At 54.0% G+C, this 93,539-nt stretch carries 62 protein-coding genes and 2 pseudogenes; 31 read left to right on the top strand and 33 right to left on the bottom strand.

All coding sequences use genetic code 11. The annotated features are described in order from the left end of the window. The first annotated feature begins 761 nt into the window (after nucleotides 1-761). The 5 genes from C493_RS07120 (at nucleotide 762) to C493_RS22585 (ending at nucleotide 4,882) form a co-directional block, all read left to right on the top strand. Nucleotides 762-1,022, top strand: coding sequence for a hypothetical protein (locus tag C493_RS07120; protein ID WP_007258749.1), 261 nt, complete (start codon nucleotides 762-764; stop codon nucleotides 1,020-1,022). Nucleotides 1,023-1,058: 36 nt separating this feature from the next. Next, the gene (locus C493_RS07115) at nucleotides 1,059-1,754 is read left to right on the top strand and encodes a hypothetical protein (RefSeq protein ID WP_007258748.1); all 696 of its coding nucleotides are present in this window, start codon (nucleotides 1,059-1,061) and stop codon (nucleotides 1,752-1,754) included. A 44-nt stretch (nucleotides 1,755-1,798) separates the two neighbouring features. Further along, on the top strand, nucleotides 1,799-3,289 hold the full coding sequence (locus C493_RS07110) for a hypothetical protein (protein ID WP_152421114.1): 1,491 nt from the start codon (nucleotides 1,799-1,801) through the stop codon (nucleotides 3,287-3,289). Between the two features lie 584 nt (nucleotides 3,290-3,873). After that, nucleotides 3,874-4,647, top strand: coding sequence for a hypothetical protein (locus tag C493_RS22590; protein ID WP_152421113.1), 774 nt, complete (start codon nucleotides 3,874-3,876; stop codon nucleotides 4,645-4,647). After that, on the top strand, nucleotides 4,637-4,882 hold the full coding sequence (locus tag C493_RS22585; protein ID WP_152421112.1) for a hypothetical protein: 246 nt from the start codon (nucleotides 4,637-4,639) through the stop codon (nucleotides 4,880-4,882). Before C493_RS22590 ends, C493_RS22585 begins: the two co-directional genes overlap by 11 nt. A 33-nt stretch (nucleotides 4,883-4,915) precedes the next feature. Here C493_RS22585 and C493_RS07105 read toward each other — a convergent pair whose 3' ends face one another. The 9 genes from C493_RS07105 to C493_RS07070 form a co-directional block, all read right to left on the bottom strand. Continuing rightward, complete coding sequence (locus C493_RS07105; protein ID WP_007258745.1) at nucleotides 4,916-7,936, bottom strand: type I restriction endonuclease subunit R; 3,021 nt, start codon at nucleotides 7,934-7,936, stop codon at nucleotides 4,916-4,918. Beyond that, entirely contained in the window at nucleotides 7,923-9,323 is a 1,401-nt protein-coding gene (locus C493_RS22140) for a restriction endonuclease subunit S (RefSeq protein WP_083912386.1), read from the bottom strand. Before C493_RS22140 ends, C493_RS07105 begins: the two co-directional genes overlap by 14 nt. Next, complete coding sequence (locus C493_RS07095; RefSeq protein ID WP_007258743.1) at nucleotides 9,316-10,833, bottom strand: type I restriction-modification system subunit M; 1,518 nt, start codon at nucleotides 10,831-10,833, stop codon at nucleotides 9,316-9,318. Before C493_RS07095 ends, C493_RS22140 begins: the two co-directional genes overlap by 8 nt. Before the next feature lie 5 nt (nucleotides 10,834-10,838). Beyond that, nucleotides 10,839-11,516, bottom strand: coding sequence for a hypothetical protein (locus tag C493_RS07090; RefSeq protein WP_049889203.1), 678 nt, complete (start codon nucleotides 11,514-11,516; stop codon nucleotides 10,839-10,841). Between the two features lie 323 nt (nucleotides 11,517-11,839). Then, nucleotides 11,840-11,923, bottom strand: a complete 84-nt coding sequence (locus tag C493_RS24200) for a hypothetical protein (RefSeq protein ID WP_206537593.1) — start codon at nucleotides 11,921-11,923, stop codon at nucleotides 11,840-11,842. A 74-nt stretch (nucleotides 11,924-11,997) separates the two neighbouring features. After that, complete coding sequence (locus C493_RS23675) at nucleotides 11,998-12,765, bottom strand: N-6 DNA methylase (RefSeq protein WP_206537589.1); 768 nt, start codon at nucleotides 12,763-12,765, stop codon at nucleotides 11,998-12,000. Between the two features lie 236 nt (nucleotides 12,766-13,001). Next, entirely contained in the window at nucleotides 13,002-14,912 is a 1,911-nt protein-coding gene (locus C493_RS07080) for a DUF262 domain-containing protein (protein ID WP_007258740.1), read from the bottom strand. Between the two features lie 334 nt (nucleotides 14,913-15,246). After that, entirely contained in the window at nucleotides 15,247-16,182 is a 936-nt protein-coding gene (locus tag C493_RS07075; protein WP_007258739.1) for an ArdC-like ssDNA-binding domain-containing protein, read from the bottom strand. Between the two features lie 142 nt (nucleotides 16,183-16,324). Then, on the bottom strand, nucleotides 16,325-16,606 hold the full coding sequence (locus tag C493_RS07070; RefSeq protein WP_007258738.1) for a PadR family transcriptional regulator: 282 nt from the start codon (nucleotides 16,604-16,606) through the stop codon (nucleotides 16,325-16,327). Between the two features lie 671 nt (nucleotides 16,607-17,277). Between C493_RS07070 and C493_RS07065 the strand changes: the two genes are divergently transcribed. Together C493_RS07065 and C493_RS22135 are read left to right on the top strand one after the other, a co-directional pair. Further along, nucleotides 17,278-19,968, top strand: coding sequence for an MrcB family domain-containing protein (locus tag C493_RS07065; protein ID WP_007258737.1), 2,691 nt, complete (start codon nucleotides 17,278-17,280; stop codon nucleotides 19,966-19,968). Beyond that, nucleotides 19,965-21,212, top strand: a complete 1,248-nt coding sequence (locus C493_RS22135) for an McrC family protein (RefSeq protein WP_083912385.1) — start codon at nucleotides 19,965-19,967, stop codon at nucleotides 21,210-21,212. Before C493_RS07065 ends, C493_RS22135 begins: the two co-directional genes overlap by 4 nt. Before the next feature lie 360 nt (nucleotides 21,213-21,572). On the opposite strand, the gene C493_RS07055 is transcribed toward C493_RS22135, so the two are convergent. Then, nucleotides 21,573-22,421, bottom strand: coding sequence for a hypothetical protein (locus C493_RS07055; RefSeq protein ID WP_007258735.1), 849 nt, complete (start codon nucleotides 22,419-22,421; stop codon nucleotides 21,573-21,575). A gap of 1,232 nt (nucleotides 22,422-23,653) precedes the next feature. Here C493_RS07055 and C493_RS07050 point away from each other — a divergent pair. Then, on the top strand, nucleotides 23,654-24,163 hold the full coding sequence (locus C493_RS07050) for a hypothetical protein (RefSeq protein ID WP_007258734.1): 510 nt from the start codon (nucleotides 23,654-23,656) through the stop codon (nucleotides 24,161-24,163). A gap of 294 nt (nucleotides 24,164-24,457) precedes the next feature. On the opposite strand, the gene C493_RS07045 is transcribed toward C493_RS07050, so the two are convergent. The 8 genes from C493_RS07045 to C493_RS23780 all read right to left on the bottom strand — a co-directional run bounded on the left by C493_RS07045 (nucleotide 24,458) and on the right by C493_RS23780 (nucleotide 37,554). Then, nucleotides 24,458-25,687, bottom strand: coding sequence for a phage NrS-1 polymerase family protein (locus tag C493_RS07045; RefSeq protein ID WP_007258733.1), 1,230 nt, complete (start codon nucleotides 25,685-25,687; stop codon nucleotides 24,458-24,460). Nucleotides 25,688-26,106: 419 nt separating this feature from the next. Then, nucleotides 26,107-30,201 carry an ATP-binding protein gene (locus C493_RS07040; protein WP_049889208.1) on the bottom strand — a complete coding sequence of 1,365 codons (4,095 nt, stop codon included), beginning with the start codon at nucleotides 30,199-30,201 and terminating at the stop codon, nucleotides 26,107-26,109. Next, nucleotides 30,194-32,332, bottom strand: coding sequence for a VirB4 family type IV secretion system protein (locus C493_RS07035; RefSeq protein ID WP_049889202.1), 2,139 nt, complete (start codon nucleotides 32,330-32,332; stop codon nucleotides 30,194-30,196). Before C493_RS07035 ends, C493_RS07040 begins: the two co-directional genes overlap by 8 nt. Continuing rightward, on the bottom strand, nucleotides 32,329-33,429 hold the full coding sequence (locus C493_RS07030) for a hypothetical protein (RefSeq protein WP_007258730.1): 1,101 nt from the start codon (nucleotides 33,427-33,429) through the stop codon (nucleotides 32,329-32,331). Before C493_RS07030 ends, C493_RS07035 begins: the two co-directional genes overlap by 4 nt. Then, entirely contained in the window at nucleotides 33,430-34,572 is a 1,143-nt protein-coding gene (locus tag C493_RS07025; RefSeq protein ID WP_007258729.1) for a hypothetical protein, read from the bottom strand. After that, nucleotides 34,572-35,408, bottom strand: coding sequence for a hypothetical protein (locus C493_RS07020; RefSeq protein ID WP_241430883.1), 837 nt, complete (start codon nucleotides 35,406-35,408; stop codon nucleotides 34,572-34,574). The genes C493_RS07025 and C493_RS07020 overlap by 1 nt, the downstream gene beginning before the upstream one ends. Then, on the bottom strand, nucleotides 35,405-37,081 hold the full coding sequence (locus C493_RS07015) for a hypothetical protein (protein WP_007258727.1): 1,677 nt from the start codon (nucleotides 37,079-37,081) through the stop codon (nucleotides 35,405-35,407). The genes C493_RS07020 and C493_RS07015 overlap by 4 nt, the downstream gene beginning before the upstream one ends. A gap of 62 nt (nucleotides 37,082-37,143) precedes the next feature. Continuing rightward, complete coding sequence (locus C493_RS23780) at nucleotides 37,144-37,554, bottom strand: hypothetical protein (RefSeq protein WP_049889201.1); 411 nt, start codon at nucleotides 37,552-37,554, stop codon at nucleotides 37,144-37,146. Between the two features lie 334 nt (nucleotides 37,555-37,888). Here C493_RS23780 and C493_RS22130 point away from each other — a divergent pair, with 334 nt between their 5' ends. Next, nucleotides 37,889-38,260, top strand: coding sequence for a hypothetical protein (locus C493_RS22130; protein ID WP_083912384.1), 372 nt, complete (start codon nucleotides 37,889-37,891; stop codon nucleotides 38,258-38,260). A gap of 55 nt (nucleotides 38,261-38,315) precedes the next feature. Here C493_RS22130 and C493_RS07000 read toward each other — a convergent pair whose 3' ends face one another. Next, nucleotides 38,316-40,022: a DUF4143 domain-containing protein gene (locus tag C493_RS07000; RefSeq protein WP_049889199.1), complete on the bottom strand. Its 1,707-nt coding sequence runs from the start codon at nucleotides 40,020-40,022 to the stop codon at nucleotides 38,316-38,318. 242 nt (nucleotides 40,023-40,264) lie between these two features. On the opposite strand from C493_RS07000, the gene C493_RS06995 reads away from it, so the two are divergent. The 3 genes from C493_RS06995 to C493_RS06985 are packed head-to-tail and all read left to right on the top strand — an operon-like array spanning nucleotide 40,265 to nucleotide 46,663. Next, nucleotides 40,265-42,328 carry a DNA helicase UvrD gene (locus tag C493_RS06995; protein WP_086009955.1) on the top strand — a complete coding sequence of 688 codons (2,064 nt, stop codon included), beginning with the start codon at nucleotides 40,265-40,267 and terminating at the stop codon, nucleotides 42,326-42,328. Beyond that, on the top strand, nucleotides 42,276-43,229 hold the full coding sequence (locus C493_RS06990) for a RecB family exonuclease (RefSeq protein ID WP_083912383.1): 954 nt from the start codon (nucleotides 42,276-42,278) through the stop codon (nucleotides 43,227-43,229). Before C493_RS06995 ends, C493_RS06990 begins: the two co-directional genes overlap by 53 nt. Beyond that, nucleotides 43,226-46,663 (top strand): ATP-dependent helicase, encoded by a 3,438-nt coding sequence (locus C493_RS06985; protein WP_007258721.1) that lies wholly within the window; start codon nucleotides 43,226-43,228, stop codon nucleotides 46,661-46,663. The genes C493_RS06990 and C493_RS06985 overlap by 4 nt, the downstream gene beginning before the upstream one ends. On the opposite strand, the gene C493_RS06980 is transcribed toward C493_RS06985, so the two are convergent. Next, the gene (locus tag C493_RS06980; RefSeq protein WP_007258720.1) at nucleotides 46,660-47,787 is read right to left on the bottom strand and encodes a hypothetical protein; all 1,128 of its coding nucleotides are present in this window, start codon (nucleotides 47,785-47,787) and stop codon (nucleotides 46,660-46,662) included. The genes C493_RS06985 and C493_RS06980 overlap by 4 nt on opposite strands. A 275-nt stretch (nucleotides 47,788-48,062) precedes the next feature. On the opposite strand from C493_RS06980, the gene C493_RS06975 reads away from it, so the two are divergent. The 11 genes and pseudogenes from C493_RS06975 to C493_RS06925 form a co-directional block, all read left to right on the top strand. Then, nucleotides 48,063-50,210, top strand: a complete 2,148-nt coding sequence (locus tag C493_RS06975) for a hypothetical protein (RefSeq protein ID WP_007258719.1) — start codon at nucleotides 48,063-48,065, stop codon at nucleotides 50,208-50,210. A 31-nt stretch (nucleotides 50,211-50,241) separates the two neighbouring features. After that, nucleotides 50,242-52,719: a DEAD/DEAH box helicase gene (locus C493_RS06970; protein WP_049889197.1), complete on the top strand. Its 2,478-nt coding sequence runs from the start codon at nucleotides 50,242-50,244 to the stop codon at nucleotides 52,717-52,719. Nucleotides 52,720-52,971: 252 nt separating this feature from the next. Next, nucleotides 52,972-54,429, top strand: a complete 1,458-nt coding sequence (locus C493_RS06965) for a ribonuclease H-like domain-containing protein (RefSeq protein WP_007258717.1) — start codon at nucleotides 52,972-52,974, stop codon at nucleotides 54,427-54,429. Nucleotides 54,430-54,431: 2 nt separating this feature from the next. Then, complete coding sequence (locus tag C493_RS06960; RefSeq protein ID WP_007258716.1) at nucleotides 54,432-57,089, top strand: DEAD/DEAH box helicase; 2,658 nt, start codon at nucleotides 54,432-54,434, stop codon at nucleotides 57,087-57,089. Between the two features lie 223 nt (nucleotides 57,090-57,312). After that, entirely contained in the window at nucleotides 57,313-58,617 is a 1,305-nt protein-coding gene (locus C493_RS06955; RefSeq protein ID WP_007258715.1) for a metallophosphoesterase family protein, read from the top strand. Beyond that, nucleotides 58,614-62,087 carry an AAA family ATPase gene (locus C493_RS06950; protein WP_007258714.1) on the top strand — a complete coding sequence of 1,158 codons (3,474 nt, stop codon included), beginning with the start codon at nucleotides 58,614-58,616 and terminating at the stop codon, nucleotides 62,085-62,087. The genes C493_RS06955 and C493_RS06950 overlap by 4 nt, the downstream gene beginning before the upstream one ends. Nucleotides 62,088-62,417: 330 nt before the next feature. Further along, a complete protein-coding gene (locus tag C493_RS06945; RefSeq protein WP_007258713.1) occupies nucleotides 62,418-63,725 on the top strand; it encodes a tyrosine-type recombinase/integrase in 1,308 nt (435 codons plus the stop codon). Between the two features lie 455 nt (nucleotides 63,726-64,180). Then, nucleotides 64,181-65,092, top strand: coding sequence for a ParA family protein (locus tag C493_RS06940; RefSeq protein WP_007258712.1), 912 nt, complete (start codon nucleotides 64,181-64,183; stop codon nucleotides 65,090-65,092). Between the two features lie 14 nt (nucleotides 65,093-65,106). Further along, nucleotides 65,107-65,547 carry a hypothetical protein gene (locus C493_RS06935; protein ID WP_007258711.1) on the top strand — a complete coding sequence of 147 codons (441 nt, stop codon included), beginning with the start codon at nucleotides 65,107-65,109 and terminating at the stop codon, nucleotides 65,545-65,547. A 236-nt stretch (nucleotides 65,548-65,783) separates the two neighbouring features. Beyond that, the gene (locus C493_RS06930; protein ID WP_049889195.1) at nucleotides 65,784-70,706 is read left to right on the top strand and encodes a hypothetical protein; all 4,923 of its coding nucleotides are present in this window, start codon (nucleotides 65,784-65,786) and stop codon (nucleotides 70,704-70,706) included. Nucleotides 70,707-71,163: 457 nt separating this feature from the next. Continuing rightward, nucleotides 71,164-71,427: pseudogene (locus C493_RS06925) on the top strand (hypothetical protein); the annotation flags it as partial. Nucleotides 71,428-71,493: 66 nt separating this feature from the next. On the opposite strand, the gene C493_RS06920 reads toward C493_RS06925, so the two are convergent. From C493_RS06920 to C493_RS23670, 3 genes are all read right to left on the bottom strand, one after another. Then, entirely contained in the window at nucleotides 71,494-72,069 is a 576-nt protein-coding gene (locus C493_RS06920) for a hypothetical protein (RefSeq protein ID WP_007258709.1), read from the bottom strand. A gap of 88 nt (nucleotides 72,070-72,157) precedes the next feature. Continuing rightward, nucleotides 72,158-72,772 (bottom strand): RipA family octameric membrane protein, encoded by a 615-nt coding sequence (locus tag C493_RS06915; RefSeq protein ID WP_007258708.1) that lies wholly within the window; start codon nucleotides 72,770-72,772, stop codon nucleotides 72,158-72,160. Then, nucleotides 72,765-73,613, bottom strand: a complete 849-nt coding sequence (locus C493_RS23670) for a TIR domain-containing protein (RefSeq protein ID WP_206537588.1) — start codon at nucleotides 73,611-73,613, stop codon at nucleotides 72,765-72,767. Before C493_RS23670 ends, C493_RS06915 begins: the two co-directional genes overlap by 8 nt. A 103-nt stretch (nucleotides 73,614-73,716) precedes the next feature. On the opposite strand from C493_RS23670, the gene C493_RS06905 reads away from it, so the two are divergent. Beyond that, a complete protein-coding gene (locus C493_RS06905; protein WP_241430882.1) occupies nucleotides 73,717-74,226 on the top strand; it encodes a zinc ribbon domain-containing protein in 510 nt (169 codons plus the stop codon). Nucleotides 74,227-74,240: 14 nt separating this feature from the next. Here C493_RS06905 and C493_RS06900 read toward each other — a convergent pair whose 3' ends face one another. Beyond that, on the bottom strand, nucleotides 74,241-75,479 hold the full coding sequence (locus C493_RS06900) for an orc1/cdc6 family replication initiation protein (RefSeq protein WP_007258705.1): 1,239 nt from the start codon (nucleotides 75,477-75,479) through the stop codon (nucleotides 74,241-74,243). Nucleotides 75,480-76,354: 875 nt separating this feature from the next. Further along, on the bottom strand, nucleotides 76,355-76,678 hold the full coding sequence (locus tag C493_RS06895; RefSeq protein WP_007258704.1) for a hypothetical protein: 324 nt from the start codon (nucleotides 76,676-76,678) through the stop codon (nucleotides 76,355-76,357). A gap of 147 nt (nucleotides 76,679-76,825) precedes the next feature. Here C493_RS06895 and C493_RS06890 point away from each other — a divergent pair, with 147 nt between their 5' ends. The 4 genes from C493_RS06890 to C493_RS06875 all read left to right on the top strand — a co-directional run bounded on the left by C493_RS06890 (nucleotide 76,826) and on the right by C493_RS06875 (nucleotide 83,066). Then, a complete protein-coding gene (locus C493_RS06890) occupies nucleotides 76,826-77,752 on the top strand; it encodes an ArsR family transcriptional regulator (RefSeq protein ID WP_007258703.1) in 927 nt (308 codons plus the stop codon). Then, nucleotides 77,749-78,552 (top strand): DUF6036 family nucleotidyltransferase, encoded by an 804-nt coding sequence (locus C493_RS06885; protein ID WP_007258702.1) that lies wholly within the window; start codon nucleotides 77,749-77,751, stop codon nucleotides 78,550-78,552. The genes C493_RS06890 and C493_RS06885 overlap by 4 nt, the downstream gene beginning before the upstream one ends. A gap of 240 nt (nucleotides 78,553-78,792) precedes the next feature. Beyond that, nucleotides 78,793-81,657 (top strand): AAA family ATPase, encoded by a 2,865-nt coding sequence (locus C493_RS06880; protein WP_007258701.1) that lies wholly within the window; start codon nucleotides 78,793-78,795, stop codon nucleotides 81,655-81,657. Between the two features lie 8 nt (nucleotides 81,658-81,665). Continuing rightward, entirely contained in the window at nucleotides 81,666-83,066 is a 1,401-nt protein-coding gene (locus C493_RS06875) for a hypothetical protein (RefSeq protein ID WP_049889193.1), read from the top strand. A gap of 57 nt (nucleotides 83,067-83,123) precedes the next feature. Here C493_RS06875 and C493_RS23775 read toward each other — a convergent pair whose 3' ends face one another. The 4 genes from C493_RS23775 to C493_RS06860 form a co-directional block, all read right to left on the bottom strand. Then, a complete protein-coding gene (locus C493_RS23775; RefSeq protein WP_083912382.1) occupies nucleotides 83,124-83,324 on the bottom strand; it encodes a hypothetical protein in 201 nt (66 codons plus the stop codon). 641 nt (nucleotides 83,325-83,965) lie between these two features. Continuing rightward, on the bottom strand, nucleotides 83,966-84,841 hold the full coding sequence (locus C493_RS06870; RefSeq protein ID WP_161606886.1) for a DUF4238 domain-containing protein: 876 nt from the start codon (nucleotides 84,839-84,841) through the stop codon (nucleotides 83,966-83,968). An 87-nt stretch (nucleotides 84,842-84,928) separates the two neighbouring features. Continuing rightward, a complete protein-coding gene (locus C493_RS06865; protein WP_152421110.1) occupies nucleotides 84,929-85,822 on the bottom strand; it encodes a hypothetical protein in 894 nt (297 codons plus the stop codon). 143 nt (nucleotides 85,823-85,965) lie between these two features. After that, nucleotides 85,966-86,235 carry a type II toxin-antitoxin system RelE family toxin gene (locus C493_RS06860; protein WP_152421109.1) on the bottom strand — a complete coding sequence of 90 codons (270 nt, stop codon included), beginning with the start codon at nucleotides 86,233-86,235 and terminating at the stop codon, nucleotides 85,966-85,968. A 316-nt stretch (nucleotides 86,236-86,551) separates the two neighbouring features. Between C493_RS06860 and C493_RS06855 the strand changes: the two genes are divergently transcribed. Beyond that, the gene (locus tag C493_RS06855; RefSeq protein WP_007258695.1) at nucleotides 86,552-87,280 is read left to right on the top strand and encodes a hypothetical protein; all 729 of its coding nucleotides are present in this window, start codon (nucleotides 86,552-86,554) and stop codon (nucleotides 87,278-87,280) included. 98 nt (nucleotides 87,281-87,378) lie between these two features. On the opposite strand, the gene C493_RS22120 is transcribed toward C493_RS06855, so the two are convergent. From C493_RS22120 to C493_RS06845, 4 genes are all read right to left on the bottom strand, one after another. After that, entirely contained in the window at nucleotides 87,379-88,233 is an 855-nt protein-coding gene (locus C493_RS22120; protein ID WP_083912381.1) for a biosurfactant protein 1, read from the bottom strand. Nucleotides 88,234-88,366: 133 nt separating this feature from the next. Further along, nucleotides 88,367-89,308 carry a transcription initiation factor IIB gene (locus tag C493_RS22115; protein ID WP_083912387.1) on the bottom strand — a complete coding sequence of 314 codons (942 nt, stop codon included), beginning with the start codon at nucleotides 89,306-89,308 and terminating at the stop codon, nucleotides 88,367-88,369. Nucleotides 89,309-89,396: 88 nt separating this feature from the next. Next, nucleotides 89,397-89,960 (bottom strand): hypothetical protein, encoded by a 564-nt coding sequence (locus C493_RS23770; protein ID WP_083912380.1) that lies wholly within the window; start codon nucleotides 89,958-89,960, stop codon nucleotides 89,397-89,399. 246 nt (nucleotides 89,961-90,206) lie between these two features. After that, a complete protein-coding gene (locus tag C493_RS06845; RefSeq protein ID WP_152421108.1) occupies nucleotides 90,207-90,701 on the bottom strand; it encodes a hypothetical protein in 495 nt (164 codons plus the stop codon). A gap of 574 nt (nucleotides 90,702-91,275) precedes the next feature. Between C493_RS06845 and C493_RS06840 the strand changes: the two are divergent. Together C493_RS06840 and C493_RS06835 are read left to right on the top strand one after the other, a co-directional pair. After that, nucleotides 91,276-91,802: pseudogene (locus C493_RS06840) on the top strand (IS6 family transposase); the annotation flags it as partial. A 99-nt stretch (nucleotides 91,803-91,901) separates the two neighbouring features. After that, nucleotides 91,902-93,422, top strand: a complete 1,521-nt coding sequence (locus tag C493_RS06835) for a hypothetical protein (protein WP_007258690.1) — start codon at nucleotides 91,902-91,904, stop codon at nucleotides 93,420-93,422. Nucleotides 93,423-93,539: the final 117 nt, after the last annotated feature.

Here is a 93,539-nt window from a genome sequence, read left to right as displayed (position 1 = left end):
CCTAACGGACACCGCTGACGCGGTGTCCTTGCTCTCTTCGATTTCACAGCGACAGCTGACCAGTATCAACAATCTCCTACAGAAGAGCGAAAACACTAACACGTGGAACGGCACGATGGGTACTTCTACCTTGGAGCTGCAGGAATCGCAGTCGCCGGAATCTCAACAATAGGACTAACCATTGCCTGACAGATCCCCATGCTACTCGACCTCGTATAACACCAAATCCAGCCATACCCCGAGGCCAACACTACAGTCCAGTTTACTCAAGAACAACGCTACAATATCACCGAGTAACTGGATGACACTGAAGAGTTCGGCTGGTCCCTCCAAACCCAAGAAACAGATGAAGGCCTTCTCGAGGTCACTGAACTCACTGAAGGAACGGATATGAATCGAACCTGGCAACGGCGATGACACCGACGGCTCTGAAAACCAGTTAACAAGGATATGGAACCTGTTCTGGTTCAGGTGAACACGAAACAGTGGAGAACGAGACCAGTGGTAATCATACAACGACAGTTAACCAGACCGCCGAAGAAGTAGAACAAGCATGAGAGACAATAGCCAGTCCTGAAAACGTTGAGCACTTCCAACAAGTATTCGAATCGATCGGGCTACCACTCGCACTACTGATTCTGAATCCACAGTACTGATCCTTTTGATCGGCTTCCCCTTCCTAATCACAGATCTCTGAAAAACGTACGATACAGCTTCTACACCAACAGGTTTGATAACGGTAGATGAACTGTCTACTTCTAATGGTTGACCATGAGATCAAAGACTTCGTCGGAAAGTGCAACGAAGCCTCGAGAGAAGCGAAGAAGGCAGGTAAATCCTCCAAACAGCTTGCAACCAACTTCATCATAATGGCAAGCCGTGAATTCGAGAACTCCCCCGAACTCCAAGAAGAGTACGAGACTTTCGCGGAGTTCGCTATAGACGTAGAATTCGAAACTTGGGAAGAACACCACCAGATCAAGGATGCCCTGGATAATGTCGATGACCTACTCGACAAATAACCAGACACCGTTTAGAAAACCCCTTCTAACCCCTACATGACTTCACAGACCCGCGATATCCAACTCTTTGAAGACACACTACGCGATCTACACCAAGATTTCCAAGAGCACCCGTTCCACTACGGAAACGAGAACCCGATCATGCCGGAGCTGTACCGGCGGCTTCGAACACAGCTAACACCAGAAACAGCCCCACTCACCTATCGCCAAGATCACAGCAACATGGATGACTGGCGGAACCGGGAGATGTTCAAACGGATTGAACGAGAAAACCAGGAAATACCGCGTGTCCGGCCAGAAGTTCGTTTCTACGACGAAGGTATCTGGGGTGGGGCGAAAACCGACTTCGATCTCGTGGTGTTCCCGGGAGGAAATCAGGTCGTGATGCAGGGTAAGAAAGAGGGCATCGGGAATTTCGTAGACATCGAGCACACCGAGCTCTCCGTACTGTGCGAGATCAAGCACTCGATGAACATGAGCGGCCGATTCCGAAACGGTGGTGAAACCGATGTCCAAGCATTGGCGGAATATCCGGGTGAGGTGGGCAGGCGTTATTTCGTGTTCATGGATTGGTGGCCTCAGGACGGGTACGGTAAAACCACTTTTGAGAAGGATCTACGGCAGTTAGAAGATAAAGTTGGAGAGTTGGGTTGCCGTGTCGATGTTGTATATCTCCCTCGGTCCGATGATTTGGAGATTGTTCGTGGAGTGTGTGCTGACGGTGTTCTGTAGTGGGGGAAAGTCTTTTCTGCTTAGTTGAATTCTAGATATGTAAAATGAGAGAGGGCGGTATTGATAGACGGGGTCTTCTCAAGGCTGGTTCTTCTCTTGGAGTGGTGGGTCTTGCTGGTTGTTCTGAACAATCGTTAGAGGATGATTCTTCTACGTCAAATAGTTCTGACACAGATGACGAAGGCGGTTCCGGTGATGAACCGTCAAAGCCGGAAGAGCTGGATGCAGAGGATTATACTCTTACCGAGGATCATACGGTAGCTGAGTGGCGTGGTTTGTTGGAGTTAAATGATGAGCAGCCGTACTGGATGCAGAAGATTTCACCTCAGGATCTTGGTGGAGAGGATGTGGTGGGTATCAGTGATTGTCTTTTTCTTGAGTGTGAGGTAGAGGTTCCAGTGTATGGTGAGAAGGCTGAGTTGTTTCTGATCTCTGACCGTAATGAGGAGGCGTTCCGGGAGAAGGCGAGACCTGAGATTTGTCGTGAAATCGGGCCTGTATTTGGTTACAGCTGGGAGTTAGAGTGTACTCCAAATTTGGAGCAGTACCATAGCGGTGGTGTTGAGGAAGAAGTGTTTGTGATTGAGCCGGGTGAAACCAAATATGTCCGTTACATGGTTCCGGGTACTGATTTCTGGCTTGTTGTGGATCCGACCGATGCGGTTGATACTGGATTATTAGATGGAAATCGGAGTGTTGTGCAGATGGATCTTGAGCCGAAGGTCCGTCTATTAGAGGATTCGTCTAAAGTTGCCCAACAAAGTGTCTTGGAGGAGTTTGATAAGTGGTTCTCTGAGCTTGATTCGAGTTCTACGGATGAAACGGTTGGCAGTGTTCAAAAGTTTGCCCAGGACGTGTGTGAGTCGGGTAGTACCAGTGAACTCTCAAGCAAATCTGTGGACGAATTCTCCAACGATGTTCAGCGGTTCGACCAGTATACCAGTTTTGCTGACGATCTAATGACTGATATTGACGAGCATTTTCCGGTAGATCCACCGACTGATTTTTCGAATTATCTGAGCAAGATGCTGAATTGGGGTTCAACCGCTCTCCCAGTGATTGCTTCCTTAATTACGGTAGCGGAGAAGTCATGCGAACTCGCTAACGCAGATTCTAATCTTCCTGATGATGAGATGGGTGAGAAGGTGGAAAACTTGCTGATGAGTGTTGCCGGGTTGGTGGTTCAGGTCACGTTTTTGAAGTTGGGTGTTGCCCGGCAGGTAAAACGGTCTACGATCCAGGCTGCAGAAACTTTCGTACTGGGCTATGTGCGTCAGCTTGCAGGGCTTCGATTGTTTGCTCACGTTGTTAACAGTCTGGCTGTGCAGATCGAGAACGGGATAATCGGTACAATCGTGGATTTCGTTGAGAGAATAGTTTCCGAGGTAAGTGAGCTGCTTGTGGATAGTGATGAAGGTTTATTGGACCTGGTTGGTGAGGACGATGACTGGGATGATCTTGCGTTTTTAGACGAGGACAAATGGGTGTGCGAAGGGTATGGACAGGATGTTGTTGCTGACTCGATTGAGATCTGAATTCTGACACTGCGAATTTTAATAAGTCTGTTTCAGCATTTGTTTATTCAGTACTTTCTGCAACTATACTGGGTGACCTGGTTCGACGTACAAGACAACCGTAACAACAATTTTCCGGACAGTATTCGACGGAGCCTTGAGTGAGAAGGAATTGAAACCCTGCGAGACCACCTCCGACAAGTAGAACAGCAGATCCGTGAACGGGAACGAATCTAGGACCTGGAAGACTCCATCTATAAACAGTCTAAGCGCTTCGAACAAGCAGAGAGAAATCCCGAACCCGACGAGAAAACAGTACGTGACAGGTTGGAACGGTTGTACAGAGTGAAGCGAGAAGGATATTCTGAACGCTGGAGAGACCTGCAAAACTTGGAACAGGAGAAACGAGAATTAGAGGCAGAAATCGCTTTAGAAGAACTGCTACGTAACCAACAAAACTGACCGGTGTATCCAGGGAGGATTTATGCTTCTGTGCTATGGACGAATCTTCAAGGGAAGAAGCAACCTGAGTTGGTGTTATCTATGAAGATCTACCTAAAGGAAATTTGCCAGGTACCTAATGTCAACAAAGAGGCATCCGGGTAATGGACGAACCTCTTGGAATCAGTTCGGGCCGGAAAAAGGCGCTTCAAGCGGTTGAAGACAAAGAGGAGCTCGAACCGGTAGAAAACCCGGAAACAATTGAGGATGTTGTATCGGCGGTAGACGAGATTTCGGTTCCAAGAGTCATGTCTCCCCCTAGGGAAACGGTGGAAACGATTGAATCCGCGTACAGCGATCTTCCAGACGAAGCGAAACCCCACTACCTGCAAGATGACATGCTGCTTCGCCGGGTGAACAGTGCTCGAAGACAATTCAATGACTGGATGGGGAAACGTAGACGGATGGCTGAAATGCCATCACCAGTTGAGGCTGGACGAGCATACTACCCGACAAAAAATGCGCAGAATCGAAGCCGGTTAGAACAAGAATCAAGAGAAGAATTAGAAGAGAAGATTGACCGTGTAAGGGCAGCGGCACGTGGCGGGCAGCAACGTGCTTTGAACGAGATTGGATCCTCTGTCGGTGAACAAACTAAGAAAGAACGAGAGAGCCAGCGAGGTGAAATGCGGAGTCGGTTAGAGAAAGACGATGTTGTGAAATTCCGCAATCCAAGTTTGCAAGTTGGAAGGGTGGTCCGTGTTAATCAGAAATCGGTCAGGGTACGGTATCCGAATCCCCGGGCAGGTGCGTCTTGCCCGTTAACAGGTGAAGAGCAGCCAGAAGAGACTGAGGATCGTATCCAGCTGGATTCGGAGTATTTGGAACTGTTGGACGTTGATACGGTGGAAGAAGGAGAAGCGTTAGTTGACAAGTAGAACTATGCGATCTGAATTTAGTGTTGGTGACCGAGTTGAAGCCTATATCCCAAAACCGGATGATCCGGAGCACCGGTATCACGGGAAAACAGGCAGGGTAGTGGATATTTTGGAAGACGATCTCTCGGACGTAATGGATAATCCAAGCAGAGGAAACATCTACACCGTAGAATTTGATGACCCCAGTTTGGACTCTGCTGACTTCCGTTTTGACGACCTTCAAACACCGGACTAACAGCTATACGAGAAGAAACCGTGAATTCGGGGTTTACTCGGACTCGTAGTTCTCGATAAGGTATTCACGAGCATCATCAAGGAACCGGTCATCCTTACACAGCTCAGGTTTCTCTGCTTCAATCGCAACCACCTCGAGCAGAAGCTGCTGGATGTCCTCACGTGTTCGCTTCGTGGTCTGCCAGTCCTCGTAATCAGTGTCAACCCGCTCCTCCAGTTCTTCGTCGACTCGTTTCGCGATGAACTCAGCTTCGTCTTCACCGTCAACGTATTCTACAAACCCGTCTTCACTTTCATCCATCAATGCGGTGAACAGTGCGTGCCCAGACTGTGACATTCCCCGTTCTTCGGCTTCGTCTTTCACCGACAGGATCTCTTCTTCTATTTCAACAAGCTCCTCGTACGCACGGTCAGCGGAAACCTCGTCGCTTTCCCACTTATCGACCACTTCACGAACCCGTTCACTCAGTTTCCGGTACCGTGGGTGGTGTTCGGATCGGTCGTCGAGGTAATCGTCAGCCGCACCTGCAACCTCGGTGATCCCTTGCTCTGGATCCATGTCTCGGACCCGTTCAAGGTGTTCGGACCCGAATTCTACAACCTCGAAGTCCTCTTCCATCCGATCGACATCGATGTTGTCCTCTACGATCTCTTTCGTCTTTTCACGGAGCTGTTTCTCCGGTTCGCTCTCCCGGTTCATACTCCGCTGATACGCGAGGTGTACCTGTGTTAGCCAGCTGTATTTCTGCGGGCGGCCTGTGTTTTCGTCTTCCAGCTCACCCATCGGGGCCAGCGTATCGTACAGGTTCTCCACCTCTCTGTACAAGTCTTTGAACCGGCGTCTTGCCTCTGCGTTTTTACGCAGGTAGGTCAGGCACTCGACGACCACTTCCGGGTTGTCCTCGACGTCGATGTGATTGAATATTTCGAGTGCTTCCTCGAGTTTTTGATCGAACTTGTCTAAGAGTTCGTTGATGTCTTCTGCTGCGGCTTCTCGAACGTTTGGCGGGTAGTAGCTCAGTGCTTCGTCGACGTTCCCTTCTGCGAACACGCCTGCGAAGTCCACGATCTCACCGTTCTGTTTCCCATCGTCAGGCCGGTTGGTTCGTGCGATTGCTTGCAGCAGGTTGTGGTTGGTTAGCGGTCGATCGAGGTAGATCGTTTTGAGGATCGGGGCGTCAAACCCGGTCAGCAGCATGCTACAGACGACGAGGATTTTCGGATCTCCATCCTCGTCTTTGAACTCTTCGACGATCTTTTCTCGCTCACTTTTCGAAGTGTGGTAGGTGCGTGTGATCGGGTCGGATCTTCCTGCTGACGAGATCACGACCTCTACCTCTTCGGGGTCAAGGTATTTTTGCAGTTCTTCGCCGTAGAGTGCGGCAGCTTTCCGGGATGGTGTGACGACCATTCCTTTCCAGTTACTGGGCTCCAGTTTTTTCTGGTAGTGTTCGACGACTTCCTCTACGATGGTTTCGACACGTGGACGAAGTTCTGCGAGGGTTTGCTGGTTGATCGTGTCCCTTATGAGTTCGTCTCGTTCGTCGTAGTCGAGGCTGCCGGTAGCTGCCTCATGCGCCTGGTCCATCACGTCGTCGTTGATTTCCCAGTCTCGGTTGGAATGCCGAAGTTCGAAGTGAACCGGGAGAATCACGTCGTCGTTGATCCCGGCTTCCATCGAGTAGTGGTGGAGGTAGCCTTCTTCGTCTCGTGGTTCGGAGTAGTGCTGGAAGGTGTTTCGCCCGGCTTCGGTGTTTTCGTTTACCGGCGTTCCTGTGAATCCGAAGTGATAGTAGTGGTCGAGGGCGGCGTCGAGTTTGCTCCCGAGTTTGGCTTCCATGAACCGGTGTGCTTCGTCGGAGAGGACAACGGTTTCATCGTTCTTCTGGATGTCTTTGTCGACGTCTTGGAACAGTTGGATGGTGGTGACGACTACCTGGCTCTGTCCTTCTTCGATCAGTGACTGTAACTGCTTCGCTCCGTCTGTAACTACTTCGTAATGTTCGAAGTCGAGGAGTTTCCCCAGGTCATCGGACATCTGGTCTCGAAGGTTCTGCCGATCCACCAGGATCAGAACCTGCGGCGTTTTGATGATCTCTGACCGGTACAGCAGGTTCCTCGCGGTGAAGAACATGGTGAACGACTTCCCCGACCCCTGCGTGTGCCAGATCAAACCGTTTTCGAACTCACCCCTGCCTACTCGTTGCAGGATCGCCCGGGTGCCGTGGTACTGCATGTGCCGTGGGACGATCTTCACGTTCCCGCCCGGCTGCCGCTGGTAGAACACGAAGTGTTTCAGGATGTCGAGCAGTGTCCCTGGTGTGAGCAGGGAGTACGCCATCTCCTTCAACTCGCTATACGAACCGATCGGATCTTCAGGTTCCCACGGGTTGTAATGGGTTTCTGGTGCACCGACAGATCCGTACCGTGCTTTCTCGTGGTCGGCAGCGACGTTGAACAAGACAGATCCGAAGAGTCGGGGTGCGTCGTCCTCGTAAGTATCTAGGTCGTTGATGGCGTCGGTGACCGTACTGTCTTGTGTGAGTGACTTCAGTTCCGTTACGACGAGGGGGATACCGTTAACGAACAGTTGGACGTCCGGGATCACCAGCTCGTGTTGACGGACTCGGAACTGGTTGGCGGCTATCAATGAGTTGTTCTCCGTGTTCTCGTAGTCGATGAGGTCGACGACTACACTCTCGGATGTACCATCGGATTTAGAGAGCGTCACTTGCCGTCCTTTTTGCAGGAGTTCGTGTACATCACGGTTGGTTTCGATCAGCCCGTCTCCTGCGAAGTCGCGGCGGAGTGATGTGATGACGTCGTCGACGTTGTGGTCGGTGACTTTGTCGTTGAGGTCAATCAGTTTCTGTCGCAGTAGCTCCCAGTAGATGACTTCGCTTTTGTCTTCGCGGTCGTATTTCGCGTCGAGTTGGGTGCAGCCGTCCGGTTCATTGGGTCCGCCGTAGGATTCCCATCCGGCGTCTTCCAGCCACTCGAGTAGAGCGTACTCGACTTTCTGCTCATTGAATTCGGGAAAGTCACTCTGGCTCATATTGCTTGACCTCGTCGGGTATGTCGATCTCTTTGCCAGCTGTGCGGACTTCTCCCGAGAGAAGATCTTGCTCGAGGCCTTTTTTCAGGCGTTGTAGATTTTCTAGTTGTTCTTTGTTCGTGACTACCACGTCATCGACTGATTCGATTGCTTCCACGATTTTCTCTTGTTCCTCGAAGCTGGGGAGTGGGATCTCCAGATCGGAGAAGAAGTGCAGCTGGATCTTGTCGTGCGTACTCCCAGCAGACAGTCGTTCGAGCTGTGGGGTTGCGTACTCGAAGAGGTACATGAGGTACTGTGGGAGCACTACATCTTCATCGCACTCGAACGTCACTTGGTCTTGGTCAGTTGCCATCTCCTTCCCCAAGATGGCTGTTTCTCCGATGGCACCAGTACGGCAGAGAACGAGCGTACCTTCTGGTAGGAGCTTAGCACCCGAGTTTTCCAAGCCTTCCTCAGTGATCGTGTCGTCTGTAGTCGTAATGACGTTCTTTTCTAACTGAGTCAAATCATGAATGTCTACCCATGAAATACTTCCACCCCAGTACTCATCGACAGACGTTGAAGGCGTGTGCCCTGTCTTAATGTCAGCGATTTCATCCGCCTCACAGATCTTCCAATCTGCGGGGACCTCATCTGCTCGCGTCATTACATAAGCGTCCTGCTTATTCCCCTCCTGCCACTCGTCATGGTCATAGTAACCGTCCGAGTAGAATTCCTGAATGACAGCTTCTTTTACTTTATTTGCTTGGTTGATTATCTCCTCTGTTTGTATGATCGCCTGATCGAGAGTATAGAGAACACTACTTATTTTTCGCTGTTCCTCGAGACTTGGGAGTAGAATCTGGAATTTATCGAACTCACTGTTATAAATCGCTGCCACGCTTGTTGTGCCTTGGACGCGCGCTCTCAGTTGTCTCCATCCGAGTTCTGATGAAAGGAAATAGTTGACAAAAAGTGTCGAAATATTGGATTTGAATCGAACACGAGAGATGTTGTTATCGTAAACCGCGGTACAATGTCCGTCCCAGACCGCAGTTTTTCCGACTAATTCTGGAGTGTTTCTCGTGTTGAAGAGCAGATCGCCCTTCTTAAGAGAGTGTTCCTCAAGTAGTTCATCGGTCTTTTTTATTTCTTCATCTATCCCACTAATGAATGTATCACCTCTCTTAATATCACCCATCTTTATAAGTGGTAAATTCTCTTGATTTCCGTTTCCTCTATCGGAGGTTCCGATAGATGTTTCTCGGTAGACGGATTTCATTGGTTTGACCCTCCAGTCCACGGGGACCTTAGCACTGATTGGTCCAAGCCTTACTCTTTGCGTCTTATTCTTAGGAGGTGACTCTTCTTCTACGAAGTCGTCCAGTGAGGCTTCCTCACTCATAGTTTAGCGCCTCCATGTGCTGGGTCATCCGAGCCTCTATTTTGTCACGCTTCTTTTGTGAATCACGCAACAATTTCAGCTCCCTTGTGGCGTCGATTTCTTCTTCTGGTTCGGTGGTGTCAACATAGAGGGATAAGTTGAGATTATAATTGTTCTCGGTGATCTCCTCAATGGAAACGGTACGGCACATTCGTTCCTCTGTACTCCAGTTTTCGAAGGCTGTGACCACACGTTCACGCCCTTCATCAGTCAGGTCGTTGTGGTTACTTCGCTCGACGTAGAACCGCTCGTCGGCAGCGTGGATGAACTGAACTTCTCCTTTCCTCTCTTCCTCTTTATTTCGGTTTAGCACGAGAACTGCGCTTGGGAGGGAGACGTTCTGGAAGAGGTTTCCGGGAAGTTCGATGATGGCTTCCACCAGATCCTCTTTGATCATGGGCTCTCGGTATTTGCTCTCGTGTTTCCTGAAAAGAACGCCGTGGGGGACAACGACCGCTGCCTTGCCCTGATCGTTGAGCAGTTTGGCGATGTGCATAATGAAGGCATAATCACCTCGGTCGGCTCGTGGGAGTTTGTCTGCCCAGTCGAACCGGTTCCACTTGTCGTCTTTCAGGTCGTCTTTCGCCCAGTCAGCTGAGAACGGGAAATTCGCGAGGACGTAGTCGAATCCTTCGTCGTCTGCCAGGTAGTTCGGGAACTGCGGGTTAGAGAGGGAGTCCTCCCGCCGGATTTCGGCTTCGAGCCCGTGCATGAACGTGTTCACCTGTGCGATTGCGGCGATGTCCGCGTTCAGCTCCTGGCCGGTGACGTTCCACGTACTGGGGTCGCCGCCCTGCTCGTTGCGGTAGTACGAGGCAGCGTGGACGAGGAACCCTGCGGATCCACAGGTCGGGTCGTGGAACGATGCACCTTTCTCGAACCCGTCTTCGGATCCGGTCTTCGCGAGCACACGGATCATCAGGTCGACCACGTCCGGTGGAGTGAAGAACTGGCCGCCTTCCTTACCCTCGTCCTTGGCGAACTCCCCGACCATGTACATGTACGCCTCGCCGAGGAAGTCCTTCTCGACTTTTTCCGTGCTCAACTCGAACCTATTGATGCGTTGGATTAGGTCGCGAAGTCGCTGGTCACCCAGCGCTTCTTCATCACTGTACGTGACGCGGACGACCCCGCGTAGACGGTCGTTCTCTCGTTCCAGAGCGTCAAACGTTTCATCCAGGTAGGGTGCGATGTTCTCGCTCTGCTCGGTGACTGATTCCCACCGGTAGTCGTCGGGAACGGACATCCCGGTGATCGCTTTCCGTGCGAGTTCTTCGTCCCCGGCGAACTGCTCCTTCTGCTTTTGCAACCGGTCGGCGAAGGTGTCATCGATGCTCTTGTAGAACACCAAGGGGAGGATGTAGTTCTTGTACCGGGTTTCGTCGACGGCGTCGCGGATCGCGTCTGCGCAGCTGTACAGTTTCTTACCGAGCTCTTCTGGCGTGACGTCGTGGTAAACTTCTTCGGACATGTAGGTTACTGTGGGTTGAGGTAACGGATCATCTGGTCTTCTGCCGGTTCTCCAGGGAGGAATTCGTCGAGTTCCTCGTGTGTTGCGCGAAGGCTGGACATCATGCTGTATCCTCGGTCAAGCGCTACTGCGATGAGAAGCAGCAAGCGGATTGGGTCCGAGTGCTTGACAACGGTTTTGTCGAAGGCTGGGCTGGTGGTGATGTGGGCGGCGAGTGTTCGGACAAGGTGATCGACCGTGAATAGGTAGTCACGGAGTGTTTGGATCTCGCGGAACGTGGACGCGTACACCAGCACTTCGCGTAGGATGTTCACCATCAGCTGGCGTCTGCCGTCCTCTTCGCCGTCCATCACGAGTTGACGGAGTTGTCCTTTTAGCTGTATTCGGAGTTCGTTGCGAGCTTCGACTATGTCCGCGAACCCGTTGTTCGCAGAGTCTCGTACGAGGTAGCCTTCGAGATGCTCTTTGTAGATGAGCAGGAGCATTTCCTCGTTGACACGGTATTCTCCGTTTTCGAGGAGGAGTTGTCCTTCTTCGACGAGCGAGGTGCACGTCTTTGAGACAGTTCCTCGTGTTACGCTGACCTGTTCTGTGATGTCTTTTTGGCGGGGTGGCTTCTCTCGGTCGCGTTCTAGCGTTGCGACTACGGAGAGGATTTCCAGCCGTGTTCCGCCTTCGCGCATATCTACCGCCACAGAAAGTTGTGTGACCGCACACCACTTAGTACTTGCGGTGACAAAATGGCACCTTCTTATTTTGTTTCGATCTTTCAACACGGCGCTAGAGAGTTTGTTTCCCCTGTTATCGTCGGATACTGGGAATTGGAACCACTCAGAATCATATACCTATCTGTTGCTCGATATTTCTTATTGTGAGATTGATAAGAAGGACGGACACTCGCCCGAGTACAAACAGTTCGTCGAGGTCAATCGGGAGTTTGTCGCTCTGAAATTGGTAGCGGGGTGGTTCGAATACGGTTGTGATGGCGTGTACCTCGACGCCCGCATTACGCACGGGAAAGTAGGTCTGCGAAGTCAGGAACTACATCCCGGTATGGGCGGAAACATTCGACATCAGGACGCTGGACGATAAAGACGACATGGGTTTCGTCCCGTCTTCATGAAGTTTTTCGAGATTTTAGAGATGACGACGGCCTCGTTTAGTCTACCGGTCGGGAAACTTGACCGTTCCATCATCAACGTGTGTACTGGATTTGACCTCGATGTAAGCAGTGTCACCGTTGGGTATTTCGGCAACAGGCATTTTCTCTCGAGACAGATTTGTGGGTTCGATTTTCCAGCATCGATTCACTTGGACTTGAAGCGTGTCTCCCTGAAACACATATCCTGGGAGTCCATTCAACACGAAGTTGATGACACACATCTTCGTGCAGTCAGGATCAATATCCCATCCAACGTAGATAGCTGGACAATCTCTTCGTATATTTTGAAGACGATATGCACTCTCCAAGAGAAGGCTTCCGCTTCCACATCCACTGAGATCACCGATGAGAAGCGGGTAGTCAGGGGAAGCATTACGGATTTTGTCCTCATCTGGAAACGCTATTTCAGCCATTGTACCACTAACTGAGCCTGGTGTGAAGTGCTGAGCAAAGTTATCTGAGGTAGTTGAGTAATGTTCATAAACAGCACCAAGAACATCTTCATTGGTTTTCTCTAATCCAACGACAAGCCCGCTAAGAGCTTTTGCATGGAGTTGAAGAAGATTCTTCACGGTGGCCATGTCGTGGCCATCAGTACGATATCGTTCAATTTGAGCCGAGTATTGCCGTTCATCACCGGAGAAACTTGAGATAGTGAGATCAAGAAAATCTGAGAAAACCTGATAGGACGAATCCCCAGTCTTCACAGAGATCTCGTTCAAAGAATCTGTCACCATCTCACGGATTTCCGGCTTGATTTGAGAACTCATAATTCCACCTGAAGCTCGATTCCAAGCCATTCCAGCTGAGTAGCAACCGAATTTGTTCTACTGATCTGTTCGCCGAAGCTCATCTTGGGGATGTCTCTCGTAACCATGTCCGATCAGCACGAGGCAATTCTGAGTAGCCCCGCACCCTTCAGGGGCAAATAAAAATACCGCTGCTAACGTTCCGTCAGTCGTAGATGTTCTCCACGCACAACTCAGCCAACAATAAGGAGCTCTGACTAAGGTTCGACCGCCGATACGGCGTATTTTTCCTTGAGCGCCTCTTTCATTGCAACTTCTCGTCGCTCGACGAATTCTTGGTAGTTTTCTAGTGTCAGGGTGATACCCTCGGGGTAGCGATTCACAGTGCGATAATGATCTGCTTCGGCCTCACCAAGCCCGCTGAGCCATTCTTCGGGGAGTGTGTTGCCTTTCCGACGGTTCTCTGCAGCGTCGAGGAGCTGAAGATTACCAATGCGGTGGATCTTGACTCCGCCACTATCGGGGCCCACCGTTGGGATATCATCAGCACATGCTTGCGGATATATATGATCCACGCTGAGCCGCTCAATATCAAGATCGGCATGCCCTTCATCAAGCAGCGCGAGGATTGCCGCGACGCCTTTGTGGGTGAACGTATCACCCTCGCTCGCCCCATTGTCGTAGCGTGCGTTCTCGACGGCTTTGTCGACGTGTTCGGCGGTGAGGTGGAGATCCATATCATCAAGCAACTGATCACCTGGGAAGGTCTCAAAGCCGTCTTCCGGCCGAAGATCAGACAGTGATTGTGCCATAGATCGGGCCTGTGAGCCGGTTAACGCATTGAGCAGCTGGGACTTGGCAACAAAGCGGAATGCAGCTCGTTCGTTCGCCTCGTTGACTTCGGCGTCAGGATTTTCATAGTAAAATTTCGCCAAGAGAGCGACGAGAAGTATACTCGGCATCGACTTCGGCGTCAGTCCGACATTACCGACCGTTTGAAACCCTCTGTCGATGGCTGTTTCGAAGCGGCCGTGTGGGTTCCCCATGTCATCGGGGGCGATCCACTTGTTGCGCATGTCCTTTACCTCCTCATCTTTCGAGAAAGCTTCGACCGAAGTCTGAAGGAGATCTTCGTTAATCAAATAAACCAAGCAGCGAGTGAGGAACTGTCTCGTAATCTCTGTCTCGAAATCTGGATGACGGTCGGACAGTGTTTCAATATGTGATTTTAACTTCTCGCGTGGATGGAACGCGTCTTCTTCGGTGTACGGACAGTAGGTGGCTAGCAATGACTGGGTGTACTGGTATGGTTGGGGACTCTCTCCGGCTAGATTGATGCGCGAGAAGATCGTGTGAACTTCTTGGGAAGAGTACTTGACCGTCGTACTCGGAAGTTCGTAGCCCAGTACATTTTGGCGGAATTTCGTGACGACCCGTTGCGCCACGCGGTGCAGCGCCCGTCTCTGTGGCCCCGTCGCACTCAATTCTAGATTCTCAATCTGTTGTTCCACTTCGTGGTCCACTGTGCTTGTCTCTCGTTCCGCTCCGTTCTCGGTGACGAATTCGTGAACGGGAAACCACAAACGATGGACGTCACTGTCGCTCGTTAATGTCCTTTCGTAGCCGATCTCGCTTTCGGGATCTAGACTGTCCGTCGCCCGAAACTCGAATTCGTAGTCGCCTGCGAGTCTAAGCCCATCGGCGTCGCGGTACTCAGGGCTGCCGAGCAGATTGATACAGAGAACTTTCTCGCTCCAGAACCGTTCGTCTGCTCGACTGCCGGCACTCCCACCCGAGTATGTGAACAACGAACCACAGAGGCCAACGTATGCTGAATTGAGCCGCTGTTGCCCATCAATGACGAGATAATCACAGATGATATCCTCAACTGCAACACGCTTGTTATAACGTCGGGCATCACGGTCGCGAACTCGTCGAGGTACCCGTCCATCGCCGTCGATGTACTTGCGGATGAATTCGTACGTGGTGAAGTTGTCTTCAGCACTATCGACATCCCACAGCGTTACCTGACCGACAGGGTACCCACGAATGAATGAGTCGAAGAGCATTGCAATCTGCTCTTCGTCCCAGACAAACTCTCGCTGCAGGCCCGGCAGAAACGCCCGCTCGTTAAGTTTTGAGACAAAGTCTTCAAGCGTCTCCATCATATGTACTGTCAACAGAACCGATTGAGATAAAACTTTCAGACTATGGTATAGGTCGAACAGCAATCAAACGAGCGCTTACAGAATCGCGATCACGAAGCGCTGAAATTGCAAGTGCCAGTATGGAGTTAGGACTGCAAATCAGACAGGCGTCACGAATGGGTTAACCAACAGACCGTCGGTTTGTGAGTCTTGTAGGTTAAATAATAGTGCTCTTGTGTAGAGCTGCGGAACGTCCCATAGTTACACTGTGATGTCTGATTTCAGGAGAATATGTCTCAGCCAGCATTCGACAAGATGCTGCAACAGCTTGTTGATCTCGAGCAGAAGCGTTCGGTCACTCGTCGCTCATCACCTTGTTAACGGTGTCGATGATTCTCTGAGCTGTCGAGCTTATGCGCTCGAGCCGATCGAGGAGTGTCTCCGGCTCGTCTCCCTTCCAGACAGCGAGGTAGAACGCTGACCCACTTGTGTCCAGCCCAAAATACCGACCGACGATATAGCCGACTGCTTCGGCCTCGAGCTCACGCTTTGACCGTTCGTCGTCGGTATCGAGACCACCGTGCAGCAGTGCGTGAGCGTACTCGTGAACGAGTGTGACGGCGAGATCAGCCTCGTTTTCACGATCACGGACTTCCACGAGTGGCTGTTTCTCCAGACGATACTGACAGACGCCCTTGGCGCTGCCGTGAGACCATTTTCGAGGAGATACGATCTCAACCTCTATCTCAAGGACAACCGCTGCCTCGAGGAGTGCTGGCACCAACTCATCGGCATTCCCGATTGCCTCGGTCTCGAGTTCTGGGAGTGGCTCCCCCTCCGTCTGGGATATATCGAAGACTGGTGCTGGCCGAAAGCCGACAAGCCCCTTGTTCCACTCGTCGGGTTCAGTTTCGTCGTATTCGCACTCACTCCGTTCGTGGTAGGACGACGAGTTCCCACACTCGGGGCACTTCCTCGCGATGATCGGTGCCCAGATCCAGACCGCCTTCTCGCCTTCGCTCACACATCGATCGAACTCGTTTTGCCACGTTCTGTAGCCGGCGACTCGAGTCGCGTGCGGACACTGGAGTTTGATCAGCAGTGTGTTTCGAGGAGAGTAGTCGTGGAACTCACTCTGGACGTCGAGCCACTCTCTGAACTGCTCGCTTGAGACGGCGTCGTCGACCTCACAGACGAGGTCCTCGAGCCACGTTTCGATCGTACTGTGCATCTCGTCGTGCCGGGTATCCGAATCGTCGAACGTTTCCCGGGTGCTGTTGCTCGTAGCCATGTTCGCTTCATGTCCCTCGAGTCGAACTCGAGAAGACCGCTGGCCATCAGCGGGTCTGGAAAAATCCACCGTGCGGTCAGTGTCGAGACGGTAGACGAGTAGGAGAAGGATCAGCAGCCTTGGAGAACGGTCTCCACCAAAGTCACAGCGTATCGTCGACGTACTGGTCTTCCCACTGTCGTCGATCTTCGATCTCCCGACGTCCTCGACGAGTCACGGAATAGACGTTCGTCCGACGGTCGGCCTCACCTTTCTCGATCAGCCCTTTATCGACGAGGGTGTCAAGGTTCGGATACAAACGGCCGTGGTGGATCTCCTTCTCGTAGTAGTTCTCGAGTTCGTCTTTGATCGCAAGTCCGTGAGGATCGTCTAGCCCAGCAGCCACGTACAGAAGGTCACGTTGAAACCCGGTCAGGTCGTACATGAACGCTTCTATGAGAGAGCGTCAAGTAAATTTGCGGAATTGTGACTGATGCGCTCTGAGGAAACCCTTGATCAGTGATGTATTTCAGGAGTCTTGCTGACTCGATGGAAATGGTGTATGCCCTGAGAGCGTGAACCAAGTATGGAGCGCAAGAGACCGATCTGTATTCCGTGCCATCGAGCACGTCGTGCTGACTGGTCCAAGTGCGAAAAAAGCCGAATCATCGGCGTTACAGTCTGGCTGCTGCGTCGCGCGGCAGCCGGGAAAGTCCGAATAGGTGAACCTCTGGTTCACGCACTGGCGTCCCGTTCGAGAAGACACTGATTGAGAAGCCGAGACGAGACCACTATCTCAGCTGGGACTCACAGAAGATCTGCGGATCGCTAACCCAGTGATCCTCAGTTGCTGGCCAGTGTCAGCGTGGGCGACTGCTATAGCCGGACAGCGACCGCACCGCACCAAGATTCCGACCGCCTGCCGGGTGTGACAGGGGGAGAGGCCCATTACGGCTCAACCATTTTATCGACAGCAGTGGTCTGGTCAGTCAGCAGCGTTTCCATAGGTGAATACAGCACGAATCCATTACGAGACTCAGTTTAATTCGCGAAAATATTATCGCTTAGTACTGAATTTCGGTTGCATTTAAATTGTAGCCTTGGATATATCGTTCCATGTCTTCGCCCTCTCCAGGGTTCGCGGGGTTGCTTCGTAGAGTCGTTTCAGAGTATCCAGTCGACCAGATCGGACAGGGAATTTCAGAACACGAGATACGCACGGATATCGAAGAGAGAATACCGAGTCAAATTCGCCAGATCCTGGACGACGAGAATTTGGTTGTAAAAGCCTCGGCTGGGAAGGGCCGATGGACCTCGATTCCGTGGGTCGCTATTCTCGACCAGCGTGAGACGAACAGTATTCAAGAGGGAATTTACGTCGTCTATCTATTCGAACCACAAGAGGACCGGGTGACTCTCACCCTTAACCAAGGTGTTACAGAAATAAAGAATGATCTCGGTACGAGAGAAGCACGCCGCCACCTCGAAGAGACTGCCAGGAGCGTGCGAAAAGAGTTCGATCCGGCCGGATTCTCTGCCGGTCACCTCGAATTCCCACATGCCTCAAGCCGAAACTCCCTGTATGGACCTGGGACGATCTTCTACAACCGCTACGAACTCGGTGAGATACCTGACGATGAGCAAATCGTTCAGGACCTGAAAACGATCGTAGATACGTATCGAAAGTACGCGTCTAACGGCAGTACTCCGGGTGATGAACCAAATTCGGAACCCGACTCGTACGATGGCATCAGTGACGCCACGGAGGCAATTCGGTCAAAGCTGAAGCAATCAGGGCACGAGAACTGGCTCGATACCCATCTCACACGCAGCATTTTGTCGCAGTGGACGGCCGCACTTCGAGGGTTTGGACCAAATACGCAGCCGTCTCCAGAAGAGGTGTTTGTTTTCGACCAGATTGAGACGCTTTTCGAACAGGTTGAATCAGAACTCGAAGAATTCCGATCCAACCTCGGAACAGGATCCGTGGGAGACCTCTCGCCTACAGAGACTCTCTTCATTGTACTCGTTCGTGACCTGCAGTCGAAACTTGATCTCACCGTGAACATGAACCACGTGAAGTTCCTCAACTTACGTGGCAACGAGTTCAATCTCGACTCTGAATGTGAAGAAGATTCAGAAGAGGCAGCGGGAGACGATGCCGAGGGATTTCCGATCGCGGAGTACTTCGAAAACAATCGTGAGGAGATCACTGTGTGGCGATTCACGTCACACGGTGATGACTATCCAACAATATATCAGTACGGCGCGATCCAATTTACCGACTCACAGAAAGACGATTTCGACAAGATAGACAGAGGTGATGTCGTCGTCTTCTATGTTACCCAGGATACGAAGAATGATGACCTCAGCAGTCCAGGAAAAGGCTTGATCGGCTGTGGTATCGTTTCGAACAAACGGACGAAAAACGAATCCTGGTGGTGGAACGAGTTCCACGGAAACACGGACTACCGGAACATCGTTGAGTTCGACGAATTGTACGTCACTTGTGACATTGCCGAAATCGAGTTGGACACTTCGATCGACGAAAAGCCGGATAGTACGATCGAAGCAGAGATCGCGGCGATCAAACGAGATCGGATCCCACACGAAACACTCAAAGAGAGATCCCAAGAACTCAGGGGGAGTGATTTCCCGGTCGTCAGTGTCCTAGTCGATCTGCACGTCGAGAAAGCCGAGAACGAAGAACTCGTCGAGTGGGTCTTAGATAAATTCTCCACACGTGTCACTAAGATCGAGTACGACCGTGACGAGATCGACGTATTGCCAGAAGAAGAATCACCGAACCGGGCAGACGAAATCGCGTCACAGCTAGTGTCCACGGGCCAGGTCATCTTCCATGGTCCCCCGGGAACGGGAAAAACGCACACTGCTCGGAAGTTTTCCCGATGGTGGCTGAACGACCAACTGGAACAGCCTACAGAAGAGCAACTTCGAGTCGTCACATTCCACCCCTCGTTCAATTACGAGGACTTCCTCGAAGGACTCACTGCCAAGCAAGACGAGACGGGCACAGTCACCTACGATATCGAAGACGGGATATTCAAACGGATCTGTCGAGATGCGGAACGGGCTTACAGAGACGCTGACAATCCATCTGAAGCCGACCCATATATTCTCATCATCGACGAAATCAACCGAGGTAACCTCGCGAAGATCTTCGGAGAGACGATCACACAGCTCGAGCGAAACAAGCGACTCGGAGCCGACGAAGAAGTGATCGTCGAGTTGGCACACTCGGGAGACGAGTTCGGAATCCCTCCGAATCTCTACGTTATCGGGACAATGAACACGGCCGATCGCTCTATCGCGCTCGTTGATGCTGCGTTGCGCCGGCGATTCAGCTTCTTCTCATTCCCACCGAACTACGACGTGTTCACCGAAGAGTACGATTTCGGATCTGTGGGAGTCAACGAATTTCTCGACGACTCTCCGCGATTCCATCAGATTTTAGAAAATTCTATCGCAGCGCTCCAAGTCATCAACGCCAACATCCTGGACTCGGGCGAACTCGGGAAGGGAAAACGGATCGGTCACTCCTATCTTCTGGGGTTGAATTCGGCGAAGGACGTCCGAGACGCGTGGTATTACAATATTCTACCCCTCCTTGAGGAGTACTATTTCGAAGAGCTCGGTCGGCTGCAGGCCTCCGTCTTCGAGACAGAAGACTGTGACCTCTTCGACATACAGAACAGAAAGATCGCAGACTTCGATATCGAGACGCTCAACGCGGAACTCGAGCGACTACTGGAGCGAACTGATCAACCCTACTTGCACCCAACATGAGTAGTAGCCAATCGCTACGAATTGCGGAGCGAGACGAGAAGGAGTTCGATCTCCCGGAGGAGGATCTACGTCACTTGGCCTCTTTCGACGAAATCGAAGTCAAACGGAGTGGCAGTGGACAACCGTGTGTATCCGTTTCGAACCACGTCGGTGTCGTCGGATTGCCGTCCGGTAAGCTATTAGAGATACGCCCGAAGGCGCCCTGTAATCTTCTCCACTATCTCGCCTACATCGGCGATATCGACGACGAGCTCGTTCGAGGAACCGACGCCAGTGTGTTAATTGACGGTTCGTTCGTAGATCTGATCGCGCAGCTGTACCTGCACGAGGTCGATGCGGTTCTGAAACGGGGCCTGAATCGAGAGTATCTCGTAGAAGAATCGTCGGAGAAGCACCTCCGAGGCCAGCTCGATCTTCAGCAACAACTCCAACGGCAAGGCGTAGCCCCGAAGAAATTTGAGTGTCGATACGATGAACTCTCTACCGAAACCCGTCTCAACAAAATCTTGTTAGATGGGCTTCACAGACTGCGCCCACTCGTTACCAACAGTTCGGTTCGTAGTGACGTGAATCGGTACTACGGACGACTACAACAGTACGTTTCTTACGAACGGATGTCACTTCGCGATATAGAGAGAGTTTCACTGACTCGCCTCAACGAGTACTACGGAGACGCACTTCGGCTCGTAAAGTTGATTTTCGAGCAGGCGTTCGTAGCAGAGCTTAGTGGGCGTAATCGACGTGTCCAATCACTGCTGATCGACATGGAGAGTACGTTCGAGAGAGTTGTGTACCGAGCAGTGAAAACCGTCGTTGATACGGAGTACTATGACGTTAGGAACGATTCGATCGGCTATCTTACTCGGTCCGAATCGGAAGAAGGACTCCTCTCCATGTATCCGGACTTCTGGATACGAAATCGGACGGAGGATGTCGTCTTGGTTGGCGACGCAAAGTGGAAGACGGGTACGGATCCAAGTCGAAACGATTTCTACCAGATCGCTGCGTACCAGGCCAAACACGGTACACCAGGGGTATTAGTTTACCCAGACGTAGACGGAGCGATGAGGGATACGTATACGTACGCAACGGGGAGCGGAACGGACGCCGGTCGAGGCAAGTTACGGTCGATTGAAATCGAAACGGGAGATGGGGCGAGCTACGATCAGTTTGTACAGACTGTCGAGGCGGCGATTCGAAACAACCTTCCCGAGTCGCTCGTGAAGGCCGAAGCCCTACTGTAACGAGGCGAAGGTCTCACTTCAGAATTAGTGATCTGCTCCTCGACATGTCTACAAGCTGCGAAACTAATCACTCGTCGATCCCGGCCTTCTAGCGGTCGAGACTATATCTTTCACTTCGGTGCTGACAGTTCAAATATTTTTCTCCCCAGAGGGTGCATGATGGACACGTCCTCTATATTCACCAGTCAGCACTTATCATCTTCTGGGGGTTTCAACAGACCCAGCCGGTGTTATTTTGGACATATTTGCGAAAGCCCGGCAGCTAAACGGCCGTAGGTCGTGAGCTGCCCGGAACGTGGAAGTGGGTGGGGTGGTGGGTAGTGGGTGATCGGGCACCAGCAAAAAAGAGAACTTGTTCGACTACTCCCACCACCGACCGCGCTCTGGGAAGACAATTTCCGACCAGTGAGTCAGCGCGATTGAGCACCGCCCATTATACCAGTTCTTCGCCGCCGCCCTGAATCGGACTCGCTCACCCTCACGAACCATCGTCTGATTGCTTTTCGTCCAGATTGTGAACTTCGTTCGACCAGTCTCGTCCTCAAGCAGCCCAACCTGTTGAATTGCTGAACTTGAGGGCTCCCACAGTTCAAGCACACGACCTTCCACAGTGACCTCGCCTCTCCTGATCTCCTCGAGCCTTCCGATCGGCACGATCGTCCCTGCTTCGTGGTGCATCTCTTCTTTCGTATCCATCACCGCCTCGAACATATCCGCGCCCTCGAGAACCCGGCTGGCGATCCGCTTCGCGATGACCGCTCGCGTGTACCCACTGTTGACGTCTTCTGACAACCGCTGTGCCTGCCGATTGACCTGACCCAACGTCGCTCGTCCGAGTTTCTCTCGAGGATCGACTTTCTTGACCGGCCGCTGCTCCCGGCGTGCCTGTTCAACCACTGCTCTCGTTCGCTCCGCTCGTCCTTCCTGTCGACCGAACGCTGCCTGTGCACTGATTCGCTCGAGTTCTTCCTCTCTGGCCCGAATGCGCTCTTCCTGGGCCAAGGTCACGCCGTAGATCCGATCCTCGCTCGTGTCGACGATCCCGTCTGGGTGGTTTGCATCGACCTTCGCCTGAATCTCCATCTCCACCGTGGCACGGAACTCCGGAGTCTCGTCGACGACGTCTTCGTGCTCCGCTCGATCCGCTTCCTGCTCGTACGCCTGTTCATCGACCGAAACGACCTTACTAGCTGACTTCTTACTAGACATTGGAATTCTAACTTCCAAAGGCGCTCACTCGGCGTCTTTCCGACACCACGACTCTCCAGCCCTGGCTCTCTCGCTGTCCAACTCATCCATCACACGCGTCTCGCTCGCGCCTTCGCAAGCGCCCGTCAGGGCGCGAGCGAGACGCGCCGATGACAGATACAACCAGTAACGCGCGGCGCTTCAATCGGAGCGAGCGGCCAGTTTTAAGCCGTTTTCGCGTCTGAGCGCGAGCGATGACCGAAAGCGCGCTTAATACTGGCATCCGAAGAGCGAGAGTGAGTGGAGATCAGAAGCGACGAGCGAGACGTGCCGTCTTTGAGGAGGGGACAGACACCTTCGACAGCCAACTGATTAGTCCACGTGGGTGGGATCGAAAGGGGCTGACGCGGCCGGGGAACCCCGACGACGCAAGCACCGAACGTGGTGAGGCGCGCAGCGAGTCGCGGGACTAGGGCGCGTCAGGGGCTTTCAGAGCCTAGCTGCCGATTTGAGCCGTAAAATGATTCAACAATCTGCCGGTGAAGCGTCACAGAAGGCACAGCCAACGAGCATCTCAGTGCTGAATACGACTTGCCTCCAGGTGCTGCGGTTCGTCAACACCCAACTCAGTTATTTAAATACCAATAGTGCGTGAGTAGTGGCTTGCAATGTCAGACAAAGCAATTGGATCGGTTTGAATTCCGAACAGAAGCACCTAGTTGGGTAGATCTATCTTCAGAAGCTGTTGAACACGTAGGCGTAGTTGAACAGACCAATGATCGCCAGTTCTACAAAGCCTTGATCAAACTGGAGAAGGGCTACGAACGGTTTTGGGCTTGGGACGATAAGAACGGGCGATTACCATACGGTCCCGATCTTCCGCCGGCTATTGTACGGATGCTGATCGCGGCAGCAGACGAATAAGGCTCGAAGGATCGGATATTCATCTCCCTTAACAATCCCTCTTATCTAGATCAGTAGATTAATAACCATCCCTCTCTAGAGTCTCTCCCTTCCTTACCACACCGCATCGATTTTTGTGAGGTAAATCTTGCGCCTCGCTTCGCTCGGCCCAAGACATACTCTCACAAAAATCGTATTTAAGCATAGTTGTTAGAATGACTAGTAGCTAGTAGCATCTAGAGGGATTGTTAAGGGAGATTCGACGCTTCCTGCTGTGTCGTCGGCATTCTAACAGCCAGAGTCGTACCGAACTGCAAGCGACCGCTGCGACAATCGAGTAAAATCATACAATGAGTGATAACGTCATCCAGTCGATCGAGAAGGTACTATCACAGCAAGATAACGGCCTGACTCAGGACGAGATTGAAATGATCTGCGATCGGTTCAGTCAGAAAGCGAACCCAGCGAAATTCAGGCGGGCACTTACTGACGATATAGATGGCAAAGATGCACGAGCAAGCCTTGAGGGGATGATGATGTTCTGGACAGGGGACGCTGAGCTGGCAGCAAAAGTGGTGGTCGGTTCTGAGACAACATCAGAGAACACCGAATTAGAAGCCGCAAAAGCCGAAATCAGGCACCGGGACCAGCACTGGGGTAAAGACGGGAATGGATGGAATCGCTACGAAGCTGATCGTACCGATGATGATAGCAATGGCCCTGATTCAGACAACGCTACGAACTCAAATCAAGAATACACACCACAACGCCGCCGTTCAAACAGAGTCTCAAATCCGAGCCAGCTAGACCCCGACGCAGAGAGCAAACGAAGGATTCGTAAGGATCTGTTCGGCAAGTAGCCTGATATCAGTTCTATTTAAATTTCATCACATCTGTGACTTGCTACGTTGGAAAGTGTGAGAATCCATGCTAATTCCTATTTGACTCGAGAGACTGGGCAGCGGGTGGAGGTCAAGGGAAAGAACTCAGGCGGTACAGAATTAACCAACACGATGTGGAGAATGATCCGACATGTTGGTTAAGAGGTTGCGCGACGGTGTCTGGTTCACTGACTGACGCGTCACGCTTCGGCTCCGCCGTGGACCACCGATAACGACGACTACTCGTACAAAAAGCTGCATTTCCTACGGAGATCAGCTTCGACGCCACAATCGCTGCATCCGTGTTCGGAGTGATGACGACCCCTCATCTTTCTTCGAAGGTGACGCAGTGGTACCCTCGAGGTCGCTCTCTTGCTGTTCAACGATCGATCGCAACTGCTGGCGCTCTGCTGTGAGTTGTTCGATTTGATCACGTTGATCTGCAACGGTCTGCTCCAGCTCGTCGATACGAGCCTCGAGAAGGTCGTTCTTTTCCTCGAGGTACACTCGATCTCCCCCTACAGAGCCCGGTTCCGCAATACCTGCCTCGAGAGTCGAAGCAGTATCTGAATCAGTATCCACTGACGTCTCCACAGTAGACGCCGTCGGCTCGTAAAAATCACCCGTCGCCGCGATCGCGCGCTCGAGGGTCTTCTCCCCGTATGTCGATCCATCGGCGTGGTGGACGTCGTCCCATTTCCCTCGAATGAGCCCTGACTGTCGAAACAGCCGATCCATCTGCATCCGATTTCCACCGGTCCAGAACGCCAGCAGACAGCACAGTGCCATATCGGCTTCTGACTGGCTGTCGTATCCACTGATGTTTCCTCGCCACAGCCGATCAAACTTGTCGCCGTTGCCCGCTGTGCGGGCTTTTTCGAGCAGTACCTCGTCCTCGAGATCGAGCGTCTGGCTCTGACTCGCGTCATCACGTCGACCGCCAGTAGTGGCGTCGATACCGTCGTCGGTATCGTCTTCAGCGACGAACTCCTCGTGAACTTCCTCGAGGGCGTCCTGGCGTTCGTTGATCGACGTCGGCGTCCCGTCGACGTGGTCTGCAGTCACGGTGAAGAAGCGAGACTGGTCGTACATCTCGATACCTCCACGCCGGTTTCTCCCGTCCGGGAGCTCACCATGAACGAGGACGTGATAGCCCGTTCCAGATGGGGAGACTTCCGTGTAGGACTCGAGTTGCTGGATGATCTCCTTTGCTTCCGGATCCGGCCTTCCCGTCTCTGGATCTCGGCACTTATCGAGGTCGATGCCGACGAGTGGATCCGTCCGCGTAAACACGAACCCGATCCCATCTGCTCTACCAGTGGATGCATACTCGAGAGCCGTCCCGAGATCACTCCACGTACGGTCATCCGTCGACGATGCAAAGTCACCGGTCTCCGGATCAACTGGGACCTTCGTTGTGTCGCCATTTCGGGTCTCTTCTCGCCAGCAGATCCACTGCTCGCGACCGCACATCTCCGTCGGTAAAATTGACTTGTCAATCATAGATTCAACAGCCACACTCTATTCCAGTGCGCTGGCTGCCATTGTTCACCAGTCCAACAAACCGCACACAAGGAGACCGCGTTACAGAAGGCGCACTCGAGGTCGCACCACCATTCGGCGCAGGTTCTTCCCTTCCCAGTCGACCAACAGCAGTTCCAATGGGTACCCCCCGTTCTTTCTCACTTGGTTTTTGCCGTAACAGGACCCCCGAATCGGGGGAATTCCTGTGCTGTAACGCCTCTACAGAACGTACGGCATTGCCTCGTCGAAAGAGCAGTGTTACTGCAAACTCCAATCTGCCGTAACACCGTCCCGTCTGGCGTTTTTCGGATCGTACGTTCGGGTTCCACATTCTGTGCCATAATTCTCCCGGGGAATGCTGTACAACGGCTTCTCGACGGGTTTCAGCAGACCTCATGCTATTCCTCGAGTGTCCCTTGGTGATCCAGTCGCAGACCCTCGTAACACCGGATAAGATCACCGTCACGTCGCTCCGTTATTCGATTGAGTTCAATGTGGTTTCCTAACCGACGAGCGAACCAGCTCTTGCCATCTGGATCAATGTCATGCTGTGTGGCCCACTGTTCATAGCAATCGTAAACTGTGCTGGCAGCGACCGTACTGGTCGACTCCTCAGTGAGGTACAGACTCGCGAATCGTCCAATAACTGCATCTGCATCATCAGCAATCTCTGCTAGGAGCAACTCGCTAGGCTCGAACGAGGATTCCTCTTCATCACTGCTCTTGCTCGCTGAACACACGTCTTCGTGTTCAAGCAGGGTCTCAAGTGCGGCAGTCTCTCCATCTGTGTAGACGACCGGTTGACCATCGGTTCGAAGAACGACGATCGAATAATCATCAGGACCATAGTTGGGATAGGAAAGCTCGGCTTCGGGAACGAACGGTTCCATGATTCGAGTCCAGTTCTCGGAAAACGCCTCTTTCGAATCGTAGACATGCTGCAGCCCCTGTTCGGAAACGATGTACTCTCCAGCAGCTTGATCGTAGCTGTACACTGCAGGTACGTGGTCTCTCGAGAGTTCTGCTACCGATGTTGTCTCTACGAGACTGTCGCCCTGACCGTTCTCGAGGATGATCCGTCTGTCTTGGCGTTTCCAGACGGTCTGCTTGCTGTCTTCGGTGGCTGGTCGGACTGCCGTTACGCCACCGTCTGTCGTTGCGCCACCGTTGAACGAGAGTGCTCGATCTTTGGTGTACAGGCGTGTCTCTCCGGTCGAAAGCTCTCGGACAGGGGACGAGAGAATCCCATCGACCCGCTCTGCCCAGTAGGTCTCCGGCGTTGCCTCTTCGACGACGAAGATTGGGTGTTCGCCGGCGTCCTGAGCTTTTCGAAGGTTTGCCAGTACCTGAGCAGGGTTATCAGGGGTTGTCGTTTCCACTTCAACCGCGAAGGGGCAGTCACAGTCAGGATGAACCGCCTTCGCATCAGGTTGTTCGCTCCCATCCTGTTTTGGAACCGAGACGGTACAGCCGATCTTCGTCAGTGCAGCGTCGATCCGTGTGATCGCCTCGTCATGGCGGATACTACCTGCTGCCCTGCTCTCACCGGTGTCAAGTGCTACAACAGATTCACCAGCGTCTGTAAGCCGAACAGCGACGTCACGAGATGCCTGACTCAACCCCACCTCGATGAGACGAGACCGCTGACGGATATCAGCGAGGTCCTCGAAAGAGGGGAGATCGGCATTTGCATTTTGCTCCTCAAATGCCGTTCGTAGCTCTACATCGACGGTTTTTGCGTCTACCCAGCCGTTGTCCTCACGGGAGTCCTCTCGAAGCTGGAGATTCCGAATAATGTGTGCAAGTGCGTGATCGAGGTCCGAACTGTCCGCCCCAAGAACGTCCTGGAGTGGTTCCGGAGCCTCCGCGGTCGGTGCAGCCGACTCGTGAACACCAAACTCCCGTCGGGTCCGGTCGTGGACTCGAGCAAGCGCTCGCTGGAATTGCCGCTCTTCGTACTCAGAGAGCGGGTCGTCACTCTCTGGATGACCTGGTGGGATGGGGAGTGGTTTGATACTGAACGGATACGGACCCGTCTCTCCAAACACAGGGCTCGGGAGCTGGGCAATCCACTCACCTCGAGGCAGTGACCGCACCCGGTTCGCGAAGGCCGTCGGATCGAGATCCTCGTGTGCCATCGCCCGTGCTAGCTCACGGTCGACGTTCACCTTGCCAAGGATCGGACTCCCGATGTTGTTGAGCGCGTTCAGATACACACGTCGGCCACCCTCTGCTTGCATCTGCTCTGGGAACTGCATCGAGAGCCCGACCGACAGACGGAAGCTGCGCCCTTTCTCGAGTAAGTCGTTGAGGACGTCAGAAACGACGACTGACGCTGCTTCATCGATAAGGAGGTTCACAACGTAGTCGTCGGATCGTTGGCCAAGGTCGTCCTCGTGTGTCCGAAGTGCATCCTCAAGTGATGTGAGAATAACGCCGGTCAGCATTCGTGCAGCATCATCACGGAGATCGCCAAGATCGAACAGTACGATCTGATTCTCGTCGAGGAGTTCCCTGAAGTCGAACTGCGGATCGGTGTTGTTGAAGATTCGTCGGAGGTGTGAATCCTGTGAGATGTAGGCGAATCGATTACTGACTCCGCCCATCACGTTCGCAAACGTCCGCCCGTCAGACTGGAGCTGGCGGCGTACCGTTCGGGTGACTTCCGGATCGCTCGAGTTCGGGATTGCGTCCTCGTTCAGGTTGGGTGGTCCAGCCTGCCAGAGCTGATCGAGTGCGTGCTCGAGTTGCTGATGAGCGAAGTAGTCTGAAGACGCACGATGGCGTCCGTTTTCTCGACCGTGGTCCTCGTCGAACAGTGTCTTGATCAGTGCCTCGATCAACAGTGGGGAAGCCGTTGCCCGTTCGTATCGGTCTCGCCCCATCACGAGCTTCAGGATCTCCTCGTAGTGATCGGCTTTCCGTTGGACAGCATCGACACGCCGTTGTCCGTGTGAGAGTCCAGGTGTGAGATTGAAAAACGAAAACCCAGGGAGGATATCCGGGACCGAAAAGTGGAGGACGTTCTCCTCGAGGTCGTCGACGCCGTAGCGGCGAGTATGTGCCCGGAGGTAGTTTTCGGTCATTCCGTCGCCTTTCGGATCGACGAGGATAATCGGCCCGTCAGTACTCTCATAGAGTGAGAGCATGTCGTTGATGAGTGCTTTCGACTTTCCAGCGCCGGTGGTTGCTGCTCGAAGGTAGTGTGTCGGGAGCAACTGTGGTGGAATCCGCGTCGGTTCGTCCTCTGGAGTCCCGTTTTCGTCGAGTGCGTACCCGATCGCCATCCCCTCACGGAACTGCTCCATCAGGTCGGGGTTTGGCCGTGGCAGTGGGTTTCGCGACCGCTGCTCTGAACGCACACCACGTGACCCGTCGACGGTCAAGTCCTCTCCGCCGGGAACGACTACCAGATTCGCGAGTTCGTCGGCGTTAAACACGAGATCAGGCCGGGTTTTCCTGCCACCAGTGACGACCTCCGTATTGAGCACTCGCTCGAGGTGCCGTTGTGCTCGCTTTGCTTTCCGCCTCGACAGGATACTCTTCTCACGAATTCGACGGCCAACGAGTTCGTAGAACGGCCCCTCGAGCGGATCTAACGACGACTTCAGTTGCTCGATTTCTGCGTGAAGATCAGTATCGTCTGGATCTCCCATCGCGACTGCCCGCACATTTACAGTGAACGTCCTCCGGGGATGTTTGCTCTCGATTCGGCGAATCCGGTTTTGGGTCTCCTGAGACAGTTCACGCTCTTCGGGATCGGCGTCGACGGGTTCGAGCCACGAGCCGATGAGGTCTTCAGTCCACGTGTCGCGCCCATCGCGAAGATTCGATTTACGGATTTCAGCGTCGTCTCGCCAGTCCGGCTTGCGTTGCCAGACGACTTGATACGTGGTCGGCACCGTCATCTCGTGCAGTGCATCAACAATCGCTGATAACGGAGGACGCTCTGCATCGTATTCTTCGTCCGGTTCATCGATCACGAAGGGTGTGATCGTTGTCATCCAGTCTTCTTTGCGGCCGGTTTTGCCCATCCACTCGATTCCGAGCGGAGAAGGCTCGACATGCTCGTAGTCTCCCTTCGGGCCGACCAGAGAATCGTCGCCCGAAGACTGCTGTTCGTCCAGCTCGAGGTCGGAGTGCTCTTCTTGTGAAATGTCTCTCTCGGATACGAGCGCTTCCTCGAGATCGAGCTCTGTCTTCGTGATGGTGAAACTGTGTGGACAGATCGACGTGAGGCGTTTCTCGAGTGTCTTGACGTGTGCCTCCTGGTCAACCCCGTAGTAGAACTCAACTGGCTCGTCAGTCCCCGCAGAGACGACGAGGAACTCAAACGTCGGTGGTGCAGTGTCTACCCGTGGATCCGCTCGGTTCCAAAAGCTCGTCGCAGCTGGGTTCGAGAGCTTGTGGAGGCTCTCCAACGTAGCTGGAACGTCCGTTCGCTGAATGGGCTCGGACGACGGCGTGATCTTCAGGTACTTACGACTAGTCATCCGTGTTCTCACCTTCAGCCTCACCGCCATCTGTCTGGGTCGGCTGTGTCACCTGTGACGGAGTGAACAACGCCCTACTCTCGGAGAACTCTCGAGATGTCTCACTGGATCGTCCTGGGAGGTCTGCTTGAGACTGGGCTTTCGGATCGAAGTCGATCACAGCCGTCTCGTCCTCCATCGCTCGAACTTCGATTCCTCGCCACTCACCGTCGACGCCGACGAGCGCCTCTGAATAGCCCGTCCGGTCGTTGCCGGGAACGGCCTCCTGGACGAAGCGCATCTGTGCCGAGTTGAGGCCGAACTCGTTGGCCCACTCGCGGTCCATCCCGTCGAGGTGGTGGAACTGCTTGATCGCACACTGGTCGATGATCGCTTCCGACTCTGGATGCTGGAAGAACTCGTCGACAGTCTGTGTGACGAGTCGGATCGAGAGGTTGTGATGTCGGTGGTGACGGAAGACGATCTCGAGGTACTCGAGACTCGCCGCGTCCTGCATGATGTAGCGAGCCTCGTCGATGACGAAGACGACCTCTTTGTCCGTCTCTTTCGCACGCTCGTAGACCAGTGAGATCAACAACTGCATGACGAGACTCGTACTTCCACCGAGACTACCCTCCTGCTGGGCGAGGTCGAGATAGATCACCTTCTCGTCGCGAATGTCGAATTCGGTCTCTCGACCCAGGTTCTCGTATCGGCCGTCTTCTGCGAACGGGCGGAGCTGATCGATAAGCCACGTCGCGTCTTCCCCGATCTTCGTCGCTTCCTCGTCTGTCCGCACGACGTACTCCGTCGGCGTCTCGACCATCTCCTCGAGGATGTCGAGGACGTCCCGCATCGTCGGGCTCTCGTTGTGATGAGTCGCGATATCGTCGGTGATGCCGTTGCGTGAATAGGCACGCTCGATCGCCGTCTCCAACGTCGTCCGGCGGTCACCGAGCGTGATCCCTCGAAGCGCGAAGTAGTTCGAGAGGAAGCTCATCACGCTATCGAGCTTTTCACGGTACGGGCTGGCGTCCTTCCCCATCGCCCGTTGGACACGCTCGGGAGTGGGCTTGATCTCGAGGGGATTCAAACCCATCTCCCCGCCGATTGTGATTCGCTCACCACCGAGGGCTTCGGCGACACCGGCCCAGTTGTTCAGCGGCTCGAGGATGATCCCGATTCGGTCCTCGCTTTGCTCGATCGAGCGGATGAAGTTCTGTTTCGAGCCGAACGATTTCCCAGAGCCTGGGTCACCGATCGTGAACATCGCATAGCCGTTCTCTCGAGCGAACGGGTCGATGACGACCGGGCTCTGGTTCTTCCAGTGAACACCGAACTCGACGCCGCCGTCCTCAAGGATTGTGGCGTTGTGTGGCGACGCGAGCAACGCACCGACCGCACCACCGAGTGCTGTGGCCTCCCGGTCAAACGGGTTGGGACCGATTGGGGCTGCAGCCTGGATGGCGAGGTCTTGTTTGCAAATTGCTGTCTTCGGCGAGAGCCCAGCGGGTTGTTCACGAAGCCGGCTCCGAACCGTCCGGACGGCGTCACGAAGTTCATCACGTGACTCCGATCGCACCGTGATGAACATGCCTTGCTCGAACACCCGACTCCCGTTCTCGACGCTCTTGTACGTCGAGAGCGCCTCGTTGGCTCGCTCCTGAAGATAGCTCCCGCGAACAGTACTCTCGAGGTCAGCATCGGCCTGGAGGTCGTCGGCCACTCGCTGGAGTTCGTCTCGAGCCTGCTGCTGACTCTTCGGGGTGATATGGACCGTCAGATCGAACTCGACGTCCGTGAGCTCGAAGAGTTCGGTCAGATAGCCGTCTTTCGGGTAATCCGGGTAATCGGCGATGTAGAGTGTGGACGTCCACTGATCACCGACGCGAGCGGTCCGCGTATCCCACTCGATCGCCGCCGGTGCGACGACGTGTTGATGATGTTCTGCGATGTCGTCGAGGACCTGACCCTCTTCGAGGCCGTCTTCGACGGTCGCCTCCTCGAGGAGATCCGCGAGTTCGACTTCTTCGACGTCTTCAGCTCGCCAGCGGTCCCATCCCCACTTCACGAGAAGCGTGAGCAATGCCGTTGCACCTATGTAGAGGGCAATCCCAGCCTGCGTCCCTGGATCGGGGAGTGCGTCGATCACTGATCGACCCTCCGTTGATGATCAATAGTCGGATGATCACGAATTGCATCCGCTCCATCGTCGTATTCGTGTTCCTCGCCGTTCCAGAAGTCCAGTGAAAGGACGAATAGTTCGACCGTCGTAAGCCGATGAGCGGACCATCCTGATGCCTTCTGGATGAATTCCGTCTGGAGACCGTGGCAGCGGTTCTCGAGTTTCTCGAACATGGCCGCCCGGATCTCCGCGTCGGTCATGTCGCTGCGACGGGTCACGAACGGATTGAACAGGAAGCCGACCACCGGAAACGAGGTGAGCTTCTCTGCAGGAGATTGTTCGTCCTGGTACCGATCGTAGACCTCGAAGGGGTCGACTTCGACGCCGATGAAATACCGTACCTGTTGGGTCCCCTCGAGATCTCGCGGACGTTGCTCTCGATACTCCTCGAGTAACTCTTTGAAGATCGGGTTTTGCTTGACGTCGCTGTCAGTGAGCCGCCCATCGATTCGCTCGATCAGCTTCTCGACTGGGAACGACCGCGTCGTGGCGTGGAATTTGAGCGTGAAGTCGAGTTCCTTATTCGCGAACTCCTCGCCGAGTTGCTGAATCTGTGCCCAGTCACCGGACATCGCGAAGTCCATGTTCCCGGGATCGATCTCGAGGTAGGCTTCCATCGCGCCATCTGAGCGCTCGATTGCACCGGCACCAGGCCACGCTCGCCTGATGTTCGTGAGGTCCTGTGTTCGCTCGTCCGGTTTGAACGGCGTATAGCTCACGAGTCCGCCCTCGGTACTCGCTTCAGTGGACTCTGCTGTGGCCTCCGTGCTGTACGTAAACCGAGGCCGCTTGCAGTAGTGACGGTAGACGTCTCCCAGCCACGTCGACGCCGGGAGGTGGTTGGGTGACGCGTAGACGATCGACCCACCAAGGACGACACCGAGTAAGACGAACGGTAAGATCGCACCATCGAGTCCCGTGAGCCCACCAAAGAGGAGGCCAGCGATCGGGAAGCCAAGGAGTACATAGACGTCTCCCTCCTCGATGTTCAGAATCGGTATGCGACTCTCTTCACCCAGCTCATCCATGATTCGACGGCCAGCTGCATCGTGATCTCGTGTCATTCAGTAATACCCCGGATCGTTCTCGGTGCGACGGTACGCCGGGACGCCTTCCTGGCCGTACGCATCTGTCGCAACGTTATCGTGGTCGGTTCGTCCTCCGCTGCCGCCGCTCGAGTTTCCAGACTGTTGGGATGAGCCACCGCCTTGGCGCATCTTCGACGCAGCCGTATAGCCAGCGGCCGCTTTCGGTCCCCACGCCGCAGTCGTGGCTGCTGCAGCAGGGCCTGCAACAACACCGGCCCCAACGGCTGCGCCAGCTGTTACTGCGCCCTTGGTCGTCGCTCCGATGATCTTCGTCGTCATCGGACTGGCGTACTTGAACAGCTTCCAGACGATGAGGATCGAAAGGAGTGGCAGCGTAACCGCGATGAGGTAGCTCAGGAACGAACTATCCGGAACAAGCGCCGAGTCCGTCCCCTCACTGAACAGGAGTTCATACCCTTTGAACAGCAGCGCCACTGGAATCGGCATAATCGCAAGCGGTACGAACTTCATACAGACCGTGCGGGCGATGTGAGAGACGACGGGGAGATTCCCGTAGGCCAATGCGATACCGATTGGCATCGCATAGATCAAGATGTACAACAGGATTTCGCGAAGGAAAAACAGTGCCTGCAAGATCCACATGGCGATAGCTCCAACTCCAGTGAGGAAGAGAGCAAGCGCTGGGTTTGAAACGGTTAAGCGGAGCAATTCAATCATTGTGGCAGTCACTGTCGAAATGTCTGGAATAAGGGCAATGGTGAAGCCGTCGACGAGATAGAGCGCTAACACAGCGACCCAGTACCACGTTACGATCAGGAACGCACCTGTCCAGGCACTGCGCTTTGCCTTTCGCGTCTCGTACGCACTGCCGATATTGAAGATCCGGATCGTATGTCTGCCCTGGACACACATCACGAGCAACAGCAGGGAGACGAGCATGATCTCCCCCGCAACAAGATTGCCGTGGATCTCTTCCCACGGTGTGTTCGACGGCTGACCAAACACGAATGCACCATCCGTCTCCGGTGTTGGCGTGCCGAAAACCTGTGCCGTGACGGCATCATATCCATCTGCCAATCCCTCCTGAAACCATTCGATGAGTTTGTCAACTGCATCTTCGAACCACTTGATCCCGATATCCGAGAGTGACCACGACATTACAATGGCCCCTCAATTTCAATCTCACAATCATCAGGACCGGTGCCGAGATAGTGGATAACGTAGTCAAGGGAGTGATCTATAGCATGGCTTGTAGAGAGGCGGACGGTGAACTGTCCATCCCGTCCGATCGAGTCACACTTCGACCGTGTGCTCGCTGGCGAAAAGGGGAGTGTGTTGCTGTAGATCAGTACTGTCTCACCTGCAGGAAGAGCTATTGACTCTGCATCCGCTCCAAAGTCGCTCTCCGGATCGTGGATCCCACTCTCACCCGCCTCATCGTAGCTCTCATGTGACGGGAAGGGGACATCACCTTCGAACCGAAGCGCGGTAGCTGCGGTCGGCCCAGTTCCCCGATTCGTCACAGTGAGTATCGCCTCTGCTTCCGTACTGGAGTCTCTCGCACCCTCGTACATCTCCTCAGGGTGATTCCTGGCCAACCGAAGTTCTGTTAACTCGAGGTCCGGTTCGAGCGTAATCGACGTCGTCTCAACGGTCTCCTCGTCTGCAAGCCCAATGAGTTCGTATTCGCCAATAGGATAGTCCGTCCCGATCTCGAGCGTTGTTCGGGATACCCCCGATTCAATCGTTTGGTGAGCAAACAGCTCGCCAGAGGGATCGATGAGATTCAGCTGGTCAACCGCATCCCGTTCGAGTTCAACCACGAGCTCGAGTCCTTCGACCGCGACACTCTGGAGAATGTCTCCACCGGAGTCTGTCGATGGGTCGTCATCAGAATGACTCAACGCAGAACAACCAGCAAGTCCAGTAGTGATCCCGACGAGTATGCTTCCGAGAACCGTGCGCCTATCAAGTGATGTCTGTTGAATTGTCATAACGTATCTCTCATTTTCAAGAACGAGCCGATCCGCTTCGCTGCGTACAGTGCGACAGCAAAGGGAATGGCATACCGGATAAGATCGACTAACAGTGTGAACCAGCCTGTCGGGGTGGCCAACGGATGCCACGTTTCTGTGGCTGTATCTCCGATATAGGCCGGGTTGTGCGAGCGCCACGAACCTGGATGGTACTCTGCGGTGTAGATGCCCGGCTGGTGGACAGTTACCTCAGCGATGCCAGCTGCGTTCGTTCGCACCTGCTGATCGCCGATCGTAATGTAGCCCTCACGCGAAGCAGCACCAATCAGTGAGAATCGAGGGTCATCGAACGGGCTCTCGAGCATGATCGGCGCTCCCGTCTCAGCATCACGAAGCTCGATCTGCAACGTCACTGCAGTCGCATTCGATTCGATGATTTCGATAGAGAGGTCACTCTCGCGTATCTCCCGTTCCGACCCTCCATCGGGTTCAATGATTTCTGCTGAGACACCGCGAACAATCCCGTCGACCCTGATAGCATCTCGATCGATGCCATCGTACCGGAGAGCAAGACCGGAAGAACGGGTGTAGGACTCGGAGACGACGTCGATATCGACATTCTCGTGAATCGAGGGTTCTGGAGACGAACTCTCTGTCCCCCAGATCTCGAGAATGTCGGGACCATCACGGATAGGTTCCGAACGTGGGCCTAGCTCGGATGGATACGCGTGGACGTATACGGGTAGAGCGTCGGATTGTGTCGTCTCTCGGCCATCCCGGTTCGAGTGTATGAGATCGTCCCAGTTGGTATCTCGAGCCGTGTAGTATCGCCACACACCACGGACGTTCGCCTCACCATCATCCGAAAGCGTGTATCCATGCCACGGTTGGGTCTGATAGAGTGCAACACCGCTGTCGCCGTTTGGATACGATGCGTGGTAGATCGACGCCCGTAGATCGTAAACCTCCACATCGAGGTCCTGAGAGACGGTCACCTGGTCGGTGATGACCTCCGTCTCATTGCCACGATCGCGTTCGACTCGAGCGCTGATATCCGCCTCGAGTGTGAGTGTTGCCGGGCCACCACGATCGAGTGCATATTCGAATGTCGGAGTCTGTGTTCCTCCTGTGGTCTCGACCACGTCGCCATCGTGTAAGAGGCGGGCTGCGTCGATTCCGTGGTCTTGGATTGACGAGTTGCTGTCGAGACGAACACGATAATCGACGAATCCACTGAGTTCGCCTTCCGGTGCAATGTAGTGAACGGTCCTATTTTCGTCTATGTGTGTTCTCGTCGACGGCTGGATCGAGAACGTCGTCGCGTGTGCATCGGCGATGAGGACAGAATCTGTTAGCTCTGCATGGGTAGGATAGATCGAAGTCTCTGCATTTCCACCCTCGAGTGACTCGTAATCATATGCGGTCCAGCGTTCAGCGGTATCTGGAGGTTCTTTGAACGTGATATCCGTGCAATTGCCGAGTTCCTGCATGGCCGTTCGCTGCTCATCGTATCGTTCCTCGTACTCGGCATCACTGAGACACTCATTCGGAGCTTTCGACCAGAGCGTCGCCGTCTCGTTAACGTCTAACTCACTGTCGTCAGTGCCTGGTCGTGGTGGAGAGTCAGCACTCACGGCAGTCACCCCTGCAAACGTGAGCGTGACGGCAACGAGAGCGAGCACCGCAACCATGTGAGGACGAGTGTGATGCACGAGCGGAGTGAATCAGAGACAATCCAGAGTGCGATGGTGAGTTACCACGGAACGAGGTCAACACACTCGGCAAGTGGCAGCCCCATTGCCGATCCAGCAACCGTGTACAGCGGTCCAAGGATCACGAGGATAACAGCAGACTTCATCGCCGTCCTCTTGTGCTGTTTGAGGCTCTTTTTCTGCTCGATGTTCATCGTGAACATCTCGACGAGTGAATCAGCCTGCCAGACCACAACCAATCCCATAATTCCGAGCGCAGTCGTAATCTGGAAGAATCCAGAGATCATGTCTGGCAAGCCTTCAGCGTCACACACGACGCTGTCTTGAGCCAAAACGGGGTCTACAGCGACAAGCGAGAGAATAAGGAACGATGCGAGACCACTACGTACCACTCGCTGTCGAAGGGCAATGGGTTTCTGTTGTTCACCAGTAGGAGGATCTCTTGCTGTCATAGAGAGATCTGACCTCTACTAGATCCAAATTGGCCAATCTCGCTGTGTAGAATTGTGGTGAAACTACTGTTCAACGGGAGGTGCCAACTCCAACCTGTTCGAGAGAATTTTTGATTTCGATTCCCTAAGTTGCTCATTGATTATCGAACGGCGATCTATCGAGATGGAGCATATATCTTCTGTATTTCTTAAATGATTCTAGAAATTAATTGACTTGTCGTACATATTTCCACCCAATCAAGAAAATGAAAAGATATAATGAAAGTCAAATTTTCTTGTATTTGAGACCATAGTTACCCCACAGATTGAAAAAGTTTCCTCCCGTGGGGTAACTATGAATGACGACCCAACAATGCCACCCACACCAGAGTTACCCGACTATATTCTCGACCCACTTAATAGTCAATCACCAGAGCGACTCGATGTGATTTCGGAGTATGCTGACAACCTCGCAGCCTGGAAACGAGAGAAGCGTAATCACGAACTTGATCAGAAGCGAGCAGAAGAAGAAGTAGATGCAGACGAACTCGAAAACCTTGAAGATCGTGATGTCTCTACTGATCCAAAAGACTACAAAAAAGTGCCTACGAGTGGAGCTTACATTACCGTCAAGGAGACCAAACCTGGCTATCACTATTATTATTGGCAATGGCGTGATGGCGAATCGTGGAGAAACGAGTACATTGCACCAGTAAATCCAAAATAGGCTTCCGACAGACGATTGTGAGGAACCTACTCAATTCAATGCAGGAAAATAGGAGCTAACAAATGAGAAGGAACAACCAGTAGGGGATATAACAGAGTTTGACACCATCATACTCGACGACAAGTGAACCAGACTTCGTCACTTCCTTTGGCAAGCTATCGGTGATGATAAACCGATAAGGCGCTTCATAATTGAGATCGCGAAGTTCTTCCCCACCGGGTATCGGATGTTTCCCAACGGATGGGTCAAATTCTGCTGCGATTTCGTCGGCATTTCCAGCATGTGGATGGTAGGAGAGAACGAACGGGACAACTAACCCATCCTCATTGTGGAGGATGTAATCGACCGTCCCTGACTCAGTTTCGAAGTATTCGACCTGAGGATCCTCGTCACCTGAGCCGCCAACCCTCCACGCCAGTCGTTTTGCATGGTCGAATGCGACGGTTCGAGCTAGCTTATACTCGAACTCGTGATTGAGCGACCGGGTCTTCTCGTATGTTTCAAATCCGTGGTGCTCCTGACGCTGAGACAGAAGTACAACGTGGCGCGGATTCCGGAGATAAAGTCGAGTACGACGGTGACGTTGAAGTGAGAAGTCGTGGGATTCCGAAACTGAAAGTCCGTCATCCAGCACGGATAAGTACGAGTCAACAGTCCGACGGTCAACCTCTAATTGATCACTGATGTCCGTATATCTGAGTTCATTCCCTGCCTGGCTCGCAGCTAATGAAGCGACGCGATGGAGGTTCTCTGGTCGTTGAATCGATTCATACTCTGCGAGTTCCTTGTAGAGATACAAGAGGAGATGAGATCGGATAAGTTCGTTTTTCACCGGGGTTTCCTTAGCGCGTAGGAAGATTCCCCCTTTCTGCAGGTACTCACGAGCGGCCTCATACAGCCCATCTCGTTCAACATCCGAGAAAACCTCAAAGTAAAGCTGATTCAACGAAGCGACTGCGTCGTCCAAGTCATCCGATTCAGACAAATTACTACGAACATCCTTTATCAGCGACTCACCATCCATACTCCTCGTTTGATGAGACTCCACTCGAAGAGCAAAATCAGAGTCTGTCTCGATTAACGCAGAATCATCATATGCCCCCTGCTTGATTGTGTCTATGAACTTCATCGGCAACATCGCACGAGGATAATTGAGTTTGGGCTCGCTCGAAGCCGAGATACCACGCAGATCGACCTGCGATTCTACAATACCGGTCAGCAGTAGATAGGTATCATCGTCTACGAGATCCAGAAGCGCACTCTGTTCATTTTCATCGAGTCGTAGAGCACCGATATCGTCGAGGATGATGTACTTGCGGCCTCGGCGGGGAGCCACATGGGAACGGAAGTAGTCGATAACGTTTTCTAATTTTTCCACAGCACTGCTCGAGGGTTCGAGATGGTAGAGAGAATCCTCAAGAGGAACATAGAGGATCTGACGTGGATCAACAGACCCAACGATATCTAAATCACGGTGTCCTGGAGAGAATTCGACAATGTCTGAATGAAGGATTGCAGCGATGAATTGTTGGAGAAGCGTCGTCTTCCCGATTCCGGTTGGCCCATAAATTGGATATACGAGACTCTTGGTTCCGTTCTCTCGCTCCTCGTCAATTGACTGAAGAACCTTGAGCAAATCCGATCGAGGGTCTAGAGAAGCGGTTTCCTCTAACTCAGATAATGAACCAGCATCTGTATCCCACCATTCGTTGTGCCATTCAGCATCTGCAATGAAATCAGAACCATCAGATGGGTCTGTCATATAGGAACTTCACTCTGGCATAGTATAAATATGTACCATCTGAATGGTCCAATTTTCAGTTTTAGCGTAGCACGAACGTTCTTGTAGGTGGAATGTGAGACCTTTCAGTATGATGTATATTCATCCAGCAAGATCCTCTTTCAGAGTGTATCCTAATTCAGACTCAAGCGCTCAGATAACGGGAATCTGGAGCAGTTCGAAACCTATCAAGGAAGGACAGGTGAACCTATGGGGTGTCAAGCGTGTCTGAGGTACAGTACTTTGAGGGGACTTTGATTACCGTTCCATTTGGCACTGGAGATCTCATATCCACGGTAATTGAACAGTATGAGTCGTTGCTCAACGAATACGGCCCAGAGGACATCCTCGTCATCACCGGGTCGCCAACTAGCATGGATACGTTTCGGGACGAACTCGAAGATACAACACCCGGTGCAGCAGTCCCGCGAGTAACGTCTTTAGTCGTTCAAGCGACCGACGTCGTAAACCAGACCGATGACCGGGCGATCCTCTCCGACGCGATTCGTCGCGAACTCGTCCATCGGTTCCTCGAAGATCAAGAGTGGGACAGCGAGCATTTCCAGCGTGCAGCCGAACAACCCTCCTTCCTGAGTGATATCGCCCAGCTCATGGAAACTATCACGTGGCAGGATGTTTCCTTTGAGAAGACACCAGAGCTAGTCGAAGTTGCAGAACTCGTGGAAGCGTTCCACAAATGGCTCAGCGAACATGACCACCTGGAACGCGGCCAGCTAATCACTGAGGCGAATGCGGCGCTGTCGGAGACCGAGAAACGAGACGACGTAGTGGATGTCGAGGCAATCCTCACCGTCGAGTTTGAGGAATTCTTACCGCTTGACCGTCGCTATCTCGCTACCTTAGCAAATGGGCTGGAACTCGTATGTGTAGCAGAAGAGAACGCAAGTGTTCGGCGTACATGGATCGAGCCGGGGCCAATTACTGACTACGTCTCATTTTCGAGGACAGAGTCTACTGCAAGGACAGCGCCCCCATCTCGTCCGGATGCGACGGGTGCGTACCTAGCGAATGAAACCGTTCACGAAGATCCCGAGGCGGGGGAGGTGAACGTTATTCCGACAGAAACCCCCGACGAACAGATCAAGAAAGTCGCCGATGAAATCGAGCGGCTTAGAGATCGAGAGAACTGGGAGTACGAGGATTTCGCCGTCGTACTGAAACAGAGCGGTTCCGCAGTAATCGAGACGCTTCGTGCCTTCCAGCAGACAGGGGTTCCGACAGAGTCCTCGACTGTCACGGGGTTCGGCGATGACCCCGCTATTCGAGAGCTACTACAAGTCGTTCGCTATCTGGCAGCCGATGATGACGATATTCGAATAGAGCTGCTGGAAGCCTCGGTCTTAGACGAATCGATTCTGGCCTCTATCGAGCAGATGGAGGGCCTCTCGAGTCCGCTCCGACGGTGGGCAACTGAGTCAAACATGAAGGTTCGAATTGCTGAGGAGACGTCCCCACTGAACGTTCGTGCCCAATTCGGGAACGTTCGGCGGGCGTTCGCTATGGCGGAGTTCGTAGAAGACACGTCGTTCATCGAAACGACCTGGAAGTCGTTCGCCTCGATGCTTGAACGGGCTCACGAGTATGCCCCTCAACAGAACCAAACAAGTTCGACCGAACTTGACGGAGGTGTCCGAGTCGATCACTTACAGGCGATTAAAAACGGAACCTTCCGAGCAGTCTTTTTGCTGGACATCGTCGACGAAGAGTACCCTGGATCACCTTCCCTGACTCGGTTGTTCTCCCAAGAACGCCTCTCAGAGATGCCGGACTATCCGGGCGTAACACAGGTCGAGGCGGAAGATGTCACCAACACCTTCCCGACGTCCTCGACAGCGTCAAGCCGCTCGTTCCGACGATACCATGCAGAGCACGCGCGGCGGCGGCTCGCCATCGGAGCAACCGCTGCTGGCGACCGCCTGTACTTCTGTCTATACAATCACAAAGACACCGCACTGGAAGAGCGTGCTCAGCCGTCGCGGTTTCTCACGGACGCTTATCGGCAGTTGCCGTGGGTGAAAGAGGCGACAGAACCAGAGATCAGGAGCGAGCGAAGAGCGGAAGAATACCTGCTCTCTCGGATCGACAACGCCCTTGCAGACGTCCGTCGCTCTCACAGCCAGGATGTGACGGTCTCTCTCGACGAGGTCGAAACTGAACTTTCGGAGATTCAGCACCTCCTCAGTGAAAGCGGAACCCGTGGTGAGCAGCTTCGGGATGCGCTGCAAGCACGTATCGAGTTCGCTGCCGGAGGGATTCGTCGTGACTGACGTTACCTTCCTTTCGCCGTCGCGTCTTGCGACCTACGCGGACTGCCAGCGGAAGTTCGATTATGAGTACATACAGAAGGTCAACACCCCAGAGAAGACACGGTTGTACCTGAATCAGGGGCGTGCCTATCACGGAACAATCGAGGTTGTCTGTGAAGCAACTAGTCCAGAAGATGACGCCCAGCTCATCTACGATCGGGCAGTAGAGGCATTCCCAGAGCAATGGAGAGAGCATATCGACCCGGATGAGTACGCGTCCAGCGCCCACCAGGAATACCAGCGCCTTGAAAATCTAGAGGCTATCAAGACCTTTTTTGACCCGGATGGTGGCCACGGCATTGATCACGCTCGTCAATCGATCGCGACGGAGAAGTGGCTCGAATGCGTTGAGAACGGGCTCGGACTGCGCGGGAGAGCCGACAACATCCTCCGTACTGACGAAGGTCTCCATGTCATCGATTACAAGCGGAACCTCAATGACGTGATCACGTCGTATACTGCGAGCGTCCTCGAGGACCACCTAAACGGAACGGATCATGACCCGAAGAGAGTCAGGAACGCATTTCAGGCGGCCACATACATCGAGGGCGTCAAACAGTCTGACCTCTACGAGGATGGGATGAATGTTCGATTCAGTTTCTACGGTCTCCTGAATCGGACGTCGTTCGAAAGCACACCAGACGGATACGAAATCTCTGTACGGGGCTATCCACGCGATACGACGGACATCTACGAAGAGTATCATGACACGATATGGAATCTCCTGCGACGTGCACACGAAGGGATTACGAGCGGTTCTCACGACCCAGATCCATTCCCACTCATTCACGATGAGGCCTGTCCCGACTGCACGTTCCGAGAGATGTGCGTAGAATCTCTCACGGAGGGGGTGCAGCGATGAGCGACGACGTGCCTGACTGGCTCCCAACCATCGAAGACGATGAGGATCCGAAGCCACAGCAGCGGACGATAATCGAGTCGGAGCGGTATCCTATGCGAGTACTCGCGGGTGCGGGTACTGGAAAGACGTTCACGATGGTCCGGAAAATCGAGAATCTCATCGATGAACACGGGGTCTCTCCGGATCGGATTCTCGCGTTGACCTTCACCAACAACGCCGCTGATTCGATGCGTGAGAAACTCAACGCAAAACTCGGACCAGCAGGTTACGACGTCGACGCGTACACATACCACTCTATCTGCAACGAGATACTGACGGACTATGCCTATGACGCGGGATTAGATCCAGACTTCGAGATCGCAACGGATGCTGAAAAGTACGTCATCGTCCTCGATGTCCTCGACGAGATCGAATACCGTGCCGTCAAACCCAACGTCTACGGCCCAGATTCATACGGGAGCGGCGTCGCATCGAAACTCCTCTCGTTTATCGGGTCGATGAAACGAAGTGGGATTTCGCCCGCAGAGATCGAGGAATATCTCGGATCACCGGAACAAGTCTATGAACTCGATGCTGTGCCAAATCGTATTGAGGAGATTGCAGGCGACCATCTTGGTGGCCGTTCAGTTTCGACCGTCCTCGACGGCATTTCGGATACACGAGCCGACCTCGTCGCAGAACGGGATACCCTCCGCGATGAAGGATTAGAGGCGAGTATCAAAGACTTCCTCAACCGACTCGTTGACCTCTGTGACGCGCTCGAAGTGGCGTTTGAGGAGCATGAGGCTGGTGAGCGGTCGCTTCCCGAGGATGCACACAAGCTGCCGAAATATCTGCTTGGAGGGTACAGTAGTGGCGCTCCGGGCGGGATACCAAACGACCTGAAGCTCGAACTGACAGACTACCTCCGAAACGCTCTCGACGAGTGCAAAACTGCCCTGGATTTGAACGCAGGGTATGAGGCATACGAGCGAGAGCTCGACCGGCGAAATCTACTTGACTTCGATGGTCTCGTGGTTAAGACAGTAGAGCTGCTCCAGACTGACGTCGGAAAGGGTCTGGGCGACCGCTGGGACTACGTTTTCTGTGACGAGTTCCAGGACACCGATCGTCTCCAGTTCGGCCTCATTACGTCCCTCGTCTCAGAAGATCGCCTATTCGTCGTGGGCGATGACGACCAAGCAATCTACGAATGGCGCGGCGCGAACGTCGCGAACATCACTGACGAACTCGACGACGTCTTCGGGCCCGATCTCGAAGACGAACCGCTAGAACAGAACTTCCGGTCACGTCAGCCCATTCTCGACCTCGCAAATGAAGCACTAGAGCGGTTAGCGGATCGGCGGAGTACCAAAACGCTCACGCGTGTCCACGAACCCGACTTCGACGGAGACACGGTCGCAGTCGTGGAGGAAGCCGACGACGAAGGCGACCGAGCTGAGCAGTTGGTGACTGTCACCCGAAATCTTCTGAGTGGTGATGCAGAAGCATTAGATCGGGCGTACGATCCGGGGGAAATCGCACTCCTCGTTCGGAATAACGACCACGCAACCCCAATTCTCGAAGGGTTCGACGAGGCAGGAATTCCCTATCAGGTTGCGGGGGACCTCTCCACCGAATCAATCGGGGTCGGCACCGTCGTCGCCTATCTAAAGGCGCTGGCACGTCCCGAAGAAGACGACGTAAGCTGGAACCGGGTACTGACGATGCGTTACCGTCTCACCGATGCTGATCTGCGTCGTGTCAATAGCCACGATGACGGTGCATATGCTGGGATATGCAACCAACCCCTCGAAGTATTCGATGAGCCCAACCGTATTCAGGAAGTACGAGAACACATTTCTCGCCTTCTCAAACTACGTGAAACAGCCTCCCTCAGCCACCTTTACCGGGAACTCAAACGCCTGACCAACATCGACTGGTACCTCAGCGAGCAAGAGCGTCGTGACCTGGCGCAGCTGGACGAGATTATCGACCAGTATGGAAACGACGCTGTACAGCCCCCACTCACGCCGCAATTCATCGATTCGCTGCAGCATTATGACTCGCTCCTCGAGGAGAGCGGGTCGGCACCGACAAGTCAGCCAGAACTGGCCGACGACGCGGTCAACGTCATGACCATTCACAAGAGTAAGGGACTCGACTTTCCCGTGGTTCTGATGCCCCGGTTGATCGCTGACGAGTGGGAACCAGGGTCACGAACCTACGATACATTCGAGTCAGCACTGTCTGAAGGTCCAGAATCAGTGTTCGACAAAGATCTCGTCGCTCAAGATGCCAACGAGGCCCGCAGAATACTTCACGTGGGGATCACTCGTGCCGAAGAGATACTCGTACTCCACGGAAGCAGAGAGGAAGACGACACAGACGACGAAAGGCCCGTACACGATGCTGTCGAGAGCATCCTTCCAGAATCCGTTCCCTGGCGGCCAAGTAACGGTCACCTCCCAATCTGGCGCGATTTACAGGAGTGCCTTCCATCGAACCATGCTGATTGGACAGCCTCTCTCGCGAGCACGGTAGTTGGGGATGTCTCTGGACAAGTGACGTACGGCTCTGAGAAGCTCTCAGCATCAGACGGACGAGACCGGGTGATCACATTCGGAAACAAGCTCATAGAAGGCTCAATAGAGAGAGAACCTGAGAACCGACGATTTTCAATTGACGCCCTGACTGGGCCAATGACCCCAAACCCGGCACTCCAGCACAGTTACACCTCACTTGAGGCCTACGAGGAGTGCCCCCGACAGCACTTCCTGGACTACGTCGTCAACGGGTTCTCCGACTACCGCGAGAACGGCTATGGCGGAGACGGTATCTCACAGCGGATAGTCGGGCTTCTGTTTCACGATACCGCAGAGATCGCTGCGAAGGAACAGGCAGCAGAGCGAGCAGAATGGTACGCTATTTGTGAGCGGCTGGCCGGACAACGGCGTGCCACGGATGAATTACCGGTCGCGAAGGAATGCATCGACCAGTATTTCGACCTCGATCTAAGCGGCTGGGAAATCGTCGATGCTGAACGAGAGTTCCAGCTAGAAGTGGATGGCCACGAACTTGTCGGGTTTATCGACGCCGTCTATCGGACCCCGGACGGTGAGTTGGTCGTCATCGACTACAAAGCCACCGAGCGTCACCGAGACATTGACGAGAACAAGCAGCTGCCACTGTACCTGCTCGCCTGTCGTGACCTCTACGAGGAACCGATTACCCGCGCGGGATACGCCTATGTCGGCGATATCGGTCCAAAAGTCGAGGCCCGTTCGTTCGATGAGGGTGAACTAGATTCAGTACGAGCAGCGGTGTCGACGACGATGGATCGAATCAAGGAGACATCGTTCAGCGGGTACGAGACTGGGGAGCACTGTCGGTGGTGCCAGCACAGTTCCCTTCCCTGCGGGGAAGAGTGGCGTCAAGAAGACGGAGGCCGCTAGTAGGTCATCGGGAACGACGGTTGACCGGTCGACCGCTCATCGTCAGCTATAGCGAACAAGGGATGGATGTCTGCGAGCGTATAGGTTTCGAGACACGCGTACAGGTTCAAGGCTCGGTTGTCCTCTCCTGCTGCGCTAGCCGTTAGCCACGCCTCACCGAAGTATGGAACGTCGCTATTGAATACGGTGGGATCCCCAAGATCGTCAGACGGGGGATCGCGGTCTTCCTCTCGCATGATCTCCCACTGACTCTCGCGCCACGTCTGCGGTTCAAGGCCAATTTCGTAATCCGTCCAGAGCGTCTTCGGTGCGGGCGATCCAACATGTTCAGCCATATCCTCAAGTGAACCTTCCCCCAGCACCCGATTCTTTGCCGACGAGAGGTCGGCATGGTAGTAGGACTCGAGTGCTGTACGTACATTCTCTGCTCGTCCAGGCTCACCGATTTCCGCAGCTGCCCGTTCCGCACGACCCACCAAGACTGGGAGGTCGAACCAGGCGCCCCCGAAGGTGATGAGAACATCGACATCCCTCGCATCGAGCCAGTTCACAACCGCCTCAATAGCATCGAGTTCCGCAGAAGCCGTCTCGTCTTCACGGAAGAGGATCTCAGCCTCAATCTCCTCGCTCGGACTACCTCGGTATCCAACGCCGGTACAGAGTAGTTCTTGATGGTCTGGATTCGGTGGTTCGAGTTCTCGCTCGGAAACAGTCGTTATCGTCTCGATGTCGAGTGCTGCAATAGCATCGACTGCACCAAGTCGACGAACAATGCCAGTCGTGTCCGAAGGCGACATCTCTGGGCGACCAGAGAGCTGGCGGACCTGCCGATCCCACTTTGCTTTGATACCGATGGTTCCCTGGTACACATCAGGGTTGACGTCGTCGAATTCATACCAGGTTCCTTCTTCAAAGGAGTAGTCAACGAGATCGCAGTCATCATCGTCGAAAACTGTGAGCTTCACGTGCGTCCCCAGCACATCTGAACAGTGTACAAGCTGCGCCCACCAGTCGTGGTCTGGGGTTCGTTCGACCTTGTCTACCCGTAATTGAACTGTAAGACCGTACTCGCCATCTCGCTCCGCTGCAACGAGATTATTCGCGGTCAAGGTGTCTGGCGCCATAGTAGCTCAAGCGGACTAGATATATAACTACTTTTTGGTGCCCTTATCTTCACAATACTGTTTTCCTAATGTCCCTAGTCGGAAAGTTTATTTCATGACAGAGCATTGGTGGCCTCAAAGAAGATAGATATGACCACACAAATCGGCATTCATTCGACGATAGAGCCGAGGTCACAGCGGGGGTGGATCGAATGCTCCGATCATCGTCCGGAAAGTGGTCCTAATGAACAGTAACAAGATTACGCCTAAATGACAAAATCCCAATTCCGCATCCAATGAAGTTCGACGTTCCCCTCGATACTAGAAGCAGTGATCACAGCCACGTCGAGATTTTCAAGAGCTGGCGGTCATTCTCCGACGTATTCGATGGCGCAAAACGAATGCGTGTCGTCACCTATTGTGACTCCCCCGAGTTTATTCTGGATCTCTTCGAAGACCTCGACGACTTGGAGTCCCTGGAGGTGGTCGTTGGGGACGTCTCCGACTACCGAGAGCGCCTCATCGACAAGCCGGATCTCGCAGATCGGCTTGAACAACTCAGGAGTGAAGGCAAGCTCGTAATCTACCTCTGTGAGAACAAGGAGGTCCACTCCAAGCTGTATCTCATCGAGTACGACGGCTCTGTCTTAGAAGGAGAGGATGAGGACGGTGATAAAGATCAGATGACCCTCGGCGGAAAGGCTACGGGTGAATCCGAACTCGAGGACACCGATGACGGTACACCAGCAAAAGTCATCGTTGGCTCTCCGAATCTCTCGCGAAATGCATGGTCGAATCAGACCAATGTAGGCGTCGTCTATGATACGATGACGGACAGTAAGCTCTACGGGGAATTCGAGGAACTCTATCGCGATCACCGAGACTCATACAACAGTGGCGGACCCTTCCTGGAAGATCTCTCCGAACAACTCGAACTCTCGGACGATGACCGAGAAGAGGTAATCAAACTGTACACCGAAGGACGTGTGGGTACACAAGACGAACTGGGAGAGGTTCACGGTCGTCTGGCGGACCATATCGATGCAGAAGTTGAAACAGTGGATCTCGCACTCGATGGAGGTACAGATACCGCCGCAGAACAGGAATCAGAGGAGGCAGAGCTCGATTCAGAAGGCGAATCTAGCGAGAAGGATCCAGACTTAGAAGATGCGCCACAGGACCGTATCACCTTGTCTCTACGCGGGTACGAAGAGTCGACAGTTGACACATTGTCGCAGATGACTGACTTCGATGCGACCGTGTCGAATGATACCTTGACGACGACCCCAGATGCGTTCCAGCGGTATGCGCAACAGGTGTTCGATGTCCCGACAATGCACCTGAACGAGTCCAAGGACGAACTCAAGTTCCACTATGACGGCACGGTCTATCGTGTCACGCAGCCCCCATCTAATCCAGAGCGTGTCGACGAAGCGCTGGCCGAGATTGAGGACTACTTTGCGACGGTGGACAACTATGGGAATTCCAACAACCCAACAGCGGTCAAAGCCCACATGTACGAAGCACTACTCTGGTTCTTCTGGGCGCCGTTCGCCAATCGACAGGCCGCGTTCTACCGTGAGCACGGGATTAACCTCGACAAGGCTCTCCCGTACCTCTACGTCTTTGGCGAGTCAAACGGAGGAAAAGGGACATTCTGTCGATTTGCCCTGTCGCTGATCAGTGGAAACCGTGTCGAAGCACCCGTCGACGCAGACGAAATTGGGAAGCGAAAAGTACGGAATTTGCGTTCAGCACACACGTCGTTCCCCGTCGTCGTCGACGACATCACCAAGCAGAAGGTGAACTCGCTGGATACCCTTCGAAACTATTGGAGTGGATGGACCGGCGAAACGGCCTATCCGATGTTTGCCTTCATCTCGAACGATAAGCGCCCTGGAGAGTGGTTCCGTAACCGTGCTAAGATCCTCCGATTCGATGTGAATTTCATGACCTCACATCAGGGTGAAGCTGAAGTAAACCGTCTAATCGACACGGAGAACCCGATTTTCCAGTGGTTTGGGTACGAGTACCTCAACCGCGATCTCGTACTTGGAACGGACTCTGACGCACTTCGGGAAGTGAGGGCGGCCATGCAGGACCTCTATGAGTACGCCGATCGGCCGCTGCCGGACTACTTCCCCACCGAACCTGCTGAGCAAGCATATGACACTGGCAGAGAGCGCTGGCGAAACCTCATCGACCGAGAGGACGTCGAAATCGCTAAAGACAGTGACACGCTACAGGTGACCTTCCCGGAATCGATGAACTTCGAACTCCACGAGTACAAACGCGACCCTCCTATGACAGTTCGAATTGAAAAGCGAGGACTCGATTTGATTATCAAAACGCCGGACGAGTTCTTCGACTGGCTTGGTGAGACAACTACAGAAGATCCACGAGAAGGATACCTCTCACGCGCTCGTAACCTTCTGACACGGTAGCTAGGAGTAGATAATCACAACACACGCACACATGACTCGAAAATTATTCGTAGAGAAGACAATCGAGTGGTTGAGAGATCGCCCCTACTACGAAGGCCAAATTGTCCATCAAGAACGAACGCCAGGGGACCCTGCCGAAACATCACCTCTCGAACTTGACCACCGGTTGGCGAGTGCACTTTCTTGTCACGATATCAACGAACCGTTCCAACACCAAGCAGACGCAATCGAAGCTGTTCGGGACGGAGACCACGTCGTACTAGCTACTCCGACGGCTAGCGGTAAGAGTCTCGCCTATACGGTGCCAGCACTCGAACGCGCTCTTAATCACCACGGCAAAACGCTCTATATTGCCCCGATGAACGCTCTGATTAATGACCAAAAGGATACTATTTCTAAAATCACCGCAGACCTTCGGGGTGATCAGAACGTCGATGTAGCGACATACACAGGGTTATTGACAGACTCCGAGAAACGCGAAGTTTGGGCACGTCAACCAGATGTCCTCTTAACTACTCCTGATATGATTCACAAAAGTTTGCTCCCATATTCTAAATCGCCGAAACATTGGAAGTGGCTATTCCAGCAACTTGAAACGATTGTCGTCGACGAAGTACACGAGTTCCGGGGGATCTTCGGAAGCCACATCTCCTTAGTGTTCCGTCGCCTCTCGCGGTTGGCAGAGTACTATGATTCCACTCCACAGTACATCTGTTGTTCTGCTACCATCGGGAATCCTGTCGAGCACGCAGCAGCGGTCACTGGACAACCTCCTACTCAGTTCTCGCTTATCGACGACGATGCCAGCGCGACGGGCCCTCGTCACTGGGTATTCTGGAATCCACCGCTAAGGGAGGAAGAGGAAGTAGGGACAGAATCCGTGACGGTTGACGGACCGGACTCGACAGCAGAGGGTGATTCTGAACCAAGCCAACCACCGTCGGGCCCGGTTGAAGTATCCCACCACAACGAGATTATCGGCGGAGAGCGCCGTTCCCATCACCCAGAAACAGTGCGGTTGTTCTGTGACCTTGTTCAACGAGGGTATCAGACGCTCGTCTTCACACGGGCCAGACAGGGAACCGAGCAGTACGCAAACTGGTGCGATAGCAAGCTTCGAAAGCGTGGTGAACATGAGCTAGCGGACCAGGTTACTGCATACCACTCAGCACTCCAGGACGAGCGTCGGACCACCATCGAGGCGGGGCTTCGCGATGGATCCATTCGAGGTGTCTGGAGTACGAATGCACTCGAGCTCGGCATCGACGTCGGCAGTCTTGACGTCGTCCTTCTCGACGGACATCCAGGAACGAGCATGAGCACATTCCAGCGCGCGGGGCGGGCAGGACGTGGAGAGAATCCGAGCCTCGTTGTCCTCGTAGCAAGCCCGAATCCGTTAGACCAGTACTGTATGGCGAATCCGGATCTCCTGTTCGACGGCGACCCTGAACAAGCAGCAGTCAACCCCGCAAACACCCAAATACTAGACGATCACGTCTGCTGTGCGGCTCAAGAGCTGTTCCTGCGCACCAGTGACGACACCTACTTCGGCGCTGAATATCCGGCGACTGTTGCGTCTCTTGATGACGCGGACCAATTAGAGCGATTTAGTTCTCGAACCGGTCCCCGGTGGAAGTATATGGGAGAGGACAGCCCGCAACACACGATGGACATCCGCTCTATCGATGATCGGCAAATCGAACTTTATGATCGACTGCGTGATAGGACACTTACCTCACTACCGTTTGGCGATGCGCTTCGTGATGCACACCCCGGTGCAATCTATCATCATCAAAAAGAGTCGTATCGTGTGACGGAGGCAGAATTCGATGCTGACCGTGTGCTCCTGAAGTCAGTGAACACGATGGGGTATACCCGTCCACTCACTGAGAAACGAATTACTATCGAAGAGGAGTTCAAGACGGGCGGTCTCGCCTCACAGGAGACTGTCTCTGTTGGATTTGCGGATCTCACCGTCGCCGAAGAAGTGACGGGATACATGCTCTATGACCACCCATCAGATGAGGACGGCGTCGAGCGGGCTTTCGACGAGCCGCTTCCTGAACGGACAATTCGCACCCGTGGGCTCTATTTCACAATTCCGCCGCAGATCGAGCAGGACATCAAAGCTGCGAGTGAGGAAGAGGACGGATTTCTCGCGAGTATTCACGCTCTGGAGCACGCACTGATCTCTTTGTTCCCACTCGAGATTCTCTGTGCTCGTCGCGACGTCGGTGGGCTCTCGACCGAGTATCATCCACACACTGGATGGAGCACGATTTTCGTCCACGATGGTCATCCAGGTGGAGTAGGACTTACTCGAGAAGCGTTCGGTAAGCTGGAGACAATGCTTGAGCGCACGTTGGAAATGCTCTCTAGCTGTCCCTGTGAAGACGGGTGTCCATCGTGCGTTCACTCGCCGCAATGTGGGAATGCGAATCGGACGCTAAACAAGCGGCTCGCAATCCGTCTTCTGAAGCAACTGTTAGAGGTTCCTGTTCAGCCATAGGGAAGACTATACTCAGTCATTTCAGTACTCTATAGATCCACTGGCCGGTGAGAGCATAGTAATTGGTAGCTCCCACGGACCCCAGTAGATCCACTTTTGAATTCGTCTAATTCCTAAGATAGGGACATCGCAGAGTTGCTAGTCAGAAAGTATAAGCCAGAGGGTTACGATAGTGAGTATATGACCAACACGCGAAACGAGGGACAACCTGCTGATAGCCAACCGGGACAGGGAACAACCACCCACTGAGAAATGGCGGGCGACCTTGGAGTACGTCTGCTTGCTCTCCGGTGTGATGCGCTAGTAGACGCTACGACGACCGCCATCGAAGATCTCGTCGATTACTTCGATGCGGATCTCATCTACATTGTCGAAGAAAAGTTGGATATGCGAATCGTAAGCACTGTCGAGCGTACCGCCTCGTGTCCGGTAATTTACACTCGGGGGAGCGCGGTTCACACTGAGACTGTTGACGGGATTACCGTGTCCATCGTCAGATCGCTCGACTTCATTGGTGGAGCCTCTACCGCCAGCGGGCAGGAGATTCCAAACGACGTCGACTACGTCATTTGTGATGAGATACAGACGAGCGCCGACTCGGTCTCTTTAGATGTCTCGCTCGATGGCCTCAAACACCTCGCTCGCTTCCAACACCGAACCGACCGAGAAGCGACGTTCCTCACCGGAGCCATGGAGGCCAGTTACGATTTCGTGTGGAAGGCCGACGTCGACGACGAGAGCATTCGCCTTCCCGTCCGCGGGCTTGCTCCAACCCGTCGGCAAGGGGCACCCGAACTCGCCTGCCTTTCGCTTGATTCTGGTGGCCGCATCGCTTTGTCCACGACACCGGCGGATAAATTCGGCCTCCGAGCGCTCTCGGGTGTGGGCAAGGGAACCGCCCCGAAGCTCTCTCGGAATGGGTATGAGACGCGTGACGACGTCGCAGCCGCGACGGAACGCGATCTTCGTGAGGTTCGAGGTATCGGTGAGTCGAAAGCGCAGAGCATCCGCCAGAGCGCCCACGCGTTGTCCGAAGGATGCGTGATCCGTCTCACAGACGAAGCTGTCCCCGCAGCAGACTACAGTCCGCTATTCATTGATATCGAGACTGACAGCCTCAACCCGAGTATCATCTGGCTCATCGGAGTCTACGACCCTGAAACAGACGAGTACGTGGACTTCATCGATACGGAACCGTCACGAGACAACCCAGGGAAAGCCACTCGAGAGTTTGTTGCGTGGCTAGCCAGCGAGTACGATCGCACGTCCCTCATCGCGTGGAACGGCCACAACTTCGACTTCAAACACCTCAGCCGATTCATCCGAGGACACGCACCGGAGTACGCAGACTACTGGTCGGACTCCGTGTTCGAGTACGACCTGTTCGACTGGGCCGTGCGAAAAGACAACGCCATCCTCCCCGGTCGGACGAACCGGGTTGAAGACGTCGCTGAGGCTCTCGGGCATGGGCGCGACTCGGCTGCTGCCGCCGTGGATGGGAAATCACTGGCGAAGACCATCCAGCGGCTTCTCGTATCTCCAGAGGGCGCTCGAGACGTAGACTGGGACACTGCACGGGCATACTGTGAGGCAGACGTCCGTGAGCTGGCTGCAGTCTACGAATCGATTGCTGAGGCGACGCCCGGCCACAAGCGTGCCAGCGTTCCTGCTGATGAAAACACCACACAGACCGGACTCATGGACTTCTAACAATGCACGACGACCACGATACCGACCACAGCCAGACAGACCTCACGACCAACCCGGAGGACAACACCAACAACGGTGACATCGATATCGAGACGGACATCCTCCAACTCACTGGCGAGGAGCTCGAGAGTACCTACCCGAATAACCGCTACTTCGGGCAGGTTCACGAGAACTTCGATATTCCCGCTCGTGAGGAAGAGACTGTTCCAGCAGGGGACGTGCTTCCGCCCAAGATCGCTCGAAACCTCGAATTCGACCCGTGGAGCCACCAAGCAGAGGCTCTCCAGGTACTCGACCGCGGTGACAACGTGTGTGTAGCGACCAGTACATCCTCGGGGAAGACGCTGGTCTACGGTCTTCACATCGCTCGTCAATACCTTGAGGACCCGGAGACGCGGTCGCTTATCGTCTATCCGACGAAGGCGCTCAGTCGCGACCAGGAGCAAGAACTCAACGAGTTCCTTCGTAACACGCTTGGACTGGAGATCAGTGTCGGCGTCTACGACGGTGACACGAAGAGCGAGGAAAAGTCTCGCATCCGCGATGAGTGCAACGTCGTAATCACGAACTTCGTCGGGCTGAATCAGTATCTGGAGAGTCACCACCTGTGGGCAGACTTCCACTCGAACTGCTCGCTAGTGGTTATCGACGAAGCTCACATGTGGACTGGCCTCGGCGGGATGCACGTCGCCTGGATCCTCCGACGCGCCCAACGGATCATCGATTACTACGGCGGCGATCCGCAGTACGTTCTCACGACGGCGACGATCGGCAATCCCACAGAACACGCTCTCGCACTCACTGGTGAGCCCGCGGCAGTCGTCGACGAAGACGGATCACCGCGAGGCATCCGTCACCTCGTGTTCTGGGACCCCCCGATGAGTGGTGACGACGGTCTCACTGACGACATTGACTCTCCGGCGCTTTCGAAGCGTCCTGCGACGGTCGAAGCCCCAGAAGTGTGGGCGCATATGTGCCAGAAGAACGTTCAGTCGCTCCTGTTCTGTGACTCGCGGAAGCTCACCGAACTGTCTGTCAACCGTGCGAAGCGGTTCATCAGCGACCCGGAGAACCGATATCAGGGAAGACCGGACCTCGCATCCTACCATGCCGGACACGGCAAACAGTCCCGTCGGGGGACGGAGTACCAACTCAAGGAAGGACACCTCGACGGCGTCTCGACGACGAGTGCCCTGGAAGTCGGTATCAATATCGGCGGCGTCGATGGGACTGTCCTCATGGGCTATCCGGGGTCGCGCCAGTCGTTCTGGCAACGAATCGGTCGATCGGGCAGAGGAACGCGAGATGCGCTCTCTGTGTTCGTCCCGAGCCACTCCACGCTCGACCAGTACATTCTCCAGCACCCGGAGTACGTCCTCGAAGAAGATCACGAGAGCGCCGTCGTTGACCTCGACAACAATCCCGTGTACCTCCAGCAACTCAACTGCGCCGCGCAGGAACTACCCCTCACACGCGATGATGCAGAGGATTTCGGAGGCGAGGAACGACTGGAACGTGCCGTGGAATACGGCCGACGTAAGGGCGACCTCGAAGGATCGCTCGATAGCGGTGTGATGTACGCCCATCGCGACCGCCCACAGGATGCGATCAGCCTGTACTCCTCCGGCGGAAACACCTTCGACGTCCGACTAGCTGGCGATGGATCGATTGATCACCAACCGATCGGCCGTGACCGGGCCTACAGAGACTACCACGAAGGTGCANCCTTCGACGTCCGACTAGCTGGCGATGGATCGATTGATCACCAACCGATCGGCCGTGACCGGGCCTACAGAGACTACCACGAAGGTGCAACTGTTCTCCACCAGGGCGAGCAGTATCAGGTCGTCGAACTCCGAGAGGACATCCCACAGCCGTACATCTCGCTCGAGAAAGCGAATGTGAGCTATTACACACAGTCCCAAGGCCAGGTCAACATTTACGACACGGTCGTCGAGGACTCACGCGAGGTCGGACCGTTCACGCTCAACTGGGGGTATGGAACGGTATCTGTCCACTATAGCACGTACCTCAAGCGAGAAATCGGAAGCGGGGACGTACTCGAGCTGGGCAATGAAACTGGTGTGCCCCCGTTAGAAATGCGAACCCAGCTGTGTTGGGCCGAGACTCCCAACGACATCGAACGGGCGATGCTCAACAAGCACTCGGAGTACCACAATCCTGAATGCATCAACCTCCCACCGCGGCTTCACGGGTACCTCGGTGGGATTCACGCCGTCGAACACGCGATGATTGCCGTATCGCCACTTGAGCTGAAAGTCGATGGCGGTGACATCGGTGGCCTCGCAACGAATCGGCTTCCTGGCAATCCCGACAAGAGTGGATGGTTCATCTACGACGGTATCGAGGGCGGTCTCGGGTTCTCACGTTCGATTTACGAACACTTCGAAGATGTCGCCCGGCGTGCCCACGACCTCATTGTTGATTGTTCGTGCGGCCGTGACGAAGGGTGTCCTGCCTGCACGATGGACGACCGCTGCGGAAACGACAACCGCCCGCTGTACTCTCCTGCAGCTGCGGACGTCCTCGAGCATCTGCTCGGTGATCAGGAGGAGGGTGACCTCAACGAACACCTCCCAGAGACGGGTAGCGAAGTGACCCCTGTCGAAGAACAGCGACCGCCTGCCTCAATCTCATAAGAATATCTCAGAACCTCGTTGAGAATCAGTATCTTCGGTGACTTCGTCATTAGGGTGCAAATCACCACCACACACTGAAATATTCGATAAAATGTAGACCGTCAGAATGTTGATAGACCATCAGTTGTCGACGGGGTAGGACTTCTTTTTCATGGCATTTCGATACGAATTGACAGAGTTTATTTGTCAGTGATATGTGCTTCTAGCTCACTGGTTAGTCGCAATGATGGAGGACGCTCTGGAACTACTTTACACGGGAGATCTTCACCTCGGCCGTCACCCGAGTCGGATCCCGGATGATCTGGATGGTCCCGAGCTGTCACCGAAAGCCGTCTGGCTGTCGACGGTCCAAGAGGCAATCGACCGGGATGTTGACGCGGTCGTGATTGCAGGTGATATTGTTGATCAGGAGAATCGCTATTTCGAGGCGTACGGAGCGTTCGAAGACGGAATTGCCCAACTCGACGAAGCAGGGATCCCAGTCGTCGTGGTTGCCGGGAATCACGACTTCGATGCCCTCCCTGATATGGTTGATAACCTCGATTCCGACACGCTCCAATTCCTCGGGAGAGAGGGTCAGTGGGAACGCTGGACGCTCGAACAGGACGGCGAGCCGGTAGCCCATTTCGATGGCTGGTCGTTTTCGGCCGAACACGTCTACGAGTCTCCGCTCGAGGAGTACGAGCTTCCGGAGACCGATGACGCGCCTCAGATCGGAGTGCTTCACGCCGACCTCGACTCACGAGGAAGCCGATACGCACCGGTTCTGTCCAGCGAGCTCCGCGATACCCCAGCAGATGCCTGGCTTCTCGGTCATATTCACAGTCCGGGGATCCAGATCGACTCGCGTCCACTGGCTTTGTACTCTGGATCGCCACAACCGCTCGATCCGGGTGAACAGCAGGCCCACGGCCCGTGGACGATTACGATACCCAAAAACGGAGAGGTACGTGCTGAACAGATCCCTCTAGCATCCGTTCGCTACGACCAGGTTTCGGTCGACGTGTCCGAGGTAGACGACCCGCAAGAAGCAACCTCCGTAATTTCAGAGGAAATCAAGGAACACGTTCGATCCGAACTCGACACGAGATCGTTGGAACTCAGTCTAGTTCGGGTTCATCTTACCGGTCGGACGGATGCCCACTCGACGCTCGTCGATCAGCATCGGTCGATGGAGCGTGACCTCGGATTCCGGGAGGGATCGGTTTCAGTCCGAATCGAATCGATTGACGTCGACACTCGTCCGGCAATCGATCTTGAAGACCTTGCAGAAGGAGACAATGCAGCTGCGTACCTCGCTAACCTCCTGCTCGAAATCGAGAACGGTGATACTCGCGAATCCTACGGCAACGTGGTCGATGACTCGTTAGCAGCGGTGCGGCAGGCTCATAGTGCGAATGCGTACAATCCACTCCGACGCGAAACCGAACTCGGGGATCCGGACGGCACTGACGCTATCGAACATCTCGAACAGCAGGCACGGGTACTGCTTGATACCCTACTCAGCCAAAAGGGAGGTAACGCATGACCAGGGACCCGATCTGCTTCGAGGAAATCCAGATCGTCCAAGCTCCTGGGTTCGAAACTGGTGGCTTCTCTGTCGACGACCTGTGCTCCGGCATCAATGTCGTTCATGGACCGAACGCGGCAGGAAAGACGACGCTCGCTGAGTCGCTCGAATGGCTTTGCTGGCCCGAGACCGCCGATGAGCGTGCATCCCTCGTGGGGCAGCTCTCACTGAACGGTGAAGACTGGCGAGTCGAAGTCGACAATGGCCGCACGAGTTACCAACGTGACGGCCAAGAGGCGAACGGTCCGAGCCTTCCTCCAGCCGATCAACGCGACCGCTACCGTCTCTCCCTCCACGACCTACTCCAGCGAGACAACAACAACGAATCGTTCGCCGAGATAATCGAGCGAGAATCAGCTGGTGGCTACGATCTCTCTGCAGCATACGACGAGCTCAGGTATTCGGATTCCCCGAGTCGGGCCAACAGGAATGTCGTCCAGAACGCCAAGGGAGCGATTCAGGAGTTACGTGAGGCGCAGAACGACGTTTCCGAACTACGCCAAGAGCAGAACGAACTCTCCCGGTTACGTGGTGAACTGGAGGCAGCGCGTCAAGCACAAGAGCGATCCGAACTGCTCGAGCAGGCGATCGACTACGCACAGGCGAGAAACCAGCTAGAGCAGGCTGAATCGAGGCTTGACGAGTTCCCCGATATCTTAGACCAGGTCGACGGAGACGAAATCGAGCGTGTTCGATCCCTCGAAGATAACATCGACGAGTGGACCGACAAAAAAGACGAGGCCGAGGAAACGAAAACGGACGCTCAAGAACGGCTTGATGAGGCCGACCTTCCTGAAGAGGGGCTCCCGACAGGCCGTATCGACCATCTGAAAGAGCTTCGCGATGACCTTGATTCTGCGGAGGACAGGAAGCGCGATCTCCAGGGCGACTTAGCTGACGCCCAACGGCAGCGAGAAACTGCCCGAGATGACATTCCCCTAGATGTCGATACCGGGGACCTCGTTGACTTGGAACCCGTCACGTGGAAGACCGTCTCGAAGTTCGCACGAGAGGCCGAGGAACTCCAGTCCGAGCGTGAAACCCGGGAGGCCGTCCAACGACTACTGGAGGACGGTGAGCACCCTGAGCCCGATTTACCCACGCTCCAACGCGCGAGTCAGTCGCTGGAGGAATGGCTGGCTGCGTCCGTTTCTACGGAGTCGAACGACGGTTCAGAGGCATTCCGAATCGCTGTGTTCTCGGCCGTTTCTCTCGCCTCGACGGGCATCGCGCTGGGTCTGTTGGTGCATCCACTGCTGTTCTCCATCCTGCTCGTCGGCGCTGGTATCTTCTGGTATGGGCTGCGCGCTCGCTCACAGTCCAAAGACGGAGGGGATTCACGGGAACCGCATCGCAAGTCGTTCGAGAAAACCGGTCTGAACCCGCCGGCGGGGTGGACCGAAGACGAGGTTCGGTCTCGTCTGATCGGACTGTACGACGCAATCGCAGCGCACAAACTGGCCGAGCGACGGTCCGAATGGCGCGATAGCCTGGCCACGGATTCAGACACGCTCGAACAGAAAGAGCAGGATCTGGAGGAAACGCGTGCCAAACTCCAAGACCAGTTGGGCGCCGCGCCAGATGCGTCTGATGTCGAACTCGCTGTGATCTCCAAGCGAGTGCTTGACTGGCAGGAAGCCCACGACGAGGTTGAGGGGATTCAAGAGAGCATCGAAACCGTCGACGACCAGATCGAGACCGCCCGCGAAGAACTCCAAGCGAAACTCGATCCCTACAGCTATGACGATGTCGAGAGGTCTGGTGAGGCGACCGAGGCAATCCGAAACCTCGAGAACCGCGAACAGCAGCGCGAAGCCGCACAGCGGGACCTCGACCAAGCTACCGAGACGATTCAGGAAGCGACCGAGAAGATAGGTGCGTTGGCGGACGAACGCGACGAAATCTTTGCGGCTCTGGATCTCGACTCCGATGACCACGAGAGGTTGGAGGAACTCTGTGAGCAGGTCGAAGCATACGAATCGGCTGCGGAGGACGTACGAGAGGCCAACATCCGGGCGAACACGGAAGCCGAAGAACTCGAAAGCTACCCGGGCTTCGAACCGGACCTCAAGAAGCAAGAGATTGCTGACCTCAGAGAAGACCTCCGTGAGGCGGAACGAACTGCTGAGGATTTCGACGACCTGCAGTCACGGATTGCCGATATCAAGGCAGAAATCAGGCAGGCAAAGTCCGACGACCAAGTTGAAACGGCGCTTGCGGAGCGTGATCGGGCGCTCGATGATCTGAAAGACCAACTCGAGGACGACTGTGCTGCGATGGTCGGCGACGTGCTGGTGGATCACGTTCAGGAGGCGACGATGGAGACTAGTCGCCCGGACGTCTTCGAGCGTGCTCGTGAAATCCTGACGACGATCACTCGCGGCCGGTATCGGTTGGACTTCGATGAGGCCGAAGCCGAGTTCCGTGCGTTCGACGAATCCAAACAGAAGGGACTCGCGCTCGACGAGCTTTCGAGCGGTACTCGGGTGCAGGTCTTACTCGCCGTTCGAATCGCCTTCGTGGAACAGCAGGAACAGGGCGTTCAGATTCCACTCCTCCTCGACGAGACGCTTGCCAACACCGACGACCGCAGGGCGAAGACGATCATCGAGTCGACGATCGAACTCGCCCGGAACGGTCGGCAGGTCTTCTATTTCACCGCACAGGGCGATGAAGTGGCGAAGTGGACTGCTGCACTAGAGAGTACGAACAGCGTCAACCACGAAATCATCGACCTTGCAACGGTTCGCGATGTCGACGACTCCGTTCATATCCCCGATCTGGACTCTATCGAGTCGTTCACTCCGAAGTCCCCCAGTCCCGACGGTCACGACCATTCCTCGTATGGAGACGAACTCAAGGTGGATTCGTTCAATCCGCACCGTGGCGTCGGGACGGCGCACCTGTGGTACGTAGTCGACGATGTCGAAACCCTTCATCAACTCTTGGAGCTCGGGATCGAGCACTGGGGTCAGCTGAATAACCTGCTGCAGTGGGGCAACGGAGACCTCTCCTCAGTTGATTCCGAACAGGTAACGGTAGTAGAAGAGAATGCCGCGGCGCTGAACGAGTTCGTCGACGCCTGGAAGGTTGGTCGTGGCGAGCCCGTTGATCGAGAGGTTCTCGAAGCCTCTGGCGCCGTAAGCAGTAACTTCATCGACGAGGTTAGTAAACTTGCTGAGTCAGTCAATGGCGATGGCAGGCAGATCGTTGAGGCCTTGCACAACGAAATAAGCGGGTTCTATAGCAGTAAGGCGAACGAGCTGGAGACGTATCTTGAAGAGAACGAGTACATCGAACTTCGTGAGACGCTGGATCAGGGCCAGATTCGTGCTCGTGTCATCGAGCGTTACGTCGACGAAGGTATCTCTCGAGATGAGGCCAAAGACAGGACTGAAAACCTGCTTTCACGTATAAACAAAAACTGATTCTTTCTCGCTGAATTCGGTACTTGTGCCTTGCTAGCTACTGGTTCGAAGTCTCTGGCCCAATGAAGACGAGAATCTAGAAATCACCCAAGAAAATTGTATTGCGCTATATGGTTTATTATCACAGCGTATTTTATTCCCGGTATTGGCGTGGGTTCAGCAGACTCTCCCGGTCAGCCGAACCCACAAACTAATAACGAATCCGACTAAAACGCTGAACAACTCGAATATGCCACTCTTAGAATCGCCATACTGGGCCGCGACTAAGCTTCTATCGAGGTTTTGCACCAATCCAGTTTCAGACAGTCGAGTTCCCCAGAGACCGCTACAATGAATCGATCGGACGCCGAACATGAGAGCGAGACCGACGCTGAGCGTGTGCCATCATTCGAGGGAGTCCGATGGACCTCGTATTCGCTCGAGGACTTCACGGACCTGTACTGGGACGAGATCGCCCCCTGCCTCGAAACAGAGGGTATCGATCCAACGAGCGAGAAACCAACCCACCAGTGGTTTCGAGATCACGATGCGCGGGCGTTCCTCGCCGCACTCCGTCGCCATCACGACCGCTCGTTTGGAGAGTTCTGGAACGAGGTTCTCGAACTCGGAGACAATGAAGAAGGCTACACATGGGCAACATCGAATGATGCAACAATCGACGCCCTCGAACAGTTCCTCAACCGGCGAAAATCACGGTACAGTCTGGCGTCGTCTTCTGTCGACGCGCTGCGAACGCGACTGAACCTCTACGTACGTGCCTACCAGGAGGCGAACGGGACGGACGACCTCCTCACACCGATTCAACGGGGCCGAGAGAATCCAGCCTACGAAGCCGTTGACGCGGTCTATGCAGCATTTGATTGGTTGAATGAGGGAGCAGAACGGGAATACAGTGCACAGACTCTACAGCGTGTGCGGCGCGTCGTCGACGCGTGGTATCAGCATCTGGTCGGGCGGCGGGTCGCCTCGATGAATCCTGCCAGCGGCCTCTACGACGAATTCAAGTGGGAAGTCGAAGATTCCCTGACTCCTTCGCTTTCAGCGAATCATATTCGGAAACTGATGCAGGCATCGGGGACGACGCGAGAAGAGCTGCTCGTGGTAGCATTAGCTGGCTGGGGACTTCGAGCAAGTGAGGTCGCAGCACTCCATATCTCGCAGTTCCAGCGTGACGTTCACGAAGACGACGTCCCCTTCATCACGTTCGAGAACCGCAAGAACGGGCCCGGCGAAGTGTCTCTATTGTACGGAATGGACGTGCTCGACTCCCGAATCGATGAGCTAGCGGAAGACGATACGTGGACTGGATACCTGTTCCCCTCCTCACAAGGAGAAACGCCGTACGTGACCCGCGATACAATCCGGAATTGGTTCCAAAATCTTGCATTGGAAGCAGATCTCCCCAAGCGGATTAGGGGTGAACGACCAAGTCCACAGCTCTGTCGTCGATTCTGGTACGATACCTATACAGCAGTCCTCGAAGGCGTTCTCGAAGGTGTCGACGAAATCGCTGCAGAGCAGGGTAGTAGCGATCCTCTGGTGGTGATGCAAAATTACCTGTCTGACTCGCGTTCTCGTCGAGTCCGACGAGAGTTCATGCGAGACCAACTTAGCGCAGCCTTCGGAGAGAGAACGTAACATCAATCGCCATCTGTCAAGTCATTCCAGTTGTCTTTCTTCGGTTAATAACTAACTCAATGAATCACTGAGTCACTGATTTCATGAAGTATTGGATACCGGAAGTTGGGAATCAAAGAGCCCATGATTCATTGAGTTGCTTAGCGTCATAGAGAGTGAGGAGTCGCTGACTCATAGATTCATTGAGTCACTGAATTAGTGAGTGCATGAAGTATTGAATTGAGGACTTAGGAACACGAGACTCGCATCACGAAGTTATTGGATCAATGAATCAGTGAAGTACTGATTTCAAGAATCATTGAGTCAGTGAATCAATGATTCAAAGACAGTGCCCGAAAAGAGACGAATTCGCCACCTTAGCCCATCAAACGACGATATTCGGCAGAATCACATTGAGAGAGATACAACTGAGTGTCTGACATGGATTTATGAGTCATTGATTCAATGATCGAACCATGACCGAGACACCTCGTGGATGGTGCGTCACCCCATCGACTGGCATCCCTACGATCGCCTTCGGTAACCAGAAAGGCGGGACTGGAAAGACAACAGCGACGATTAACAGTGCCGCGGCGTTGGCCACGCGCGACCACGATGTTCTTGCAATCGATATGGACCCGCAAGCCGACATGACGAAAGGGCTTGGACTAGGTCCGGGCGACGACAACGATCCAGCAAGCCCGAAGAACGAACTCCCCAACACACTAGTCACCGATGACGAGAATCTGCTCGACGTACTCGTCGACAATCCGCGCACGCACGATACAAGTCTTTCAGAGATCGTGATCGAAGCCGACGAGTACGACCATCTGAACTTCGATCTGATTCCTAGTCACAAGGACATGGGCCTTGCTCGAGATTGGATGGACGATGCGAATGCCCGCCTCTCACTGAAACTCGCCCTCGAAGAGATGGTTGACGACGGATACAACTACGATTTTATCGTAGTCGATTGCCCTCCCGACCTCTCAGTCCTGACGGACGCGGCCTTCATCGCGGCTCAAAACGTCTTCCTGGCTGCACAGACCCAAGCAACATCACGGGATGCACTTGACGACCTGTGGGACCAGCTGGAGTCCATCGAGGACAACCAGCAGATCGAGATCGCAATCGTCGGACTCCTGGCGAATATGTACCGGGACGACGGTCAGTCACAGAAATTCCTCAACTCCTTCGACGAATCCTTCGCGTCAATGGCACCGATTTTCAAACTCCCGATGCGAGTAGCGATCCAGCGTGCGTGGGACAATGGACGAGATATTTTTGGGTGGGAAGACGCGAACGATCAGCAAGTAGAGCGCGACCTCTTTCTGGAGGTTGCGGAGACGATGGAACGAGCGTTCGACAAAACGCAGGTGGAGGCGTAAGAATGCCCCGGGGAATGGACGAGCGATTTGAGGATCCGTCTGAGGAAGCAGACGACGAGGAAGCCGCGACCGATGACGAGACGATGGAAACGATGTCGGAAGCAGAGAGTCAAGACCACGAACCTGCGGCTGATACTGAGGAGCAATCAGGGCAGCAGGGGGCTACTGGCACAGCGGATACTGAATCCTCGAGTAAGAAGGCAGAGAAAACAGACGATGAACCGTTGAACATCCGGGAGGATTGGGATTCGGCCACGATATACGTCGAACCGGAACAGAGTGAAGATATTGAGGTCACATTCACGCGGCTGAAAAAGCAGCTGAAACGGGAGAACGCCACGCTTGAGAAGAACAAGCACTTTTACCATGGAATTTTCGAGGTAGCGTTTGGCGAGCACCGGGAAGAGACGAAAGAGAAGATTCGCGAATTGGCTAAGGAAGACGTCGATCAGTGAATCAGTGATTCTTGGATATTTAGGATAGTACGAGTTCCTGGTTGTTCCGCTACCTCTGTCTAGTTTGAGGCTGTACCGGAGTCAATCTAGTTAAGTGCCCCATGGCTCATGATGCGAAGCATGAAATGAGAGTGCACCGTCACAAAGTCTATGACATTATTCGAGGGACGACAATCAAGCACTGATCACGCCAAACTCATCGCTCCAGTGAAGGACCTGAACACTCAGCTTCGCCGATGAGCGTGGACGTGTCCGAACGGGATGAAACCTACCCCGCACCGAGTGCTCTCAAGACCATCTTCAAGAAGCATCATTGTTATTATGAGAGACAACGTGGAGAGACGGCGCTACAGCAACGTGGCGACGAACAGGGCGTCCGTCGTGCACACGCTGGCCGTGTCGTCTTCGAACTGCTCCAGAATGCACTCGACAGAGCGGATGCAGAAATCACCGTCAACGTCGTTGAGACGCCGACCTCGGCCAGCTCCTACGCACTTGTCGTCACGAACGACGGACTTCCCATCTCAGTCGACCCCGAGTTTAATTACCGTGACCCGCCGGAAGAGGCCCACCGACCGGACTTCAATGCACTCTGCTCGGTCCACCTGTCGAACAAATCACCCGACGAGAGCGTCGGGAACAAGGGAGTCGGTTTCCGGTCAGTCTTCTGGTTGAACGACTGGGTTCGTGTCTGGAGTCGACACGAGGATGGCTGGTGGGGGATGGAACTCCACTCGCACTTGGACGACGAGATTTGGAACGAGCGCCTCGACTACCCCGACGTACGGCGGGGTCACAAGAGGTTCCTCGAGACGACTGATCCCACCTACTCGGACATCGGTACACGCCCGAGCTATCACTTCCCGCTCCCGCTGATGAGCGAGGGACGACCGTCACCGATACCCGACGGAGAGGTCACCACCGCCGTCGTAGTCCCGATTCCCACGAAGCGGATGGACGAGGTCTCGAAGATGATGGAGAACCTTAACGAGAGCCACCTCCACTTCGCCGGGCTGCTCGAACACAGCCGCGGACTGAGCGTGAGAGCCGAGACGTCGGACCGCTGTTTCGAGCGTCGAACCTGGCCGACCGACGGAACGTGGAGCGAGGATTCCGGGCGGTCGATGGCGTACTGGAGATCGGAGCGTCACTCGTCGACATCGCTCGCAGAGGAAGCTGCAGAAGCCGACTACGACCTCTCGAACCCCGGTGCTGCAATCAGCTGGCCTGGGTCAGATGCTAGAGATGTCGAGGGGCAGCTCTACGGCTACCTCCCGACGGAACTGGATGCACCGTTCGGAGTCGATTTCAATGGCGATTTCCTCCTGCAGCCAGATCGCAAAGGACTGACCGTCGAGGACGATAGCGTCGGTCGGTACAACCAAGCGCTCCTCGAGGCTGGAGCCGAGCTCCATCTCCTCGAACTCCTCGAGGAGGTTGGGGCCCCACTGAGTACCGTCGAGTGGACGAGAATCGACCCCGAAGATGTCGAGCGCGTCGAGGGACAAGATAACGATACCATCCGCCGCGACTTCTGGTCACTCCTCGACCCTGGGGCAAGCGGAATCCCTGCTCGGAGAATCGAAGAGCACCTCGCAGCACTCCTCTTCGGCGACGATATGAAGGCCCGGGAGTCATACGAGCTCTGGGCGGAGCTGGCCGACCGGTACTTCCAGAACCAGGACAGCGTCCAGACCGGCGAATGCGATCGATTCTGGCGGGTGTCTAGGGCGTGGTTGGACCATCACTGCGGAAAGGGCTGCGGGACGGTGACGCTGGGAAAGTACGCCGATGCCCTGTGCGACGCACTCCGCGATCGAGAGACACCGATCATCCCGGTCGAGAGCGAGGGTGAAGAATCGGTTCGGGTCCCGCTCCCGACGACCCAATCGGGCCGTGAGGTCTGGGAGACCGAGAAGAGCGATCGGGTGCTGTTCGTCAGGGACGACGAAGACGACCGTCCGCTTCCCCTCCCCACCAGTTTGCGAGAATCAGGTTGTTCCGTGACGACATTCGAGTTCCCCTCGTTGTTCGTCGGCGGCGATAGCTCGTCGCTCGGAGAACGGTCGTTCAATCCTGTGCAGTTGCTCTCCGAGATCCGTCAGCTTCGGAACTCCCCTGCCCGTTTCAATCACCAGCCATTGGCGGAGGATGCCGACCGAGCAGCGACCCTCCAACGCGAACTGATCGGATACGCGGCGGAGCTGTTCCTCTACGAACGTTACCAGACCGACCCGTTCGGAGAGAGCGACGGATACGAGATGGGGTGGCGATTCCTATCCGGAGACTCAAGCGGTACCGAGCAGCGGGCGGGCCGATCGATTGCGACACTCCATTTACCCGTCGATGGTACACTATGGGCGCCCGCCCGTCAACTCACCATCGACCAGGTCGACACCGACAGACTCGGAGACTTCCCGCCATCTCTCGATGTCGAATCATTCCTGCTGTTCCTAGGTTGTGGGCCGGAACCTCCCGAGGGAGGCATCCCACTGACCCTCATCGAAGGTGGACAAGACGCCATCGTCGATGCGCGAGCCATCCCACCGGCCATCGTCCCCGCGGAGACACGGCCCAGCGCCCCGACGGTGCCACAGCTCTCGGACGGGTCGTTCGACGATGACCGCCCGTCCGATGCGTGGTTGGTCTCGATCGCAGACGCCTGGGACGTCTGGTTGTCTGACCTCATCGAGCAGGAGATCGCCGAACGAAGAGATGAGGAAGATTCGTCGAGGGCGTCGACGAATCTGGTCCCACCGCTCGCCAAACGGCCATGGTTCCCCGTCCAGAGCGACTCCGAATCGACGGAGGACCCGACCGGACACGCGGAACCTCCACGATACCTCTCTGATGCCCCTGCCGGGGTCGCTCCCCGCGATGTGGTCGTGCTCCCGACGCGCTCGTACGGGCGAAAGCGCGTCCTGTGGAGTGTCGACCAGGGGTCGGAGTACAAAGAGATCCTGACGACGCTCGGTGCGCTCGATGGAATATCCGAGGGAACCCTCGAGAAGCATGATGCGGCCCCCGCACGCAGACTCGCCGACCGTCTCCAAAACCTCGACTTGACCAGTGTCGAGGTCGACTCCTCCGCTCGTGATGCACTCATTGGGCTGTACGAGCGAGTCCTCCAGGCCATCGTCTCCAACGATTCGGCTGAATCAAGGACCGATCCCCCACCGTTGTTGACGTATCATCCCGCAGAGACGTCCACAGGTCTGCACGAACGTCCCCTTGAATGGCGACAACTCTCTGGCGAGCCCGCCTACATCATCACGAACTCCGACGACCGCGATCAGATGCGTCGGATCTTCCACTCAGTCCCCCTCGTCACCGCGGTACTACCGAGCCAGTCCGTCAACGACTCGTCGCCGTTGCAATCCCGCCTCCTCACCGTCAACCGTCAGGTCCGATTTGACGAAACCGACGGGGATACCGACGATAGGGCCACCGAGAAACAAGAAGCGATTGAGCGATTGCTCCCACGTCTCTTGGCGTTGAGCGAGGCCGTCAGACGTCTCGATATAGACGACGACATCATCGACAGATGGCACAATAGTCGGTTCCAGCAGGTCGAAGACGCATGGGTGGAGTACACTCTCTCCGCGGACAGACGGGAGCTCGACTCCGAGGAACGATACAGAGGCGAGGACAGCTATGCGTTCTTCGTGGACACAGACGCCCCCACCATCGTGTTCGATGGTGCTCTGGGCGAACCATCACACGACCTGACACCGTTCGGTGAGGCCCTCGCGGACCTCCTATTCGAAGATCAACGCCAGGTCGGTATCCTCTTCGAGCGGGCCCTGACTGAGTACGACCATGATGGTGTCGACCGTCTCGACCGATTCGTCGATCGGAAAGATGCTGGACCTCTCGTGAGCCAGTACGCCCAGCTGCTCTACCCACTGGACGAGGCCGCAAAACGAAATCTGTTCGATGCGACCAGAGATGTGCTGGGGGAGTTCGATCTCACACTCGACCCCTCTATCGAATCTCCCACCCAGCTGTCCTCGCTCGGACCATCGGATATCGGGATGGGCGAGTGCTCCGACGATGTGTGCGACGTGGAAATCAACCAACGGTTCAAGGAGCTCGACCTCACCGAGGAACAAGATCGGTTCAGGCCCCGATTCTCATGCTCCCACGAGCATCGCCTCCGGTGGCAGCGCTGGTTCGACGATCAACAACCACGGCTGGTGTCGTATCTGGTCAATCTCGTCTCGTCGAACGGGGTGGAGGATGCAGACGAAGAGACCGTCAAGCAGTCCCTCGAAGAGTTCATCGACTCCGCCGTCCATCGACTCACGTTCGACCAATCTCGGGCTGTCGTCCGCTGGCTATCCAACGCGGATTACACCGCTTCGATTCCAGCCTCGAAGATTCCCGATCCGGAGGTCCTGAGCGACGAAATTCGGCGTTTCTCGCCACGCTACAAATCAATCTCGAAGATCGAAGACGCGAGCGATGCAGGATGGACTCGAGATGGGCCAGAGGGTCTGGAGAGTCACCCGAACGATAACGGGACGTTCGACCGACAAGAGATGGCGCGGAAGCACAAGGCTCAGAAGATAGTCGGTGACGAAGCAGAAGTGGCGCTGCTGCACTGCGTCCGTGACGAAACCCTCTCCGCATTAGAACACGCCGATAGCCCAAAGTCCTTCGAGGCGGCCCGAGAGGCCCTCCTCTCACCGTTCCCCAAAGGAGCCACCCGATCGTCGGTCCGTGAGGCATGGAACGAATGGCGAGCGACCGACGATGACTCAGCACTGGCCCAGGGCTTGCACATCTCTCGTGTCTGGGATGGCGCTGGATTCGATCTCGTTGGGCTCGCACACGACGACAGCGGGTTCCGACCAGTCAGATATGAGGCGAAGGCGCTCTCCGGTGGCCCCGTGAGCAACGTCCATCTCAGTGCGAACCAGATCTCAGTCTATCGCCGTGTGTGCCTACAATCCGATCCCGAAGAGGCGTGGCGGTATCGGGGCGACTGGCGACTCGTCGGGGTGCTCCCGGACGAGTCAGCCATAGATCTGAACGGTCACCTCGACGAGCTCCCAGCACTTCTCGACGAACTCGACGTCGAGGGGTTCACACACGACGGCATTGTCCTCCGTATCAATCGACGTTCGGACGACCAATCATCGACATTCAAAGGCTGAGATGTCAAGCGTCGCTGGTACCCATTCGACCGTATTAGTCGACTAGGTGAAATATCCAATGGGTAACGACAACCCCCGACCCGTCGGTACCCTAGCATGGATGAAATCTTCATCGACCCAGAAATTCAAGAGTTCGAACGAACCGCGCTGGACCGGGTAGCAGCGGCGGCGGATTCAGGTTGTCCCGCGAGGGGAGCTCAACGACCACGAATCGAGCATAGGGCACGAAGCGTTAACCAACAAACCGTCGATCCATCCATTTCGTTGGTTAAACAATGGTCTGTACCGGCCAAAATTCGAACCATGGTGAGCGACGGAAATGACGGAGAATAGATTAGGAACGGTAGTCACCGGGAAGGTAGGGACGACCGAAATATGTGGAAGAGCATGTGATACCCAGAATCTTTGATTGATTGGTGTCAGGAGAGGTAGATTTCAACTGGAATATCAGGAGGAAACGATGGTAGCAGAAGAATCAGACGACGAACCACTGAACATCCGCGAGGATTGGGATTCTGTCACGATATACGTGGAACCAGAGCAGAGCGAGGACATCGAGATCACATTTACTCGCCTGAAGAAGCAACTAAAGCGCGAGGGCGTCACGCTGGAGAAGAACAAACACTACTACCGAGGTGTCTTCGAGGTGGCTTTTGGCGAGTATCGAGAGGAGACGAAGGAGAAAATTCGCGAGCTCGCAAAGCAAAACGCTGATCAGTGAATCAGTGATTCACAGATCGTAGGGCGTGAACGCATTTCATTTTGATAGAAAGCCTTCGGAGAGCAGCTATTCGTTCTGGTCTTCCTCAGTTGGAGTCTCCCAAGGAATATCTCGCTTGTGCACTACAGCGAGCTTTGAGTTGTCGTCATCTGCCATTGCACTAAGTCCGCGTTGGACAAGAGTGTGAACCTGTCCAGCGGACTCAGGGAACGAAAATTGGTCATCCTCTGCATCAGCCCGAACCTCTAGGTAGTGAAGGTACAGCCTGAATGTAGTATCGGCACCGATAGGCCACCAAATCGTCCCGATCTGACCATCTACCTGTTTATCCCAGTGCTCCAAGAGCTCACGAATATCGTCGACAAGACCCTCGCCTGATGTGCGAAGGCGAAGAGAGTATTCTTTGTCGTGCTCCATTTCATCGATTATTTCCCGTAGAAAGGGCTCTGCCTCTAAGGCGGTAGGTGAGGTCTGGTCCGTTTCTAGTAGCTGTTCTAATGCCCGCAGCTCCTCACGTCGGGCAGCGACGGCGTAAGCGACATTGTACTTCTCGTCGGGGAAGATTTCGTGCTTACCTGGCTGCTGTGCCTGAGGAACAGAGTCAGCGGTGGATGAGCTAAATAAGGTCTCAAATAGTCCCATACGCATCGTCCGGGGGGCACCCATAAGTACTTCCTGACGATAGTTTCATCAACTCTGTCACACCAAACGTCAGCTGTACATTGGACTACTACCAGACAATGGAATACACCAGCAAACCGCTAGCGTACAATGTGAGAAGAACGTACAGGTGTGCCAATAGTGCGGCAATCGTCTTCTCTACTGTCGTTTGCTCGTAATATTGGACGTCGTCGGTGTTTCGAGCGATATCCCAAAGAACCTCGCCAAGCATCGTGATTCGAGGAAACCGGGTATCATGTGACTCGGTGGCTCCAGTTGGGCCTAAACGCTCCCACTCCTGTTGATACACTGGATACGCGAGGTTGGATTCCATCTCATGGAGTATCTCATATTTGGCCTGGTTTAGTCGACGGTGGGAGTCCACTGTCTGATACCAGAGTCCGCAGAGACAAACGCCAAGCAGACCCACTGCCACGAACCCGATCTGTTGAGCGAGCGAAAGAGGCTCCCGGGCGATAAACGTGATTACGACCAGAATTCCGGAGAGGAGTGAGACGTAAAACCGATTTGTCCGAAGTCTCCGGTCAGAAACGCCCATCGCACTCCCGGCGTAGTGTGTGTACTGGTCGATGAGCGTCTCATCGCGCGTGGGGTTGGGGAAGTCGTTAGAGGTCGTATCTGAATCTGACGACGGCTCTAGCTCCGTTGAGCCCTCCTCAGCCATGTTTCGCAATCGCGTTCACAATCGACCGCTGTCGCCAACCAACGATCTCGTCCGCAGCGTCCCTCACCGAGACGGGTAGTCGCTCGTTCCCGTTCGGCTGCACTCCGATAATGGGTTTTTCGAAGTGTTTCGCCATCTCAATTTCCTCCTCGATCCATTCACTGTGCGAGACATACATTCCAGCAACAACGACGACAACGTTCGCTTGTCGAACCTGCTGATAGAGCTGCTGTCGAAGATCGTTCGTGTCCTCGAACTCCAGCGGGTCGTCCTCTGGGACGCTGAAATTCTGCCAGTCGAGTCGCTCTTCGTCATCGAGGAACTTCTCGATACGTTCGCGCTGATCAGAGTACTTCCACGAATGACTCACGAACACCCGATATGGTCGATCATCAAGGGGAAGCCGAGGTCGGGCCGGTGAATCGGTGTCTTCAGTTGTAGAGCCGGCTGAAACCAGACCACCGAGTCCCTGCGCTCCCTTATATGAGAGATAGCCCGCGGCGGCGGCAGCAATGATCAATTCTGGTGCGTCGTTCCAGAGGTATCGAAGTGGGTCGTCGTGCGGGTCGTGTTCGACTTGCCCGCCCTTCCAGTCAGCATACCCGACAAGGAGGTCCTTTCCGAGGTCGACAAGGTTCGGTGGTTGGTCGCTGCCGGTCGGGACAGATGTTGGTTCAGTGGCGTCTAAGACACTGTCGCTATTACCATCGCTGAACAGGGCAGAGAACGGGTCGGTGTCATCTCGTCCATTCACCAAAGAGTTCACATCGAGGCAGCCAGTGGGGCTTTGAACCTCGACTGTCGGGACGCGGGTGACGTGGTCGTTTTCGTTTGGCGTCACAACAAATATGTCGTGATTTGAGTATTTAAACCCAAGGGGACTTTTCACTAATTTCTGGGCTCGGCTAGCAACACCTGTGTACCTACGAATCGCAGTGTTCGATATGCCCTATTGCTCAAATTGCGGAAGTCGAGTCAAAGATATTCACCACTACTGTGGTTCATGCGGGCAGGCACTTTCTAAGGTCGCAGAGTCAGAAACAGATCCGCCGATGGCAGTAAGTCGAGATGGATTTCTCTCGCTACGTTCGCTCTCCTACATCAATGGTCTACTCAGTGGCGAACGTGAACTCGACCGGGACTCGGTTTCGTATATGCAATTATCCCGAGAAGTGAACGCCGCCCTGGAAGATTTCGCCCGTCTCGCGATGGTCGAAGAATTGGACCTACTCCAACTGTGGGCAGCTGGTTTAAGCTCTGAAGCGCTATCCACGCCCGTTGAGGATATGAATAGCAATCAGGTCCGTGACTGGCTGGCCGCGATAGGGCTTGGTCGTACTCTACGAATGTACGATGAATCTCTCCACACAGAGTTTGAAGACGAATTCAACGAGCGACTACAGAAATTGGTCGAAATAGCAGGCGAAGAACTCGACGATATTGGCGATGAATAAGATGTACCCTTGCGCTACATCGCCGCAAATTCTTCACCGGAGTCGGGAAGGTACTCGATGATACTCCGGTGGGCACCGATCTCGCTGATGATCGTCTGTAGCGCGTCGACGACAGTCGCGATGTCCCGGTTGATTTCATGTTCGCGGTACGTTCCGCCGTCCTGACCACGGTGTTCTATGTGCGAGAGCGTTAGATTGAGAATCTCGAAGTCGGACAGGAAGCTGCGCATCCGGCGGGCCGTACGTGGGTCTCGACCCTGGAACTCACAGAGTTCTTTGTAGCGCTGGTAGACGATCCGCGATCGGGCAGGGGTAGCGTCCTCGGCAGCGAGCGTAGTCAGCGCGTAGAGCGTGAGTTGCTCGTGTTCGGTGAGGTCGCGCATGATGTCCATGCTCTGTTGTGCTTCAAGTTTCTCCTGGGCGCGTTCAACATGATCAGTCGTAACCGAATCCGCGTTCTCGGTGCGTGCAAGATCGCCAGCCTTCCGAAGGAGCGTAATCGCTCGTCGGGCGTCTCCACCATCCTGGCGACCAAGGGCAGCACACAACGGAATCACTCCGTCCTCGAGTGCGCTTTGGTGGAACGCGATATCTGCTCGCTGTTCGAGAACTTTCTGGAGCTCTTTAGTTCCATACGGCGGAAACGAGATCTCGGTTTCACACAGAGACGATTGAACCTTCGCGTCAAGCTGCTCTCGGAACGTCGAGTCGTTGCTAATCCCGATGAGGCCAAGCTGAATGTTGTCGATGTATCCGTTGTTGTCTGCGCGAGTAATCTGGTAGAGGAACGTATCATCCGTGATGTGGTCGATCTCGTCGAGAACGATGATGACAGTCCCAGAGAGATTATTGAGTTCATCCCAGAGAAGGCGGTAGACTTTGGATTGCGGATGACCGGTTTCGGCGATGTGGTGTTCGGGTTCTCGGAGATTGTTCACCAGACTGATCGCGGCCTGATAGCTCGTGCTGAGGCCATCGCAGTTGAGCGTGATGACAGAGAGATCGACTTCAAAATGTTTTGCAGATTCCTGGAGTTCGTTTAGCAAGAAATTTGTCACAGCAGTCTTCCCGACACCGGTCTTGCCGTAAATGAAGATGTTATCGGGGTACTCGCCGTTGATGATCGGCTGTAGGGCTGCTTCGTACTCCTCAATCTCGTTATCCCGTCCGACGATGTCGTCTGGAACATACTCGACTTTGAGTGTATTCCGTCGTTTGTACAGTGTGTCGTCCGGCTGGAATCGTGGAGTCATATTGTGTCGACTGATTCAGGCAAGAATCATAACTGTTTCGACCACTGTTTCCGCTATTTCCAGTATAACCATGAGGAGCATGGTTTCCACTATTGGATATCGACCCCATTGTTTCCAGTCTATTGGAAGAAAGTCAATTTGGTTGTTATTAAGAAAGCATCTTTGAGACACTACACCCCACTATTTCCAGTAAAGACATCAACCGACAAGTGATCAAACTCACCCCGTTATTTCCAGTAATTCTCGGTGCTTCCAGTTGGATGCTTACAGAACAGAAACCACAGGGTTCCAGTATTTCCAGTAAACAATCTTTTATATACAGTACAGACGCCATCGTTTCCAGTATACCATGGAAGAATAGGAATCGCTAGACAGAAGAGGGAATCACTGGATAAGAATGACGGAACACCCCCACCCCACTATTTCCAGTAAAGGACTACGGAAGACAGTCGGATAGTGAAAGATAACTCTAAATCAGAGAAAAGTTTATATCCTTACCGTCCGAGCTAGTCCGTAGGAGAGCTAGAGGTGGCTTGTTGTTGGGTTTGATTCTATTGAAACAAAACAACACCACAGCTCAGGAGACCCTTGCTACTAGCTTTACTGGAAACAGTGGGGGGAGAGTGGATAAGATACGATCATCAGTTCATTGTGTGAGCGTATTAGTGGAAATGGTGGTGTCTGACTCTCGTCAGACGACCTACACCGATTAACCAACAAGTGGACGGGTTTCCGCCTTGTGTTAGTTAATTACGCTTCGCGAGTAGAACGCTGTTCTAACCGAGATCAGCGAACAACTGGGATCAGTATTCCCAACTCCCACACCACTGTTTCCAGTAAATCGACGTCCTTCGACCAACCAACCTAAACAAGGACTAGTTCTCTGGATCGACTGGGCCTTTGTACTTTGAGCGTATCTTTTCTCCATCCCGCCACTGCCAGTAGTAGTAGCGGTTGTCGTTAATCTCCTTCACTGTGATCGTGGCCTTCGACGGGACGTCATCTGGAAGGTCCTCTGGTTGCTCCTTGATCTGGTTGTTCCCTTCGTTTTCCGCTAGTCGTGCCTCTCGCTCGCGGTATTCTGCAAGATCCTTAGTGTACCTGGCGACGTACCGAAGGAGTTCAGGCGAGTAGTCGTCAAGTGTGTCGACGACATCGGCGGGAAGTTCCTGTGGGGGTGTCGGTGGCTCGTAGGACATGGCAACTCAATCCGTGTTAACCAACAAAAACGTTGCTGACATAGTATTGTTGGTTAAGACTGTGTTTGACCGTTCTCCTTCAATCCTCCCTCTGGTGTAACACTACTCGAAACTTGTTTAAATATAAGATTCGTACTGTGTTACAACGTGCTACGACGAATCGAACTCGAGGTCCTCGCTACCGCCGAACGTGGTGATACGATCTCGGAGCTCGCGACGAAGCTCGACCACAGCGAGAGTTACCTCTCCCGTGCTGTCGGAGATCTCGTCGAGAAAAGGCTGGTCTACACGGAACGTGACGGCCGCCGTAAATACGTCACACCCTCGGATTCCCGGGCTGTTGAAATATACCAGGATCTCGTCCGCCAGCACTCTCACATCGACTTTCCCGAGTTACTGACGGGCAAAGCCCTCGAGGTCCTCTACTACCTCGACCAGCCACGGACCGTTGCTGACGTCGCCGAACGGAGCGGCAACTATCGCAACACCGTCAACCGGATTCTCAAACGGCTGCGAGACCGTGGCCTCGTCGGCACTGATGACAGCCGCTACCATTTCAATGGTGACTTCGACCGACTGCACAAGTTTGCTCGCGAACTTGTGCACCATCTCCATCGACAGCGTCTCGAATCGGTTGCGCCGAACGGGACGATTCTCTGGAGGGACTACGACGAATTTCTTTCCCAGACCGAGATAGAGATCGAGGCAGAGAACTTCCACGAGACCGGGCTTGCGCGGTTCGCGGCCTTCGATCTCCAGTTTCTGCTGACCCGCCATCGATACTACCTCTACTCTGAGGATATAGAGGAAGTCTCGCCGGTGGAGCTCTGCTGTCACACATTGCTGATCGACGATGGGTCCCGCCACCACTCGTACTGTCTCCTGTTGCTCAGCCACGTCGACATCGACGAGAGCGACCTCCGAGAGCAAGCCGCGAAATACGGCCTCGAAGACGAAATCGACACCCTGCTCCGATATCTCGAGACGCAGGGAGCAGTCGACAGCGACCGCCTCCCCGAGTGGGACGAATTCCAGAAGCTAGCTGCTGACTATGAGGTGGACCTACCCCAATGAGACCAACGTTCGGACGCGACTACATCGAGAACGAGTTCCAACGAATCGCAGATGGATTATCTGACCCGCTCACGGTCTATCTGATTGGTGGGGGCGCGATGTCGCTACGCGATCTTAAGGGCGCGACAAAGGATATCGATCTGGTCGTCGCTGACAGTGACGCGTACGGCCAGCTGTGGGCTGTCCTAATGGACCTCGGGTATGCGGAGGTACAATCGCTGGACGCCGATTATCGGGCGCTGGGCGCGACCAGCTGCGTCGAGAACGCTGACAGGTGCCGCCTCGACATCTTCAACCAGCAGGTCGCGAACAAGCTCGTGCTGACTGAGGGAATGCGGGAACGCAGCGAGTCGTTCCTCGCGACGGATCAACTAACCGTCCGCCTGGTCAGCAACGAGGATATCTTTCTGTTCAAGTCGGTCGCAGGGCGAGATGACGACGTCGAAGACATGAATATGCTCGTGCAGACTGGTCTCGACTACGACGTCGTCCGAGGTGAACTCGAAGCGCAGATCGACCGGCTCGGCGACGACCAATTCGCCACCTTCGTGAACGAGGCCTTGGTTGACCTCGAGGAGCAGTACGGAGTGACCACGCCGATTGAGGACCGCGTCCAGGAGCTGACGACGCGGTACTACCGTGGGCTCGAAGTACTCCAGGCGCTTGACGGCCCGATGACGATCGACGAACTAGCTGTCGATCTGAACCTAGACGTTGCTGAGGTCCGAGATCGGGTTGCATATCTCGCGGAATTCGACCGGGTACAGCAAGATGGTGATACAGTTAGTCAAGTGGAGTAGCCCGGTTCTACCCCTACTTGGAAGGAAGCTGTCCATCTGGTGGCGGTCTTTAGATAAGATTAATAGATGGTCGGACGTTTTCTGGCAGGGACACCTGAAAAACGCACCAACATGAGTTTAAGTCCTTATTTGAAATCCTGCCGTGTACATGGCTAAATGGTTGATGACTAAATTGACTGTAACTAATCACAATTGTCCATACGATAACAACTATATGACGTTCTCAACCAAATGTAACTCATGGACGACGATCTCTTTGACGGTGCTCCAATCCACGTCTTCTCAATCGGCGACGATGGCCGATGGCCAGAGCTCGTCGAAGCTGGCCAAATCCGAGTAGGGTATCCTGAGACCGATGGTGATCTCAGTACCATCTCGGGAAAGCGAGATGTCGAAGACCAATTTGATCTGGGTCGCAAGCCAGGCTGGCCGAAAAGCAAAATCCTCGCAAAATTCGTTACTGATCTCTCAGAAGGAGATCTTCTAATCGCAAAACAAGGCAAATCGACAATCAGGGGGATTGGTATCGTCCGCTCAGACTATCACTTTGAAGCAACACCTACAGTCGGTGACAGTAGTGACCAGCACTATCGCTACGTCGGCTGGCTCGACCTCACTTTCGACGGCCAAATCGATGGCATTGAAACAGATGGCGTGGTTAACTTCATGCGAGGGGCCGCTCGCAAGGAACACACCGACTCTTACACAGAAATTCGCAGTCTAATTCTCGACGAAACCACTAACGCAGTTGAAAATTACGGCGTTCATGTGGAGTCGGCTTTAGAAGTGATTGAGGAGGAAGCCACAGCTCGATCACTTGGATTTGCATCTGACGACTCCGTTGAACCTGAGCCAGTTTCGGCGGTGAATATTTATCGGAACCGTGGCAATGCAGACGACTTCGCAGAAAAAATCGAACAAACAGTTGGCGCTTCCATCGATGAGGAATTAGCACAAAAGCTCCGGAAAGTACTAGAAGAACATCCTGCAACGGACATAGAGACGCTCACCATGCTAGCAGGCGATGATGTCCGCATTTTTGGTGTCTCCAGCAATAATGGGCCCGAATATGCAACACTACAGCGAGGCGACTACGTCCTCCATCAGGTCGACTCCACAGTTCGCTACCTCCAGAAGGTAACATACTCACTCAATCACCTCCCAAATCATCTACGAGAAGAACTCTCCGAAGTTCTGTACGACACCCACGAATACCATGGAATCTGGATCGCGACCGGCGATCCATTCACCGTTGCTGAAGAATGGAGTTCCGTAGAGGGAAAATTCCAAGCAGAGCTGGATGGGTCCGATAATGAGAACCTATTGCTCTCTAGGATGGGCTATTTCGACCAGTTTAACCCGCACCTCATTGAGTCCGACGGTGGAGCAAGTGAGATTTTGACATCACTGTTCACAGAATACAACGACTTTGACATCCCAGAACCAGTTCTCATGCGAGATTACCCGCAGTCACAGGTTGCTGACGAACCGTGGACAGGACCAGACGTTGAAACCCCCCGTGATGGCTGCTTTATCGCCATCAAGGATGCTGGATCGTACAAAGACTCTAAGGATATTTACCATTTCAAGGCGGGGATTCCAGGAAGCCGGCAATTACGGAACGCGGAGGAAAACGGTGTCGTCGCACTACTTCAAGAACATGATGAACACGGGTGGCAGGTCGATAGTATCGGAATGGTTGGTGATATCGAACCGGTCAACCCACCGGATACCGAATCAGAGAATGTAGACAATCAACACTATTATCTCCATTTCGAAGAGGTATACTCGATCCCCCCGATCCGGTTAGATGATCTTAAGCCATACCTTTCGAAGGAAGTCCTCACCGGCGCAGGAATATTCAAAGTAACACCACAGGATCTGGATCTCATTCTAAGCTGGCATTCGGGAACACTCGAGATAGCGTTGTCAGAAGTTGATTCTGCCCGCCGACCAGATCTTTACAAGCAGTCACTTGTCCACCTGGTTGCAGGCCGGAATCTCGCCTTCTATGGACCACCAGGAACTGGGAAGACGTTCACGGCACGAGAACTGTCGAAGATGATTTGCGGCGAAGATGGAGTCCATCTCGAAACGGCACATTCTGAGTGGACAAATCACGAAATCGCCGGTGGGTGGCAGCCAGCTGGCTCTACAGATTCGGACAAGGAGTGGATCGCCGTCCCGGGAGTCTTGTCCCGCGCTGGAGCGGCTGCTGAATCTTCACTCCGAGATGACGGCCAACCATCCTGGCTGATCATCGATGAATTGAACCGCGCCAATCTCGACCAAGCCTTCGGCGAGGTTTTCACGCTTCTTGATCTCGATTACCGTGCGAATCGCGAAATCGAATACGGGAACGACAGCCAGCAACTCCCTCTATCCTTCCGGATTCTGGCGACGATGAATACGCATGATCTCGCACAATTGTTCTCGCTTGGGTACGCATTCCGACGCCGGTTTGCATTTGTTCGCGTTTCCTCTCTGACGGCGGACACCTCACCTAGTGATTGCAGTATTTCGACGCCTTCAAATACAACCGCGAGTGACGCGATAGACTTACTGAACGAAAATACGACAGACACAGCCGATTTGATCGTTGAGGCCGCCATGGAGCGCCTCATGTACGATGAGTCGGATTCACCATTCAACGGCAACGTAATTGATCCTGTAACGATCTTCCCCCAGCTAGCAACACCCCGCCGAGTCCAGTTGGCTCAAGAATCCCTTACTGAGAGAGAGTTCGACCTCGAGACCGAGTATGTCGTTGAGACGCTTGTCGCGTTCGCACGCTACACTGATGAGCGAGATCTCCTGGAGTTGGGACATGCAGTCCTAATGGACGCATTGACATATGTACTGGCACACGAGCTACTATTCCCGGGGGAGACGACGGCAGAGACAGTTGATGAGGCGACGCAAGCGTATATTGTTCCGCAATTCGAGCATGTGCTCAGCGAGTTGCGGCGAGCAGAGACACTCGGCGATGAGGATGCCATCGTTCAAGCCTATGATGATGTTGTTACAGTTGCGGATGAGTTAGGCTTGCCAGGCACTGCGCGTGCGCTCTACTCAGCGAAAGAGGCTGGCAGCATCCTTGAATGACTCCATTGATGCCACTGGATACATATCAGGACTATCAGGTCGACGACCTCGCTGTCGATGACGAGACTCTCGCCTACTTAGAGAATCGCGTATGGACACTCAAGGAAGTAGTCAATTCGGAATACAATGGCGGAATCGAGGAGTTCGAAGAGGGTCCACCAACTCTGAAAAATGGCGTCTTCAATCCTGGTGGGTGGGTCGGCGAGTTTGTTGAAGGGGTATCAGTATCGCCTCGACACCTGTCTGATGATCAGTTCAAGCAGATTGTTGCGGACGTCCAAGATTGGACAGAGGTGATTGGCCCAGAGACGATCGCAGCATCCCTACAGTTTTCCCCTGATCTGTTGCTTGATCAGAAGGCTCGTTTAAGTCCGTATAGTCGGGCGTTGGAGACCCTGACGGAACAAGTGCTCTCGCATCGATTACCGGTTCGTGTTGAAAATGAGCTCGAACGGCACTTGTCGCCTCGTGGCCAGATTGATGTGCTACGGACAGCCCAGGAAAAAGCAAGGCGCTCACAGCAAGTTGTTTCCCGTCGGACGCGGTTTCACTTAGACTCACTCCCGAATCTGCTCTTAGTCCGATTCCATGTTGCAGTGGCTTCCGAACTTGCCCGCATAATCGATACACACGAGCATTACGAGCAAGTGCTTGCAAATAGATTAGCGTATCATCGCTCGGTTCTTGAACGATCCCCGTTCGACCGGTTAATTGATCAGTCGCTGGAAACCACGCTCAGCTCGCCCGAAGTAATTGATGAGGCGAGATCCCAAGCCGGTACGGATTTCCAGCATATCATCGATCTCTGGGAGGGATTTTTGCGAAACGTGAATTTGGAGTTAGCGTTGAGTGCTGACTTTAATTCGGCGTTGAAGCCCATGTCAAAGACCTACGAGCTATGGGTGCTTCGGCATCTTCTTGAAGTAACGAGTGAACTTGCTGGGGACTCAGGAATCGCTCACCCAATCCAAGGTGAGTATCATATTGGGGAATACGTCGTCCATTACAATCAGAAGCCCTCGAAGCCGACTGGTGGGCGGTTTGGTGAGGAAGTGACGACACCGTTCACAAGCCGGTATTTTGAGCCGAATCTCGGCCGGTCAGTTGGCGAGCCAGACTTCGCAATCTCGTATGAGGGGGAAACCATCTGGATCGGGGATGCTAAATTCAAATCGAGTCCTGATTTGGACGACGTACGGCAGGTACTCTCGTATGCAGTGGATCTTATCCCAGCGTCTCGAGGAGGGGCAGCGTCGCTGTTGTATGCAAATTCAGCCTGTATTCGGACTGGTGGTCCAGTTCAGGACTACCAGTTGTACTCAGAACCGTTTCATCCGAACCATCTTATCGACTCTCAGAACAGACTCCAGGAATCGATTCAGGCGGCAGTAAATCGGACGACGGCGTGATCGATCTCACAGCCGGGTGCTTTCCAGGGCGGCAAATTCGATCTCGTTCATTCGGTATCATCGCTCGAGTACCTCAGCATCGGGGTGTTTCCCAGCGGGACCGGCAACTGCCTTTGCACGCTCGAGTTCGCGGAGGTCACGTTGAGCCTGTCGTTCGAGTGCCTCTGCTCGCCGACAACGTTCGAGGGCTGCATCGTCGACACTGTCCTCGTGACCGAGTGTGAACCACTTGCCTCGGTGATCGCGCTGCTCGAGCATTAGTGACCTTCTTCCTGTTCAGCGTATGCGGCGTCTCGAGCGTCTGCTCGGAAGTGGTCGTTCCGAACCTCACACCTATTCGAACAGAAGCGGCCAGCGTATCCCGATAGACTACGAGCAGGTGCTGAGCAGGTCGGAACTCGACACTCATCGCCTCTGCTCATCTGGCGATACCTCGGTAATGGAGCGCCTCAGCGTTCGCCAACGATGTTGGCTTTTCAATCATTTCCATAATTCTCCGCGGGTAACTCTCGTGAGCCCCGCAACCCCTCCAGGGGCAGATAAACCAACAAGAATGAGTTTGTTGACCTTAGAAAGTCACAACCCAATGTAAATCTCTGGATCGTCGAGTCTGATTTGAACATATTTCACGCTGGCTCTGCTAAAACCCTTGGAACTTGATAGGTGTCGCGTGCTGTATACAGCAAGCTGTCGCCGTTATTTTCATCGATCAAAAATAATAATTCATTAGTTAGGTGTTTCCACAGACTTTCTTGGACTCGCATGCTTGCTGGCAAAATTTTAATCAAAAGTCTGCGTCACTCCCTTTGATGGTGTTGCTAGCGACGACAGTCCTATATGAAATAGAGCAGGCAGATCTGCTGTTCTGAAAGCCGGGTTTCCTATCGTTGGTGTTGATGCTACTCCATGGACACGCGATCGCGGTCGGGTTCGGCGTACTTCGGGTAGTCCTCGACAAAACCCTCAGCCATCGAGAAGTTATCTATATTCGCAATGACGTGTCGCGTTGATTCACGGACTTGTAACGAGTTCTGGAATCGGACGTGGTCGATTTCGACTTCCGATTTCGCCGGTAGGAAATTGAACATCGTCGGATCACAGAACGAGAGAGAAACGGTTGGTGACAACGGAAAGTAAATCTGGATTCCCTTGCTTTGCAGCCCCATGCTCCCATATGGACTGTGATCGATGTCGTTGTGGCGGACGATCGGGTGATCCGACGTCCAATAGGGCATGTCCGTGTCGTTCACGTAGAGAACCCACTTCATATCAAGGACGATTTCCGCAAGATCCCAGGCGTTGTTTTGGAGGAATTCGCGCTGGAACCGAGTAGCACCCTCATCAGTGTCGAGATCTCGAAGCTCTTCCATCTGGTCCTCCATCTTGTCACTCATCTGTATGCCTTCGAGTCGGCTCCGGATTTTGGAGAACATGTCTCGGAGCTGTTCGTGGTTCTCACGAGTGCGGAGCTCCTGGACGGCGATTGAGTAAGCGATGGCAGATCGGTCGTTTGCGTCCAACGCGTTCAGGTCTTCGCTGTCGAGGAGGATCTCGTACGCTTGGCTGAAATCGCCCTCAATCGCTGCGAGCCGCGATTCGAATTTCTGGTCGGGGTCTTCAGCAATATCGTAAAAGTAGTTCTCTCCTGCGATATTGCTAATAGATGTTGGAAACTGGTTACGTTCCAGTTTGTCGAAGCAGTGGACAATAGGGGTTGATCCGGAGGTATCAGCAGCGAAGTTTCGAAGATAGAATCGAGGGACGTAGTGTTGCATCTTCACCGTGTTGCTCATAGGGGGATTGATAGTTGTTGCTCACCCAGCATAATATTCATGTTACACTGACTGAGTGTGGATTATCCGCTACTCTTCGAAGGCGAATGCATGCCTGATCTCCTGGTTGGAAAGGGATTGTATCGGAACAATGACGATGCTCTCGATGTCGGTGAATCCGTTCTGCAGTATCCGGCCGATTGTATCTGACGTCTTTCTCGCATCTGCAAAGAATTGGGCTGCGTGGATCTCTTCGAGGACCGTGATTTCACACATTGGGTGCTGGTGGGAGACAACTTCGTTGAGATAGAAGTCCGGGAAGTCGAGATAGAAATCGGCGAGTCCTGGGTTGAGATCCCAGGCAATGTTCTCGTGAACGAGATAGACATGTTCATTACAGTAGGCGACGGGTTCACAATATCCTGTGCCAACATTGGTCACGTCGTCGAGGAACTGGTTGAATTCGTGGCAGACCAATGCTCCGAACACAGGTGAAGTGAGCATTGAGTCACTGTCTGCAGCAAGTGTTTTAACGTGGGAAGGATCGATAGACGTGTTAGAGAGTAGAAATTCTACGAGGTGACGCTGAGGATTATCTGGTCCGCGATCGATGCAGAGCAGTAACCGGTAGAAATCGTCTGACTGTATTTCAGAGATAGAGTAGTCTCGTAACACTTCTTTAACGAAGTCCACCCGTTGTTTTGGCGGGATGTTTTCTGGATCCAGTTCTGCAAGTTCCTGGTCAGGATTTGCAGGGGATTTGCCGTCAAGCGTGTAGGTGAGGTCAAGGTTGTAAAGTGTCCAGAACTGCTGCCGTTCGAAGGAGTCACCTGATTCGAGGCCCATCCCGCGGAGGATACGGATTGCGGCGGGTTTGAGTTGGAATGTGTGTGTCGGTGGTGGTGGAGACCAGTTTGAGATTCTCACAAACCACGGTGACTGGTTGTCCTCTGATTTTTCCTGGCGTTTTCGTAACGTCGGCATTATTCTCGGGTTTTCACAAGCAATGGATATGAATAGTGAGTATCTGGGTTTACAGGACTGGACCGGTAAGCTCGTGGACTGAGACCGTTCTCACGGTGCGGACTTCACGACACCTGCATCAACCGAAACGACCTACCGGCCGACTACCGGTACAAATTCTCGCGTCGATCCGCCCAGTACACACGGATCGTGTTCTCTTCATCATCGATATTTGCACCGACCCGGAGACCGTTCCCGATACGGAACCGACCCTCACCACGCCCTTTCAGCGGCTTGAAATCCCACTGCGACGGATGGCGAAATTCCGATGAAGCAATCTGATCCAGCTTCTTCTGGATGTAGCTCCGCTCATCCGCTTCAAGCCCGTCAAACGCCTCCTCGATAGAACCAGTGAACGCGATTTCGTAGGCCATGATTTGCTTTGTAACGCCCACGAGAGACAGACTGTCCCCCGTGGACGCTACAGTGGCAGAGACTGGTAGTCTCTGCTGGGCAAGCAAATTTGGTTTTTGGGTATGGCCTACTCGGTGACCCTACAGAAACAAGGAAGAGATAAATAATTTTCGATCATCGTGAACCTCATTTTCCTGTGTAGGACAGTGGGGATCGGTTTGCTAACATATGTGGATTAAGGGACGGAAAATATATTCGCTCAGTTACTGGTGTGTTTACTGCTGGAGCCAGGCAATTCCCACAAAGCTATATCACTGCGCTGAGGTCTGGAGTCGTATGGCGAGTCCATGGCACGGACTGTACCGGGTTCTTGACACCCTTGATAAAAGCGAGTTACGTGCGATCCGACGTCGGTGTGATTGGTGTGAGGTACAGCCACCGGAGAAAGCGAAAACGGGGTTCTCCAAGCGGATCCGAAATTCGGCGAAAAAGTCGGTCGAGGACGGTGATTACACATTTGAAGAGATCGTCCGGCAGATCCATGACGAGATCTTTCGCGAAAGTCCGTATCTACCAGAGACACGGATCAAGCATATCCTCAAGGATACTCCGGTCTGTGGTGACGAACGGCCTCGCGAAGTCATGGTCTCAATGCAGATGTACGGAGCATTGCGAAACGAGTTTGGTAATGACTACAAAGTGTACCGCGAGCACCGCATCCACGACCATACTCGGACGCGATTTGACCTGTATATCGAACACGTCCCTTCTAGCAGGTGTTGGTTAATCGAGTCGAAGATCGCTGGGAATTTATCGAAGAATAAGGTTCTCGGCCAGATCTACAAGTACAACAGGCTGATCGACGAGGAAACAGAGAAAGACCGGGCACAGACCTTCCTCTTCGTGCTGGCGGATGACGAAGATGAGTGGTGGGGTGAAATCGCACAGGACTCGGATAGAACGCTAAGTGACTGTTTCGAACTGTCGGACAATCTTGAGGAGGAGGTTGAAAAGCAATCGAAGACGAAGGTGATTAAGCGCGTCCTCGACGAAGAACTTATCTAAGCAGTAGAAACCGTTCCCTCTGTTCTAAAAATCTAAAAATTCGAATTTACAAATCATATGGATACTCCTGCGTGTGGAGCACCTTTTCAAAAAAGTCTTCACTCTGGATCAGGCCCGTATCGTGGCGTTTCGCACCGACTACAGTTCCAAATCGGTGTCCTGAGTTTGGATGGATCAGATACGGACTCACGGCTATCAAACCTATGCACCCTCTCTTTGTCGCACCGATGACAGAAGAGTCGTTTCTTGGTTGGTGGACACGGCTCTTCTTGGGTAGCATCTTGTGACTGCAGTTGCTCGTGAAGTGCAAGTGCTGGAACCAGCCATCGGTGAGCTTTCTCTTCAAATCCAAGCACGTCCTCGAGGTCGTTGATCGATTGCCCCCACTCGTTGTAAAGCATTGGTGGCTTGCCATGGGCAGTTGACCATCTGATAGAATCCTCGCCGCTAACGTTGGCGAGTCGCTTGAGTAGCTGTTGCCCGGGTTCGGAATTTAGTGTAGCCGCTGAGGGCAGTGAGGTCCAGGGCTTGACGAGCTGTGGTGCTGGATCGTCGATGTCGTACACGAGTTGATACCCATTGATTGGCCCCTCGTCAGTGACAAGTTGGCGGCAGGCGGCTGTTCCTTTCGCCACAGCCTCGTAGTATGACCGTGCGTCTGTGACGATGAAAACCACGCTCAAGAGTACTTCAGTAGACCGTGACGCGTCTTCGTCGATCGGCTCGATATGCTCACTCAGACAGAACTGGCATTTGGTCTGGTCCGATGGAATTGATGCACCACATGAGCGACAGTCTGACTCCGGTTCGCGCTCTTCGGTTTCTCTGCTTCCATACCTCATCCGCCTGGCACGGAGATTGCGGTCTTGTCTTTCTTCAAGGACGGGATCTACACCGGATAGTGCCTCTCCAAGCGGCCGAAGTTCATGGTGATCGAGTTCTCTTTGATCCATCGTCGTACTCTTCGTAGGCCGCGTTCTCCTATTTAAACTCGAGGCGGGACCGATCGGCGTTTCTCTGAAGTGATTGTCCAGCTTTCAGTACGAGTTACCCCACGACATTTTCCAGTTGAACCCTGTGGGGTAACTACCCCTGGTCTTCGAGGACCTCGAACAAACAGTCACGATGTGCTCGAATCGTCGCTGTCGACGTATTTGCACAGTCTGCAACCTCTTGCTGTGAGAGCCCGTAGCCGAACTCATGGCTGGCTCGGTATAGACAGGTTGCGGCGAATCCTCGAGGGCGACGTCCACTTGTAATCCCAGCATCTTCTGCGAGCGTTGCCAACTCGAGTGCTCGGTGTCGAATCTCGTCTGGAACCTCGAGTGTGGCTGCGAGTCGCGGGAGGAAATTCTGTGGCCGTGGAATCGGTGTAGGAAGTTCGAGTTCGGTGTTCATCGCCGAGTACGCACACTCGAGGGCTGACCGCGAGCACGTCGCCAGCTGACTGATCTCCTCAAGGGCCCGGCCGAGTCCGTTGCACCGACACACTGCGTAGACGCTCGCTGCTGCAACCCCCTCGAGTGACCGTCCCTGACAGAGGTCCTCCCCTTGGGCACGCCGAAAGAGCATACACGCCTGTTCGCACAATGAGTCCGGTAACTCGAGTGCACTTACGATTCGACGGACTTCACCGAGACTGTATCCAAGATTTCGTTCACGCTTCGTTCGCCACCGACTGCGGCGATGCTCCCGCCGAAGGCGGTTGAGTTGACTACGTTTTCGTCCAGGGAGTGCGTTCCCTTGCCCATCTTTCTTCCATCCGATCTCAGTCGACAGCCCACGGTCGTGTCGGCCTGCTGTGAGCGGAGTGCCTGTTCGGCGCCGGCTCGAGTTCTCGGGTGAGTCGAACCACTCCGGCCCGTAGTCGAGGAAGTCTTCACCGACGATCAAGCCACACTCTCGACAGCGTGTTTCGTAGTTCGCTGGGAGTAGGTTTCCACCGCACTCAGGGCATGACGTCGTCGATCGCCTTGTCTGCTCTGTCTCTCGAGTAAAGTGACTGTTGAATCTCTCGTTTGTAGCCATCTTGCTCCGACGAGGCAACTGTCTGTTAACCCCGTCACCCCCTTTTGGGGCCATAAACCGTCTCGAGTGAGCTTTCCAGTAGTCTCAGTTAACGAATGAAGGTCCCGTCTGGAGCTGGGACGAGTCCTGTGTGGATCTCGAGGTCGACACGTCGGAGATGCTTGCACCCACCATTTGGCTGGCGCCGTCCGAAATCAGGACAGGCGCACGTCTCTTTCTCGACGTCGACCACGTAGGTGCCGCCACTCTGACTGAGAACATCGTAGACAGGACCTTGTTGGCCGAATCGGACATCCATGTTTTCGGTAAGTGCGCGACGGGTCCGTGGCTCGTCGATCGAGTATCCGCCCGCTTCGAGTGCAGTCGGTGGCTGTGGGTCATCACAGTGACTGGTGAATTCGTCTCGACGGTTACGTTCTTGCCTACACTTCCTGCAGCGCCAGTAGCGTGTACGGTATTCGTAGCCCTCTGTAAGGTCGATCTCGTACGGTGATGGCTCAGTACCGGGAAGCCACTCGTCGATTGCTACGAGTTCGTGGCCGTTCAGGTGGGCCACGTCGCCTGGGTAACTGCGATCCCGATTGCTCGTTGACTGGTGATTCGATTGATGTTCTTGATGCAGGTCGTTCTGGGTGGAGTGATCTATACTCATTGATGACTGAGGCTGTTTGATGTGCGCCTCAGCCGTTCAGGCGCAAAAAAAGCTGCACGGTTCCTATAGCGGTATCCACTCCCGAAATGCAGAGATGACGATTAAACTGTTTCACCGTACTGGCCACGTCACGCTATGGACAATGGAATAGCATTCACTCCCTGGACAGAACAAAGTTTCAATCCAGAATAGTAATCGCCACAAGGCTGGTCGTCACAAAAAATCGTGGATCGGTGTGGTGTTCTGTTACTTGTCTTCGCGCGCTTCTTCGACCTTCTCTGCGACCGTCTCGTAGGCACTGTCATCTGCAAACCGATAGGTACTCGGTTCGGAGACAATGACGAGCACGGTCTTTCCGACCGCCTGGTTCACCGCTCTGATGACCGCGTTGAAGTCGGTCATGTCGACATCGCCCAGTACGGCCTCGGAGAGCCCGTAGAGGTCGAGAATTTGGAAGACAAGGTCGTGGAACCTGCTCAGATCACCGAAGGGTGCGACCTCATGGTCGTCCCGGTCCTCATCGTACTCTAAGAAGAGCACGATGGGGCTGGATCCGCCTTGGAACGTCTTGTTTAGGAATCCGACCTCCACAAGACGATTGAGCAAGGATGTGCTGTTGAGCGATTTCAGCACTCGGGCCTTGTCGTCAACGACTTCCTCGACGCGGGAAGAGGCCTTGATCTCGTCTCGAAGCTCGGGGCGTTCGAAGTCACTGTGACCATTGACTGCGGCAATGGCCATCAGCAGCTGCTGTCTCTGGTGAGTCAGTTCGACCCACCGAACGTTGCGATCGTCGGAATCTGGTGTAGAGCTCATTTGTCGAGCCTGCCGCCACCTGAAGAGAAGGGAAAATTACTTGTCTAGGTACACCTAAGACCTTGACAAGCCCCTCTATCCCTTCTCAGACCCCCAATCCGGGTGGTCGACGCAGGGGTGATTTGGGGCTGCACCTTCGACCCACGGTAGGCCATCAACCAGATCGTGGGTCGAGTTCTCCGATGTTGTCTTCCTCAACCAGGCTGACCTTTGTCAGCGTTGATAGGGTGTTGGCGCGCGATCTACATAAATCCTGTGCATAGGCACATCCCAATGATGAAATCCTCTAAAACTACTATTTCGGGAATCTGATGCGATTTTAGTTGGGTTTGAGGTTTGTATTAGTAGATAATACGGGGCGACATTGGTATACAGAATCCAGATATAATTAGGCGTCTCTTAGGAAAATAACCACATCTGAATGTGGCAAACGATCTTCAAGGCATAGCAAGAGCTTCTGGCATCAAGGTATATACTTCTGGCTTGTCATTCCCAACTTATTCAGCTGCACCTTTCTGGGTTATCTCTTTCAAATACTGTTTTCCCCTTCTTGAGATATTTGGTATCAAATGGGCTCGATCTACCGTTCATAATTGGATACATGAAGATGATCTACAGCCCGAGAACGGAAAGATCCCGAATCACGTTGCGGGCGACGAGACGGTGATCCGACTCAACGACGAGCAGTATGGGCTGTACGATGCTGTCGATCCTGAAATGGGCGACTTACTCCACACAAAGCTTGAACCGACGACTAACAACATACTAGCTCACGCGTTCTTTGCTGAACTCCACGAGAAACACGACGTTTCAGACGCCGTGTTTCTCATCGATAGCCCGCACTCGCTGAAAGATGCCTGTTCTCGGCACGGCCTCAAGTTCCTATACTGACGCTATGAAAATCGGAACAGTGTTGAACGTGTCTTCGGTGAGGTAAAGCGACAGACTTCCTTGTTTTCAAACTGTTTCAGTAACGCCGAAGCAAAAACCGCCGACGACTGGCTCAGAGCGTTCAGATTCGCATAGAATCAGCTTATCTGAACACCACCGACTCGTCCAACGACTAGGATAAGGGCTGAATGGTAAGGTCAAGTACCCTGCAAAGGCAAAAACACGAATTAGAAAATGAGCGAGGACGAGCCACCGGAAGAACAGAAGGTAACCTCGGCAGAAGAACTGAAACAAATGTTCCAGGAGCGACGGGAGAAGAACCTGGAACTGATCCGGTTCGACAAGTGTAGAAAGGCACGGGATGCCGGTCAAGTCTTCGAATCCACCACTGCTGACACCCCTGGTGAAACAGTTGACCAGGTAGCAGATGCTCTTAACGTAGACCTCGACGAAGCCCGAGTACTACTCTCACTCTACACTGTGATCTACACCGAGGGAGGTGGAGAACAAATCGGATCACGGTCTGAAGAAATCGGTACAGACTATTTCAAAGGAGACTCCAAAGACGATCTGGCCGAAGAGTACGACCGGACAATCGAAGAGATACAAAACGACATACGAGCGTTCGTTGGCTCCCGACTCCGGGAAACCAGTTTAGACGATGTCGAGTTAGACCAAGAACTCCCTGACAACCCGCCTGACCCAAATCTCAAGGCGATTCAAAGCCTCGACATCAAACCAGAGGTCAGCAAAATAGCTGCAATTCTCAGCCCGAAAATCGCTGCCCAAGCACAGACCACAGTCTCACTGTTCGCATCCGAGATGGAAGCTGCGAACACGTTAGCAACGCACTCTCTCGCCCCAATCGTGGCGATGCAGGAGCAGTACCAGGAGCAGATAGCAGGTTTGAACGCGTTGTTCAGCGCCAATCTCGAGCCTCTGATCCAGCTGCAAGAGCAGTACGAGGAGATCAGAGAGTCTGATTTCGAGTTTAAATGGCTGCGAGATGTCCGCCACGACTCCTTCATGCAATTGTACAGGGTCTACAAGGAGGAGGGGAACGAGGCTGCAGCGGAGTTTCTGGCGGCACAGCTTCGGGACGACGAGGATATCAAGGAGTTCAAGGACTACCTCGGATCCTTCGACGACTACAACGGGAGACAACCGATCATCGATGAGGCACTGGACGCCCACCAAGAAGGACGGTACGCACTTTCCATACCTGCCCTGCTTTCACAACTTGACGGAGTGTTCATTGACACCGCTGTTGAAATCGGCATCTGGCCAGAAGACATAGACGATCTAACCAGTGTCCAAGTCGTAGGAAAAGGTGAGGGAAGCCCTCAGCACTTGGAAGACCTGCCTGAACCGTTCCGCCAGTACTACACCCGTTTTGTGTGGCCTTCTCGCAACGATATTCTCCACGGACGGAGAACGGATTTCCATGATGATGAGTTGTTGTCTGCGAAGCTGATCTGGTTGTTCTTCCAAACCATGCATTCTGTTGAAGATCTCCGTTCCTTGGACGATATTGGTGACATGTATATTGCGGGGAAGATCCGGGAAGAGGATGGTTGTGAACTGGAAGTTGTGGCGAGTGAGTTGCCGTATCAGGAAGGGTATGTGGAGAGCCGTGTCAGGGTTTTACAACGGGTAGATGTGGTTGAGCAAACGTCTGGTGATGAGTTTGTTGTGACTGAGAAAGGGGTGCGGTACTTGGAGGGTGAGGTGAGTTTGGAGTACGAGGCGGTGTAGACTTTAAAAACACTGCTTTAAAAAACACTACGCTCTTGTGTAGCACTTTGTTGATTTCACAGCGTTGCTTTGACAGCGTGTTTGAGCGCTTCTCTCCCTGGTTTTCGCAGTAACTTT

The sequence above is a fragment of the Natronolimnohabitans innermongolicus JCM 12255 genome (assembly GCF_000337215.1).
Taxonomy (GTDB): Archaea; Halobacteriota; Halobacteria; order Halobacteriales; family Natrialbaceae; genus Natronolimnohabitans; species Natronolimnohabitans innermongolicus.
This window is presented reverse-complemented; position numbering and strand designations above follow the sequence as displayed.

Coding starts and splice junctions, on each gene's coding strand:
- C493_RS07120 (WP_007258749.1), top strand. CDS start 762: ATGGTTGACCATGAGATCAAAGACTTCGTCGGAAAGTGCAACGAAGCC.
- C493_RS07115 (WP_007258748.1), top strand. CDS start 1,059: ATGACTTCACAGACCCGCGATATCCAACTCTTTGAAGACACACTACGC.
- C493_RS07110 (WP_152421114.1), top strand. CDS start 1,799: ATGAGAGAGGGCGGTATTGATAGACGGGGTCTTCTCAAGGCTGGTTCT.
- C493_RS22590 (WP_152421113.1), top strand. CDS start 3,874: ATGGACGAACCTCTTGGAATCAGTTCGGGCCGGAAAAAGGCGCTTCAA.
- C493_RS07105 (WP_007258745.1), bottom strand. CDS start 7,936: ATGAGCCAGAGTGACTTTCCCGAATTCAATGAGCAGAAAGTCGAGTAC.
- C493_RS22140 (WP_083912386.1), bottom strand. CDS start 9,323: ATGAGTGAGGAAGCCTCACTGGACGACTTCGTAGAAGAAGAGTCACCT.
- C493_RS07095 (WP_007258743.1), bottom strand. CDS start 10,833: ATGTCCGAAGAAGTTTACCACGACGTCACGCCAGAAGAGCTCGGTAAG.
- C493_RS07090 (WP_049889203.1), bottom strand. CDS start 11,516: ATGCGCGAAGGCGGAACACGGCTGGAAATCCTCTCCGTAGTCGCAACG.
- C493_RS23675 (WP_206537589.1), bottom strand. CDS start 12,765: ATGAGTTCTCAAATCAAGCCGGAAATCCGTGAGATGGTGACAGATTCT.
- C493_RS07080 (WP_007258740.1), bottom strand. CDS start 14,912: ATGATGGAGACGCTTGAAGACTTTGTCTCAAAACTTAACGAGCGGGCG.
- C493_RS07075 (WP_007258739.1), bottom strand. CDS start 16,182: ATGGCTACGAGCAACAGCACCCGGGAAACGTTCGACGATTCGGATACC.
- C493_RS07070 (WP_007258738.1), bottom strand. CDS start 16,606: ATGTACGACCTGACCGGGTTTCAACGTGACCTTCTGTACGTGGCTGCT.
- C493_RS07065 (WP_007258737.1), top strand. CDS start 17,278: ATGTCTTCGCCCTCTCCAGGGTTCGCGGGGTTGCTTCGTAGAGTCGTT.
- C493_RS22135 (WP_083912385.1), top strand. CDS start 19,965: ATGAGTAGTAGCCAATCGCTACGAATTGCGGAGCGAGACGAGAAGGAG.
- C493_RS07055 (WP_007258735.1), bottom strand. CDS start 22,421: ATGTCTAGTAAGAAGTCAGCTAGTAAGGTCGTTTCGGTCGATGAACAG.
- C493_RS07050 (WP_007258734.1), top strand. CDS start 23,654: ATGAGTGATAACGTCATCCAGTCGATCGAGAAGGTACTATCACAGCAA.
- C493_RS07045 (WP_007258733.1), bottom strand. CDS start 25,687: ATGATTGACAAGTCAATTTTACCGACGGAGATGTGCGGTCGCGAGCAG.
- C493_RS07040 (WP_049889208.1), bottom strand. CDS start 30,201: ATGACTAGTCGTAAGTACCTGAAGATCACGCCGTCGTCCGAGCCCATT.
- C493_RS07030 (WP_007258730.1), bottom strand. CDS start 33,429: ATGACACGAGATCACGATGCAGCTGGCCGTCGAATCATGGATGAGCTG.
- C493_RS07025 (WP_007258729.1), bottom strand. CDS start 34,572: ATGTCGTGGTCACTCTCGGATATCGGGATCAAGTGGTTCGAAGATGCA.
- C493_RS07020 (WP_241430883.1), bottom strand. CDS start 35,408: ATGACAATTCAACAGACATCACTTGATAGGCGCACGGTTCTCGGAAGC.
- C493_RS07015 (WP_007258727.1), bottom strand. CDS start 37,081: ATGGTTGCGGTGCTCGCTCTCGTTGCCGTCACGCTCACGTTTGCAGGG.
- C493_RS23780 (WP_049889201.1), bottom strand. CDS start 37,554: ATGACAGCAAGAGATCCTCCTACTGGTGAACAACAGAAACCCATTGCC.
- C493_RS22130 (WP_083912384.1), top strand. CDS start 37,889: ATGAATGACGACCCAACAATGCCACCCACACCAGAGTTACCCGACTAT.
- C493_RS07000 (WP_049889199.1), bottom strand. CDS start 40,022: ATGACAGACCCATCTGATGGTTCTGATTTCATTGCAGATGCTGAATGG.
- C493_RS06990 (WP_083912383.1), top strand. CDS start 42,276: ATGCGCTGCAAGCACGTATCGAGTTCGCTGCCGGAGGGATTCGTCGTG.
- C493_RS06985 (WP_007258721.1), top strand. CDS start 43,226: ATGAGCGACGACGTGCCTGACTGGCTCCCAACCATCGAAGACGATGAG.
- C493_RS06980 (WP_007258720.1), bottom strand. CDS start 47,787: ATGGCGCCAGACACCTTGACCGCGAATAATCTCGTTGCAGCGGAGCGA.
- C493_RS06975 (WP_007258719.1), top strand. CDS start 48,063: ATGAAGTTCGACGTTCCCCTCGATACTAGAAGCAGTGATCACAGCCAC.
- C493_RS06970 (WP_049889197.1), top strand. CDS start 50,242: ATGACTCGAAAATTATTCGTAGAGAAGACAATCGAGTGGTTGAGAGAT.
- C493_RS06965 (WP_007258717.1), top strand. CDS start 52,972: ATGGCGGGCGACCTTGGAGTACGTCTGCTTGCTCTCCGGTGTGATGCG.
- C493_RS06955 (WP_007258715.1), top strand. CDS start 57,313: ATGATGGAGGACGCTCTGGAACTACTTTACACGGGAGATCTTCACCTC.
- C493_RS06950 (WP_007258714.1), top strand. CDS start 58,614: ATGACCAGGGACCCGATCTGCTTCGAGGAAATCCAGATCGTCCAAGCT.
- C493_RS06945 (WP_007258713.1), top strand. CDS start 62,418: ATGAATCGATCGGACGCCGAACATGAGAGCGAGACCGACGCTGAGCGT.
- C493_RS06940 (WP_007258712.1), top strand. CDS start 64,181: ATGACCGAGACACCTCGTGGATGGTGCGTCACCCCATCGACTGGCATC.
- C493_RS06935 (WP_007258711.1), top strand. CDS start 65,107: ATGGACGAGCGATTTGAGGATCCGTCTGAGGAAGCAGACGACGAGGAA.
- C493_RS06930 (WP_049889195.1), top strand. CDS start 65,784: ATGAGCGTGGACGTGTCCGAACGGGATGAAACCTACCCCGCACCGAGT.
- C493_RS06920 (WP_007258709.1), bottom strand. CDS start 72,069: ATGGGACTATTTGAGACCTTATTTAGCTCATCCACCGCTGACTCTGTT.
- C493_RS06915 (WP_007258708.1), bottom strand. CDS start 72,772: ATGGCTGAGGAGGGCTCAACGGAGCTAGAGCCGTCGTCAGATTCAGAT.
- C493_RS06905 (WP_241430882.1), top strand. CDS start 73,717: ATGCCCTATTGCTCAAATTGCGGAAGTCGAGTCAAAGATATTCACCAC.
- C493_RS06900 (WP_007258705.1), bottom strand. CDS start 75,479: ATGACTCCACGATTCCAGCCGGACGACACACTGTACAAACGACGGAAT.
- C493_RS06895 (WP_007258704.1), bottom strand. CDS start 76,678: ATGTCCTACGAGCCACCGACACCCCCACAGGAACTTCCCGCCGATGTC.
- C493_RS06885 (WP_007258702.1), top strand. CDS start 77,749: ATGAGACCAACGTTCGGACGCGACTACATCGAGAACGAGTTCCAACGA.
- C493_RS06880 (WP_007258701.1), top strand. CDS start 78,793: ATGGACGACGATCTCTTTGACGGTGCTCCAATCCACGTCTTCTCAATC.
- C493_RS06875 (WP_049889193.1), top strand. CDS start 81,666: ATGCCACTGGATACATATCAGGACTATCAGGTCGACGACCTCGCTGTC.
- C493_RS23775 (WP_083912382.1), bottom strand. CDS start 83,324: ATGCTCGAGCAGCGCGATCACCGAGGCAAGTGGTTCACACTCGGTCAC.
- C493_RS06870 (WP_161606886.1), bottom strand. CDS start 84,841: ATGCAACACTACGTCCCTCGATTCTATCTTCGAAACTTCGCTGCTGAT.
- C493_RS06865 (WP_152421110.1), bottom strand. CDS start 85,822: ATGCCGACGTTACGAAAACGCCAGGAAAAATCAGAGGACAACCAGTCA.
- C493_RS06860 (WP_152421109.1), bottom strand. CDS start 86,235: ATGGCCTACGAAATCGCGTTCACTGGTTCTATCGAGGAGGCGTTTGAC.
- C493_RS06855 (WP_007258695.1), top strand. CDS start 86,552: ATGGCGAGTCCATGGCACGGACTGTACCGGGTTCTTGACACCCTTGAT.
- C493_RS22120 (WP_083912381.1), bottom strand. CDS start 88,233: ATGGATCAAAGAGAACTCGATCACCATGAACTTCGGCCGCTTGGAGAG.
- C493_RS22115 (WP_083912387.1), bottom strand. CDS start 89,308: ATGGCTACAAACGAGAGATTCAACAGTCACTTTACTCGAGAGACAGAG.
- C493_RS23770 (WP_083912380.1), bottom strand. CDS start 89,960: ATGAGTATAGATCACTCCACCCAGAACGACCTGCATCAAGAACATCAA.
- C493_RS06845 (WP_152421108.1), bottom strand. CDS start 90,701: ATGGCCATTGCCGCAGTCAATGGTCACAGTGACTTCGAACGCCCCGAG.
- C493_RS06835 (WP_007258690.1), top strand. CDS start 91,902: ATGAGCGAGGACGAGCCACCGGAAGAACAGAAGGTAACCTCGGCAGAA.